The following is a 115,343-nucleotide window of genomic DNA, read 5'->3' as shown; positions in this document are numbered from 1 at the left end:
GCAAGAAGAATGTCTGCGAGAATAATGACAGATACCAGTGTGCTACAAAAAAAATTAAAATTGCCATGTAATTGGGATTTATAGATTAGGTAAATGTTTGACTAATACAGGTTAAACCGCTCAGAAAGCCAGCAGGCGAGCCATTTGCTCACAACACGGTACAAGGAAAAAAGCAATTTTCCGATGAACGATTCGTACACTATCATTAGCCAAACCATTACGAATTTGGAACAAATTTAATAGACTATCTAATCTGTAGAGTTGACAAAAATCAGTACTTAAACTGACTTTTACCACGTAAAATCATCCCTACAGACGCAATAATCACCATGGTCGATGAGCTCATAGGCATCAGTATTGCAGCTACTACAGGATGCAAAGTACCAGAGGCTGCAAAGGTCAGACCGACAAAGTTGTAAATGAGCGATACCACAAAACTGAACTGTATCAAACGCAAGGCATATTTGCTGTACTTGAAAATAGCAGTAAACTTATGCAAAGAGTTAGCCTCTAAGATACCGTCGCTTGATGGCGTAAAGTTGAGCGTATCGTCGGTGATGGCTATCCCAACATTAGATTGTTTCAAAGCTCCTGCGTCGTTGAGTCCATCGCCCACCATGACTACTTTTTTGCCTTGAGCTTGTAGTTTTTTGATAAAATCAAGTTTTTCTTGTGGGGTACAATTGAACTTCAGGTTGTTTTCATCCGAGAACCAGCTTTTCAATTGATTACGCTCCGCTTCGTTGTCACCCGATAACAAATAGGTATGGTAGGTTTTACTGAGTTCTCGAATTTGGCTCTCTATATCGGCACGATAATGATTTGGTAACGAGTAATAGCCAATATACTCATGGTCGATTTTGAGATGGGCAACACTTGCATTAAAGCCTTTTTCAGGTTTTTTCCCGTCTGGATTCACAAATTCAAACGAACCTAATTTGATTTGGTGGTTCTCATACAATCCCTTCAAACCTTGTCCAGTGATCTCCTGAAAATTTTCTATTTCTAAAAAAGTAGGCTCAGGATATAAGTATTTGATTTTTTGTGAAATCGGGTGTGTCGAATTTCTTACCAAAGACGATACCAACATCTCCTCAAACTGATTCAAAGGTCGCTGACTATGAAAAGTTGGCAAACTTCCTTCCGAGGTTGTTAGGGTACCTGTTTTATCAAAAACAATGGTATCACATTGTGCCATAGCCTCGATAATGTCAGCATTTTTGAGATAAAAATTCTGTTTTCCCAAAATTCTCAAACCATTTCCCAAAGCAAAAGGATAACTCAACGACAACACACACGGACAAACTACAATCAGAATAGCAGTAAAAGCATTGATTACTTTTGAAGGCTCGTGGAAATACCAATAGATAGAGACACAGGCTGCAATTGTCAATACTGAAATTGTATAGTATTTCCCTACTAAATCAGAGAAAGTTTTGACTTTAGAATCTTGGCTTTTTTGAAAAGTATCATTATTCCACAATTGGGTCAAATAACTTTGAGATACCTCTTTCAATACTTCCATTTCGAGTGTCTCCCCTACCTGACGACCGCCTGCATACAAGAAATCACCTACTTTTTTAGCTTCCAAGGCAGATTCACCTGTTACGAAACTGTAATCTATTTGTGCATTGCCTTTGTACAGAAATGAGTCAGCAGGGATAAGTTCGCCATTTCTTACGAGAATTTTATCTCCTTTTTTCAAAGCATTCAAAGAGATGGGCTCTTCTTTTCCTTGAGTCAATCGAGTCACAGCTAAAGGAAAATAGGATTTGTAATCCCTTTCAAACGACAAAAAGCTGTACGTTTTCTGCTGAAACCATTTACCAATCAATAAGAAGAAGATCAAGCCTGATAAGGAGTCAAAATAACCAGCTCCATCTAAAAAGATAACCTCATAAGTACCTCTAAAAAATGCGACCAAAATCCCAAGAAGAATCGGAAAGTCGATATTGATAATCCCTTTTCTAAGACTTTTATACACTGATACAAAATAATCTGAACCAGAATATGCCACCACAGGAATTGACAATGCCATACTCAAAAGCCCAAAGAGTTTTTTGTACATCACGTCATCTAAACCTAGGTATTCAGGAAAACTAAACAACATGATATTACCTGCACAAAAACCTGCGACACCAATTTGCGTCAATAGTTTTTTGTAAGAAGGTTTGTTTTTTTCCTTCACCACGTCATTCAAACTAATCAGCGGTTCGTAGCCAACTGAAGTCAACATTTCGGCTAATTGGCGTAACGTGAGCTCTTCAGGATTGAAAGTAATCGCCACTTGTTTTTTCAAAAAATCAACTTTTGATTGCTTTACACCCGCATGAAGTTTGTACATATTCTCTAAAAGATACAAACAAGATGAACAGTGAATGGAAGGAATATAAAAGCTAATTTTGGCAATTTTGTCACTTCTAAAGTCTAATAATTGATTGGTAATCTCGGTATTATCCAAAAACTCAAAATGAGCCATTTGCGGACTATTACCTGACATTTTTTCAATGTCATAGTAATTACAAAGATTATTTTGGTCAAGTATTTCATAAACAGTTTTGCAACCTTCGCAGCAAAAATGCTTTTCCTCGATATGTATGTGGGTGTCTGGGCAGTCGTTACCACAATGATAACACACCAGAGCCTCGTCAGTAAGCGTTTCCATGGCCTCTACAATTTTTTCCAAAATTTGCCTTTGACCTCTGAAGTAAATATGAGTAAGGTGATGTCAAAAACTGATAAAACTCATATTTTCCGATACTGACCTTTTGCAACTTCGCAGAGTGATATTTATCAATCTAATCAGTGTTATATATGAAACCGCAAGCTCCACATTGTCAAAGTTGCCAATTCAAAGATAGTTCACTCTTCAAACAGTGTCATCTTCACGAGTTGGAAGAACTGAATGAAAGCAAATGCTTTAACTCCTATAAAAAAGGTCAGGTTATCTTTCATGAAGGAAACAGACCGCTGGGTATTTTCTGCGTATATGGCGGTAAGGTAAAGGTAAGTAGAATGGGCTCAGACGGAAAAGAGCAGATTATTAGACTTGCCAAAAAGGGAGACACCTTGGGTTATCGCTCGCTGATAGACAATACTAAATATACAGCTTCGGCTATTGCTTTGGACGAAACAGAGGTTTGTTTTATTCCTGCTTCTGAGTTCAATAAGTTGGTAGATGAAAACGTAAAAGTTTCGACTGATTTAATGAAAATGCTCGCTCGTGCCTTGGGTGATACACAAGATAAGTTGATTCATTTGGCAATGAAACCTGTGCGTGAGAGATTGGCAGAGGCATTATTATTACTAAAAAGCACTTATCAAGAAGAAGGCAAAACTCCCTTTTCAATCTCTATATCGAGAGAAGATCTTTCATCGATTGTTGGCACTGCCAAGGAAACTGTCATTCGCTTTTTATCAGAATTTAAAGAAGACGGCATTATTACAACACATGGTAGTGAAATCACCATTTTGAACCCAGAGAAATTAGTAAAAATTAGTAGTATGTACGACTAATTTTTATGTCAGCTTGCCCAGTGACTATTATCATTTCAAGGGCTTGCAATCTCGCCTAACTTAGCATACTCATAGCAAGCAAAGAAACAATGAGAGAAACGGAACGTAAAATTTTAGCGAGTGGTATAGAATTAAGTTTCAAAGAAGGTGAGTATTTGTATAGAAAAGGACAAGATGCCGAATTTGTATTTTATCTGAAAGATGGTGCTTTTGAACTTCGAGATGAACATAACAAACCCATTGTTATCGATGGATTTAGGTGCTTCTTGGGATTGGAAGAAATGCTCTCAGATAAAAAACATCGATATGGCGTTAAGGTTCTTTCCAATGCACATGTACTTGTTTTTGAAAAATCCTTACTCAATACCCTTATCTATGAATACGAATTGGCCCAAAGATATTTTATGCTCAAAATGTGTGATTATCTGGCCTTTCATGAGAAAGTGTATGAATAAAACTTTCGATATAAAATTAGCAGAAAACTAGGTTAGCTTTGGCAATTGACCATCTTTAGGATATTGTCATGACGAATTTTAATCTTTTTAGCGTGACTGCTTTCATTCAAAAACATGACAATTGTCATGTTTTTAATATCAGAAAAACGGCAACTTTACCGTATATCAATGATATATTAGTAGCAAAGTTCTAAGGCAAAATAAGATTGCATTAGGACGCTTTAGGCTGTAAGCCTTAGGCAGCAGGCATAAATGTTTATATTACACTCTTAAACTTTTATTCTTCTGCGTAATGCTTAAAGTCTACGGCGGGTGAAATTAATAATATCCCTACGAGTTACTTTGATTAGTATCCTACTGATTGTGAGTATCTTCAAACAACAGATATATTATTAATTAATAACTTCTTCTTACTAAAATCAAGTTTATGTTTTTCCATTAAATCTATAAAAAGTCATGAAAAAGATACTCGTGCCTACAGATTTCTCTGAACTATCGTTAGCAGCATTAGATGTAGCAGCCATGTTTGCTCGTGCAACCTCGGCCGAAATTGTTCTATATCACAAAGATTTTATTATTCTTCCAAACATAGATTTTATTGAAGCGCCCATTACGACCTACGATGTAGAAACCAATGAAGCGATTCATAATCAAACGCAAAAGCAATTGGAAGACATCATCCAGTCACCTAAATACGACGGAATCAGCATTGTAGTGTACAATACAGATGACTATGAGGAACTGGGCGAGGCGATTTCTGAAAGAACCGATATTGACCTAATCGTGATGGGTTCTGAAGGCGCCACTGGCTGGAAAGAGTTTTTGGACGGTTCCAATTCTGAAAGTGTGGTAAGACATGCGCACTGCCCTGTGTTGGTTATCAAAGAGCCAATTTCGACATTCTACCCACGCAAGGTAATGTTTGCTGTCGATTTTGAAACGCCTTTTGATGATAAACTCATTAAGACTTTAAGCCATGAAATTGAACAAACTTATGTGGTTTATGTGAACTCTTCAGATGGTTTTGAAGATACCAGAACCATCAACGAGAAGATGGCAGCTTTTGAGAAGGAGCATAATCTTACCGATCATGAGTTTGTGATTTATAATGACTACAGTGCAAGTAATGGCGTAATTCATGCAGCCGAAGATTTACAAGCTGATCTCATCGTCATGTCGACAAAAGCTCGTTCTGGACTGAGTCATTTCTTATTTGGTAGCGTAACCGAAACGGTAATCAACCACTCAAGCATTCCTGTGCTTGCCACTTTAGCAAAACATTAATTAAACCGTTAGACGTTCTTTTTGTCGAATCAATGAAATTCCTGGAATGGCAATTCGGCAAACACGAATGGTACTTGATATCAGGATTTTACCAACAATTTAATAGCTCAGGCTACTGAAATATTCTTTTGAAAAATCACAAACTGATATTCAATTTTTGAATTTATGTAGTCATGAGCCATGAAAAAGGCGTAGAAACTGTGTTTCTACGCCTAATTTTTTGCTTGAAGTCCTCTCCTAATTTCTTAAATTAGCCAACTTCTTCTCGTCGATAATCGTAATTTCACTACCGCTAATTTCGATTAACTTATCAGCTTTAAATTCACTCAGTGTTCGAATCAGTGACTCTGTGGCTGTACCCACAATGGACGCCAAATCGTCTCTCGAAATTTTCATGGTAAATTTCGTGCTTTCTTCTGCCTTATACTTTTTCTGTAACAACAGAAGACCGTCTGCCACACGCTTGCGAAGAGAATTGTATGCCATGCCTAATAAGTATGTCTCTTTATCGGCAATATTATTAGCTAACAATTTGATGAATTTATTGGCAACTTGCTGATTTTTAGACAAAAGCTCCATAAAATCACCTCTTGGAATACCGATAATTTGTGAGTCCTCCAATGCCTCTGCTGTTTCTTGATAATCTGTATTTTCGATGATAGCAATATGACCAAAGAAATCGCCTTCATTGTAAAGCCCCGTCACAAACTCTTTTCCATCACGGTTGGTTTTGTAGGTCTTAATTTTTCCAGATTTTAAGAAATAAAACTTAATCGGCTCGTCTCCTTCAGAATAGACAATTTGTTTTTTCTTCAAAGTGGATACCTTTCTATCGGACGATAAATCTGTTAAATCTCGGTATTTGTTCGCTTCCGAATAGAGTTCTTCCAAATGCTCGTGAGCCACTTTTCCTGCTCCATGCAAAAGTTGTTCAACTTTTTTCAAACGACTTTCGATCGCATTCAATAATTCGATTTCATGAAAAGGCTTTGTCAGATAGTCATCTGCGCCCATTTCCATTCCTTTTCTAAAGTCAGTTCTTTCTGTTTTAGCAGTCAAGAAAATAAATGGAATCCCTTGTAGATCAGGATTTTGATTAAAAATATGTAATACTCCATAACCGTCAAGCACAGGCATCATAATATCACAAATGACAATATCAGGACGACTTTGAATGGCTTTTTCAACTCCATCTTTACCATTAACTGCGGTAATTACTTCGTAGTTGGCCAATTCGAGAATCTCGGCGGTGGTTTCTCTGATGTCATCGCTGTCTTCGATAAGTAATATCTTCTTCATAAAGTTTAATTGTTGTGTTAAGACAAGTTTTAACAAATGATTTTTATTGAATATTGAGGTAAATCTGTGTTAGTACTGAATGATGAGCTAAGAATGTGGAGTTTTAGTCATCCTCCGCTTCGTGTGACTATTTCATGAAAAGAGCTCAAGGAAAGGCTAAATCAAGCCAAATCCAACTGCACAGTTACCGTTGTACCTTCATTGAGTTTACTCGAAATACTCACTTTTCCTCCAAGCAACTCTGTATATTTGGCAACGATATGTAGACCCAATCCAGTACCTTGAATATTGGTAACATTTACACCTCTAAAGAAGCGGTCAAACAAATGTTTTTGATCTTCCTCCGATATGCCAATACCTTCGTCTTGTACACTTAAGACAAAATGAGAAGGCATTTTTTGTGTTCGAATTGTAATACACGAGCTCTCTCCTGAAAACTTAACCGCATTGGAACACAAGTTGATGATGATTTTTCGCAACAAGGATTTATCCGTAAGAAGCTCTGTTTCACCTGAGTGCTCAAAACGTAGATTTTGGTTTTTCTTCAGCAAATTGCTCACATCTGCCAAGGTATCATTTACCAACTCAGGAATTTCAACATAGGCTAAATGTGCCTCAATTTTTCCTTCTTCAAGTTTTCCTACTGACAAAAATTCTTCTAAAATATCTGTCAAATTACTTACAGCCGATTTTATTCGGTGAATATGCTTTTCGCGCTTATCTTGGTCTTCAGTCTTGGGATATTTAGAAATTAAAGAAGCTGAAGATAAGATTGCGGTCAGTGGTGTTCTAAATTCGTGCGAAGCCATAGCCACAAAACGAGACTTTAGTTCACCCAATTCTTTTTCCTTACTCAGCGCCAATTCGAGCTCTTGCTTCGACTCTTCCAAGTCCTTGAGTGTTTCTACCAACGCATTTGTCCGATTCATGACCTCCTGCTCGAGACTCTCATTGAGTTTTTTTATCTCTTGGTTTTTCAGAATCATCTCCATTTCGATTTTCTTCTTGTACGTAATATCGTTGATAAAGGAGATAAAATACTGATTACCATTTTGCTCAAAAAAGCTCAAACTGATTTCTACCGAAAATAAAGTGCCATCTTTTTTACGAGCTTTCAAATCCAAGCCAATACCCATTGGACGAATTTGAGGTTTGTGTAAATACTTTTCGGTATGTTGACGATGGGTACCTGCCAATGCCGTCGGAAGTAACGTTTCAATAGGCATACCAATAAGCTCATTGGAATCATACCCAAAAAGCGCATTAGCAAATCGATTGGTTAAGACGATTTTACTACTTTTATCCATCATCACAATGCCCATTGCAGCGTGCATGAACAAAGCCTCAAAACGAGCCTCTCCTTCCGAAAATTGAATCTGCGTATGTTTTTCCGCTTGAATATCGGACAGATTAACCAACCAATGACCCTTAGCGGTATCTGGTTCTTGAAGTAACTTTACCTGAATACGTCCCCAAAATTTAGTACCACTCGGACTCGTAAAACTGTCGTCAATACAAAATTCAGCTGAAGTTTTTAGATGTTCTGAAACCTGAAGTTCCCACTGAATGAGACTTTCATTGTTGCGAAGTCCTTCCAAGAAAAAGTCATTGGCTTGCTCCAGATTTTCTAATTCAAACATTTTTAGCCCAGTCTTGTTGAGATAGATAAACTTATGCGTATCTGGATTGTAGATTCCAACAAATAGCGGGCTATTCTCCAAAGCAACGTGACAAAGTTGTTGGTCTAAGGAAGTACAGTTCATAGGTATTATGGCTTTGTTTCGTCATAAATGATACTTTACTCTACGTAAATTCTTCATTTTGCGGGGAGAATCGTTTATGAGAAGGTATCTGTCAAAAATAGTCGATTTGAATAAATTTTAGTTCTTCGATTATTCAAATCATTCTGGGTAAATTTACATGATAATGCCGATATTTTCCTGAAAAAATGAAAAAAATCACCTTCTTTACTTCTTGTGTTGCAACCTTATTGACAGGAATGCTTTGTTATGTTTTTTGGAACGAACATCAAGAAGAACGCTTTATCCAAAAAAATATCAAGAATGCCTTACCTGATCTGTCCAAAACTACTCCAGCGAAATCAGATTCTTGTCTGTGGTTATGGTACTCTAACACTACGCTTTATAAGGTATGTGTGGATAAAAAAGGCAACGTTACTATTAGTTATGGTTCAAGGAAATGGCAACGAAAAATTAACAGTATTTCTACAAAAATGTACTTTGTGGATGGCGATTTCAATTTAAATAATTCGCCAGAAATATATCTGTTTGGACTAACCTCCAAAGGATACGTCGTTCAAGCTTATGAATTACAGCAAGAACATTTACATTCGTTTGCCTTGCCTCCGCTCATGGGAACAAACCTTTTTAATTATCGTGGTAATGATTCCTTATATTTCGAGAAAAACTTTTTGGTACGTCAATTCCTAACGAATTCTGGTCAAAAGGTCTGCTATTACGAACTTATGCCTAACTTGCAGTACGAACTTCGATTAACAAAAACTCTTTAATACTTCATCATGAATTATGAAATTATGAAAGCAAGCTTGGAGGATAGCAAACGCCTTTCAGCGCTGTGTAAAAGTATTTATGTTGAACATTATCTTCATTTGTGGCTAGAGGGAGGAAAGGATTGGTATCTTGAGAAATCATACGCCGAACAGGTAATTTATAACGAGATAATGCATCCAAATTCAGATTATTTCATTCTTTCGATAAATTCCTTGCCTGTAGGATATTTGAAATTAAATTATGACTATTCAGAAAAAAGTAGTGCCCTCGAAGTCGAAAGAATCTACTTTCATCAGTCCTACAAAGGGCTTGGGTTAGGACGTAAATTGATGGAATTTGCTTTTGAATTAGCCCAAAAACAAGGAAAAGAAAGTGTTGTCTTAAAGGCGATGGATAGCAGTAAAGATGCCATTGGATTTTATCATAAAATCGGATTTCAACAAATTGGCACGCTCATTTTACATGATTTTGAATTGATGAAACCTGAATACAGAGGAATGGTCATTTTAGAATATTGTTTTTAATAGAAAACCCTTGCCAAGTATGGCAAGGGTTTGTGTTTTATTTACTCCTATTTTCCTCTAGTCTGTAAGTTACAATTTTTTGAATCAAATCAAAAGGAATCTCCTGATTTAAAGGAAATTGTATCGAACCTTTTGCCCATTTGTAAGGACCTAACTCAGATTCAAAATGTTTGATTCCTGAACCAGTCGGATAAAATCCGATATGATTTTTGTAGGCCGCAAAATAGACTAATACGCCTTTGAACTTGTACGCGGGCATATTGTAACTAATACATTCCTGTGCTTCTGGCGCAATTGCTCGTATCAAATCTCGAATTTGACCCACAATTAGTTGAACCTCCTCAGGAAAGTTTGATTCGTACTCGTCTACGCTTAAGAACTTATGCTTTTCCATCCTCCAATTTATGGTAATAAAAATACGAAACCATCAAAATAGCTAAAACAATCAAAGGGAAAAATGCTTCACCACCTATGCCATCCACGGCGGCATGACTGATGCTGGCAAAAAGAAAGTCAAATACAAAACCTGCATAAGCCCATTCTTTTAATCGCTTAGGGACCTGTGGAATCATCAATGCCAATGTTCCTAATACTTTGAATACCACCAAGGCGTTTCCAAAATACTCAGGATACCCCAAATGCTTAATCCCCTCCTTTGCCAATTCGGTTTGAGAAGTAAGCGCTGGCATCACTCCTTCGAATAAGAAAATGAGCGTGGTAGTAACCCAGAAAATAATTTTGTCTTTTTTCATGTTAAATAAAGAGAAATTAAGTGTTTATGCGGTATTGCGAGTTAGACTTTATGTTTTTTCAAATGAAATCCTGCTGTTTGAGCCGCAGGCGAGTTTAGGATTTCTTGACTTTCTTTTGCGGCCGCCGCGCGGTTACTTTTCTTGTGTCAAGACAAGAAAAGTAAGGAGTGTCGATAGGAAATGTTGTTTTTTTAAACAAATGCCAAATAAAATTTTTAAACATACTATTAGTAGTGTACGAAGAATTTCAATCAATTTCGGAAAGATGCGGAAACACCTACTTCTTGAATAAAGAAGTAAACTATCCCTTTTTTGCCTATCTCCTCACTCAATTACTGTTTCATTTCCATAAACTTCTCCATATCCATCCAGCCAATTTCCCAAATATGTCCGTCGAGGTCATTGTAGGCACGACCATACATGAAGCCATAATCCTGAGCAGGACGAGCTTCTGTTCCTCCTGCGGCTAGTGCTCTTTCCAAAATAGCATCAACCTCCTCTCTACTTTCTGAATCCAGTGCAATAAGCACTTGGGAGGTTTCGTGAGCATTAGGAATCTGTTTTGGCGTAAAAGTCTGAAATCTTGATTCTTCTAACAACATTACAAAAATATTCTCAGAAATTATCATACAAGTAGCCTGATCGTCAGTAAACTGAGGGTTAAAAGTGTATCCAACATGAGTAAAAAATTCAATAGATTTTTGAAGATTTTTTACAGGAAGATTTACAAAGATTTTAGAAGCCATAAGTTTTTTAGTTTTGAATATGTTTTATCAGAAAATCTATTTATTGTTTCTTTTCTACAAAAATACTGTCTACAAAAATTAGTCACAGATAGTAAATACGACAAAATAAAGGTTGTTTACGACAACATTAATTTTTACATTTGTAAGTAAACAAAAACCTTACTTCAAACCTAAAATCTGTGAAAAAAGTAGCTATCATTGTCCCCGAAACTGCTGTAATAGAAGCAGTTGCCGACCCTCGGTATCTATTACTAGCTGTCAACCAATTTCTGTCTCAAGCAGGTCAGCAACCTTTATTTGAGGTTCAATTAGTTGGTCAAAGCAAAGAAGTAAAAGTCGCCAATGGTGTATTTTCTATACACACTGATGCTGTTATTTCAGAAGCACAAAGACCAGACTTGATTATTATTCCTGCCCTGAGTGGAAATTTATCCGATGCCATTAGTCTCAATCAATCGTTTCTACCTTGGATTCGTAAAAATTATCAAGAAGGTACCGAGGTGGCAAGTTTGTGTTTAGGAGCATTTTTATTGGCTTCGACAGGACTTCTCAATGGCAAATCTTGTTCAACGCATTGGTTATTTGCCCATGATTTCAGAACAATGTTCCCTGAGGTAACCTTGATGGACAATCGAATTATTACAGAACAGAATGGATTGTATTCGAGTGGAGGCGCCAATTCATACTGGAATCTCTTGTTGCACTTAGTCGAAAAATACAGTAGTCGAGAATTAGCTGTTTTGGCTTCCAAGTTTTTCGTACTAGACATCAACCGTAAAAGTCAATCATCGTTCAGTATTTTTCACGGACAAAAAATGCATGATGATTCCGCTATAAAGTTGGTACAGGAATTTATCGAAGAGCATTTTGAAAAGCGCATTACGATTGAAGAATTAGCGGCACAGCATAACCTTGGTCGCCGTACATTTGAGAGACGATTTAAAAAAGCAACTAATAATTCAGTAATTGAATATGTCCAGCGAGTAAGAATAGAAGCCGCAAAGAAAGCCTTAGAAAGTGGTCGAAAAACGATTACTGAAGTAATGTTTGACGTTGGCTACAGCGACACGAAGGCATTCAGAGATGTTTTTAAGAAGATTACAGGGTTGTCTCCAACAGACTATAAACAACGTTATGAAAAAATAGGCATTGAATAAATGTCTCAGTATGAAGATACGACGCTGGTATCTTCATACTGAAACTTTACTACATCTACTTCTATTCCTCCAAAAACTTCAGTATTTCATTTGAAAATTCGGCGGTACGATAAGTTCCGTTGTGGTCTCCTTTCACAATTGCCAATTTTGCATTTTTAAAATATCCTTGCAAGATTTTCGGGTCACCATTATCCAAATCGGCATCACCGTTGATAATCATCGTTTTCCCTTTAAAATTTGCCAGTGCTTTGGGCGAAGTTGCAGGTTGATAACGTTGTAAATACCCCAATACCAACGTGTCGGCCCCAATAGATTTGGCATATTTTACGGCTCCTTGTGCCTCTGGATACATATATGCTTTACCTAAAAAAGCCTCCTCAAACATTTTTCTTCTATCCCATTCTGGATTAGTAAAATGCTGTCCTATTCCTCCCAGCACTGCTTTTTTGACTTGTTTATCCAAGCTCAATAATTTAGCGGCGATAATTGCTCCTCTTGAATAGCCTACCACTGTATATTCTTTAATCTGTAAAGATTTTATCAATGCGATCATATCTTTAGTTTCGGCATTGTTTTGATAAAATTTCTCCTCATGAGGCTTGTCAGATTTCCCATTGCCTCGCATATCTGGCACGATAACACGATAACCTTTGGCAATCAAATCTTTATACAACTGTGTTCGACGCCAATTGGCACCTGAATTGATAAAACCATGCAATAAAAGTACGGGCTTGCCTCGACCTGTATCTTCATAGGCTATTCGCTGATGATCAAAAGATTCAAAATAATGAATAGTTTGCGCTTTTAAAGAAAAGCAAAAAATTAATGTTGTGAGTAAGAGAACGATTGATTTCATGGGTAAGAGAAATAGTTTTATAGAAAATTAATTTTATCAGCTTTATGCAGTAGGCAAGCTTATTAAAGCAAAATTGAAACCATAAGGCGTTATATTTTTCAAACATTCAGTTCGAAAAGAAATAATTCATCGTTGTGTAATATGATTTTATCTACCTTAACGAGTCCAATTTTTTCCAGTAATTTTTGTGAAGCATAGTTCTCCAAATTGGTTATAGCTTTGATTCTTTTAAGAGAAAAATCTTCAATAGCAGCCTTCAACATCCTTGAAGCGGCTTCAAACCCATAGCCTTTTCCTTCATACTCTGGGAAAAAGGCAAAGCCTATGTCGATACCTTCCAAGCCTTCACGGTCGTACAAGCCACAACTGCCAATTTTGACTCCATCCTCTTTACGAATCACGGTGTAATTGCCATATCCCAGTCGCTCGTATTGATACAACACACGACTGTTGATATAATGAATAGCATCCTCTACATCATGAATATTTCTATCTCCTATAAATTGAAGCCATTTGGGAGTATTCAACAAAGCCAAAATAAATTCAGCATCTTCAAGGTCTGTCGGTTTTAAGATTAACCGTTCGGTTTCAAATGTTTTGTACATTGGGTGTTTGGGGAGGTAAGTAATAGCTATAAGCGGTACGCCATAGGCTGTACGCTAAGCAAATTTATGTAAAAAATAATGCAACGTAGAGAATATAATCTAAGAGCATGTTTAAATTTTCTAAGTAATTAAAAATGAAAAAGTTTGTATTAAATTTTATGAAATCCTACTGTTTGAGCCGCAGGCGAGGTGGGTCGCCACTCCGATTAGGATTTCTTGACTTTCTTTTGCGGCCGCCGCTGCTGTTACTTTTCTTGTGTTAGACGGGCACGCCTAGTGAAGAAAAGTAAGGAGTGTCGATAGGAATTCTATTTCTTTTACAAATACCAAATAAAACTTCAAACATACTCTAATTCAATTATCTCTTTTGGATTTCATTACGAATTGAATCTCTCTAAAATTAATCATAATTTCCAGAAAAGATTAATTTAGCATCTATCCCGAAAAACAAATACTATTTAACATGAAAAAAAATCAACTTCGTTCTCAAAACTGGTTTGGCAAATCAGGCAAAGATGGATTTATCTATCGAGCTTGGATGAAAAATCAAGGGATTCCATCTGATTTCTTTGAAGGAAAACCTGTCATTGGTATCTGTAATACTTGGTCAGAACTGACTCCCTGTAATGCTCATTTTCGTGATCTTGCCGAAGCCGTCAAAAAAGGCGTTCTCGAAGCAGGTGGCTTCCCTGTCGAATTTCCAGTGATGTCTCTGGGCGAAACGCTCATCAAACCTACCGCCATGCTCTATCGCAATTTGGCAAGTATGGATGTCGAGGAATCTATCAGAGCCAACCCTATCGACGGCGTAGTATTGCTTTGTGGTTGTGATAAAACTACCCCTTCGCTGGTTATGGGAGCTTGTAGCGTAGATTTACCTACCCTTGTTATCTCTGGTGGACCCATGATGAAAGGCAAATGGAAAGGCAAAGATATAGGCACTTCAGATGTTTGGCGATTTGCGGAGGCGTACAAATTAGGGGAATTATCCCAAGAAGAATTTGTGGAAGCCGAAGCCTGTATGGCACGTACACAAGGACATTGTGCCGTGATGGGAACTGCCTCCACAATGGCAACCATGGTAGAGGCTTTAGGTTTATCCTTGCCCAACAATGCGGCTATTCCAGCAGCAGATGCCAGAAGAAAAGTAATTTCTCAACTTTCGGGCAGACGTATCGTCGGAATGGTGCAGGAAAATTTGACCTTAAGTAGAATACTGACCAGAGAAGCATTTGAAAATGCCATCAAGGTAAATGCAGCGATTGGCGGTTCTACCAATTTTGTGATTCACCTTTTAGCAATTGCAGGTCGTATTGGCGTCGATTTATCGATTGATGATTTTGATAGACTTTCTCAAGATATTCCTCTATTGGCAAACCTCCAACCTTCTGGGGAACATTTTATGGAAGATTTGTATTATGCTGGAGGCCTGCCTGCTGTCATGAAACAAATGCTAGAGCATTTACATAAAGATACGATTACGGTAAATGGTAAAACTGTAGCTGAAAATGTTACACAATCTGAAATTTACAATTCTGATATCATTAGTTCACTAGAGAATCCTTTTAAACCCAATTCTGGAATTGCAGTGGTAAAAGGAAATTTAGCACCAAATGGTGCAGTCATAAAACCGTCTGCTGCGACTCCTGCTTTGATGAAGCATCGAGGAAAAGCGGTAGTTTTTGAAAACATTGAGGACTATCATGCTAAGATTGATGACCCCGATCTTGATATTGATGAAAACTCGGTGATGGTTCTCAAAAATGTTGGACCTAAAGGTTATCCTGGCATGGCAGAAGTTGGCAATATGAGTTTGCCTAAAAAGTTATTGGAAAAAGGTATTAAAGATATGGTACGTATTTCGGACGGCAGAATGAGTGGTACAGGTTTTGGTACGGTCGTTCTTCATGTTTCGCCTGAGGCTGCGGCTGGTGGCAATATTGCACTTGTACAAAATGGCGACTGGATAGAGTTGGATGTCGACAATCGAAGCCTTACGCTTGAAGTATCAGAAGAAGAGCTCGAAAACAGGCGCAATAATTGGGTAGCACCTAACCTTAACATCAACCGAGGATATGTCAGTTTATATATCAACCATGTCGAGCAGGCGCATTTGGGCGCTGATATGAGCTTTTTGAAAGGAAAATCTGGCAGTGAGGTTGCTCGTGATTCGCACTAGTCTGATATTGAGTGAATGGTGGTTGAGTGATTTGGTGATTATTTTAAAATCAATTTCTGTCGTAGAGATGCAATGCCTTGTATCTAAAGAAGTGTCATTTTGAAATATAGTGTCAAAAAAGCGGTCGAAAATTGATTTTCTGACCGCTTTTTTGATATTATTCTGCTCGGCTGACTCGGTTTAAGACGCAATGCATTGCGTCTCTACAGCTTAGAATAATCACTCATTAACTCACTCAATCTCAATTCACTCAATTAGGGATGGCTCATGTTTTGTTTAAAAGCCATTAATGCCAATGTCCTCTACCTTTACCGCGACCACGTCCTCGTCCAGGTTTTTCTACAACAATGACTTCCCTTGGCTGTTGAACTACTACCGTTCTTCGTGGACGTCTATCAACAACCACCGTTCGCGTGGGTGTTACACAACTGGCTAACAATGCCACCGAAAAAATTACAAATAGACTCAATATTGGTTTCATAAGGATTACAATTCAGAAATTAAAAAATCAATTATCTAATCTAAAAACGGTCAAAGTAAGCTCAGATTTTGTCAAATAATGGTAATTGAGTAAGTGGTTACGATAAGATACCCGTTATCTATTTGAGATTTCTAATTTCTGAAATATGGAATACACCTTAATTTTTAGTAAAACATGATTCAAGTGAGTTATTTGTTCTTCCGACATTCCTAAAACTTATTCTGGTAATATCTTTCCATAAAATGATTTTTTCGACAACTTTGTCGCTTTAATTTTTGTTACAAAATCACTCATTTTCTGTAAAACCAAGGGAATGGCATTTGTCCTTCCTTTAAGCCCTTTTTAAAAACTATTTAAAAATGAACAGACGTCATTTTATCAAAAACAGCTCACTGGCAGGTCTTGGATTGGCCTTTTATTCAAACACCTCTTATGGTGCAACCGACTTCCCAGTTGTACGTGTTAGCGCCGACAAAAGAAATTTTTCGAGTCCAGCAGTAGAAGAAACGATTACTAGACTCAAATCAAAAATCAAAGACCCAGAATTAGCTTGGTTATTCGAAAACTGTTTTCCCAATACTTTGGATACAACTGTTCATTACAAAGTTGAAAACGGTAAGCCTGATACCTTTGTGATTACAGGAGATATTGATGCCATGTGGTTGCGTGACAGTACTGCCCAAGTATGGCCATATTTACCTCTTGCCAAAAAAAATGAAGATATTCGCAAATTGTTGGAAGGAGTCGTTCGTCGTCAAGCAAAATGTTTATTAATCGACCCTTATGCCAACGCTTTCTACACCGAAAAAGGAAACAGTGAGTGGACCAAAGATTTAACAGATATGAAGCCCGAACTTCACGAGCGTAAGTGGGAATTAGATTCTGTTTGTTACACCATCCGTTTGGCATATCATTATTGGAAAACCACAGGCGACACCTCTGTTTTTGATGCTGATTGGTCAAAAGCGATGAAAGGCGTTTTGAGAATTTGTAAAGAACAACAACGTAAAAATAGCAGAGGAAGCTACAAATTCGGACGTAATACCTTCTGGTCTACAGATACAGTACCGGGCAATGGCTATGGCAATCCAACAAAGCCTATTGGTATGATTCATAGCATTTTCCGTCCGTCTGATGATGCTACTATTTTTCCATTTTATACTCCTGCCAACCTTTTTGCAGTAGTGTCTTTTAAACAATTAGGAGAAATCGCTGAAACAGTTTTGAAAGATTCAGTATTTGCTCAAGAATGTAAAGCGCTATCTGCTGAAGTCAAAAAAGCAATTCAAGAATATGCCATTTATAACCATCCAACTTTTGGCAAAATATATGCCTTGGAAGTAGACGGATTTGGCAACCATTTGTTACAAGACGATGCCAATGTGCCAAATTTACTTGGCTTGCCATATTTGGGTGCGGTGGACGTAAACGACCCTATTTATCAAAATACAAGAAAATTTGTATTGAGTTCTTTCAACCCTTATTTCTTCAAAGGAAAAGCAGCTGAAGGAATTGGTAGTCCTCATACCTTAGTTGACAACATTTGGCATATAGGTTTGGTGATGCGTGCCATGACATCTACCAACGATCAAGAAATTGCTGCTCAATTGAAAATGATTAAAAATACGCACGCAGGTACTGGATTTATGCACGAGTCTTTTGATAAAGACGACTCGTCCAAATTTACAAGAAAATGGTTTGCCTGGGCAAATACCCTTTTTGGCGAATTGATTTTAAAAATTGAAAAGGAAAGACCTCATTTATTGTAGGTATATTGAGTGATTGGTGATTGAACGAGTTAGTGATTTTTCTTTATAGATTTAATGGATGGAGACTTTCTACTTTAGATCTAAAAAAGTCACTCAAAAATAAAGAATCAAAAACGGCGTTCGAAAATAGTATTTCGAACGCCGTTTTTAATATTAAAATTTATGATGAAACCCTTTTAGACACAACGCACTACGTTTCTACCGCCTGCATACAAATTTTAAAACAATCACTCAATTCGGAATACTTCAGGTTTTATACCTGTTCAACCCAGACCTTCATGTTTAGTAATTCAGAACTACCAAATTGCGTAATCAATGCTACGTCAGTGGCATCTCTTCCATAGGCAATAACAATTCTTCCTCCTGTAGTACAATCTTGGACAGCATCAAAAGCGTACCATTTTCCACCCAAATACACCTCAAACCATGCGTGCAAATCGATATACTTTAATTCCTTCACATAGCCAACCACCATTCTCGAAGGAATATTGATGCTTCGACAAAGAGAAATCGCTAAATGCGTAAAATCACGACATACGCCTTTTTTCAAATCCAAAATATCTAAGGCGGTTGTGCTCGACTCAGTTACGCCATATTCATAGGCAATATTCTGATGAATCCATTCACTAATGGCCGTTACTTGCTCATAACCTGACCAAATTTTCTTAGTAATATCAACAGCCAATCTACCGATTACAGGGCTATCTGATTGACAATACCTGCTCGGAAATAAAAATTGTAAAGTATCACTGGGAAGATTTTCAATCAATACATAAGCTGCTTGGTTATTGACATCTACATTATCTGCAACCTCTGCCACCACCTCCGAACGAATGGTTACATTGCCAACGGGAAGTAACATACGTTGACATACATTTCCAAACGAGTCTATGTACTCTACGATGGGTGTATAGGGACTCAGAATTAGCCTATCTTCCTGTATAAATTGTCCTTCAGTACTGCGAGGGCGCAACATGGTAACGACAGGTGTGGGCTCTTTAATTTGGTAAATAAACTCTGCTCCCGCTGATAATTTCATGAATAAGTTGTGTATTAGACGTGTTGATGAATGACCTATCAAAATTTGTGGTGAAATTGTGATAAGTTTATAGGGTTCCTCTACCTAAAAAAAGTAATATTGAGGGATTAGCTCGTAAACAAATATAGCTAAAAATAAGGGTTATCTGAACTTGTTTTAGCTTTATTTCGTCGAAATATTAAACCTTAGTTATCATTTCACACCATAATTAAAGTAATTTTCAAAATCAAATGGGAAGAATTGGCATTTGATAAACGCCAACTCACAAGATTCGATATTTCATACTATGACAAACTGGAATTTGCAGGGTAAAAAAGCCCTTATTACTGGAGGCACAAAAGGCATAGGAAAAGCCACAGCCACCGAGTTTTTGAAGCTTGGCGCACAGGTTCTTATCATTGCAAGAAATGGCGATGAAATCCAAGAATGTATCAAAGAATGGAGCACTTTGGGTTTTGAGGCGCAAGGTATCGCAGCAGACATAACCCAATCCGAAGACCGTGAATTGTATATTTTCCCTATTTTAAAAGAATGGGGTTCGCTGGATATTCTGGTGAATAATGTGGGTACCAATATCCGAAAAGAATTCACGGAATATGAGCCTGAAGAAATTCAAAAGGTATTTGACACAAATCTTTTTAGCGCCATCGCTATGACGCGACTATGTTTTGAGTTTTTGGAAAAAGGTCACGATGCTAGTGTTATTAATGTAAGTTCTGTAGCAGCGTCAGTGGATGTTGCTTCTGGCACTCCTTATGGTATGACAAAAGCAGCCGAACTACAATTTACCAGAAATTTGGCGGTAGAATGGGCAAAATATGGTATTCGTGTCAATGCTGTTTCGCCATGGTACACCAAAACACCATTGACCGTTCCTGTGCTCTCTCAACCTGAAAGACTCAAAAAAATCTTAGATAGAACACCTCTCAATCGTGTAGCTGAACCTGAAGAAGTAGCCTCGGCGATTGCCTTTTTTGCGATGCCCGTTTCGTCCTATATCACAGGACAGAATTTGGCAGTAGATGGCGGATTTTTAGCCAAAGGACTCTGAGCGAGTTTTGAGTGATGAGTTTGGAGTGATGAATTATATCTTGTCCTTTGTAAAAGCGCCGTAGGTGCGACAGAAAACTAACTCTATTAAAGACTGTCGCTCCTACGGTGCTGATAAAAAATTGGTTACTGAAAAAAACTCTATTTTGTGTAATTGATAAAGTTAATTAAGCTTAAGTATTAATGCAGAATTATGAGTTGTGAATTGTGAATATAAAACTTTAATTATCAATATCTTACATTTAAAATTTATTAAATATTATTCTGCACGATTACTTAAGTTATTAAGTTAGTGGGCAAAATTAAAATAATTTTACCCGCAGTAAGCTCTAGGCTTTATGCGATAGGCTAAAAGTTAAATAGTATTTCTCATGAAGTAATAGAAACTTTTTGCCTAATGCCTACAGCTTACTGTCTAAAGCGTATTAATGCAACGTTATTTTGCAATGGATTCTATATTTCGGGGTGGATGATTAAGCTGTTTCCATATATTAAACAGATGGAGGAAAGTACTCAAAGAAATGCTAATGGCGAGACAATCACCAAAGAAATATTAAAAAGAAATCCCTTTCTCAAAGATGACTTGTATTTGAAGTCTACCTTAAGTACAGATAATTTCCCTTCTGGAATTTTGAAGGTGCCTATTAATTGGGAAAATCATTACAAAAAAACAAATACGAAACTTGAGTTATGTGCTGGTTTTTTGGGTATATCTCAGTATCCAGATAAATCTTTGGAACCCCTGATTTCGTGGGTAGTAGCAAGTACAAAAGACGAAAAAACAACTTTCGAAAATAACGCAGTCGACTATTCGATGGTACATCGTGAAAATGATTGGTCGCCCAATTTTGCGAGCTATGTAATTGACTCTGCCATCTATGATTATAAAACCAATGCCACAACCTCAAAGAGCTTAGCCTATATCAAATCATATCTACTCACCTCTATGGCAAATGACTCTAAATGGAGTTCCGTCAAATTAGAGCATGATACCTTAAAAATAGAAATTCTAGTCAACGGAAAAGTTGGAGAAGTTTCGTTTTCAAAAACTAAGAATCCTACATTGAATCAATTTTTATATCAATCCTTACGAAAACTACCCGCACCTTGGCTACCTGCCCGAGCTACGATAGATGCCGTTATTGAATTAATGGAAGATGAGAATCTTTCTCGAAAAAAGATTCGAGTAAACAGCCTCGTTGAAATTCCTTTTCAATAAGGTGACCATTCATGTTTTCAAGGCTTAGAGAACATCATCTCAGTTCATCTAAATGTATATTCTTGGTAATAAACGATTGTCGAAAGTATAGTTATTAGTGCGCAAATTGGGTTAAAGACTAAGCCTCAAATAGGCTAGCTTATAAGTAATGGTTGGGGATTACTCATTAAGGAGGAATCAATAAATTACCATTAGAATAGCATCTTTTCGGGAAAAACTCTTTTATTTTTGTACTATGAAAATATTCTGGTACTTATTTCTGTTCTTTTCCACTAACTCCATTGCTCAATTTTCTCAAAATACTAAAGCTTTAAAATACAGCACTAAAGATGGTTTGTCTTTTGGGATTGTCAACTCTATTGTGCAGGACAACAATGGCTTTATGTGGATTGCCACCGACGATGGTCTCAATCGTTTCGATGGTATTTCTTTTCGTGTTTTTCGCCATGACTCCGAAGAGAAATTTAGTTTACCAGGCAATTACATCAATACCGTTTTCAAGGATTCTCATGGTCAACTTTGGATTACTTCCCGAAAAGGGCTCCTAAAATTTGATGCTTCACAAGAACATTTCTATCCTCAATCGCTCTACAATGGCAAAAATATGGATGAGGATATTAGCTCGATTTCTGAAGCAAAAAATGGCAATCTCTGGATTTCGTCTTCATTACATGGAGTATTTAATTTTAACCCTCAGACAGGAAAAACGCTTAACTATCGCATGACCAACACGACGGGGATGCGTAGCAATACCATTTTAGTCACCTTAGAAGACTCCCAAGGACTCGTTTGGCTTGGCTCGCATACCAATGGGATAAGTGTTTTTCAACAGAACAATAATAAACTACGTCCCTACTCTGTCAAAAACATAGAACTACTCAATAATTATCGCATTAACAGCATTTTTGAGGACTCCAACCACCAAATTTGGTTAGCGACTTTTGATGGTATTTACTTTTTTGACAGAAAATCAAATAATATTTCAAAAGTCGGTTTTGCTAATTTTTCGAGTAACAAAGTCTTTCTATCCTTATTGGAAGACAAACAAAAGAATCTCTATATTGGCGTTCAAGATGGCGGATTATATCAAATCAAAATACAACCCAATTACCCCCAAATCGCTGCATTACCCATTCAGGTGGTTAAAGAACCTAATGGAGTACTAACCCAACGTTCAGTACAATGTTTGTATGCCGACAAAGACCAAAATATCTGGCTTGGAACTTATGGCGAAGGTATTATGATGCTCAATCATAGTCCGCAACGTTTTTTACAGTTTCAGAAAAAAATTACTACTCAAAACACCGAAAGTTGGCTTCGTTACTACGGTATGACTGCCGACCATGAGGGAAATCTTTGGCTTGGAACCGACGGTGATGGTATTTACAAAACTACCCACGAAGGAAAAACCCTCAAGCATTATGTTGCCAGTAAAGCCAAAGGAAGCCTGACCAATAATGCTATTTTATCGGCATTCAATGACAGTAAAAATAACCTTTGGTTTGGTTCTTATGCAGGTGGATTATACCGTTATGATCCTAATACCGACAGTTTTATCAATTACAAACATATTGCTACCGACCCCAACAGCATCGGCGCCAACGACGTCAGAGTAATCTTTGAAGATGCTCAAAAAAACATTTGGATTGGTACAAATGGCGGCGGATTCAGTCGATTTAATCCTCAAAATCAAACCTTTACCAACTACAGCAGTAAACTTCGCAATTTTGATTCGAACGATGTACGCGCTATTGCCCAAGACCATCGAGGTAATTTGCTCATTGGTACTTACGGCATGGGGATTATCCAATTTAATCCACAGACCCAGAAATCTACCCAATTACTTAAGGATGTTCTTCCATCAGGCGTTGTATTAAGTCTAGCTTATCACCCCAATAATGGATTATGGATAGGTACTCAAGAAATAGGACTGATTCGTTATCAATTTGACTCCAATACTTATACCAGATTTACAGAAAAAAATGGTCTGAGTAGCAATACTATCCTGTCGATCAAAGCGCTACCTAATCAGCAAATTTGGGTTAGCACCAATGCAGGTATCTCAAAAATTGATGCTAAAACCAACAAGATTTATAATTATGATAGAAAAGATGGGCTCCAAAATGGACAATTCAATGGTGGGTCAGTTTTGTATGAGCCCCGCAAAGGATTTTTATGTTTTGGAGGAACCGAAGGTTGGAATCTTTTTTATCCCAAAAATATCGATGTTCTTACCTATCAGCCTAATGTGTTAATTACGGGTATTCAGCTATACGGAAAAGACATTGACCAAAGTGGCGTGCCTCAGCGAGAATTTATACCTTTTGACAATCAAAATCCTGATGCGAAAGTAGAATTACAACCCAACCAATCAGTTTTTTCGATTCAATATGGCGCTATCAACTATTCGTATCCAGACGAAAGCTACTTTGCTTATCAACTGGAAGGGCTAGATAATGATTGGAACTATGCTGGAAAACAAAAATCTGCTACGTATCGCTATCTCGAACCTGGGCACTATGTATTTAAGGTAAAAGTAGCGAACAAAGACCGTGTTTGGTCTGACAAAATTGCCTCTATCAATGTCGTTATTTTACCCCCTTGGTACAAAACATGGTGGGCATATTTGATTTATTTGGGCATTATAGCTTCTGCTATTTATTACTATCAACGCTATCGACAAAATCAGGCAGAATTGAAATATCAGATTCGGGTGGCAAAAATTGAAGCCGAAAAAGAGAAAGAGTTAAATGAGAAAAAGCTTTCGTTTTTTACACAAATATCACACGAGTTCCGAACACCCCTGACCTTAATCATTAACCCAATTAAGGAGCTACTGAAAGATGAAAGTCAAGATACGAATAGCTTGCAATTGGTGTATCGGAATGCAAGAAGACTATTGAGTTTGGTAGACCAGTTATTGCTATTTCGAAAAGCAGAAGCCGAACGTGACCACCTCAAAGTATCCTTATTAAATGTCAAAGAATTGGCAGAGGAGGTGTTTTTATGTTTCACATATCAAGCAAAAGAAAAAAATCTCCATTATGATTTTGTTTGTACAGACGAACAATTGGAGATATATGGCGATAAAGAGAAGTTAGAAATTGCACTTTTTAACCTTATTTCCAATGCCATTAAATTTACGCCAATGGACGGTGCTGTTTCTGTCAGCATAGAAGATACGCCTCGATATGTCAATTTTTATATCAAAGATAGCGGCAAAGGTATTGATGCAAGTGTTGGCGAAAAGCTTTTCGAGATGTTTTATCAAACCAAAAATACGCGTGCCGCAGGTTTTGGTATTGGTTTATTTTTGACAAAAACCTTTATCAAATATCATAAAGGAGACATTTCGTATTCAAGTAAGGAAGGTACAGGAACGACCTTCAAAATCAGTTTACCCAAAGGATATGACCATTTGGATATTGATAGCATCGTGCTCGAATCTAAACCCGAATCTGCTTTATTGGATGAGTTAAAGGAGGAAAAAATAGAATCTAAACCACTTATAAAACTCAATAATCAGGTCATCGTAGAGGAGCTTGTAGGAGAGCAAAACACGATGGTCGTGATTGATGACAATGAACAAATCAGGGCATATCTCAAGCAAATTTTTCAACCACAATTCAAAATCTATGATGCCGAAAATGGGCAACAAGGACTAGACTTAGTCAATGAAGTTTTGCCAGATATTGTGATTTGCGATATTATGATGCAAGGGCTTAATGGCATTGAAGTGTGCACTGAAATCAAGCAAAACAAACAACTCAATCATATTCCTGTAATATTGCTGACCGCCAGTACATCCTCTGAAGTAAAGCTCAAAGGCATTGAAGTGGGTGCCGATGATTATATCAGTAAACCTTTTGAAAAAGATATTTTAATTGCCCGAATCAATAGTATTTTGAAGAGCCGTATGGACTTGCAACAGTACTTTTTTAACGAAGTAACTTTACAAGCACATAACCTAAAAATCTCTCCAGAATACAAACAGTTTTTGGATCAATGTATCACCATCGTCGAACGAAACCTGATGGATTCAGATTTTAATGTAAGTGTACTAGCTACCGAAATTGGGATGAGTTCGTCGAGTCTTTACAACCGTATCAAATCCATTTGTGCACAGTCGCCCAACAACTTTATTCGTTTTATCAGACTCCGTAAAGCAGCCGAAATATTAATTTCGACAGACTATACTGTTTCCGAAACAGCATATCAAGTGGGCATCAATGACAGCAAGTATTTTAGGGAGCAATTCAACAAACAATTTGGGATGAATCCTTCCGCTTATATCAAAAAATATCGTAAGCCTTTTCATAATCAGCATACCTTCAACAAGGATGTTTTTCCTAAGAAAAGCTAAATTTAGCCTCCATTTTTTCATAAAAAAGCCCTAAAATTTACCATTTTAGGGCTTTTTGTTTGATTACCCCCTACCATATAAGGATTTCCCCCCTCTCAAAATAACTCCATAATCCTAGTTTTGCTTCAAATATTTCAATGTCAAAAAGCACAAATTTTCCAATCAAACAATTTTCATTTAAAAGATGAGACAACCTTTATTCTCCCATTTCGGAAAGGACTTAGGAAAAACAGGCATCAAAAACCTGTTTGGATCTAGTACCAAATTCTTATTATGCCTTATGATGATGCTTTCTACCTTTGCGACTTTGGCGCAAGAAAGAAAGATAACAGGAACAATCCTTGATGAACAAGGAGCAGCACTTCCGGGTGCGAACATACAAGTAAAAGGCACTAGCAAAGGTGTATCAGCAGATGCGAATGGTAAATATTCTATCTCTGTTCCAGCCAATGCTTCTACCTTAGTATTTACTTTCATTGGTTATGCTACACAAGAAGTAGAAATCAAAAATCAATCAGTTATTGACCTAAAATTGGTATCAGATACCAAGTCCCTACAAGAGGTAGTAGTAGTAGGTTACGGTACCCAGAAAAAAGTAACCTTGACAGGTTCGGTATCGGATGTAAAAGGTAGTGAAATCGTGAAAAGCCCTCAGCCAAACTTATCAAACTCATTGGCAGGTCGTTTCTCTGGTTTTATTGCGAACAACCGTGGTGGTGAACCTGGTTATGACGGTTCGAGCTATACCATTCGTGGTTTGGCATCGACAGGAAACAACGACGTGCTTATCGTTGTGGATGGTATTCCAGGACAAATTGGCGGTTTGGAACGCCTAGACCCAAATGACATTGAAAGTATTTCGGTATTGAAAGATGCTTCGGCAGCTGTTTATGGTAGCCGTGCAGCCAATGGTGTAATCTTGGTAACAACTAAAAGAGGTACAACAGGCAAACCGACTATCTCTTACAGCTTCAACCAAGGATTTAGTACGCCAACTCGTTTGCCAAAATTAGCAGATGCTCCTACGTATGCAACAATTTTGAATGAGATTGACTACTACAACAACCCTGCAGGTGGTATGAATCAGCACTATTCAGCAGCTGAAATCACGAAGTTTGCGAATGGTTCTGATCCATTGAATTACCCAAATACTAACTGGCAGAAAGAGGCTTTACAAAGTGTTGCATTACAAAACCAACACAGTTTGACAGTAAACGGTGGTAATGAAAATACACGTTATTTCATGTCAATTGGTATGATTAATCAGGATGGTTTGTTGAAAAACGGTGCTACCAAATACAACCAATACAACTTCCGTTCGAATATTGACGCCAACGTTACAAAGGATTTCAAAGTAAGTTTGTCTCTCTCGGGTCGTCAAGAAGACCGTCAGTATCCAATCAGTAGTGCAGGTAACACGTTCCGTTCGATTTATAGAGCTTATCCAACTGTAGTTGCAACTTATCCAAATGGATTGCCTTCTACAGGTGTTGAAAATAATAACCCTGTAGTATTAGGTACATCGTTAGGTGGTCTTAACAAAAACCCTACTACGGTATTCAACGGAATTTTGAGAGGTAGCTACAATTTACCTGTAAAAGGCTTAAGCGTAGACGGATTTTTGTCAATCGACAAATCGTATAACTTTTCGAAATCATTTAGCATCCCATACATTTTGTATTCGTACAACCGCAATACCAATGCGTATGACCAAGTGGTAACAGGTGGTTCGGCTGGTGCAGCAACTTTGTCTGAAGCACAAACTAACTCGTCTTTACAAATCCAAAACATTAAGTTGAACTACAACTTAGCAACGGGTCGCCACAATGTAAACGCTTTTGTTGCATTTGAACAAAGTCAAAACCGTTCGGAGACTTTTGGTGCATCAAGATTGAATTACCCTACGCCATCAACGCCTGAACTTTCTCAAGGTGGTGCTGCTGCTACAGACAAAAACAACTACGGTAGTAGCTATAACTTTACAAGAAGAAGTTATATCTCAAGAGTTGCTTACAACTATAGCGAGAAATATTTGGCAGAATTGCAAATGCGTGTAGATGGTTCATCAACGTTCCCAGATGGTAAGCAATATGGTTTCTTCCCGTCGTTCTCGGCAGGTTGGAGAATCTCGGAAGAACCTTGGTTCAAAAACAAAGTTACAAGTGTTGATGACTTAAAATTACGTGCCTCTTACGGTACTTTGGGTAATGACAACGTAGGTCAGTTCCAGTATTACAACAACTACTCGTTCAATAACTCTTATGTAATCGGTGCTGATGTTATTCACTCTGGTATTGACTTGACAAAATTGGCTAACCCAAATATCACTTGGGAAGTTGCTAAGAAATTAGACATCGGTTTGAATGCGACTATCTTCAAGAAATTATCTGCTGAAGTTACTTATTTCCAACAAAATCGTTCAGACATTCTTGCAGCTCGTAATGCTTCTATCCCTGGAGTTTCAGGTATTGTAAACCCTTATGGTTCGGGTGCTTTAGTGCCAGATCAAAACATCGGTAAAGTGAGCAACGCTGGTATTGAAACTAGTGTGACGTACAACCACTCTGGAGCGTTCAGATATATGATTTCTGGAAACTTTACGTATGCAAAAAGTAAAATCGAATTTATCGATGAAGCTTCTGGCTTACCAGATTACCAACGTCAAACAGGTCGTCCTTTAAATACTTATTTGTTATACAGATCTCTTGGTATTTTCAGAAGTCAAGCAGATTTGGACAAATATCCACACTTGACAGGCGCTCGTTTGGGTGATTTGATTTTGGAAGATTATAACAAAGACGGCAAAATCACAGCAGATGACCAAGTTCGTTCTGACTATGGAAACATTCCACAAATGACTTTTGGTTTGGTATTCAACGCAGGTTACAAAAACTTTGACTTCTCTTTAGTATTTGCAGGACAAGCACAAGTTAGCCAATATGTATTACCAGAATCTGGTTCAATCGGTAACTTCTACAGTAGCTGGGCAGACAATCGTTGGAGTCCAACTAATCCAAATGGAACGTATCCACGTGTAGACACTCGTTCTTCTTCTTCAGTAAACGGTGGCTTATACCCAAGTACTTTCTGGTTGAACAACGCTTCATTTGTTCGTTTGAAAAACCTTGAATTTGGCTATACACTTCCAAACAAATTATTGAGCAAATTAAATATCAAACAATTAAGAGTTTATACTAACGCTTTCAACTTGTTGACATTTACAGGTGTGAAAGATTATGACCCAGAAGGTAACAGTTCAAGTGGACAATTCTACCCACAACAACGCATTATGAACCTTGGTGTCAATGTTAAGTTTTAATCTTTAATGTTTATTACAATGAAATCTAGAAAATCTATTGCTATATCTTCTTGTCTGTTTGCTGTGTTATTATCAACTGCTTCGTGTAATACGGATTTGCTTGATGTAGTACCAACAGACCGCGTTTCGGATAGTTCCATCCTTACCGATTCAACCCTTTTCGAATCTTACGTAATCAACCGTTACATGGGTGTACGCTTGACAGACAAAGAAGCGGAAGGTACACCTCCAGGCTTTGGCCGTGGTTTTGAATACGCGATGTGGTCGTCTGTAACCGATGAGTCTATTTACAACAATGACGATAATACTTGGTTGATTCAAAGAGGTCAATTAGCTCCAGAAAACACAGGTATTGCTGGTACTATTTGGGGAAGAAGCTACCGTAGTATTCGTGAAATCAATTACGCTTTAGCGAATGTTCAGAAGGTAAACATGAGCGCAGGTATGAAAACTCGCTTGTCAGCTGAATTGCGTTTCTTGAGAGCATTCCGTTATCAGGACTTACTTCGTAACTACGGTGAGGTTGTATTGATGGGTGACAAAGTATATGAATTAGGAGAAGATTTCAGTAATTCTGCAATCTATACTCGTTCTTCTATCAAAGATGTTACAGCTTATATCTTGGCTGAATTAGATGCAGCAAGCAAAGATCTTCCTACAGCGAATAACAATTCAAATTGGAAATTAGGTCGTGCTACCAAAGGAGCAGCCTTAGCGCTTAAAGCTCGTATAGCATTGTATGCAGCAAGTCCATTGTACAATGCAGGTACTTGGCAAGCAGCAGCTAGCGCAGCCAAAGATGTCATGAATATGGGTATGTATTCACTATACACTGGTGGTTATGATAAATTATTCTTAACAGCTGAAAACAACCCAGAAATCATCTTCGAACGTTTGTACACTCGTGGAGCTCGCCACGTGTGTTTAGAAATCTCAAACGCACCAAATGGTTTTGGTGGTTGGGGAGGTAACGTACCTTTGCAAAACTTTGTAGATGCGTACCAAATGAACAATGGTAAGTCTATCGATGATGCTTCTTCTGGTTACAACCCACAAGATCCATACAAAAACCGTGACCCTCGTTTTTACATGACGGTTTTGACTAACGATGCAGCTTACAGAGGCAATACTGTTCAAAGCTTTGTACCTGGCGGAAAAGATAGTAAAGACGGTCCATCTAACTGGAATACTTCAAAAACTGGTTATTATTTGAAAAAATACATGAACGATGCTTTGCCAATCGATAACCCTTGGGATATCGCTGGTACGCAACCATGGATTTACTTCAGATACGCTGAGATTTTGTTGAGTTACGCTGAAGCACAAAATGAGGCTGCTGGTCCAGACCAAAGCGTTTACGATGCCGTTAATGCTATCCGTAAAAGAACAGGCGTAAGTATGCCTGCACTTCCTACGGGCTTGTCACAAGCACAAATGCGTGATGCTATCCGTAAAGAACGTCAGGTTGAATTAGCTTTCGAAGAGCACCGTTATTATGATGTTCGTCGTTGGAAAATTGCCAATGTAACAGAAAATGTTCCTGCTTATGGTATGGATGTAACCAAAAACGGTTCTACCTATACTTACACACGTAAAGAAGCGTTGTCAGGCAGGCATTTTGAAGATAAGCACTATTTCCTACCTATCCCTCGTGCTGAAATCCTTGCTTCTGGTGGCAAATTGACACAGAATGCTGGATATTAATTTGAATTGAAAATGTGAGGATTTGAAGATTTGAAAATGATTTAATATCATCGATAATTTTCAAATCCTCTATTTTTATGTCTTGTAGAGTGCTTTAAGCCGTAGGCGATATGGCAACCTATTTTAAGCAAGGACAATAGTGTACAAAGGATTATAAAACCTTCATTTCGGATGTTGGATTTCGGAAGTGTATGCTTCTCGATTTTGTAAAAAATAAAGGTATTTTTCTATGTATCCGAAATCAGAAATCCCAAATCTGCAATTGGTTGAAATCCTTCGAACAGTACTAACTCATAATTCACAATTCATCACTCAAAATTCTTACTAACTTCTAGTCCTATGAAAAATTTACTTTCCCTTATTCTTACCTCTGCCCTACTTTACTCTTGCTCTAAAGATTCTGTCGATACGCCAGTAATTCCGACAGACCCAGTGGTAAAAAATACAACGCCTGTCGGAGTAGATAGCATTGCAGGCGTCAATTGGGCTGATGCTCGTGATAACTTTGTCGATGGTTGGGTGATTCCCTCTGGACTTGAAGCAGGTGACGAATATGCAACTGTTTTTGCCAAATCTGAAGGCATTTTAACGGGTTTCCAAAACCATATTAAAGGTCTAAATACAATCCGTTTGCCTATTAACCCTCCTTCTGTAAATGACATTTGGTGGTCACGCTACAAAGGGGCTATTGACAAGGCTATCAGTAAAAAAATACGTGTAGTACTTTGCTGTTGGGAATCAGCTTCTGCAAAAAATGGTGTGATTGATAATAGTGCCGACTTTTGGCAAATGTGGACCAAGGTAGTACAGGACTATGGCAACAATCCTTATGTATATTTTGAAGTAATCAATGAGCCTTATGGCTATTCGCTGCAAACCTTGAGCGATGTATATGCCGAGTTTCTCCAAAGATTTCCTACACTTTCTCGCAAACGCATTATTTTGTCAGGAACAGGCTATTCGGAGGACGTAACTGGAATCGGAGCCGATAGCAGATTTTCTGAATGTTTGTTGGCATTACATAATTATGCTTTCTGGACGAATCGTACCCTGACAGAATGGGAGTCTGACTGGAGACGTAGAATGGGTTCTTATGCGAAAAGAACCATCGTATCAGAATTTGGAGTAGCCATGAGCACAGGCAAGGACTATATTGGTGGTACGCAATCCGATAACGAAATTGCCTACATGATTGCGTCTTCTAATGTTTTCAGAAACGATAAAGTCGCGAGTATCTATTGGCCTGGCTTGCGTGATGGTGATAGCTACAGTCTATTTTCAAGAGAAGGAACAGGCACCTCTATTACCCTAAAAATCATTAATCAATCAGGTATCAGTCGCCTCCGCTATGGTTGGGGGATTGAATAGTTACAATTGAGTGAGTTGGTGATTGAGTGAATGAGTGTTTTTTTTCTTTAAAATATTCAATATAATCATCTGTAAAAAATCGCAACAATCGCTAATTCACCCCATTTCTAAAATACAATATCTGCTTAGTTACAAATATTTCAGCATTATGTCATCTAAAAATACTTTTCAAAATTCGTTCAAAAAATGGTTAGTTACTGGGGCTTTGGGTTTGGGGTTTTCCTCTTTTGCTCAAGTACAGCAACAGCCAATTCTAGTAAAATTAAATCCTCAAAAAACCTTTCAGACCATTGAACATTTCGGTGGTTCGGACGCTTGGGCGGCTCAGTTTGTCGGAAATTGGCCTGATGCCAAAAGAAAAGCGATTGCCAAACTTCTATTTAGTCAAAACTTTGACAAAAACGGTCAGCCAGAGGGAATTGGAATGTCTATTTGGCGTTTCAACGTTGGCGCTGGTAGTACAGAGCAAGGTAAAGAAAGTGGTATCAAAGACGAATGGCGCAGAGCTGAATCTTTTCTCAACAACGATGGTTCGTATAACTGGGAAAAACAGGCTGCTCAAATTTGGTTTTTAGAAGAAGCCAAAAAATATCATGTCGATAAATTTTTAGCATTCACCAACTCCCCTCCTGTTCAGTTTACCACCAATAAAAAAGCCTTTGCTACGGCTGGGAAACCCAATTTAGCTCCTGAGCAATACGACAATTTTGCACAATTCTTAACTGAGGTTATTAAAGGAGTTAAACAAAAAACAGGCATTACTTTCGATTATGTGAGCGCTACCAACGAACCTCAATGGGACTGGAGCGATGGTGGTCAGGAAGGAACACCTTTTGAAAATGAGCATATCGCAGGTATAAACAAAGCCCTCAGCAAAAAGCTTTTGGCAGCCAAATTACCTACGGAAATTTCTATTGCCGAAGCTGGTCAGCTCAATTATCTATATAGTCCATTCAACAAGTCAGCACGTGGCTCTCAGGTGGAAGAATTTTTCCAGAAATCAGGAAAATATTACTTAGGAGATTTGTCTAATATAAACAAATCTATCGGCGGACATAGTTATTTTACCACATCGCCTTACAAAGATGCCAGTCAGATGAGAAAACAGCTTGCCTCAACGGTATCTAAAGTCGAAGGTCTTCATTATTGGATGACTGAGTACTGTATTTTGGGTGATAATGCTGGCGAAATCGAAGGCAATGGCAAAGATGTAGGTATGAACTCGGCGTTATATGTTGCCAAAGTGATCCACAATGACCTTGTCAACGGTAATGCTTCTGCTTGGCACTGGTGGACTTCTATTTCTGCTTATAATTACAAAGATGGTTTGGTGTATATCGACAAAAACAAAACCGATGGTCAATACGAAGACAGTAAAATATTATGGGCGTTTGGTAATTTTAGTCGCTTTGTAAGACCTGGCGCACAGCGTATTGAAGCAGATTTGGCACAAGAAGCTTCTGATAAACTATTGGTTTCGGCGTATAAAGATTTGAAGCGAAAGCAGTCTATTGTAGTGCTCGTCAACCACTCAAACGAAGCTCTTGCTATCAATCTGGATGGAATCAAAACAAAAAAGATAGTAGCGTATCAAACGACTGAAAATGCGAATTTACAGCCTGTAAAAGTCAATAAATTGTCTAATATTAGTATCCCAGCTCGTTCGGTAGTAACATTACTTACTTCGATCTAAGCACTTCAAATTGGGTATTGGTGGCGAAATACGTTTTGCTATCAATACCTTTTTTTTAAAAGAGAATTTCAATCTTTTGTTTTTAATTTATAAGTCTTAAAAATGAAAAGATTTGTATTTATTTTCATGAAATCCTGCTGTTTGAGCCGAAGGCGAGTTTAGGATTTCTTGACTTTCTTTTGCGGCCGCCGCGCGGTCACTTTTCTTGTGTTAGACGGGCACGCCTAGTGAAGAAAAGTAAGGTGTGGCTATGAGAAATTTTGTTTTTTCAACAAATGCCAAATAAAATTTTCAAATATACTCTTATGAAAAAACTTTTACCACTTCTTTTTCTTCCTTTTCTTTTTTCCTGTAAAAATTCTTCCAACAGTCCTCTTTTTCGATTAGTCAGCGCCGAAGAATCTGGGATTAATTTCAACAATCTTGTTGAGGAAAATGAAGAGCTAAACTTGCTCAAATACCAATATATGTACAACGGAGGAGGCGTTGCCGTCGGCGATGTCAATGGCGATGGACTGGCTGATGTATATTTTTCGGGAAATATGGTTGAAAATAAATTGTATCTCAACAAAGGTAAACAAGGAAATAGTCCTTTTTCCTTTGAAGATATTACTGAAAAAGCAGGCGTAAAAGGTAGAAAAAAGTGGAAAACTGGTGTGTCAATGATTGACATCAACGCTGATGGGAAACTCGACATTTATGTTTGTTATTCGGGACCAGGAACCGATGAGGAACGTAAAAATGAGCTCTATATCAATAATGGACTAAGCAATGGTATACCTACCTTTACCGAATCTGCTGAAAAATATGGACTAGATGCCTCTGGAACTTACACCACTCAGGTCGCTTTCTTTGATATGGACAAAGATGGCGACCTTGACTGTTTTATGGCCAACCATGCAGATATGTTTTACAACGCCTTTTTCAATACTGAAAGATTAAGGAATACTCGTCACCCTAAATATGGCAACAGATTGTACCGAAATGATGAGGGGTATTTTCATGAAATAAGCGTCGAGGCTGGTGTTCATGGAAGCGGTCTAAACTTTGGGTTAAGCGTCTCAGTTGGTGACCTCAACCAAGACAATTGGCCAGATTTGTACGTTGCAAACGACTACAATGAGCAAGACTTTCTGTATATCAATCAACAAAATGGCACCTTCAAGGAAGTTCTCAAACAGAGTATGGGACATATCTCCAAAAACTCGATGGGTACGGGCATTGTGGATTTCAACAACGATGAACTAGCCGATATTGTCAGTTTGGATATGCTTCCAGAGTCCAATTATCGTCAAAAGCTATTAAAAGGTCCTGACGAATATGATACCTATCAATTGCTGGTAGATAGTGGTTTTTACCACCAAAATACCCGCAATATGCTTCAAATCAATCAGGGATTATCCAACAAAGGTGTTCCTATTTTTAGTGAAGTGGGACAGATGGCAGGAATTTCTAACACCGACTGGTCTTGGAGTCCGCTAGCGTGTGATTTTGACAATGATGGTAGAAAAGATTTGCTTGTTACTAACGGCTTTTTACGAGATTTTACCAATATGGATTTTTTGAAATATACTTATCAAGAAGAAATCAATAAAGCGCAAAACTCAGGTCAGCAACTCAATACTTGGCAATTGATTCAACAAATGCCAAGTACCAAAACGAGCAATTATGTGTTCAGAAATATCAGCCAAAATCAATTCGCTCAGTTTGAAGATGCCACAAAATCATGGGGCTTAGAAGAACCAACCGTTAGTACAGGAGCAGCGTATGCCGATTTAGACAATGATGGAGATTTGGATTTGATTATCAATAACACGAATCAGGTGGCTCAAATTTATGAAAATCAACATTCTCCTGAACAATCGCATTTTCTCAAAATTCAGTTACGAGGCAATGCGCCTAATACCACAGGCATTGGCGCAAAGGTAGTTGTTAAAACCAAAGACCAAACCCAAATGCAGGAGCTCTATCCAGCTCAAGGATTCCAAAGTAGTGTGGAACCTATCTTACATTTTGGACTAGGGCAAAATACACAAATTGAATCAGTTGAAATCTATTGGAGTTCTGGGAAAAAGAGTATTTTATCAAATCAGCAAGCTAATCAAACTTTGCAGGTAGCCGAGGCCACGGCACAAGAAGGTGTGTATCAATACCCTCAAACCGCTGCGCTTTTTGAAGATGTCACCCACCAATCTCAGCTTTCTTTTGAACACAAAGCCATTCCGTATGTCGATTTCAAACATCAGACTCTTCTCCCTTATCAACTGTCAAAAGTGGGTCCATTTACCACCACTGCCGATGTTAATGGTGATGGTTTAGTAGATGTTTTTGTAGGAGGCAATAGTCAACAAGGAGGTGTTTTGTTGATACAACAAGTCAATGGTACATTCAAACCTGCGTCTTCTCAGCCTTGGCAACAACAATCCGTTTATCAGGATATGGGCATGACATTTTTTGATGCTGACGGAGACTATGACCTCGATTTGTTTATTGCCCGAGGCAGTGCGGCATTTGGTGCAGTTCCAGAAGCTTCACAAGATGTCTTATTTATCAATGATGGAAAAGGGAAATTTAGTCTAAGTGCCAATGCTCTTCCCAATCTGCAAAGCAATGGAAGTTGCGTTTCGGCAGGAGATTTTGACAAAGATGGAGATATGGACCTATTCGTGGGAGGACGTTCTATTCCGAATCGGTACCCAGAAGCTGACCAAAGCTATTTACTCAAAAATGAGAGCAAAGGGAATATCGTCAAATTTACACCTGTTCAGACAGAGTCTTTGGCATCATTAGGTATTGTAACCACTTCCGTTTGGTATGACATCAATCAAGATGGCTGGATTGACCTTATCGTGGCTGGCGAGTTGATGCCTATTACTATTCTAGAAAATCAAAAAGGTAAACTCGTTGATAAAACTGAAGCGTATCACCTAGAAAAAAGTCACGGAATGTGGAGCAAAATTCAGTTGGAAGATATGGATAATGATGGTGATATGGATTTGATTGCTGGAAATGCTGGGCTAAACTCTCAGCTAAAAGCCAATGAACAAGAGCCTCTAACGATCACTTACGCAGATTTTGACCAAAACGAAACCATTGACCCTATGATTTGCTATTTCATTCAAGGCAAAAGCTACCCAATGGCGTCGCTCGACGAAACGGCTACACAAATGCCATGGATAAGGAAGAAATTCTTAAAATATCATGATTATGCTCAAGCAGGTCTTTCAGATTTGTTTACCTCTGAACAACTTGCTAAAGCTAAAACAAAGTCTGTTTACACCCTAGCGACAACCTATTTTGAAAATACAGGAAAAGGTATCTTCAAAGCTCAAGCATTGCCGTCTGATGCTCAAACTTCTTGGGTTTCGGGTATTAGTTCTGGTGATTTTAATAAAGATGGGAAAAAGGATATTTTGTTGACAGGTAACTTCCACCCTTGGCGAGTGCAGCTTGGCAAAATGGACGCCTCACATGGCGTATTACTGCTAGGAAATGGGAAAGGTAATTTTCAAGCTAGTAAGCCACAACAAACGGGTTTGCTTTTTACAGGTGATATTCGAGATATGAAAGCAATTTTAATTCGGAATAAATCTAGTTTTATTTTTACTCGAAATCAAGATAAGGCAGGAATTGTTCAGTTGAAATAAGTACAAAAAATAGAGGCTAGGAACATTATTCCTAGCCTCTTTATGTGTTACTCCAAATTACTAAAACAAACTAAGGATATAGCTATAGGTAAATTTCTTATCCGTTAAACGGTATTCTTTATGCGGTAAAGCACCCCAACTATCATCTCCTCCAACACCTCTTTGCTTTAAGTCAATCTGCAAAGTATTTTCGTCACGAATCTTGATATCTGTCGGATGTTGTTGTTTTTTACTCAAACCTGGATCTAAATCTTCCGTTTTGAATGGCAACAAACTAAAACTAATCGGTTGAACTCCTTCAATCATTAATCCTTTGCCTTGCTCATTGGCAATTTTAATCCAACGTGTATCTGTACGGTAGCCGTGTTCTTGTGGACGAATATAATTCGATTCAACAGCTTTAACCACTGTATCAGCATACACGCCTAAGAAAGAAGCTAAATTTCTGTCCTGATAGTTTTCCCAAGGTCCACGACCATAGTAATTCAACAATTTATAATCTTGCTTCAAGTTCATGCGCATACCAAAACGAGGCATTTCAGGAAGGTTTCTGTCACCCAAATCTAAGCTTGCTGTAACTTTCACCGCTCCATCATTTAAAATTTGGTAAACAACGCTATAATTAGCGATAATACCAGTCAACTGGTAATCCACTTGAATACTTAAGCCCTCTGCATTTTGCTCACCTACGGTTACTTTTGAGACCGATTTATTAGCGTGAGCATTTCTCCAAATTCCTAAACGATAAGGCATTTCGTTACCAAAATCATTATCTGTTGGAGCACGCCAGAAAAATGGCTCAGGTAAACCATTGATTGAAGTCGAACCATCTAATGCGCTGTATTTCTCCCAGTTACCCCATTGTGTATTGAAAGTACCTGTTACATTCTCTGCTTTAAAAGTTAAGCGATTATTTGTTTTTGAAATTTCTAAAGTCCCTGTTCTCGGACGATTTACTTGGAAATAATAGCTATTGTCAAAACGTAATTGTTCACGCGCAATCTCGTGTCCCGCTGGCACTAATTCTGTAGCAGATTTTGTGTAGGCATATAATTCCAAAGCATATTCACCTCTATCCTTTTTAGCTGGCAAGTCAATTTTGATATCTTGGCTTTGTTTAGGCGCTAAGCTTACGTCAAAACTTCCTTCTGCTACAGATTTGCCGTCTTTAGTCAATACCCATTTGAAGGCGTAATTATTAAGATTAGTAAAATCAAAAAGGTTTTCAACTTTGATTTCGCCAGTTTCAAGATTCTTTGCTGAGAAAATAATGCTTTGATACGATTTTTTCACTTCAAACAAACCAGGGTGTGGCGTGCGGTCTGAAGCAATCACACCGTTGGCACAGAAGTTTTCATCGTTTTGCAAATAATAGCCACCCAAGTCACCACCATAGGCATAGAACGGACGACCATCTGCTGTTTTAGTCAACATTCCTTGGTCAACCCAATCCCAAATAAACCCACCTTGCATGTGTTTTGAACTACGAATAATATCCCAATAGCGTTGGAAATTACCACTACTATTTCCCATAGCATGCGCATACTCACACATGATGTATGGACGAGTTTTGGTGTTATCATTCGCATATTTCAACATGTCCTCGATACGAGGATACATCGGACAAACAATATCTGTATTGGCGTTTTCACCAGCTTGCTCTGACTGTACAAAACGAGTATTATCTTTTGATTTTAACCATTTGTACGTTTCATAAAACACAGGACCATTGCCACATTCGTTTCCAAGTGACCAAATAATCACAGAAGCATGATTTTTGTCTCGTTCGAACATTCGTTCAGTTCGGTCTTTATGTGCATTTGCCCACAATGGAAGATATGCAGGGTGTTTTGTCTTATCCCAGCTACCTTGCCACTCAGCACCCATACCATGCGTTTCGAGGTTTACCTCGTCTACAACATACAAACCATATTGGTCACAAAGCTCATACCAATAAGGGTCATTTGGATAGTGACTTGCACGAACAGCATTGATATTAAATTGCTTCATCAATTGAATATCTCTCAACATTAATTCACGGTTAGGTACGTGTCCTTCTACAGGGTCGTGCTCATGACGATTTACTCCATGTACATAAGTCGGTACGCCATTGATTAATAGCTGTGCATTTTTAATTTCTACTTTTCTGAAACCAACTTTATAGCTTGTTGTTCCCAATGATTTTCCTTGGGCATCGTTTACAGAAATAACACAAGTATAAAGGTTAGGATATTCAGCACTCCATTTCAATGGATTTTTAATCGTCGTTTTAAACGAAACATTTTGTAAAGTATCCGTCGATTTTGTTACTTTCTGAAGTTGTGACCATACTGTCTTACCAGTTTTATCCAACAACTCTACATTGACAGAACCTGCTTCGATATTACTTCCTTTAAACTTTCTTAAAGATACCTCTGCACTCAACAAGCCGTCAGTATATTTAGCATCCAAATCGCCCTTGATAAAGAAATCCCAAAGTGAGGTTTTAGGTAAAGCCGTTAAGAAAACATCGCGTTCGATACCTGAAATTCTAAAGAAATCTTGGTCTTCCAAGTAGCTTCCATCGTGCCAGCGATACACTTGAACAGCAAGGGTGTTTTTTCCTTTTTGTAAAAACTGACTAATATTAAATTCCGCAGGAGATTTTGAGACTTTGGTCATGCCCACAAACTTGCCGTTGACATATATACGAGCATAACCCGTAATAGACCCAAAATGCAATAGGATTTCTCTTTCTGACCAGTTTTCAGGAACAGTAAATGATTTACGATATGTTCCTACAGGATTATCGCCACCGATGAAAGGGGGATTTTTAGGAAAAGGATAAACAATATTGGTATAAATAGCCGTACCAAATCCTTTACGTTCCCAGTTGGAAGGCACAGGAAGATTGCTCCACTGGCTATCGTCCAGATTTGGTTCGAAGTAATTGGTTGGTGCATCCGCAATTCGGTCGGCATACACAAACTTCCATATACCATTTAACGATTGATAAAAGGGGCTTGATTGTGGCTTTTTGGTCAAAGCAGTAGATTTATCAGCATAAAGGATAAAATCGGCATGTGCTTTTTCTTTACCAATATCAATCAATGCGGGGTTCTCCCAAGGGTTTTGTGCGAAAACACCTCCTTGAAGAAAAGTAAGTAAAAGGATTAACTTTTTTCTCATATTGTTTAGACTTGAAAACAGAGAGTATTTTGGGGAAATAGTAATATAAAATGAGTAATAATCTATACTGCAAAAGTACAATCCTCTCATGTAGGCAAAAGGGGGTAATTTGGTAATATATGAGGGGTAAAAAAGTATTTACAAGCCTCATTCCAATAAGACAATAGCTCGGAGTATCTCTAGTTTTAGTTTAGGAAAATACATTTTATCTAATTCCCAATCGAAATTCGTACCTTTGCGCCCTATTAAGATGCAGGTATCTTCCACTACGATACCATCTTTGACAAATCAATTAATTTATAACTTAAAAACATTATCATGTCAGAATTTTCACCATGTCCAAAATGTAAATGTGAATACACATATCCTAGCGATAATCTGTTAGTTTGTCCAGAGTGCTTTTACGAATGGAATCCAGAAGAAGTAGAGACCGATGAGGTAAGTACAACTACCAAAGTTTTAGATTCAAATGGCAACGAGTTACAAGATGGCGATACTGTGGTTGTCATTAAAGACCTTCCAGTGAAAGGTGCTCCAAAACCAATTAAAGCAGGAACAAAAGTAAAAAATATTCGTCTAACCGACGGTGATCATAATATTGATTGTAAAATCGATGGCTTTGGTGCAATGGGACTTAAGTCAGAATTTGTGAGAAAAGCTTAATAAGGCACAAAGTAGCAGAGGTACAAAGTGGTAAAGTGATTTAAAAACTCCACTCAGTATGTTGCTAGTTCAAGACTTTGTGTTGGACTTTTTTTTTAAACAGTTTTAAAACTGAAGATAACCTAGTAATAGACTTTGTCTATTACTAGGTTATTTTTGTTCTACATCATAATTTATCATCTACTCAAAACTACGAAGTTAATTTGTTTAGGAATCTGCGAATATTAAAGCCTAGAGCTAAAATCAGGTAAAATTAACTTTATCGATTATACAACATAGATATGCCTGTTTAGTAGGATTTTTTTAGAAAACAGAGAAACTTCAAATAACGAATATACAATTAGCCAAAAACAGCTTCTAGCTTATTTTATCTATTTAGATTTAACACAAAGAGTATATTTGGTGATGAATCGACTTAATTCTCTGTATAAAGAGAATTACTTTTACCTACTAAACATCCCCCAAATGAAAAGACAACTCTATTTTACTGCTTCTCTCCTACTTCTTACCTTTGGTATTTTTGCTCAAAAGAAAATCAATACAAAAGCTAATCAAAAAGATTGGATTCGCCTTTTTAATGGAAAAAACCTAGATGGTTGGAATATTAAAATCGCAGGAGAAAACCTGAATGCTAATTACAAAAACACTTTTAGAGTCGAGGATGGGATGATGAGGGTGATGTATGATCAGTATGAATCTTTCAATGATAAATTTGGTCATATTTATTACAAAAAACCTTACTCTTATTATGTAATTCGTTTTGAATATCGTTTTCAAGGCGACCAACTCAAAGGCGGTGCGTCGTGGAATGTACGCAATAGTGGCATCATGTTGCACTCTCAGTCAGCCAAAAGTTTGACCCAAAATCAAAGTTTCCCAGTTTCTTTAGAGCTACAACTATTAGGAGGATTGGGCGGAAATACCACTCGTCATACGGGAAATCTTTGCACCCCAGGTACAGAAGTATATATGCAGAATAAAATCGTGACTGACCATTGTACGGATTCAGACTCGAAAACCTATCATGGTGACCAATGGGTCAAGGTGGAAGCGATCGTATTAGGTGATTCGATTATCCACCATGTTATTGAAGGAGATACTGTATTGACTTACGAAAAACCCCATATAGGTGGTGGATTTGTGAGTGCTGATTATAATTGGGAAAAAGCAGGAATTGACTCAAAATCGGCAGAAGCTTGGATTAAGAAAGATGGTATGCTATTAAAAGAAGGTTATATCGCCATGCAGGCCGAAAGTCATGCCATTGATTTTAAAAACATCGAACTTCTCGATTTAAAAGGCTGTATGGACAAAAAAGCCAAAAACTATAAATCTTATTTTATCAAAGCGGATAACGCTAGGTGTAAGTATTAGGAGGAGTGGTTATTTGTGAAGTAGTGGCAAAGGCAACAGGCACAAAGTGGTTATTTCAGAAAAAGTGACAAAGGCAACAGGCACAGAGGCACAAAGTGATTGTTTCAGAAAAAGTGACAAAGGCAACAGGCACAGAGGCACAAAGTGATTATTTCAGAAAAAGTGGCAAAGGCAACAGGCACAAAAGCGCAAAGTGGTTATTTCAGAAGAAGTGGCAGAAGAAACAGGCACAGAAACACAGAGTGATTATTTCAGAAAAAGTGGCAAAGGCAACAGGCACAAAGTGGTTATTTCAGAAAAAGTGGCTAAGGGAACGGGCACAAAGGCACAGAGTGGAAATGTTAAAAGAAGTGGTAGAGGAAACGTGACTTGTTTACGTTTGTCTGTTCTCTCCAATACACTTTGTGCCTCTGTGCCTTTGTGCCTGTTCCCTCTACAACACCCCCTGTACCCTTACCTACTGATTTCCCAACGGGAATAAAGCAGAACGAGTATGCGATTGAGTCATGAGTTTGCCTAATTCTTGTGCCTTCTCTGGAAATTGTTGTGCTAGATTTTTTGCCTCCTCTGGGTCATTTTCTAAGTCGTATAGTTCTACTGGAGCATTCGGATTTTCAATTACATTAAGTCGAATAGCTTTCCATTTTCCTTGTCTTACTGCTTGTTTTCCCCCTTGTTCATGAAACTCCCAATATAAAAAATCATGCTGAGGAGCCTTTCCTTTGCCTGTCAATACATTGGCAAACGAACGACCATCAATGCCTTTTCTAGTTTTGGCACCCGCTAACTCAGCAAAAGTGGGTAGCAAATCCCAGAATGCACCAATATGGTTACTCACCGAATTAGGTTTTATTACTCCTTTCCAAGAAGCCACAAAAGGCTCACGAATACCTCCCTCGTACAAATCTCTTTTTACACCTTTGTATGGACCGCTACTCTTAAAAAACTTAGGATCAGCGCCACCTTCTATGTGTGGGCCGTTATCACTAGAAAAAATAATCAAAGTATTTTTGTCCAATCCCTGTGCTTTAAGTTGAGCAACTACCTGCCCTACATACCAATCCAAACGTGCTACCATCGCTGCAAAAGCTGCCCGTGGGTATTGCTGTGAGGCATATCCCCCACCAGTAGCATTAGGGCCATAATCTTGCCCCTTGTAAGGTTTTTCTTGAAACTTATTTTTGTAGTATTGTAGCAAACTGTCATCAGGAGCAATTAGCTCGGCATGAGGTAAAATATAGGGTAAAAACAAGAAGAAAGGTTGTTTTGAGGATTGCTCCTTGATAAAACCAATGGCTTTTTCTTGAATCAAATCTGGCGCATAAATCTTATTTTGAACCAAATTCTCATTCGCTTCCAAAACAACTTTTTGACCGTTATTCCACAAATGGTTGGGATAATAACGATGTGCCAAGGTTTGGCAGTTGTATCCGTAGAAGTAGTCAAATCCTTGTTTGTTCGGATCACCAACTGAGCCAACAGGTCCTAAACCCCACTTGCCGTAAGCTGCGGTGGTATAGCCAGCGGTTTTAAGGACTTCTGCCATCGTCACAACAGAATCAGCGATGGGTTCTTGTCCTTCAGGTAAAACACCTTTATTGCCACGGATATAGGTATGTCCTGTATGTAAACCCGAAAGCAATGCAGAACGTGATGGCGCACATACAGAAGTACCTGCATAAAACTGATTAAATTTCATACCAGAAGCCGCCAGTTTATCCAGATTTGGGGTTTTAATTAGCTGTTGCCCGTTAAATCCTACATCGCCATAACCTAAATCGTCGGCGATAATGAGGACAATATTAGGTTTTGAGAGCACTTTAGTTTTGGTTTGCGCATGGCTTTGTTCAATTTTCACAAAGCCTAAAAAGCTCGCTAGAAGCAGTATTTTTTTCATATTTTGAGATAATGTTTTACAATGATAAATAAGACGAAATCAGTTTTCTTATCTCGTCTCAATAATTCTCACAGGGCCTTTTAAACCAGCATCCATTACTTTCCAATTTGAAGCATCAAAAGGTTTATAATGCGCATTGACAAAATTAATTTCGTGATAATTACGCCAACTTATCTGATGCTGATCCATGTAGCGAATCCGATTTGCCATCAAATTGGCGACTTCTATTTCGATAACGTTAGTCCCATTTTTCAGATACTTACTGATATCTATTTGAAATGGAACCGACCACAAAATACCTACTTCTTGCTTGTTCACAAATACTTTAGCACTTTCAGCCACTTGCCCTAAGTCAAGTATATACCTAGAGGTACTTTTCTTCCATTCAAATTGAGTCGAATATAAGGCTGTTCCAGAAAAAAACTGTGCAGTAGTGTCGGTGGTATTCGTCCAAAAATCTAAGTTTTTAAGCGTACGATTCTGTGGAAGTATTGGTCCTCCCGTTTGAAATGTAAGCGACCATTGCTTTGTGGACAAATCTGTGGCGTTTATTTCTTCTTCGTATTTCCATTTTTTTGCGCTGTCACTTAATTTATTCTGAACCAAGACAAATACACTTTCTCCTGATTTTAACTGAATTCGTATATTTACACCTTTTATATTTTTTTGAAATGGGACATCGCCATATTTCCCAGTAAGGGCATCCAACAGCAAAACAGACTTTCCAACTTCATTGATTTTCACGACAGTATCTATATTTTTTTCGGTATGATTTACTAAAAAGTAATAAGTATCTTCCTTTGCTTTTCGCTTGATATATTGTAAGCCTGTCGCCACCAGCTCCTCTGTAACAACTGCATCTTTTGCCAGTAATTCTTCCATCGAATCAAGATTCGATATCTGTGCCCAACTTGAGATACCTTGGTTTATTTTCTTTAATACTGCTCGTCTTTCTTCAATTTGATTGAGCCCATTGACATCTGCGGGTAATGATTCAAAGATAATTTTTGCCCCAGCAGTTGCCAGTTTTTGCAATGCTTCGAGGGTTTCTAAAGGCATATATTTGGTCTTAGGAACAATAATGACTTTGTATGGAGAGGCATCTGAAATAGTTTTGAGCAAACCATTTTCAACTTTAGTTTGAAGGACTTGTTTATCAGAAATAAAATCAAAACTGTAGCCCTTTGTTTTCAGACGTTTAGCTATTTGATAAAACGGCGTTGGATATAACCAAGTATCTACCTCATGAACTCTTATCTGTTGAAGCACATCGCCTGTTTGATGCCAAATATCTTGGATTGGCCAATAAATCAACACATCGTTTGCTGGTTTACCAGTTTGTAAAATCGATTGGCAACGAGTAATGTAAGAATTTAGCCCTGAAAGATGTGGCCAAAAAGTATTATTAGGAGAAAAGTTCACTCCTGCATAAAACATCCATCCGGGCCAATTAGCCTCAGCTGGTGAATAGGTTGTCCCATGAAAAAACACATGATTGACGCCTGCCAAAAAGAGTTGTTCAACCTCAGGTTTACATTGAGACAAAGAGGTTCGAAAATGTTCTGTGAGCCATGTAAACGCTTCGGCAGAAATAAGTTTTTTTCCCATCACATGTCCAGCGGAAGGTGCAAAACGCATCATCAGTGGCTCTGGGTGCACTTTTCGAATATCTGCGGTATCTCTTCGTAAGCCTTTTATGGGAAAATAGGTTGAGCCGAAAGTCTCACATTCGGGTATGTCTGCTTGTGCGTATAAGTCCAAAATATTGGCGGGAGAACCATGCGCTTGATTTCTGACTTTTTTACCTTTTGCGTGCGCCCAATCCGTCCACGGTTTCATGAAGCCTTGTGTGAGCTGATGGTTCAAAGTAGCTTTAAAATCTGCTTTGACTCTCGAAACTTTTTCTGAAAGCTCATTACTCGCTAATTCTTGAAGGTAAAAACGCAGGTCATAGCCATTCAAATACTGAAATTTCTGCAAAAAATCGGGCGTAAAATTTGCCTCGTAGACTTCATAGCTATCATTAAAAAATGAACGAACTTCAGGTACTTTCTTCCATGAATCATCAAAACGTTTGATATACTGTTGGAAGGCTTTTTCAGAAAAGTGATCCATGACCCACCCTTCTCCTCCTGGTGCAGCTCGTTTGACTTTCTGCCCTGTTTTCCCCATAAAAAGCGCATAAAGTGACCATGTTCCTTTCTCAGGCGACCACGCTAAAGTGCCATCTTTTTGCACAAAATCTGTTAAAATTAGTGTTTCTCCTGTATCTGCGTATGCGGTCAGTGCCTGTAAATATGCTCCTTTTTTGTACTGTTGTGGTTGTTGAATCTCCACCATTAAACGCTCATTTTGTCCAGCTTGAATTTGATATTTTTGGATAAAATAATTACTTGAAGCCAAATCTTGAGATATTTGTGGACCACCAAAAGGCCAACCTGTTCCCAAGTTGAGGTCAACACCCATTCCGTTTTGTCTCGCTAAAGAAATACTCGTGTTCAGTGCTTTATTCCATTCAGGAGAAAGGTAATTGAGGTATCGAGACTCGTATCCTTTTACCCCGTAAATTGGTGTAATTTCCACACCACCTAAGCCCGCCTTTGCATACGCACGTAAGCATATAGAAAGGTTACTGGAGTCGACAGCACTGCCCATCCACCACCATCTTGTCCAAGGTTTTGTTTGACTCGAAATTATCGGCCAAGGTGATTGTTGGGCATTTGAAATTTGGATAGATGTTAGACAAATAATCGCAATCCAAAGATATTTTTTCAGCATTATGTATTTGATTTCAATAATTTCCAAAAGACAAATTAAGGATTATAATACTTCCGTTTACGACAAAAGGCATATAACTTTTAAGAAAGTCATACACCTTTTATCTATAAATTGAAAGAGTAATTATCAATAATAACTTGGGTTTTGTTGATACAAACCTGCTTTTGTACCAAGTTCGACCGCTGGTACAGGATATATCAAATAGTCTGCAATAATTGGGTTGATGGTCGTAATGGCATCATTCTTCATCCATGCGTTCATTTTGGAAATCGCTAATCCTGAACGAACTAAATCATTCCAACGAAGACCTTCTCCCAAAAATTCTTTACGACGTTCTTCCAATAAAGTTTCCAACGTAACATTCGCTATGGCAGGTAATCCCACACGTGCTCTTACCTGATTGACCAGAGCATCCGCTTCTTTGCTTGGGCCATTGCCAATTTTAATTAAAGCCTCCGCTTTCAATAACAAAATATCAGCATAGCGCTGTACAATAAAGTTGATTGGCCAATCTTTACCGCTTGTTCCTTTTTTCGAAATATCAATATATTTCTTGATAAAAGGTGAAGAATAAGTCGTTTGGATATTGAAAGTATAACGCCCATCAGAAGCGTTTGTCAAATAACTGCTGCGCAACTCCTTAGCTACACTAAAGTTGCTTGAACCGTAACCATTGCCATAAGAGTTAGATATACCTTGCCCAGTCCAGAATGCTACAGGGACTAAATGACTTGGAAAACCCGCACCATTGGAGCTACTCATAAACTGTACATCAAAGATTACCTCCTTATTATTCTCGTTATCGTATGCAAAAATTGAATTATAGGAAGACAGTAATTGAAATTGTTGGCTGGCTATAATTTCATTAAACAACGCCAAGGCTTTATCATTTTCGTTCGCATTCAGACCAGCCCCTTCAATATTGTAGGTTGCTCCTGAACGTGTTAAATAGACCAAACCCAAAAGTCCTTTTGCCGCATAAGAAGTCGCACGACCGATATTGGTACCTGTGTATGATGCTGGCAAATTTTGCGCTGCATATTCCAAATCAGAAATAATCAATTTATAAACCTCCGCAACACTACTTCTCGGTACTGTTTCCACCTCTGAAGCTGTCAAAGCTTTGTCAATCAACGGAACTTTTCCGAAAGTTCTTACTAATTGAAAATAGTAAAAAGCACGAAGGAAACGAGTTTCAGCCGCAAATCGAGTTTTTAAGCTCGCATCAGTAATGACACTTCCTTTCGTTTCGAGCGCTTGTAAGACCGAGTTTGCATTGAAAATGCCGTTAAAGTTGTCGTTCCAAGCCGTTTGTACAAATCCTGTAGTAGTAATATTGGGCGAAAAATCGTTGACACCTTGCCAGTCACGGTTGCCATCATGAAGCGCATTGACGTTGTCACTGCGCATTTCCCCAAGCCACAAAACCTGACTTGGATACGAAGTTAATTTACTGTAAACACCATTTACAGCTTGTGTAAAATCATTGGTATTAGTATAAAAACTTGCCGCAGTGGTACTAGACACAGGCTGCTGGTCTAGTTGGTCTTCGCAACTACTCAACAAAAGTGTTGTGACAGCAAGAATTGAATATATGGACTTTTTCATAAAATACATTTAAGGAAAGTTTGAATAAAATCTTCTAATTTCTCAAAAACTAGAACGAAAGGTTAATCCCAACCGATGCCGTTTTAGTCAAAGGCATCGAACCGTAATCCCCTGGAATTGGATAGCTACCATTGCCACTAACATTGGTATTTTGAGCCTCTGGATTGACACCTCCTTTGTATTGATCCCAGCCAAACCAGTTGAGCAACGAAGCATACACACGTGCAGAACTAAACACTTTTGATTTAATGACACTAGACAAATTATAGCCAAATGTAATATTCTGGATACGAATAAAATCAGTAGAATATACCCAGTCAGAAGTTACTTGTGGCAAGGTGTAGGTACTGGCAAGCTTTCCTCTTGGAGCATCATAATTCTGTTTTTCGACAGACCATCTATCTCTCCACACACCCAAGATATTCGCTGTTGTACTTCCACTAAAATCAGCCGCTCTACCAAAATAAGAAAGAATAGAACCACCAACCTGACCGTAAGTTTGAATACTTAAATCAAAATTTCCGTACTTGAATGTATTGGTAAAGCCCCAAGTGAATTTTGGACTTGGTTGTCCGTAAACAACACGGTCTTTCGCATCAATTACGCCATCGTTATTAGCATCCAAATATTTGGCATCACCAACCGTTTGATTCTTCAATTTTGCCACTTTAGGGTCATCCATATCCGCTTGTGTCAAAATGCCAACTGTTTTTGTCACATAATAACTAAACATAGGAAGCCCTGGCTGAAGGATATACGGAGGGTTACTTCCACTGTAAGCAGAAGAAATATAAATTGGCGAACCGTCTGCGTTTAATGAAATGACCTCGTTACGATTAAAGGCGATATTAGCAGAAGAACTCCATTGAAAAGTTGGAGTCACTATATTTCTGGTATTGAGCGCAATTTCGATACCTTCATTTTTAACAGAACCAATATTTTGTAAACTTGTCGTAAAACCACTAGCTGCCAAAACGGGCAAGTTTAACAACAAATCAGTACTTTTCTTCGTGTAGGCATCAAATGTTACACCAATTCTTTGTTTGAAAAATGAGGCATCAAAACCAATATCGTAGGTATTAGAGGTTTCCCATTTCAAATTTGGATTGGCTAATGCAGCCGATACCTGTCCGCTCGCTACAGTTGGTGTATTTCCTCCAAAATTGTAGGATGTTCCTGCCAAAGTTGGAATAGCACTATAATTACCAATGTTGTTATTCCCAGCTTTTCCCCAGCTCAAACGAAGTTTCAAATCACTGATTACTGAAATATTTTTCAAAAACTCTTCTTGAGAAATTCTCCATCCCAAAGACGCAGATGGAAATGTTCCCCACTGGTTATTCGCTCCGAATTTTGAGGAAGCATCACGACGAATACTGGCAGTTGCCAAATACTTTCCTTGAAAATCATATTGTAAACGACCATAGTACGAAAACAAAGTATTGTTACTTTCAGCAGCCGAACCTGTCACTGTCACACCAGCCGAGTTTGGAATGGCATTGCTAATAGTATTTACCACATTGTTAGCAAATCCACCAGCGGTATTAATGGTAAATGTTTCATAATGCACCGAATTAAAAGACAAACCCGCTACCGCTGATACATTATGGATTTTATTAAACGTCTTGACATAACTCAATGTATTCTCATTGACAAAGTTTTGCTTCCGATAACCACTATACGAACCGCTGGCATTTTTCCCTGGATTGGTGATACGTTCGGCGGCACCACCTACAGCAACATAATCAGAAACATACTTTTTACTTTGCTGGTTTACATCATCGTAGTTGATAGAAACCTTGGCAAATAGGTTTGGAATGATCGTATATTCTGCATAAATCGAACTAAGGATACGTGTACTTTTGGTAAGACCGATGGAATTATTCAGAATTGCAACTGGGCTTACCAATCGTGGACTACTCCAGTTGTAAGTAGAAAACTCACCAGCCCCTGTATTCAACCCAGCCGACGATTCGACTACGGGCGAAATAATCGCCGCATTCATGATAGGACTATCTTTTCCATCACCTTGTGGCGTATTATTTTCAGAATAAGTGGGTGCTAGATTAATGCCAAATTTCAGTTTATTATTTGCCTTTGCTTCAATATTGGCACGTAAACCATAACTTTTATAACCAGAGTTTAATAGTATTGACTCCTGATTTAAGTAATTGCCAGAAAAGAAATAGCTCACATTTTCAGTACCACCAGTTGCAGATAATTGGTAGTTTTGAAAAGCTGCTTTTCTATAAATCTCATCTTGCCAATCCACATAAGTCAAACCAGGATGTCCCGCTTGCGACCATCGCTCATCAGGCATATAGGAGGTATTGTATTCACCTGCTTTTAATCCTAAAATAGCACGACGTTGGTCGTTAGTTTGAGTGGCAGTACGACCCGTTCCAGAACGAACCCAGTTGGTATTTGCCACCTCTGTTGCCACCGACACCCATTCTTCAGGACTCAATATATCTAGTTTTTTAGCGGCTGTACTTACACCACCGTTAGCGCTCAAGCTAATTTTTAGTTTTCCAGATTTACCTCTCTTTGTTGTAATCAAGACCACCCCATTTGCCGCTCTCGAACCATAAATTGCACCAGCCGCCGCATCTTTCAAAACTTGTACACTTTCAATATCATTAGCACTCAGATTGGCTAATGGACTATTTGAGATAGAGCCATCTGAACTTTGCCCAGAAATATCGAGCGGAAAACCATCCACGACATACAAAGGCTCGGAGCCAGCATTGATGGAGCCGTTACCACGAACAACGATACTTAGTGGAGCACCCGGTAACCCACTTTGTTGACGTACTTGTACTCCTGCCATTTGTCCAATTAACGCCTGCTCGACTCTTGTAATTGGTTTTTCTTCTAGTCTTTTAGTATCAAAAGATGCCACTGAGCCTGTTATATCAGTAGCTTTTTGGGTACCATATCCGATTACAACAACCTCATCTAATGATTTTGCTTCAGAGACCAAGCGAATCGAAAGAGAAGTTTGGTTTCCTACTTTTAGTTCTTGTGCTTGAAAACCCACAAATGAAAAGACCAAGGTAGCCTCCGCCGAAGAAATGGGTAAAGAGAATTTACCCTCTTGATTAGTAGAGGTTCCTTTATTGGTATTCTTTACATACACATTCACACCAGGGAGCAACTCTCCTTTTTCGTCCCTCACAACACCGCTTACATTTCGTGTCTGATTAACACTTTTTTGTCCAAAAATTGGCATTGAGATTATATTTCCCAACAACAATAAGGCTACAATGAACTGGATTCTGAATAGGTTCAGAGAATCCTTACTTTGATATAACTTACACATCGTCTAGATCAGTTTTTACAATTTGCCCAACACATTACAACCTCAATGCATTCATATTGAGCCATTTACAGTACAAAAAGAGGTAATATCGCTAGCAGAAATTACTCTTTTTAGTATGCTATCTGTGTGGATTTATTCAATTAGAGTATGCGTCAATATGACACTTTTTAATAAACTCTATAATTTCTATAGGACAAACATAATTTATCTCAATAAGGTAGACCTAGAGATTTTGTAAAAAAGTACAAGAAAAGGAATTTCTTTGCGCTTATCGAATATAAAATAAGATTATTTATATACTATTTCAGCACAAAACCACCCATACTCTAGTAGAGTAGTGGTGTTTAAAAATGTGAAGGGAACGACTAATATCGCTCCCTTGGAAGAATCGGAGATTACGAAGGATAGGTTTTTTGATCAGAGTGTTGAAGGGGTACAATTGTACGCTACACTTTTCTCATCTCCGGCTGTTTATTAACCTTAAACTCAAAAACATCTGGACGAGAATAGTGCCCGATTACATCAAAATCTAATTTGCTTTTTGCCAAAACCGAAAAGTCAAGTTCTGCTACTAAGAGTCCTTCCTGATGCCAAAGTGGACCAGCGAGCACCTCTCCCATTGGCGAAATGATTACGCTACCACCTGCACACATGACTTCTGGTTCGTCAATTAAATCTGCTTGGTATTCGACTGGATAATCTGATTTTTTGACATATTGATTGGCCGCTAATACAAAACATCGTCCTTCGAGTGCGATATGTTGCATGGTCGATTGCCACGATTCTCTGGAATCAGCGGTTGGGGCTAGGTATATTTCTACGCCTTGTTGGTACATCGCCATCCTTGCCAATGGCATATAGTTTTCCCAACAAATTAGCCCACCAACTTTCCCAATATCGGTTTGAAGGGTGGTCAATGTACTTCCGTCACTTTCTGCCCAAATATATCTTTCCAAACCTGTTGGTTTTAACTTTCTATGCTTGCCAACGAGGTTCCCCTTCTGGTCAAAATACCATAAAGCACAATGCAAAGAGCCTCCAACATTTTCTCGCTCTGTAACGCCCAAACCCACGAAAAGATTAGCCTCTGCGATTGCCTTATTTATTTTTTGAGTAAATTCTGAGTTTTCTTCTATACTATTTTCCCAGTAATGTAACCACTGGTCACGACTTTTATCGGTACGGCGACCAACCATCGCATCATAACTCAAACCACGAGGATAGCATGGGATAAACGATTCTGGAAATAACAATAACTCACACCCTTGTTCAGCGCCCTTATTTATCCATTCAATGACAAGTTCAACAGATTTTTCTATATCAAATAGTGATGGTGTTGCTTGTATTACCCCAACTTTCACTTTTTTGTGAATTATTTTTTTCATGCTATAAATTCCTATTTTTCTTCTAACTCAATAGTGTCCAAAAACTCATAAAATTCTTTTTTAGAATTGAATTTCAGTTTTTGATTGATATTCTTCCGATGAGTTTCTACTGTGTAATAACTTAAGCATAACTCTTGTGCCACTTGTTCGGAGGTATATCCTTTTTTCAGGGCTTTTAGAATTTCCACTTCTCGTTTGGTCAGTAATTTTTTCAAAGAAAAGAAATCTTTCTCAAAACTCGTTTTCTGTTCTTGCTTTACCTGAAACACATTTTCGCCCTTTATTATTTTTTCCAGTGACAAAAGAATTTCAGCCGAGGGACTTGTTTTCGATAAATATCCTTCAATTTCATAAGCCTTGAATGCCTCTATCTCACGACGATCGGCATACATACTAATGACCACAATTTTGGAACGATGCACTAAAGTTCTCAGCTGCTTTACTAAGGACAATCCATCCAAAAAAGGCATATTATAGTCGACCAAAATAAGTTGGGGCAGCAGCGTGTTACACTCATTATATGCCTTGCGACTATCATAAATTTGGGCTAATATTTCATAATCACCAGATTCCTTGAGTATTAAACTTAATCCATCGTTAAATAAAGAATGGTCATCTACAATTACAACTTTCGTTTTCATAACTTACATCGTTTCAATAATAGTGGTTGTACCTGTCGAATTAGACTCAATATTGAATTTGAGATTAGAAATTGTGGCGCGCTTTTTCATATTCAGCAACCCTATTCCTTTCCCTTCCAAGCTGGTATCGAAACCTACACCATCATCTTCTACCACAAATCTAAATCCTTCTTCTTGTTCAAAAATTTGTAAGAATGCTTCTTGTGCCTTGGAATGCTTTATGACATTTAGTAAACATTCTTTCAAAATCATATAAATATTTTGTTGTGTTAAAGAGTCTAATTGATTGATTTTCCCCTCTGAGAAATCATGATAATGGACCCTCACATTTGAAAACTCATTATATTGCTCAACGGTTCGTTCAATTTTGGTAGTTAAAGACAGGTTATCATCTTTTACCAAGGTATGGCTCATTAACCTAATCTCGTTGATGGCTTCCTCCAAAATTTTCTTACTTGTTGAAACATCTATTTTCTCCTTATTCAAATAACCTAAAGCCGCAGCGAGTGTATTCCCTACTTGGTCATGCAACTGACGTCCAATATTTTCAACTTCATTTTTTCGAATGGTCTCTAAGTCGTCTTTGAGTATAACCATTTTCGACTCATGAATCTTTCGAAAAATCAAACTTTTTCTAAGCTGTTCAAAAGAAATGAAAGAAATCAAAATGATTACGACGAAAGGCGTAAAATAATCGCTATTCAAGCTTAGGCTTTCTTGGTTGACTAGGAAATAGCTAGAAATGCTTTTTATCATCGTAGGTAATATACCCAATAAACAAGCAATTAGATAATCAATTCTTTTTCCTCTAATAAATAATAGTGTTGCATGGTATATTGCCCAGAGCGTATTTAATAAGGTAAGAGGAAAAAGGCTATTGGTGATAATAAATAAAATAAGATTACAAGGTGGCAGAAAGTGCATAAGCATGACAGCCACATTAAGTACCACTAAAATCTTCGCCCCTAGCGTATATCTTTTAAGATTTATGGGTATTGTTTGTACTACCTCATATGCAAAGGGGTGGAAAAACACATTGAGCCCCAATATCCAAAAGGAGCCAATATTCGAGGCGTTCAATTGTAAAAAGGAAGGAAAAGGGAACAAGTCATATAGGTACCCAATGGTAAACATATTGGCGTTTGCCACGCCAATCATTACGCCTGCATAAATCATCAGTTTTTCGGAATAAAAAAAACCCAACAACAAAAGTACAACGCTGAAAATAAAGCAATAGATAACCTGAAAAATCGATTTAAGATTCTGGCTAATAGCATGCTCAAAAAATCGTGGTTTCCGATACAAATCTAGGCTAGTGATATGTAAACCGTAATTTCGAGTGGAGTGCAAAACCACTTTTGCAGTGTCATGCGCAGCTATTTCGATAGGAAATGAAAAAAAAACATAAGGGTTTTTTCTCAGATACAAGGGTTTATTTCGCTGGAGTTTTTCTGATAAAATGAGCTTATTATTTTTAATTAAATAGCATTCTAATTCGTCTACACGGATATGTGATGCCTCTAACACCAGTTCTATTCTTTGTGAAGAACGATTGACTATTTCCAGATACATCAAAGCATTCTTTTGCAGATAAGCCTTCCCCAATTCAATTAATTCGTACTTGTTATTTTTGACAAAATGATAAGCATTAAAATTGAACAATCGGTTTGTGTCAACAGTAGCGTATTTTTGGGCAACATAAGCTTGTTGGTTAATTATTTGATGACTAAACTTATCATCTACTTGGATAGGAAACGAAGCTTCATGTCTAGCTCCCAGTCCAACACAAAAGGAGACCAACCATAAAATACAAGTTTGAAATAGAATTAATATCGGTCGGTTTGATTTCATACTATTTAACTATAGGGTTCTATACTCAAGCCCTTAAAAATACCTGTATTCAGGTATTTTAATTCTTCACTCAAGAGCTGAAATTTGTGTTACACAACTTTATATTAGTGGTATATCAATATTCAATCTTTTGATTTATCATTAGCCTTTCTCGAAATCTCACGCAGCATTCATTAACACACCCTCCAAGATTTTGGAGTATTGAATACCTCCTGTACTACGCATAGTTTTCTCAGGATTTTCTTAAAACGCAAAATAGATTTACCTCAACTGTTTGATTGATCGAATAGTTGCAGGTAGTCTTTTGCATTTTTTAGGGTAAAACTTCTTGGTCAAGATTTAGTAGCAAAAATTATTCCGAGAGCTTCTTGAGAAGTAAATCTTGTCTTAAATTCTGTAAAATCGACCGTTTAGTAGATTATATAGATTGATTTTTGATGTGCTAAAATAATTTCATAATATACCAACTTAGTGCCTTCAGTAAAATACTGACTGGTAAGTAATATAGTATGAAAATTAATAGAACATGCCTAATCAACCTACCCATTTTGAACTATTTAAGCAACTTTGGCACTCAGGAAATCTGGAAGAAAAACCTGAAAAAGTCCAGCATTTTATGACCTTTCATCCACTGTTTCATGAAACACTACGTATGCAAGGCACTGCGCTAGCCGTACTAGACATCAATACGATGAAATATCCGCTCATTCTAGGCGATGTACAGAAAGTTTGCGGTTGGTCCACTGAACACTTCTATGAAGTAGGAGTTCAAGGATATGTAGAACTATATCCCGAAGAAGATCAAGCAGGCTTAATACATATTTCCAGAGAAATTGGCAATTATTCAGCTCAAATTTCACCCGAAAATATGAATCAGCTTCGGGTAATTTATGATTACAGAATGAAAGGAAATGATGGAAAAATCAGGAGAATTTGCCAAGAGAGTATGGCGCTGAGTGTTGATGAAACAGGTAAGATAACTTACTTTGTGGCTTTTGTTTCTGAAATCACAAACGTCAAACGTGATGGGAAACAGCATTTATTTCTTTCTGGAGGTAAACAATCCAAACTTTTTGAAATAGATAGTAAAACCAACGAATGTACCCCATTAGAGTCGCTCAGTCAGCGAGAATTAGAAATCGCACAATTGATGGGGCAAGGATATTTAAGTAAGGAAATTAGTGACAAGCTTTTCATTGCCAACAATACCGTAAATACTCATAGACAAAATATGCTTCGTAAAACCAATTTTTATGATGCCAATGAGCTCATTAATTTTCTGAGAGTGTATAGAATTATCTAAAAGCATTAACATCAGTCATTCTGAATTTAGTGATTTTTAATAAAGTTCATCACTAAATTCAAGATGACTCAAGCATCTGAGATGGTCAACTAAGATCCTCCTAATTATCCGTTCTAAACGGCGAGGCTGGTAACCCTTCTGCGTTTACTAAATTTGGATTGATAGGATTATCAGACCAAGCGTATCTCACAAATTTGGGATTTGAAACACCTTCATCCCAAACAATTATTTTATTTCCTTCTATTTTAGACTTTGCCCATACAAATTTCTTGTCCGTTCCTGCAATCGCTAAATCTCCAATTGGTTCGCCGTCCTTCGTTTTTAATCCACTACCAATGTTATCAAAAGTTAAGATAATCTGTTGATCTTTTATTTCTGAAGAAAGTAAACTCGGTCCAGAATGAATAACATTTTCATGATACGCTAATTTCAAAGCTGATAACGCTAGTCGTTCTCCCACATCCTTTTTATTATCTGGATGAATATCGTTCCATTCGCCAAGGTCGATGGCAACGGTCATTGCGGTATTCGGTACAGATAGGGCTTTGGCTTGTGACTCTCTTAATACTGCCCAGCTACTTTCGGAAGGCAAATAATCATAATCCATGAAGCCAGGCAATTGTACATACAAAAATGGCAATGAAGTATTATTCCATTTTTGACGCCAATCTTTGATTAAGGCTGGTAATAACTGTGCATATTCTTCTGGCTTTCCTGCATTACTTTCGCCTTGATACCAACAAATTCCCTTTATCGGGTAAGGGATAGCGTGGGCAACCATCGCATTATATAGCGCAGTTGGTTGGTTTTGCAAATTAATTGATGAAATAGCATTTGGATTGAATTGCCTTTTAAATACTGCCCCAACTTTATACTGCCAAGTTCCTTTCAAATCGACCGTATCTTTCCCCGAAAAAATACAATAAGGTTTATCAGGTACAAAACCGCCTTTTCCTCCGTTATTTGTCACCCGAACAACAAAGGTATTAACCCCTTCTTTCAAAATATCCGATGCTACTGCATATCTCCGCTGTGGATACATATAACCTGTCGAGCCCACTCTTTTTCCATTAATATATAACTCATCTGCATCGACAATTCTCCCTAAAAATACCTTAGCCTTTTTCCCAATCATAGAAGCTGGGATATTTACCTCTTTTCTATACCAAACAATACCATCCAAGTTTCGAATACCTTGGTCTTCCCAATACCCTGGGACATTGATATTTTTCCAGTTCTTGGGTACGTAAGTCGTTTCGTACCACTTACCAGTCATACCTTCATCGATTGGTTGTGGCAACGAGCGACTATATTCCAGACTTTTGCGATTGGTTTCGTTGATACGAGCAGTATCTTTATTCTTGTTTACCAATTCTTTAATGTTGGGAATTTCGGGCAAACCCTCTTCACTAATCCACGCTTCAATTGGCGTCCCTCCAACACTTGCATTGATGATGCCAATAGGAATTTGATATTTCTGATGAAGCTTTTTTGCGAAAAAGTAGGCTACTGCCGAAAACGGTCTTACCTCCTCGCCTACGGCCTTTTTCCATTGACCCGAAGGAATATCTTCTTGCGCCAAAAGAGTATTGGTTAAGGTTGGTACCCAAAATTGTCTGATTTGTGGGAAATTTGCCTCCGCAATTTCCTTGGCATAGGTTACATCATGAATATTGAGCTGATGCACCATATTACTTTGACCACTACAAAACCAAACATCACCAATTAAAACGTCATTGATGGTAATTTTAGTTTTAGCATCACTCACCTCCATCTGATAAGGTCCGCCCGCCTCAAAAGCTGGTAACGTCAATTGCCAATTACCTGTCTTAGATGCAACTGTTTTGTATATTTTATTCTGAAACTTTACTTGAATCTTTGCTCCTTCACTGTCCCAACCCCAAAGTTTAAGTGGCGTTTGTCTTTGCAAAATCATACCGTCACTTACCAATTTGGGTAAGCGTAATTGAGCATTTATTTTTAAGTAAAAACTCACAAAAAATAGCAGAAAAAAGACTTTTTTCATAGTAAATAAAGCGATAGAGACGCCGAATAGACGTCTCTAGTAAGTTAAATATGATACGGTTCTATTAGTTGAATCAACCCATTTTCATCATAATGAATCTCTGTCATTTTGATACTTCTTAAATGCGTTACTCCTTTCGACAGGGTAGAATCATGATAAAACAGATACCATTTTCCTTCGTATTCGCAAATAGAATGGTGTGTTGTCCAACCAATTACAGGATTCATGATGCGTCCTGCATAGGTGAATGGACCATAAGGGTTGTCACCAATTCCATAACATAGAAAATGCGTATCGCCAGTAGAATAAGAGAAATAGTATTTTCCTTGATATTTGTGTACCCAACTTGCTTCAAAAAATCTTCGGTCGTTGTCGCCAGCTAAAAGTTTTTCACCGTTTTCGTCCAAGATAAAAATCTCCTGAACTTCTTCAGCAAACTCCAACATATCGTCTGTCAATTTGGCAACTCTTGGTCCTAAAGCAATTTCGTCGGCTGTAGGTTCAAGGTTTTCTGGGCTATAAGTGTTATTGCGGTAAGACTGCAACTGCCCTCCCCAAATACCGCCGAAATACATATAGGCTGAGCCATCTTCATCAACAAAAACAGCTGGGTCAATCGAATAGCTATTTTTGATAGGTTCGGGTTGTGCGACAAATGGTCCAACAGGAGAATCACTTACAGCTACCCCAATCTGGAAAATATCCTCTTGATTTTTGGCTGGGAAATACAGATAATACTCCCCGTCTTTCTCTGCTGCGTCGGGTGCCCACATTTGCTTTTTTGCCCAAGGCACATCGTTTACGTGCAACGCAATGCCATTGTCTACGGCATCTGCATCAGGGTTTTCCAAAGAAATTATATGATAATCCTCCATCGCAAAATGACTTCCTAAGTCATCAAATGGAATGCCTGCTTCAATATCGTGTGATGGATAAATATAAATTTTCCCGTTGAACACATGCGCCGAAGGGTCGGCAGTATAAATATGCTTTACTAAAGGTTGTGAGATTGCTTTTGAATCTATCGTATCAAAATCGATATGATCTATTGGTTTTTCTGGCATGACAATAGTTTTTTAATAAAATGGTATTCATTAGCTCTAGGCTACAAGCCGTAGGCATTAGGCAAAAAAGTTTCTCTTACTAAATGAGAAATACTTTTCAACTTATAGCATAAAGCCTAGAGCTTAAAGCGGGTAAAATTTATTTTAATTTTGCCTACTAACACTTACTTTCTTCTTTCCTTCAAATCTGCTTCGATGGTTAATTCCATGGTTTTATCAATCATATATCCCAATAGCAAAGTTGCTCCCACGATAAATAATCCCCCTGGAATCACACTTACGAGTAATTTTATTCCATTAATAGCACTCGCTGTCTGCTGCTGAGCATCGGCATTATAGCCAAAGATACTTAGCATCCAAGTTGATATAGCACCACCCACACTCAAACCAACTTTTAGCCCAAAAATCATGGCAGAGAAAATAATGGCTGTTGCACGACGGTTATTTTTCCACTCGCTGTAATCAGCTACATCGGCAATCATAGCCCATAATAATGGAATAGTTACGCCATACAATAAACCATGTAAAGTTTGAATCATAAATACTGCTGATACTGATTCGTTGGATAACACATAAATGGATAACAAGCAAAGTGCTGAAAGACATAAGAACATGGCAAAAATATTACGTTTGCCAAATCTGTCTGCCAGCGGTTTTGAGAAGAAAATACCCACAATCATCGCAATCGTACTAGAAGCATTGATGATACTTGAGGTTGCATAGGGTGCGCTATTGGATTGGCTAAATTCTGAGAATGCCTCTGCTCCAAAAATTTCACTCAACTGTTTAATCCAAGAAGGAAAACCTACCGTTTCTAAAAATGCCACCTGACTACTTTCGGTAAGGTAATATCTAAAAAAGTAGATATTCATTCCACCTTTCAAGGCTAAAGTAATGAATACCAATACCGTAAGCACCAACATGATAATCCAAGGTCGGTTGTTAAGTAAATCTTTTAAATCCTCGGCTATTGGCGTTTTTTGCGTTACAGCAGGCACAATTCTTTCTCTAGTAGTAAAGAATGTCACTAAAAAACAAAGTACGCCTGTGATAGCAAAAATCAACATTACTTTTTCAAAACCTACAGCTTTATCACCATGTCCTACAGCAATTGCCGCAGGAAGCAAAATCACTTGTATAATGAATTGCGCCAACATTACTGCCACAAAACGATAAGAAGATAGACTATTACGCTCTTTCATATCGCCTGTCATTACACCACTCAAAGCTGAATAGGGCAAATTGTTAGCTGAATAGATAACCACCAAAAAAATATAGGTAATGAGCGCATATAAAAACTTACCCGAATCGCCTAAATCTGGGGTTGAGAAAGCCAACAATGCCATTACACCAAAAGGAATAGCTGTCCATAATACCCAAGGACGAAATTTCCCCCAACGGGTAACGGTTCGGTCGGCAATAGCGCCCATTGCCAAATTGAATATCGCACCAACGATACCGCCTGTTAGCATGACCAAACTGGCTTTGGATGCTGGTATTTTGTAAATATCCGTGTAAAAAAAGGCTAAAAAAGCCATTAAGGTCTGGAAAATCAAATTGGCAGCTAAATCTCCAAGACTGTATCCTATTTTTTCAAGAACAGATAGTTTTTCTGATGGTTGTTGGTTCATAGTTAAATAAGTTTGTTTTTCGGGGAACTGGTTGTTGCACAGAGGCACAGAGGCACAGAGGCACAGAGGCACAGAGGCACAGAGGCACAGAGGCACAGAGTGAAATTTATTTCTTTTTGAGATGGTTCATTTTAATTGTCTAATTTTCAATTATTTACTTACGATTCGTAATTGATTGAAATTATTTTACACCTAGTTCGAGACTCTGTCTCGGACTCGATTTTGCTTCAGTTTTTAAACTGTTTTAATAACTAAGTCCAAGACTAAGTCTTGAACTAGGAAAGTGTTTACTATTAGTTTCCTAAATAGGTCTTTGGTGTGATTCCAAAATTTAGGGTAATTTTTTGTAAAACTACGCCTGAGCTAATCATCCAATATTTGATGGTATGTTTTCCTACTTTTGCAATAGTGTGCTTGGTCGTTTTGATATTAATATTGTCGGCCGCCCATTGATTCCAAATGCCTTTATCACTTGTTTTATCTTCTTTGTTGAGACTCACAATTTGGGGAGTTTCATCATCTATCGAAATCGCATATTGAAGCCCTTCTTCTGTTGCATGAAAGTTTAACGTTGGAGAGAAATAGGCTTTTACAATAGCTTCTCCTGCTTGTTTAGTTTCTATCTCATATTCTACATGAGGCGAATTAGCACTCAAACTTTGGGTAGTTGCTGTTACAGGAAAAGTCGTAATAGCGGAACCTGTACGACCATGGTCAGGCAAAATTTTCCAAGTAACTTCTTTTGTATTCATCAATTTTGAAAAACGATCTGCCTCTAAAGCAATTCCTGTATTTGTATTTACGCTATTCTCTAAGGGCTTTTCTGGCAAAGCTTCATTCGAATTCAGATACTTAACGTCTGGCATTTTTTGTTTTTCGGGCTGTTGCCAATAGGTATATCCAATATGTGTTTGACTCATCAAATGATTCCATTTACCCTGATTCAATTGATGATATTCATTGGTAATCAATGAATCTTTGGCAAATAGTTCTTTTACCTTATCGGCATATTGATTTGCTTTAATGGATTTTTCGGCAAATGCTTTTTTGTTTAATGCTACCTGAAAATACATTTCGTATAAATTGGCACAAGCTTTAATCGGGTGCAAAACCAATTGAAAATAAGCATCTTGATAGGGTTGGGCGAGTTTATTTTTCACAATCTCCGCGCGTGACAGCAAATGTTGATATTCCTGATTTACACTTGCCCATTCACCAGTTTCCAATGAATAGGTTTTATCGTCCAACAATTCTGGTTTACGACGGGCATTATACTTGGTATATAATCTCAAAAGTTCCGCAATTTCTTGAGCATTTTCTTGACCAAACTGTTGACTAGCCCAGTTTTTGGCGTATTTAGTCAAGTCATTTTCCTGTATTTTTTCGGGATTCCAAGCATAGTCCAAAAAGAATGAAATAGGATACTCCATTGGTTTTAGGTCACCTACGTTCACTATCCATATATTTTTCGCTTGATGTTCCCAAGCTAAATGCATTTGCTCCCAAATACGAGGGAGGGCATTGGTGTTCAACCACTTATAATTTCGTGGTCCACCTACATAGTCAAAATGGTAATATATCCCGTAACCTCCTTTTCTAGGTGCATCGGTAATCTTAGGAAGTTTACGTAAATTTCCCCAGTTATCGTCACAAAATAGCAATGTCACATCATCTGGGACTCTCATACCTTTATCATAATACTCCTGAACCTCTTTATAAATAGCCCAAAGTTGTGGCGTTTCTTGCGCAGGTTTTCCAGTTGCCTCTGCAATGATGTTACGCTGGTCTGCCACGATTTTTTCTAACAAAGCCGTAGCCGTTTCTCTCGACATAGGTTCGTCTCCATCACCTCGCATGCCTATGCTCACAATTTTCTCATTCCAAGCACGCTTCATTCCGTCCTTCCAAAATGTTCTAAGTTTCTCAGCATTAGCTTCATAATTCCAAGGTCCTGAACCAAATCTACGCCACTCGTCATGCGCGCGCATCAGAGGCTCATGATGTGAGGTTCCGATAACTATTCCATACTTATCTGCCGTTTTGATATTCAGAGAGTCATCGGCATAAAAAGCATTTCCCCACATAGCCGTCCAGATATAATTGGCTTTCAAACGTAGTAAGAGTTCAAATACTTTTTCATAAAAATGATGATTAAATCCTCCGAACTTTTCTTTCGCCCATCCCGAAAGTGCAGGTGCTTCGTCATTCAAGAAAATACCTCTGTATTTTACCTTTGGTGCATCTGTCTGAATAAATTGTGTTTTGAAATACAGTTCCTTTTTCTTCACCACAGGTACATCCGCCCACCAATTCCAAGGCGAAACTCCCAGTTGCTTTGACAGTTCAAAAACAGCATAAGCCACTCCACGGCGGTCATTTCCAGCCAATATCAGCGCATTTGGTGTTCCCGTTTGTGGGTTTTGTATCGTCTGAATCAAACTTCCTTCCCATTGTTGTGAAATCAAATTGGGCTTCATTGATTTCTTCGCCATAAGCGCTTTTAGAAAGGCAGAATTGTCAAAAGTACCAATGATAATCACGTTGGTTTTGATGCCTTTAAAATCCGAAATGATTTCGAGTTTTTTACCTGTAACCGCTTCTATATCTTTTTGTAGTAAAGAAGCAGTGGTTTTTACCAACTCCGTTTCTGAATTATCGATATATATAACCGATTGCGTTAGTGGAAAACCAGATTTAGACACAAACATATTTTGTGCAACACTCAACTGAGTGAACAAAAACAGACTTATTCCCAAAAGCCATTTCACCATATTTGACATAATGATAGATTTAAAATTCAACACTTTGAATCATGATTTCGCTCGACTTCAATCCTTTACATTTGGCACGAATGGTAATCGTTCCTTTTTTACCTTCTTTTGCTTTAACAATCGCTAGTGCCAAGCCACTGTACGTTTTTCGAGTTGGTAAAATAAAAGAATTTAAATCAGCAGGATCGCCGTTATCTGTTGCCACAAGTTCGCCATTGCCTAATACCTCAAACTCTACTTCCTGTGTAGCGGTGGGCACCATATTACCTTTAGCATCTTTAACGCTCAGCTCTACAAAGACTAAATCTTCTCCGTTATTTTTGATACTTTTTCTATCGGCTTTCAGTACCAATTGCGTTGCTTCACCAGTTGTTTGCACGATGTCTCTTGCCCATTCCTTACCGTTTTTGTAGGCAATTACTTCCAATTTTCCTGCTTCATAAATCACATCATCCCAACGAAAACGATATTCAAATTCAACTCTTTTTTTTCGTCCTAAAGACTTGCCATTCAGAAAAAGTTCAGCTTCGTCAGCGGAGGTAAACACATGAACGGGCGTAATTTGACCAATTCTTTCTTGCCAATTCCAATGTGGTAAAATGTGGGCAAATTTTAGTTCAGGTCTCCAGCGTGCTTGATACAAATAATAGCGGTCTTTCTTAAATCCTGCGAGGTCAATAATACCAGAATAAGAACTCCGTGCCGAATAATAAGGTGTTGGTTCGCCGATATAATCCCAGCCTGTCCAAACAAATTCGCCAGCAACAAAAGGATGTTTATCTTGCGAAGAAAAAACCTTATCTGGCGAAGCACCAAATGCTGCGGTATATAGCTCATATCCACTGACTTGCTGTAGTGCACCATTACCTCCTACTCCTTCTGAAACAGGAGCGCTATTTTCTTTCGCTACAGGAAAAACATACGTACCACGAGTACTCAATGCAGAGGCTGTCTCACTACTAAGTATCAGTTTATCAGGAAATTGTTTTTGAAATGCAGGATATAAAGGCGATGTTCTGATGCCTTTCAGATGTGCATACGCAGGTGCATCACGGATACCTTCTCCTTGATAATTGAGGCTTACAATATCAAAAACCTTTGGAAAAGGCATCTGAGGTTTGGCATAGTTCATCGATGCAGTAATGGGTCGAGTATCATCTTCATCTTTGGCAATGTCATACAACTTTTGAGCAATTTTAGCTCCTGCCTCCTCTGTATATTGCTCACCAACTTCATTACCTACACTCCATGCAATAACCGATGGGTGATTTTTATCTCTACGAATAAACGACCTTGTATCGGGTTCGTGCCATTCTGGAAAAATCAAGTGGAAATCTAGAGGTGTTTTCTTTCTTTCCCAACTATCAAAAACTTCATCAATCACCAAAAATCCCATGCGATCAGTCAAGTCTAAAAGCTCTTCGGCAGGAGGATTATGAGACATACGAATGGCGTTACAACCCAAATCGCGTAACATTTCGAGCTGTCGTTCAGCCGCACGAACGTTAAAAGCTGCACCCAAAGCCCCCAAATCGTGATGCTGATTTACACCTTGAATTTTTATGGATTTCCCATTGACCAATATTCCTTTATTGGCATCGAATATTACTGAGCGAATCCCAAATTTGGTATCATAAATTTCTATTAGTTTACCTTGTTGAAAAAGCTTGGTTTTTACTAAATATAACTGCTGGTTTTGTGCAGGTAAGGGGTTCCATAAAACAGGATTTGCCAAAACAGTTTCCTGTTGAATTTTGGCTTGTTGATTAGCTTCAATTACGATGTTTTGCTTGGATAAAGCAGCTACTTTTTTGAGAAGTTTCTGTGTATTTTTATCCAAGAGGTAAAGCTCAGTAACGAGGTCAACGGATTGATTTTTCGCACTTTCATTTTTGAGTGAAAGAGAAATATCGATATTAGCTTTTTGGGTAGATACCGATGGTGTCTTGACAAACGTACCCCAATGAGCTATGTGTACAGGATTTACTTTGGCAATCCACACATTACGATAAATCCCTCCACCAGGATACCACCGAGCAGAGTTTGTAGGGTTATCGATACGAATGGCTAACTGGTTTTCTTGTCCAAATTGAATAAAAGGCGTCAAATCTAATCGGTAAGAATTATATCCATAAGGCCAACCTCCTACCAATTTTCCGTTGAGCCAAACCATGCTATAGGACATGGCGCCATCTATATCCAAATAAATCTTTTTCTGAGCGTCTTTTGTTTCAAATGTTAGTTTTTTGCGATACCAGCCTATTCCTTGCACGGGTAAGCGCCCCATACCGCCACCTACGGGCACATTTTCACCTTTATAAAAAGGCATTTTAATCGCCCAATCGTGTGGCAAGTTGACATTTTGCCAATGACTATCATCATAACTTTTATCAACCAATGGCGTGGTGACTACAGGCTCGCTCGTTGGCTTGGGATAATACTTTGAAGGATCTTTGATGAAATCATTAGCGGTAGGTAAAATCCAAGCTTTTAGCGTTTGATTACTCGATTTTACGCTCACAGATTCAGTCGGTTTACTATCGGCTACAATATTATCGTTGCGATCGGTCACCTCTGGACGAACATCATAACGAATGTCGTCGTGAGACGTTTCGTGCCTCTCAAAACGCCAGCCTTTATTGATTTTATATCGCTCAGAAGTTTGAGCAAAGGATGAAATAGAAGATAGCAAACTCAATAGCACAGAGCCATAGACAGCTCTCGGCCAACATATTTTCAAAGTCATAAATCCAAGTTTAGAAAACGATTCTTGATAGATTTTGTAAAAGGCATTGATAAAACGCTAATTTTTCAAAATTGTACAAAACCAACGAATGCAAAATTAAATAAAAACCATAAAAATACAACCGATTGCATAATTTTTTAAATTTTACTGTTTCCTTGATTTATCAGCAAAAAAGCCTGATTATTGAGAAATAATAAGAGATTATTTTTATTTATTCTATTAAAAGTCAAATAATAAATTTTTAAAAATTGAATTATTCCAATATTCATGTAGCTCAACTCCCAATAAGAATCAAAAAAATTAATAATTTTATGCAATCGGATACATTTTTATTTACTGACATGAAAAACAATATCTAACAAAAACATAAAATACTAAAAATCAGCTAATTAAATACAAATAAATGCTTTAAAACATAAAATAACTTCTCTTACATTTGGGTAGAATGGCTTATCCTGAGTCTTCCATAAAGAAAAGATATTTTTTAGTATTTTTACGCAAACGTTTGCGATATGAAGAACACAAAGAAAGAAACAACCATATACGATATTGCCCAAAAATTGAACATTTCATCGGCGACGGTTAGTCGTGGATTGCAAGATCATCCTGCGATTAAAAAGGAGACTCGAAAGAAAATTTTGGAGACAGCCATCGAATTGGGATACCGCAGAAATATTATTGCTAGTAATCTTCGCAGACAAAAAACCAATACGATTGGCGTGATTGTACACGAGTTAAATAGCAATTTTATCACTTCGGTATTGGCAGGAATTGAAAAAATCACCACTGAAGCAGGCTATGATTTGATTATTGCGCACTCGTATGAGAGTTATGAAAAGGAGGTTGCCAATGCTACAAACCTTTTTCATAAACGAGTGGATGGATTAATTGCCTCTTTGGCACTCAACACGACCAATCTCAACCATTATAAACAATATCACGACAAACATATTCCTATTATCTTTTTTGACCGTGTCGAAGAGCGTTCGGATAGCGCTAAAGTGATCATTGATAATTATAAATGTGGTTATCAAGCAACCAAACACCTGATAGAACAAGGTTGTAAAAACATTGTGTTAGTCACAGCCAGTTTAACACGTAACGTTTACCAACAACGTTATAAAGGCTACAGAGATGCGCTTGACGAAGCGGGTTTACCGTTTTCAGAAAGTAATGTTTTGATTAAAGATTTGAGTGAACAATGCGGAGTCGAAGCAGCAGAGTATATCTTACAAATGAATCCTCGTCCTGATGGAGCATTTATTACTAATGATTTTTCGGCAGCAGTGTGTATGAAAACGCTTAAGGAAAATGGCGTTAATATTCCAGAAGATATTGCGATTGTTGGCTTTAATAATGATGCCGTCGGCAAAATCATTGAACCACAACTTACAACGATAGATTACCCCGGCATAGATATGGGGGAAATTGCCGCAAAAAGCTTGATTGAACAATTGGCTGGAGATACCAAAATTAACCAAATCAGTACCTTAGTCGTTCGTTCAGAATTAATTGTGAGAGGTTCGTCCTTGAAAACCCATAGTTAATATAGGCAAATTTATTTTCAATTCTTCACCTAAATTTTTCTTATAATTATGTAGCTTAATATTTCTTTTTTGCTAATTTCAAACATCTATTAAAATACTATTTGCTTTTCCATAAATCATCTATGTTTTAGTGTTCTGCTCTTGTTCAGCCTTTACTATTACATACCACAATTTAAAACAACATGAAAAAATCTACTATTTATCTTTTTTCTACCTTAGTTATTGCTGAATCTTTATTATCAAGCTGTGCTTCTATTATTGGCTCTTCCAAATACACCGCTCATATCCGTGTAGTCGACAATCCCAATGCACAAATTTTTGTGAGTGATGTATATGCTGGACGAGGTCAAGGCATTGTAAAAATGAGTCGTAAAAACGCCAATAATGTCGTTATTTCGCTCAAAGCCGATGGTTGTGACACGAAACATATCCCATTCAAAGGGCGGAAATTTAGAGGTTGGGCTTTTGCTTCTTCGCTAGTATTTTTTACGGGTATAGCAGGAATTCCAATTCCTTACGGTGTTGCAATCGACCTTGCTTCTGGAGCCCTATACAAGCCTGATGAGCATGAACCTGGCGTTAGTAAGATGGATTATAAAACATATATTTATACGGTTAATTATGGCGCTTGTCAGAATTTCCATCAAGATGAAGTTATTTCTAACCCGCAAACACTCATTGATGTTATATATCTCAAAGACGGAAGTACTGTCAAAGGAATAATTATTGAGCAAATCCCAAATAATTATATTAAAATTCAAATTAGTGATGGCAGTATTGCAGTATATCGGTTTGAAGAAATCTTAAAAATCGTCAAAGAAAATACGAAGTAAGTAGGAGTTGCGAGTGATAAGTATAGCTAACTCGCAACTCAGGATTAACTCTTTGTACAAACATAAATTTTAGCATAAAAAAAAGCTACACTATATCATAGCAGTAGCTTTTTGCTTCATCTAACTTAACTAAATTACCTTTAAAATTTACTTGTCTAATTCAACGATAGGATAGCCTAACTTTTCTAAACTAGGTTTTAGGCTTTTTTTATCACCCACCACCACAATAATCATGTTGTTGTAGGGTAAGTATTTTTTTGCAAGGGTATTAATCTCCGAAGCAGACAAGGTGGTTAATAATTGCTTTCTTTTTTCTGCAAAATCCCCCATTTCTTCAAATTCCAATGCCAACCCTAAAAAGGAAGCTTTTTGTGCCTGTGTCTCATATTTAAGAGCATCACTTTGACCAATAGATTTTTTGGTAAAAGCCAATTCTTCTTCCGTGATACCTTTGTCGGCATATTGCTTAATTTCTTTGATAAACTCAACAATTGAGCTATCAGTTGCTGTTGCTTTTACACTAGCTTGTGCCGTAAAATTGCTGGCAATTCTAGAATTACCAAAGCCTGAGCGCGCGCCATAAGTGTATCCTTTTTCTTCACGTAGATTCAAATTGATACGGCTGTTAAATGCTCCGCCCAAAACATAATTCATTACCTCAGCAGCATAATAGGTGCCTACAGGTGTGTACGCAAAGTCCGTAAGATAACCTATGCGTATTTCGGATTGTGGAGCGTTCTCTTTATCGACCAAATACAAAGTAGGCTTCAAAGTGTTGGGCTTAGGAGCAATCTTTGGCAAGTTGAGATTTTTTGCTTTCCAATTTTCCAAAAACTGTAATTTGGGCAAAAGGTCTTTTTCTGTCATATCGCCAACCACCACCAAACTCGTTACGTTTGGAGCAAAATATTGCTGATAAAGTGCTTTAATATCCTCTAACGTGACATTTTTCACCGTTTCAACTGTTCCACTTAAAGGATATGACTGGATACTTTCGGAGCCGAACAAAATTTTACTATAAGCTTTATCAGCAATAGCTGCGGGTTGAGTACTTTGATTAGCAATGCCTTCTAGTTGTTGTTTTTTCAAACGCTCAAAATCTTCTGGAGCAAATTTGGGTTCAAACAATTTTTCTTGCAAAATGGCTAAGGTTTCATCGAGATTCTTGGTCAATGAACTCACTTGGACATAAATTGCCTCAGCACCTGCATTGAACGACACCGAACTTCCTAATTTTCTCAACATGCCATCCAATTGCTCAGTAGTATGTTTTTGAGTAGCCTCATTCATCATCGCCACTGTCAACGGTACAACTCCAACTTTAGACAAATCCGTTGCGGAAATGGTATGACCTCCTTTGATAGAAAACGATAGTGTTACCGAAGGAATCTCATTGGAATAACTACCAATAACTTTGATTCCATTAGCAAATTTTTCTTTCCAAAATGCAGGAATCTTTAAAGTTGGATTTGCGCCAGCTTCAGGTTTTTTGCTTCTATCGAACGTATCTTTTGCTTTTACATATTTCAAGCCTTTGTATCCATAATCGGGTGCTTGATACTTTTCATGAGAAGCTGTGTAATTATCTGGTGCCGCTATCAGCTCTTTTTTGCCTTTGGGATAAACACTTAAAATAACACCATATTTACCTTTCAAATATTGCTGATATACTCTCAAAACATCCTCTTTTGTCACCGCCAAAACAGCCTTATGTTCTTTGGTTAGCAAATTGGCATCGCCTCCCAACGTCTGGCAATGGGCTAATTGTGAAGCTTTGCCTGACACACTCGAAAGTGATTTTACCACATTTGACTCATATCTTGCTTTAAATTGTTTTAAATCGTCATCTGTTACCCCTCTTTTTTCAAACTCTTCAAGGGTTTGTCTGACCATTTGTTCAAGTTGGCTCAAAGGTGTGTTTGGCAAGCCAAGCACGGTCATGGTAAACTCTCCTGATAATTCAGAAGTAGAGTTATACACGCCAGCTTGTATGCCCTTTTGTGCTTTTACAAAATTTTTGTAGAATAATGATGTTGCTCCGCCGCCTAAAATCTCCGCTAAAACATCCAATGCGGGCTCGTCTTTGTGAAAAGATGGTACTGTCGGAAATACCATTTGCAACATCGGAAAACGAATATTGTCTTCATAACTCACATATCTATCTTTGTTGATAGAAAATGGCGCCAAAACGGTTGGCGATACCGCAGGACCTTTAGGAATAGAGCCAAAGTATTTTTCTACTAATTTGATTACCTCTTTCGGATTCACATCTCCTCCAATCGTCAGAGTAGCATTGTTGGGTCCGTACCAACGAAGGAAAAAGTTCTTTAAATCACTCACTTCTACCCTGTTGAGATCTTCAACGTAACCAATAGTCAGCCAAGAATAAGGATGTCCATACGGATACAGTGTACGTGCAACATACTCCGCACCAGCCGCATAAGGTCGATTATCATAGTTTTGTCCTTTTTCGTTTTTGACTGTCGCACGCTGTACTTCAAACTTTTGTTGTGTAACCGCATCCAACAAAAAGCCCATTCTGTCGGCTTCTAACCACAAAGCTCTTTCGAGTTGGTTGCTTGGAATGGTTTCAAAATAATTGGTTCGGTCACGATTGGTGGTACCGTTCATCGTTCCGCCAGCTTCGGTGACTAATTTAAAATGTTCTTCATCTTTGACATGGTCAGAACCTTGAAACATCATGTGTTCAAAAAAGTGAGCAAAACCAGATTTTCCAATTTCCTCTCTCGCAGAACCTACATGATAGGTGACATCTACATGGACTATTGGATCTGAATGGTCTTCATGGATAATTAAAGTTAACCCATTTGGGAGTTTGTATTTCTCGTACGGAATCACCAACTCATTGCCTTTCTTTGTAACCTTTTCTACGAGTTTGGTTTGGGCAATAGTTATCTGACTACTTGCAAAAGCAAATAGCGCTAAAACGATGTGTTTTTTCATTGGACTAATATTATTTTTTAAAAGCTTTTAAACCACTTTCCAGAAAAGATAAAAAGTTGTTTTCGTCATAATTAGCACCTTGTGGCTTTACCAATGTCTGCCCTTCGTTGTCTAGTAAGACATAATAAGGTTGAGAATTAGTATTGAACTGCTTCGCCTGCATTTCGCTCCATTTTTTACCAATAGTCGTAATTTGTTTTTGGCTGTAAGTAGAAAAATACTGCTCTGACTTCGCCAATTCGGTTTTATCATCAACATATAACTGAATAATCACATAGTCATTTTGTAGACGATTCAATACCGAAGGTTTTGACCAGACTGTTGCCTCCATTTTGCGACAATTGACACAGGCATGACCCGTAAAATCTATCATAACAGGCTTATGATTGGCTTTTGCATACGCCATTCCTTCCTCATAATCGAAGAAAGTGTCAAGATTGAGTGGCGCATGAAAAATTTCACCATATTTTCGAACTGGATGTTGGCTCATTTGTGGATTACCTGCACCAATTTTTTGTGTATATAAATCAAAGTCTTGGGTATGCTGTGGTGGCAAAAATGCGGCAATCGAGTCAAGTGGCGCACCCCACAAACCTGGCACCATATAAACCGTGAATGCTAGAGAAATAATAGCCAAAAATAGGCGTGGCACTGATAAATACGCCACAGGAGAATCATGGGAAAATTGGATTTTGCCCAAAAGATAGAGCGTCAATAAAGCAAAAATGGCAATCCAGAGTGTCAGAAATATTTCACGGTCAAACCATTGCCAATGATATGCCAAGTCTACATTTGACAAAAATTTCAAGGCTAAGGCTATCTCCAAAAAGCCCAAGACAATTTTGACAGAATTTAACCATCCCCCTGATTTAGGCAAAGCGTTCATCCATGCTGGAAACATCGCAAACAAGGTAAACGGCAATGCCAAAGCCAAGGCAAACCCAAACATTCCGATGGCTGGACCTAGTAATTGTCCCATTGTGGCTGCTTGTACTAATAGTGTTCCGATAATAGGTCCTGTACATGAAAATGAAACTAAAGCTAGTGTCGTTGCCATAAAGAAAATACCCAGATAGCCTCCCTTATCAGCACCTTTATCCGAAGCGTTGAGCCATGATGCAGGTAACATGATTTCGAATGCTCCAAAAAAGGAAGCTGCAAAAACAATCAACATCACAAAAAATACAAGGTTAAAGATTCCATTGGTAGATAAATCATTTAAGGCATCTGCACCAAAAAATACGGTAATCAATAATCCCAAGGCAACATATATCACAATAATTGACAGCCCATACACCAATGATTTGGTAATGCCATTAGACTTTGAGCTAGCTTGTTTGGTAAAAAAACTTACCGTCATAGGCAGCATCGGAAAAATACAAGGCATCAACAAAGCGGCAAAACCACCTAATAAACCTGCTAAAAAGGTTAACCACAAGGCTTGTTGCTCTTGTTTGGGAGGCGTTGTTGCTGAACTGCTTTGTACCTTACTGGCTGTATCTACACTGGCAACTGGAAGAGTCTCAACCTTAGCTTCTTGAATAACGGTATCTTTTTGAGGAGTTGGTACAAGACTCGTGTCTTTCTTCGTACTTTTTTCTTCCTCTACTTTCACAGGAATCGAAAACTCCAACTCATCTGGAGGAAGACATTGGGTGTCGTCACACACCATAAATTCCACCGAACCTTTGACGGTCGTCGTTGTACTTTTGACCTTAATTTTTTGAGAAAACTTCGCTGATTTTTCGAACCACAATAAGTCCATGCCAAAAGTTTGGTCAAAAGCTTTTACTACTTTACTATCCTCAGAAACGCCTCCTATCAGTTCAAAATCTGGCGAAGGAGTTAACTTAAACTTTGTGGGTACAGGACCGCCCTCTGCAATGTGCTGCGAGTAAATATGCCAATGCTTATCGATGGTGGCGATGAAGGTCAACTGAACCTCCTTGTTAGACAAATAAGTAGCTTTAAATGACCACTTTACCGGCTTTTTGATTTGTGCCTCAGCAACTATCGCTAGACAGAGCAGGAACAAGGTGAAGATTTTTTTCATTGTGTATAAAGGTTTATCAATGAACGATTTAGTGATTTTTTTTCAGAAAAGCTAGTTAACCCATTCGTGGAGAAGGAAATGCCAGCCTACTGATAGGGCGATAGTTGACAAACTCTATTTCGGGTGACAAGTATCCATCTTTCACGGGTTCTTCACGCATCAAATCTGTGCTCAAATACTTTTTGTTATCATCACAAAGAATCGTTACTACTCTTGCCTCCTCTCCTAGCTCTTCTTGCACCTTAATAGCACCAATTAAGTTAGCACCCGACGATATACCTACCGCCAAACCAAGTTGGCGAGCTAGCTTTTGCGCCAAAATAATCGAGTCGCCATCACTAGCCTGAACGGGTGCGTCTAGTTCATCGAATCGAATAATGTCAGGAATAAACTCATCCGAAATTCCTTGAATACGGTGTGAGCCAATTTTGCGTCCAACCGAAAGAGTTGGTGAGTCGGCAGGTTCGAGAGGATGTACTTTGATATGCTTATTTCGAGATTTTAGATACCTACCCACTCCCATGACGGTACCTCCAGTACCTACACCCGCCACAAAGGCATCGGGCGATACATCTATGCTTTGCAGTTGTAACCAAATCTCTTTCCCTGTGGTCATTTGGTGCGCATCTGCATTGTAAGTATTGGCAAATTGCCTTGGCAAAAACACCGAATCGTTCAAGGCTGCCATTTTTTCAGAAAGTCGAATACTACCCAAAAATCCTCCTTCTTCCTTCGAAATCAAGGTAATTTCTGCTCCAAAACTGGCAATAATATCCATACGCTCTTTACTCAGCCAATCTGGCATAATGATTTGTACGGGATGTCCCAGACTTCGACCAATAGCACAAAATGAAATACCTGTACTACCGCTTGTGGCTTCTACAATAATGTCGTCAGGGTTGATTTTGCCTTCCTCATAAGATTTTTGCAGGATATACAAAGCCATTCGATCCTTGATACTTCCTGTGAGATTGTATTGTTCACATTTTACATACAAAGAGCGTTTTTGTCCTTTGTAGGTATAAAAAATCTCCAGCATGGGGGTATTGCCCACCAAATGCCAAAGGTGATTAAATTTTTCTTGTAAATCCTTACTAATAGCAGGATTGATTGTTGATGGAAGCATAATTCAAAAAGGTAATGAGAAGAATAGTTGCAATGGGGTACAGATAATTTATCGAAAATGATAGTCTATTTTAATTAATCTTAAACCGTAGCAACAGGACAATGAATAAACTTCTCAAATGTGTTATTCATCTGATTTTAGAGGATTAATTGTCAGGTTCGTCCAATCAAGCACCTGTTGCATACGGTTTGAGAAAAAGGATAAAGCATTGCACATAAACCCTAAATTTATGATTTACAACACTTTACCTTTTTTTCATTTACTCTTTCACTAACTCTGCTAGTTTTTTCTCTAAATCTTCACCACGAAGGTTTTTAGCGATAATTTTACCGTTTTTGTCTAACAAAAAATTCATTGGTACTGCTGCCACTGCATACATTTTAGCTGCCTCGTTTTGCCAGCCTTTTAGGTCAGAAACATGAATCCAAGTGAGTTTATCGGCATCAATTGCTTTCATCCAATTGGCTTTTTTATCGTCCAAAGAAACCCCTACGATTTCAAAGTTTTTATCACGGTATTGGTTATACGCCTTCACAACATTCGGGTTCTCTTTACGACATGGTCCGCACCAGCTCGCCCAGAAATCTACTAGCACATATTTACCTTTAAGGGACGCTAAATTGAAGGCTTTACCTGTTGAATCAGCCATAGTAAACACAGGTGCCATACGACCCACATCTACTTTGGCTGCTTTATCCAAAAACGTTTTTACTTCTTGTCCGTAAAAAGATTCCTTGGTATTTTTTGCCAAGTAGCCATAATATTCTTTCGCTTTGTTTTCAGAACCTGGTCTGGTAAAATAGCTAACAATAATAAATGGGCTAATCAAAGAAGTAGGACGAGTGGTAATAAATTGCTTACAGATACTATCGGCATACGCTTCTCCTGCACGAAATAAAGCACTTGCTTTTTCTCTAATAGCCAAGCTATCAGGAGTTTTGTTTTTTCTAGTTTCAGAATACATTTTATCTCCCTTGCTCATAAGTGCGTAAGCACCATCCATTTGCTTGCGGTGAATCATCCAATCTTCATGCGCTTTTGAGCCTTTAACAGTGGCCTTGCTAATTGAATCCTTTGAGGCTGTTACCACAATATTGCCACTTTGAACAAACACCCTTAAACTCTCTTTCTTTGGTACAAGATATAGGTTGTAAATAGAAGGGTGTTTTAAGGTTCCTTGAAAAACAAATGCACCGTCGGCACTCACCAATGAATCTACATCAAAGTCTTTTCCATTGTAAGTAGACAAATACACTTTCTCATTTTTAAGACCTGAGATTTTGCCTGAAATATGGTATTTTTCGGTAGTTACAGCTTTTTTTTGCGCAAAAAGCCCTGTGACAGCGAGCATGCTAATGCTCATTGTCAATACTATTTTTTTCATAAAAGAATTGGTTAAACTTTGAAAATGATGAATTATGAGTTGTGAGTTAGTAGTGTACGAAGGATTTCAAACAATTTCAGATTTGGGATTTCTGATTTCGGAAATATAGAAGCTTACACTTCCGAAATCCAAAATCCAATATCCCAAATAAACAGTTTCAGCACTCCTACCTAATAGTATTGCCCCAACTTCATAATTTTGTCTATTTAATAAAATGATCTAATGCTTTTTTGAGCTCTTCGCCTCTTAAATTTTTGGCGATAATTTTGCCCGTTTTATCTAGCAAAAAGTTAGTAGGAATCGCCGAGATTAAATAGCGTTTAGCCACTTCTCCTTCCATCCCATTTCCATCGCAAACCTGTGTCCATTCGAGCGAATCCGTCTCTATGGCCTTTGTCCAACTCTTTGTGTTATCATCAATCGAAACGCCAACAAACTCAAAATCCTTTTCTTTGAACGCTTGATACATTTGTACCAAATTGGGGTTTTCTTGGCGACAAGGTCCGCACCAACTAGCCCAAAAGTCAATGAGCACAAACTTTCCTTGCAACGACGATAATTGGAATGGATTTCCGTATACATCCCGTATCGTAATTTCAGGGGCTATTTTGCCAACACTCACTTTTTCATTTTCGAACAAATAAGATTGAATCGTTTTTCCATAAAATGATTTCTTCACAACATCTGTCAAAACCTCAAAACTCTCACGGGCTTTTGCTTCCTGATTTGCCTGCATGAACCTAGACTTGATAACCATCGAACTTACGATCGAATTGGGATGAGATTTTACAAATTCGGTAGTCACGCTGTCATAAAAAGATTCTACTTTGGTAAAAATGCCATATATCTTTCTTTGCTTTTCGGTGGATGTCAGCGTATTATCTGACTCCACTGCGCTGACTCCTTTGGCAAATTTTCGTCCCAGTTTTATCTGTTCTTGATAAATATCCATGTCATCATTGGCACTTGAACCTTGTATTTGAGCATGTTCCAAATCGCCTGCTTTTGCGGTTACCAGCATATTCCCAGCCTGTACCACTATTTTTCGTTCGTCCGTCATTGGACTGAGATATAGTGTGAAAGTTTGAGGATATGCCAATTTTCCCTGAAAGCGAAAACTTCCATCTTGTGAGAAAACCGAGTCAATGATTTCCTTTTCGTGGAAATAGCTTTTAAAAAAGACTTTTCGTTTTTTAAGCCCTTCTATTTTACCACTAATCTGATACTTTTGGATTTGTTCATGTTGTTTCTGTCCCAAAACACTAGAACTTATCAAAAGCAACCACAGCAAAGCGTTTCCAAAATTTTTCATAAAATCTATTCTTGTTTCAAAAAGGAAATTACAAAACATCTCTGAAACAAGAATAGGTATCATGGAATATTAGTGCGGAATTGTAAGTTAGACCTATTTGAAAGGTTACAAACAATTGCGGATTTAGGATTGTTGATTGCGGAAATACTGAAAGTACCTTCATTTTTTGGGGTAAAAAAAGTAGGTTATACTTCCGCAATCCAACATCCGATATCCGAAATGGATATACTACTAACTCACCATTCTACATCAGCACCTAGTACCCTGGGTTTTGAGTTAGGTTTTTATTGGCTGCACGTTGGTTTTCTGGAATTGGGTACAATACTGCGGTCGATTTCCAAGTACTTTTTCTAATTCCTCCTAAAACAGCATCAGCACGACCTGTACGTTTCAAATCAAGCCAACGATGTCCCCATTCGCCAAATAATTCAAGCTTTCTCTCTTTTTCAATTGCCAATAACAATTGGTCTTTGGTAATTGAACTAGTCAAAGCGGCTAATCCTGCTCTTTTACGAATAATATCTGCGTCGGCTTTTGCTTCAGCAATTTTACCTTGTTGCGCTTTAGCCTCCGCATCAATTAAATACAATTCTGCAAAACGCAAACCTACGTTGTATTCATTTCCAGTACCTGCTCTTACTTTGTACTTATTGATAAAGTAATATTTTACGCCACCAACAGTCGTAACACCCGTCCAGTTAGTTTTTCTTAAATCGACATCCTCAAAAGACTTATACAGAGTATCTACTAAAGTAAAAGCTGGAATCACACCAGAAGCAGCCAAGAAATTGCCTCCGAAAGTTGATACTCCTGAAGCATTAGCCTGTTGCCAAATAATTTCGTTACTCGTATTCACAAATACATCTGCCAAAGCTGGCAATGTATAGGCTTGCGAACTAATCACTGAGGTAGCGCTAGTTTCTGCATTTGCCCAGTCTTTTGTGTACAAATACGCTCTTGCCAGCAAAGTCGAAGCGGCATATTTATTGGCTCTAGCCTTAAACGTTCCAGCGTAAGTAGCAGGAAGTTGCGCTTGCGCTTCTTTCAAATCGGTAATGATTTGTTTCCAAACATCAGCCGCAGGTGTTCTAGGCAAAGTCGCATTCGTAGCATAATCTGCGTCAGGAGTTAGAGGCATTGGCACATCTCCAAACAAATTGACTAGGTAGAAATAAGTCAAAGCACGAACAAACTTTGCTTCTCCCAATAATTGGTCTTTCAAGGATGGCGTCAACGTTTGAGATTGATTCAAACCGTAAATAGCATTATTGGTATTTTTGATTTGTTGATACGCAATATACCAAATCGAGTTTTCTACCAGAGAATTGGTATTGGTTAAAGCATTATTTTCAAATTCATCATAAGACGCATTCACGGTATTGTATTGAATATCGTCTGCCGACAAGCCTGGGTAAAAAGTGCTTGCCTGCACAAAGCTTGTCATGTTACCGATTGAATACAAACCTAGTACTGCACTGGTAGCAGTGGCATCGGCTTTGAAAACATCTTGCGATACCACTTGTGTAGGTGGCGCGCCCAAATCGACAAACGACTCGCATGAGCTAAACAAAGTCGAGATAGCGATGGCTGATGCCCAAAATCCACTTTTAAATTTATGTATATTAATCATAGTAAATTCAATTAAAATGAGCAGTTAAGTCCTAACATGATGGTTCTGAGTGGAGGCAATACTTGCCCAATTGTTCCTGTTCCCAAACCAGTCGGTCCACCCGAAACTTGTGTTTCTGTATCCAAAATGTATTTGTTTTTTGACCAAGTAAACAAGTTTTGTCCTTGAACAAACACACGACAGTTGGTCATACCAATAGCTTTGGCAATTGGACTAGGGAACTGGTATGAAACACTTGCAGAGCGCATTTTCAAATAAGAAGCATCTCCCCAAAAAGCATCCGACGAACTAAAGAAATTGTAAGAGTTGGCAATAGCAGTTCCAGCAGTAGCCGATGCACCTGGAATAGTAGTAATGTCTCCTTCTTGTTTCCAAATATTCAAATACGAAGCATTTTGGTTAGTCAACGCCCCTGGTCTTGTATTGATGATATTGGTTTGTCCGAAACGATGGTTGAATTGGAAGAAAATATCAAATTGGAATCCTTTGTATGATACCGAGTTGCCTAAACCTCCATAATATGGGGTTCCGATTTTGGCTACATATCTGTCGTTAAAATCAACAACACCGTCTTTATTGATGTCTTCGTACTGAGCTGCTCCCGTTTTAGGGTCAACACCTAAATAGTGTAATACTCTGGTAAAGTTGATAGGCTGACCAATAATATACGAGCTACTCGAAAAAGTATTTTCCAAACCATCAAATTTCAACAATTTGTTTTGTGGTAAAGTAATGTTGAAAGTAGTTGTCCATTTCCAATCACCACGAGAGATATTAGTTGTATTTACTTCAAATTCCCAACCGCTATTTTCAATCAACGCTGGTAAGTTAGCTTGAATAGCATTATAACCACTTTGCGTTGGTAGTCTCAAATAAGCAATTTGATTTCCTGAACGGTTGTTGTAATATTCTGCGGTAAACAAAACTTTGTCTTTCAAGAAACCTAATTCTAAAGCTGCTTCAAACTTTTTAGTTGTTTCCCATTGAATATCTGCATTTGGTAAGGTTGTTGGCACCAACGAAGGATTGCTCAAATAGGTTGTCGAAGTACTATACAATGGCAAATACAAATAGTTAGAAATTTGGTCGTTACCGTTTGTACCATAACTAGCACGTAGTTTACCAAAGCTCAAAGCTGGGATACTTTTAGCAAAATCTTCTTGTGAGAATACCCAAGCAGCACCCAAAGCGCCAAAATTACCAAAGCGATTATTTGGCCCAAAACGAGAAGAACCATCACGACGGAAGGTAGCATTGACAAAATATTTGCCTTGCCAATCATAATTTACACGTCCAAAAATTGCATTGTACTTGTACTCAACAATATTGTTGTAGTTTACCGTTACTAATCCAGCACCCGAAAGGGTATTCAACAACGCCTCTGTACTATAGTTAGTGGCAGTTAACGAAAACCCGTTTGAGGTATTATGTTGCCAGCTTGCACCCACTACTGCCAAAAGTTTGCCTTTACCAATTTCTTTCACATACTCCGCTGTAGGTTCAATAATATAGTTTTGAGCCTTATTGTCCGCAAAGTTTAAAGTACTGGTTGGGTTCGACGATGGATTCAACACCGAGGCTGGCGTCAAGTTTTTCTGCTCTAAATCAGTAATAGTATATCCAAAATTTGCCTTTAAGTTTAAGCCTTTTGTAACATTATAACGAACGGTTGCATTACTAATCAAATTAGACGTGTTAGCATTGTTCTGACGCATCAAAGTTGAGAGTGGATTGGTGAAGTTGTTCGACCAAAACATTTTTCCATTCGCATCGTACAAAGGTAAATTCGGAGGAAGGTTATACACCGAAGTCAAATCACTTTGAGGCAAATTTGTTTTATCTTTCGAATAACTTAATGCTAAGGTAAAATTCAATTTCTTATTTCTGGTACTATGGTCGAGATTCAATCTACTCGAAAATCTTGCACTTGAGTAATCACCAGGGAAAATCGTAGTTTCATTGCGGTATCCCAAATTGAACATAAATTTGGTAAAAGCATCACCACCAGACAATGACGTTTGTACATCATTAACTTTACCAGTACCTCCCAAGAAATACTTTTGCCAGTCGGTAGTTTTGGTTCTGTCCCACACTGTCAAGTCTGGGGCATTACTGGTATTGGGCGTAACACCGTCGTTTTTGAATGCCTGTGTTCTAAGGTCATAATATTGATCAGGGCTCAACATCGGAATAAAGCGGTTCAATTCTGTAAAACCAGTTGAAGCGTTTACATCAAATTTTGTTTTGCCAGATTGACCTCTTTTAGTCGTAATCAACACCACACCATTCGCTCCACGAGAACCATAAATAGCCGTTGCATCAGCATCTTTCAAAATATCAATACGCTCAATATCGTTCGGATTAATCATGCTAAATGGACTGATACCGCCATTAGCACCTGAAATACCGAAAGCATTGAGGTTATCAGTTGCGGGGCTACCACCATTAAAATTGGTAAACGGAACACCATCGATCACGTACAAAGGGATTGTTCCTGATGACAATGACCCCTGACCACGAATTTGAATTTGGACAGCACTCCCTGGTAAACCATTATTTTGAGCAATCTGAGCTCCAGCAATACGACCTGGCAAAGCAGCTAATACGTTTGATACTGGCTGTTTACCAATTTCTGCCGAAGTAATCGACGTCACCGAACCAGTATTGATTCTTTTAGAAGAAGTACCATAACCAATTACCACTACCTCGTCTAGTGAACGAAGTGCTTGTTTCAACGAAACTTTGATGTTGGTCGCGTTTCCAACGGTAACACTATACGATTCATAGCCTACATAGGTAAATAGTAGCACATAGCCTTTTTTCGCCATGACTCTAAATCTACCTTTTTCGTCAGTAATTGTTCCAAAAGGAGTACCTTTGGCTGTCACCGAAACCCCAATAAGCGGCTCACCAGATTCCGCAGCGACCACGGTTCCTGTAACTTCCTCTCCTTGGCTACTTTCGGCTTGTGCGTTGGGCAAACCGTTTGCCTTTAAAAGATTCAAATTGTTGTCTACAACCTTCGACAAAATAATCATGCGATTGTCTTGTACCGAAAATTTGATACCTAAAGGCTTTAAAAGTACCTCCAAAGCACTCCCTAAGGTTTCTTTTGAAGAGTTAATAGATACAATTTGATTGATATTGATTTGGCTACTGCTATATACAAACTTCACTTTCGCTTCTTTCTCTAGTTGCGTTAAAGCAGCCTTTAATTTCACGTTCTCTACCTTGACGGCAATATTCTGATTTAGAACACCTTGTGCAAGATTTACATGGGCGTGAATAATTCCTGTGAACACCATAATTATGATGGCCTGACACATCGTAAACCGCATAATTCGAAGGATTAATTCTTTGATTCGATAATTTTCTGTCATACCTTTGATTGGGTTTTATTCTTTTTTGAAATGGAGGGATAAGACAATATTTTCTCGCCACCGCTGCCGCGCGGTGTGACGAAACAAATAAATTCGAGGGCAAGAGTGCTGGAACCACTCTTGTCTTTTTTTATGCTTGGATTTTTTTCATTTGACGTTTTGGCTTTAAGGGTTGACGAATTAGTTAAGGAAATTTAATTTTTAGAGTGATAAAAATTTTAGTGCTGAATTATGAGTTGTGAATCGTGAATATAACTTTCTAACTACTAGCATTTTATATTCAAATTTAAAACAACTAATTCATTCAGAAAGAACCTCTTTCAGATCAAAAACGCTGATTCTTTCTATCTATCTAACTTCTCATGTCGACTACTGGAACTAGTCTAAATGATTGATTATTCTTTATTAAAATATTCTGTAGTTGAATGTTATTTGTTAATGGTATATCTGTTATTGGAGCGTGTTTTAAAAAAACATTAAGCATTTGTCGAAAAAACAAAATTTCCCTTCGCCACTCCTTACTTTTCTTCACTAGGCGTGCCCGTCTAACACAAGAAAAGTAACCGCAGCGGCGGCCGCAAAAGAAAGTCAAGAAATCATAATCGGAGTGGCGAACCACCTCGCCTACGGCTCAAACAATAGGATTTCATTAAACCAAATACAACGTTTTTAATGACTTATAAAATTTAAACATATTCTAAGAAGCCCCTCATATTCAAAAAACTTTTATAACTTTTTCAATCTTACAGATTGTTTTATTAACAAACCAAAAATCCTTGTCTCCAACTCAAAAATCAACAATTTACCTACACCCTTCTGCTTTCAAAAAAACTTTATTCCCTTCAATCACATAACTTCCATTCATAATTTGACAAAGAATCGTCATGGTTTTATCCAAAGATTGGTCTGTAAAATCTGCGGTGATTAAACAGTTACCTATCGTATTATTAGTAAGTTCGAAATCTACATCAAACTTGGTTGAGATTTTTTCTAATACATCCGACATACGAGCATCTTCAAAACTCATATTATACTCTGTATTAAGCAAATAAGACGCAGTGTTTTCTGCTGTTGCTGCTTTAATCTCCTTTTCTTGTGGCATACAAATGGCCTTTTCTGACGGAAGTACCAAAATACGCTTACTACCATTTGCCAACGAAACTGCCACTTTACCCGTAAATACTACCACTTCGATATGGTTGCCAACTGGTCGGATATTAAAACTTGTACCCAACACCTTGGTATTCATGCCGTTGGAGTGAACGACAAAAGGATGACTTGCATCTTTAGCTACCTCAAATAGCGCCTCTCCAATCAAATTTACTTCACGGGTAGCATTCACAAAATGCTCAGGGTATGTCAATGAACTGTTCCCCTTTAACCAAATAATACTGCCATCTTCCAAAATCACCTTTTTAGTTTTTCCAACCGAAAAGGCTTGAAAAGTTTCATTCTTTAAATCAAACGTATCATAACCCATTGGGCTCAAAGCAAACACTCCACCCATTACCAATAGTACAGACGCAGCAATTCTGGCAATCTTATTGAATCCAAATGGTATTATTCTAGCAGGGGTTTCCTCGCTCAAACGTGCTTGAATTTGTTGATACATTTTACTCTTCAAAGCACCTTCTTTAACGATTTCCTTTTCTAGCGATTCATCCGTGTTTTCAGTCAATGAATCTAACCATTGTTCAATCAAGATTTTCTCAGCAGGCGAACACTTCCCTTGCTGATATTTTTCAAACAGAATTAATAATTTACGGTCTTGCATATATTTATGATAGTCTATAAAAGGACTCAAAGAATATTTGGACATTTTCGAAAAATACCAAATATGATTTTACTCCTTTCTAATAGTGAAGTAAATTGAAGATGCAATTACACCTACTCCAAAAGAAAAAAATTTAATAAAAACTTATTTTTGAGTAAAAATGCTTAGATATTGAGGGGTTGTTGATTGGGTGAATCAGTGATTATTTCTCAATTTTGAAGAAAGTCCATCCACTCCTATCCCATTATTCCAAATACGATTATCAAAATCAAAAAATCTCCTAAATCTTCTCGAAGATGTTTGAGGGCTTTTGTCAAATGGTTTTCGACAGTTTTGTGCGAAATATTCAATTGCTGGGCAATTTCTTGAATGCTCAAATGTTGCACACGACTCATACGAAACACTTCTTGGCATTTTTCGGGTAAGTCGCTCATGCTTTTTTCCAGCATCATACGAAGCTCATTGAAGGCAATACTCTCGTTGTTGGAATCGTCAAAAAGTTGTTCTCGGAAATGGGTAAATTGCGCTAGATAGTTATTTCTAACTTCTGTAGACTTCATGAAATTCAGCATCTGAAACTTAACTGCCTGATAGAGATAGCCAGAAACAGAGCTTTCGATTTTGGTCGTTTTGCGATTGGCCCACAAACTCACGAATACTTCCTGGATGATTTCTTCACAGGTTTCTTTGTCACGCAAACGATTGTAGGCATAGGCATATAGTTTTGACCAATAACGCTCATAAATTTCGTCAAAGGCCATTGACTTTCCCTCCTGAAGAAGTGAAAAAAGTTCTATATCGCTATGTGTTGGCGTGTTTTTGATGGGCTTAAATAGAATTATTAATGATTAGTTCTCATAAATTCGATTTACAAAACTATAGGACTATTTAAAATTGCAAAGCTTTTATGTGAGTTTTTTTCTGGACTCTCTCTTAAAAATAACCCTCTCTGACTTCTTAATTTACTTTTATCTATAAAAAATCATACTTGAATGTACTTACTTTTTTTGGATCTATTTCAAGAAAAATCATCAAAGTAGTTTCCTGAAAATGAAGGCAATCTACCAATTACAAAAATCCCCTAGTTGAGCTAATAAACTCAGCACTAGGGGATAAAACAGAATACTTTAAGCGTAAATAAAGAATTATTCCACTGTTAAAATTGCTCTTTGATAGCGAATAATAGCTGGCGTTCCATTATCGCGACCTTCTACAATAATATGAATCGTTTGTCCCTTCTGGGCATCCGATGGAATGGCTACTTTAACTTTATTATTTCCTTCAGGGCTAATCTTTACAGACTGAGGATATGTACCCGCCTCGGGATACTGCCAAAAGGTAAATGCCACCTGATTTTTGTCGGGGTCTGTAGCACTTGCTTCCAATAATACACTTTGTCCAGCTTTTACTTTCTTGAAGTTTCCATTTTTGAGACTCAATTTTGGTGCATGGTTGGCTTCAGCATAAGGTTTGATACACCAATCTGCACGAGCAGCAAAATCTAATTGCAGCGCTTCTACCCAACGAGTTTGTGGGAATGCTGTATCTTCTTTTTTAGTATAAGGATTATAATCTTTTACATGATTGCCATCTTCCCAACGATGTGGGTTTGAGGTAGATTGAACCATTCTTCCACCCCAACCACCATACTCAGGGTTATTTTTGTTCATTAAACCTACATCAATCAATTGAAAATACGCAGGCGAATCTCCTTCTGAAATAAAGTCATATTGGGTCATCTTCTGTTTATTCATTTCCTCCAATGTACCATGTTTATGATCGTCGTCGCCTTCTTGCTTTTGTCCATCGCCCCATGAATAGTATTTTTCTAATAATGGCCCATGATTTTTGATAATATTTTTACCCATAAATGCTCCTCTCAAATACGGCTGCAATGCCTCAGGAACTACACGTGGCCAAGGATAGGCAAAACACCAAAATTGATTTGAGTTATAGAAAATTTTAATATCAGGCCATTTAACCGAAACATACTTGCGATAGGTAGCATCTTGGTCTAGTACAGCATAAAGTACCGTTTTTTTACAAACTTTCTCATAAATTGATTTCCATTGAGGAGCTTTTCCATATTCATCCTCGATAGACTTTAAGGCTCTTGCAATGGTGTTGGTGCCACCCCAAATCTGTAGAAACAAAGGACTCATGTCATTATCTAGCAATTTGGCTTTGATAAAGTTTGACCCCTCTGTATCTTTTTCCATTTCACCTTCAAAATCAATGTTTCCCACACGAATAAGCTTTGTCAGGTATGCTGGACTTGGATATGCTTTATCATGCTTCAACAGATTAGGATATACTTTTGAATACTCTTTCAATAAATCTTGAATCCATTGCGTTCCTGGCCAACGAAGCGACGTTTTAGTACCATACAACTTGGCGGTCATTTCCATTTCTGAAGTAAAAACCGTTCCTTTTCCATCACCTTTATAATGCCACTGCGAACTACTATAAATGAGTCCTTCGAGATGGAATTCGTTGCTATACAATAGCATTCGAATAAACGAATCAACGTCGTCTATCTCTCCATCTGTGGTGACGATAGTACGAGGTTTATTTTGAGCTACACCCGTTTGCAACATTCCAAACAGCAGTGTCATCGTTAATAAAATGTGTTTCATGGATAGTGAGTATTAATTATGAATTGTGAGTCGCAAATTTTAAATATAAGATTCTCGTAATCAGCACACTAAATACTAATCAGCTCAGTCTTTATTTTACCTTGAAACTCAATTGTTAATTAATGGGAGCTTTTGTAAAGTGAGGTGTTAAGAAAGGTGTGATTGTTTCTATTTGGATACAAATAATATACTAAAGCAAAATAATATTTTATAAATTGTGAATGTAATATATTGATAATTAAAAAATTACATTCACAATTCATAATTCTGCATCAATACTTCTGTCGTACCCTGACAGAAAAATATCATTATTCCGTAGAATTCATTTCTTATCCATTTAAGGCTTTTTGCCAACCTTCATAATAGGTCTGAACATGGGTGTTGTCAGCAGGTTCGATGCTGGTAATATTGGCTTTGCAAAGTTCTGACAAAGCATCAATGCTCTGATAAACATCGCTTTTAAGACCTGCCAAATACGCAGCACCTAATGCCGATATATCATGATTAGCTTGTTTTTTGATGGAAAAACCCAGTAAATCAGCCAAGAAAGTAGTGACAAATTTGTTGTGACTAATACCTCCATTGATTGAAATCGAACTAAAGTCTTTGCCCATATCCTTACTCATAGCATCGAGTACATCTTTGATTTGGTAAGGAATACTTTCCAAGGCAGCACGAACAATATGGTTGATACTTGTACCAAAAGTGATACCTTGAATAGAAGCTTTTCGGCTCATTTGCCAATGTGGTGCACCTAAGCCACTAAAGGCAGGAATCAGATATACGCCAGCATTATCTTTTACTTTTTGAGCTAACTCTTCGGTTTCAGTAGGATGATTGAAAAATTTCATTTCGTTTTTCAACCACTCAATTGTTGAGCCACATGAAACAATTGCTCCTTCAAACGCATAATCTACTCTTCCCTCTACACTCCAGCAAACGGTGGTTAGCATGCCATTTGAGGAAATTAATGGTTCATTGCCAATATTGGACATAATCGAACAGCCAGTGCCTAGCGTTGCTTTGGCAGTTCCTTTTTCGAAACAGCCTTCTCCAAATGTTGCCGCATGAGAATCGCCAATGAGGGCAGTAATAGGCAATTGATTTTGTGCCAAGACTCCTACAGCAGATTTTTCGTCTGAATAAGTCCAGTTGCCATAATCGTACGAAGAAGGGTGCACTTCGGGCAAATGAAGTTTCTCGAGCCCCCAAAGTGCTAATATTTCTTTATCCCAAGTCAAAGAATGAATATTGAGCAAAAGGGTTCTGTGTGCATTGGTATGGTCAGTTTTATACGATTTACCTTCGGTAAGTTTGTATAAAAGCCAGCAATCCACGGTACCAAAATATACCTCTCCTTGATCGAGTTGAACCTTTAAATCCGAGTTATTTTCCAATAACCAAAGTAATTTAGTTCCTGAAAAATATGGGTCAATAATCAAACCTGTATGTTGTTTTATCAACTCATTTTGCCCTTGATTGATGAGATTTTCACAAACCTGCGTAGACCTTTTGCAAGCCCAAACCACGGCTGGCGAAAGTGCTTTTCCTGTTTTGTCCCAAAGCACAAACGTTTCTCGCTGATTACTAATGCCGCACGAAGCAATATCCTTGGGATTGTATCCTTTTTGCTGAAAATCCTCCAAGCACAGACTCACAGAAGTTAATACATTTTGGAAAATCTCTTCTGGGTCTTGTTCCACAAAACCATTATCGAAATAATTGGTATGTAAATCGGCATGACCTTTACTGATAACTTTTCCTTGGTTATCAAAAATTATGGATTTAGTACTGCTTGTACCTTGGTCAATGGCTAAAATATATTTCATTATTTTTTACTCTTACGGTCAATAATTACGGCTAATAAAATCACCAAACCTTTTACTACTTGTTGCCAAAACGGTGATACATTCAATAGCACCAAGCCATTGTTGAGTACCCCAATAATCGCTGCGCCAATCACAGTGCCAGTCACAGTACCAATACCTCCTGATAGCGAAGTTCCCCCAATTACTACTGCTGCAATAGAGTCGAGTTCGTAACTTGCACCCGCATTTGGCTGTGCCGAATTGAGTCGAGAAGTAACCATGATTCCTCCCACTGCCGCCATCATTCCTGAAATGCCATACACGATAAGCTTGGTAACTTGTATATTGATTCCAGACAGAAAAGCTGCTTTTTCATTACCTCCAATCGCATAGATATGACGTCCGAAAGCTGTTTTTTGACTAATAAACACCACCAATAATACCAATAAAATCGAAATCCAGACAGGTACAGGAATACCAATCAACCAACCAGAACCAATATATTCAAATTTTGGACCTAGGTTAGAAATGGGAATTCCTTGGGTATAAAGCATAGTTGCACCACGGGCTATTGTGAGCATCGCAAGCGTTGCCACAAAGGGTGGCAAAGAGAATTTGGTAATCACAAAGCCATTGAAAAGTCCAATCAATAAGCCTACAATAATAGCGGCCAAAATACTGCCAAAAATGGTAAAACCCACATGAATATTCAGTGCTCCAATGGTAATTCCGTCTTTGAGCAAACCTGCACAAATCACCGAAGTAAATGCCAATACAGAACCAACCGACAAGTCGATTCCTGCCATCAAGACAACCAAGGTCATACCTGTGGAAATACAGACATTTACCGAAATCTGACGAAGTACATTCCAGATATTATTGGCAGAAAGAAATTTATCTGAAAGAATACTTATGACAATACAGAGCAACAGAAGTGCAATCAGTGATTGTGATTTTTTTAATAGTTCTTTGTTCATTGTATGTTTATAACTATTTGAAAAAGAATCGAATAAAGTAATTTATAAAATTGCAGCCTTCAACAATTTATCTTCGTTGGCTTCCTCTGCACTCAACTCAGCAGTAATACGTCCGCCAGACATAACCAAAAATCGATCGGCTAAAGCTAGTAGTTCAGGAATCTCAGAAGAGACTACAATAAAGCTTTTCCCTTCTTGCGAAAGTTTTTTGATTAATTCATAAATCTCGTTTTTGGCATTAATATCAATTCCTCTGGTGGGTTCGTCGAGCATCAAAATACTAGGGTTAGTCGCCAGCCATTTGGCAAGAACCACCTTTTGTTGATTTCCTCCACTCAAATTCAAACAAAGCTGTTGTGAAGAAGGGGTTTTAATTGCCAACGAATCGATATAGCTTTGCGCATTTTGTTGCTCTTGTCGAGCATCAAGCAATTTGTCGCTAGCCAATGTAGTAAGTGAAATATTGGAGGCGATATTCATTCCCAAGACTAAGCCTTCTGTTTTGCGGTCTTCCGTTACAAAAGCTATCCCATTGGCAATGGCATCCTTAGGCGATTGAATCTTTACTGGCTTTTGGTGTACGACCATCGAACCTTTCAGGGCTGTACTGTTTAACCCAAAAATACTTTCGAGCAATTCGGTACGTCCTGCGCCCATCAACCCAAAAATCCCTAAGATTTCGCCGTGGTGAAGAGTTAATGAAATATCGTCTAATAAGTTACGATTCTTGAGTTTGGGGTGAGGAAGGGTAAAATTTTGAATGTTTAAGATTACCTCTTTTGAGATTTGAGTTTTAGCTTTTTTCTCAATCGTCACCTCACGACCCACCATTTGTCGAATCAATGCCTGCTCTGTAGTGTCTGACATATCACCTTCTGCTACGCTACAGCCATCACGCATAACGGTGTATTTTTCGGCAATACGAAAAAGCTCTTCCATTTTGTGCGAAATATACACAATCGTTTTACCCTCTTTTTTGAGTTCAGCAATAATACGGTGGAGATTATCAATCTCGGCATTGGTCAGCGCCGAAGTGGGTTCATCCATCAAAATCACTTGTGCATCAATCAATAAAGCCTTGGCAATTTCGATGAGTTGTTGTTCACCAACTTTTAAATTTTGAACCAAGGTATCAGGCGAAAGTTTCAGTTCTAATCTTTGAAGTAATTGATTCGTAACTTTTTTCATACCCGAATAATCGAGCATTCCCCACTGATTTTCAATTTCTTGACCTAAAAAAATATTCTCAGCGATGGTCAATGTAGGAATTAAGTTTAGTTCTTGATGAATAATCGAAATTCCAGCTTTTTGAGCATCTTTGATATGATTAAATTTTACAACTTGTCCATTCAAATGTATTTCGCCTTCGTAATCGGGATATACGCCTGTGAGAATTTTTAAGAGCGTTGACTTCCCTGCCCCATTTTCTCCTAAAATGGCGTTGACTTTGGCAGGATAAAAATTCAAGTTTACGCCCTTCAATGCTTTCACACCAGGGAATGATTTTGAAATATTGACTGCTTGTAGCACGTGCGAATGATTTTGTGGAAACGCTTATATTTTAGAAATCTTAATGGGCAATACACTCAAATTCAACAAGTCATGTTGTTTTTCACCCAGCTTTACTGCGCCAACTATGTCAATGGTATCGCCTGCTTTAATGGTTTTTAGTTCTTCAGGAATAGCTTTTTCACGAATAATCGTATTTAAGCTTTCTGAAATTTTGTTGAACTCAGCCGTAGTTTTGAAATCTGTTAATTTTACCAAACCCGAAGCATCACGAATGGCATTACCAAAAATGAATTTTGTATCTATTTCCAATGGTCTGTTGCCTGCTGCCAATACTTTCAATCTATCGCCCTGAACCTCCAAAATTTTGGCTTGGCATTTGACAAGATAATACGCCGTACTTCCTATGCCTAACCTATTGCCGTATTTGGCAATGTTGGCATGGTCATTTTCGGCAAAGGACGACAACAACTGCGATAGCTCTACCGCTTGCGATTTGGCGAGTATTTGTTGATATAAGTCTTGTGAATATTTAGCAAAATCAAAATTCGAATCCTTTTTTTGCTTCAAATCATCTAAACTTTCTATGTAGATGGAGTTGTAGATAGCCACAACTGCCAAGACAGAAGAAATGATAATTTTTTTCATAGTTATAAGTTTCTTGAGAGAACAGTCACCTCACACGATAATGTGGTTTAATGACTTGATTGATTATGAATGCCGAATTAGTACTGTAAGAAGGTTTTTATTTTGTTCAAAAGTGTTCTTATTTATTATTTTTTGGATGTAGTTGCAACCCTTGCGGTTGCCATTTTGAATGCGGTAACTGCAAGAGTTACCACTACACCAATTGTATTTTAATGATAAAGCTCAACCTTTGTACAATACTAATGCTGAATTTTGAATATAAAATACTAACTATCAATACTTTACTTACATTAAGTATCAGGAAAGATTAAACTAATAATATATCTGTATTACACTTTTGAATTATCTTTTTGACTTTGAGCATAATCCAATAACTGATATACTATTAACTAATAACTTACTCCGTTACTACTTATAATTTTTCGCATTGGCACTATTCACAAGTTCTACTTCTACAGGTACTCTTTGTGGAAAGTCACGCTTACCTTTCAAATACTCGTCGGCATATTGTGCAGCAGTTTTTGCCATAATTTTTGGATACTGCATACCTGTTGCGACGATTTTACCTTCCTTAATTTTTTCGATGACTTCCGAAGCACCATCAAAACCAAATACTTTTACATTGGCTTTTCCAGCAGCTTGCAATGCCTGATAAGCGCCTAGCGCCATAGCATCGTTGCCACAAAAAACTGCATCGATATTAGGATGTGCTTGCATGATGGTTTCCAAAACCTCCATGGCTTTATTGCGGTCAAAATCACCACTTTGTTGAGCTACCATTTTGAGATTAGAAAATTTGTCAACAACCGAATGAAAACCCTTTGAGCGTGCCCAAGTATTGTTGTCTCCCACCAAACCAAGTATCTCGACATACGTACCTTTTTCGTTCAAGGCTTTTACAAACTCAATGCCTACCTCGACACAACCCGAATAATTATCTGACAAAATTTGACTGGTAGCAGCATCATCGTTATTGATTTCACGGTCCATACAAAACACTGGAATACCAGCGGCTTTGGCACGAAGCACGTTGGAAACCGACCCATCAGCATCAGTTGGGTTAAAAAGAATAGCGTCGAACTCAGAAGAAATAAGGTTTTCAAAATTGTCGGACTCTACGGCAGGACTATTCTGAGAATCAAATATCTTGGCTTCATAACCTAGTTTTCTAGCATTTTCGGCAGCCGATTCAGCTAAGATTACAAACCAAGGATTATTGAGCGTAGAAATCACTACCGCTACTTTCTTCTTTTCATTCGACTGGCTTTTTGAACAAGCACTTACCAGAAAAACTCCTAAAATCAGCGATGCCGTTATGAGGATGTATTTTTTCATATTAGCCTAAAATGTTTAAAGCTGATTGTGTCAATCCCTTTTCTGAAATACCATAATGTTCAAAAATCTCACCTTGTGAACCCGAAACGGTATGCTCATCTGGTAAGCCTACGATTTTGAATTTGTTATGGCAACCGTTTTGTAAAAGCACCGAACCTACAGCCTCACCAAGTCCACCATACACAGAATGTTCCTCAACGGTAATAATTGGCGTATTTTGTGAAGCTAATTGCAAAATCAGTCTTTGATCCAAGGGTTTAATGGTATGCATACTTACCACTGTAGCAGAAATTTGATGCTCTTCAGCCAACTTTTGAGCGGCTTTTAGACATGGCCAAACGGCCTCGCCAGTAGCGATAAAGGTCAAATCTGATCCCTCTTTTACTACACGCCCTTTGCCCACTTCGAAGCTGGTCGCATGCTCAACCTCTTCGATTTTTTCGGGCATATTCTTTTTCCCAAAACGAAGATAAACAGGCGAATCCATAGCAGCCGCTTGGCGAATAGCCTCCGCCGTTTCGAAGTTATCCGCTGGTGCGATAATGGTAATATTATTGATGGCTCTCAAAACTGCGTAGTCGTGCAAACTATGGTGTGTACTACCTAAGGCACCATAACTTACACCTGCTGAAATACCAATAAGTTTGACTGGATTATCTGAATAGCAAACGTCATTCTTGATTTGCTCCAAGGCTCTAGCCGTCAAAAAACAAGCGGGTGAAACCGCAAAAACTTTCTTACGCATACTCGCCAAACCTGTGGCTACGCCAACTAAATTTTGCTCAGCAATACCCACTTCTACAATTTGCTCTGGAAGTTTTTGTCCAAATGCCACTAATTTACCTGAGCCTCTTGAGTCACTGGTTACTGCAAAAACGGTTTTATCAGCTTGGGCGAGCGATTCCAAGGTTGAAGCGAAGACCTCCAAATTGGCAAGCCCTACTCCTTTCGGAATATTAGTTATTTCTTGACCCATAAATTTACTGTTTATGTGTTTGATATATTGTATGCTAACTAGAGTATTTTTAAAAATTTTATTTGGCATTTGTTATAAAAACAAAATTTCCATTCGCCACACCTTACTTTTCTTGTCTTGACACAAGAAAAGTAACAAAAGAAAGTCAAGAAATCCTAAACTCGCCTGCGGCTCAAACAACAGGATTTCAGAAAAATAAATACAAAGGTTTTTATTTTGTTCAACAGAGTTCTTATTCATAGTTTTTTGGGTGTAGGTGCAACCCTTGCGGTTGCCATTTCAGATGTTGGATTTCGAAAGTATAGCCACTTTGGGGCTCATATTTTAAAACCGCTCTTTATTCCGAAATCAGAAATCCCATATCTGCAATAGTTGAAACTTACTCAGCACTGATCTTTGCTTATTAACTCATTCTACTATACGTCATCTAGCCATCAATCTCAGCCAAGGCTAACTCATATTGCTCGGCTGTTGGTACGCCATGATGCCATTTCAAGACATTTTCCATATAACTCACGCCCTTTCCTTTGGTCGTATGAGCAATGATAAATGAAGGCTTTCCTTCCTCAAAGGGAAGTGCATCAAAGGTATTCACCAAGGCTTCTACGTCATTGCCATCAACGTGTCGAACCGCCCAGCCAAAAGCTTCTAGTTTTTTATCGAGTGGCTCTAAGCCCATTACATCAGCATTCGGAGCGGTAATTTGGAGTTTATTGTAATCCAAAATAGCGCAAAGGTTATCGAGCTTATAATGCGCTGCAAACATAAATGCTTCCCAGTTGGAGCCTTCTGCCATTTCGCCATCGCCCAATACGGTGTAAACTTTCACGTCTGATTGATCTTTTTTAGCAGCCAAAGCACTCCCGCAGCAAATAGACAAACCATGTCCTAGACCACCCGTGTTCTGCTCCATTCCCTTAATTTTTTTGGTTGGGTGACCAATGTAAGGCGATTGATACTGACAAAGCGTCAATAAATCATCTTCAGGGAAAAAACCTTTGTCGGCCAAGACCACGTATAAAGCTTCTACACAATGCCCTTTGCTTTGGATATAAATGTCTTTTTCGGATGAATTAAAATTTTCAGGAGAAACATTCAATACCTTATTATAAAGCACATTCAAAATGTCAATAATCGAGAGGCTACCTCCTGTATGTCCTGCCTTCGCATTGTAGATATACTTGAGAATCTTTTTGCGATATGCTTTGGATTTCTCTTCTAATTCTTTGATGTTCATAGTGTTTGAGCTTCTTGAAATAAATCTCGTTTAAGTATCAGCTAATTATTTTGCTGCTCTAATGGTAATAATAATTCTTTGATAACTAGTCAACTCTGGTTTCCCGTTATCTGTTGCTTCCAATATTAGGTGGATAGTTTGTCCAGCCTGTACCTCTTTTGGAATCTGTATTTCAGTTTGAGTACTATTAGGATTCGAAATCGCTATTTTACCCGTGTAAGTTCCTACATTCATTTGCCACCACTTTGTCTGAACAGCATTTCCGTCGGGGTCAGACACAAATCCATTCAATCGAATTTTATCCCCACCCGAAGCCATTATTTGTAATGGACCTTCTACTCTTACAATCGGCTGATGGTTGGCATCGGCAAATTTTGGCGTTACCGACCATTGCATTCTTGCAGAAAAATCTTTTTGTGCCTGTGGAAAAAAGTTAGGAAATGTGTTTTCTTTGGCTTGCTTGTTGGCATTACTCAACACGTTTGCCATTGCGTTTGCACTAGTATCCGAGAGCATAAAGAAATTATTGGAAGTCTCCGTTTTAGCAATCGAACGACCACCCCATCCTCCATAAATGCCATCTTCATAAGCACGTAGCCCATTGCCCAACATATTCATAAAGGTATGGTCATCGCCTTCGCCCAACCATGAGCCTTTTTCTTGTACAGGCATCCAAACGGCATATCCTTTTTTCTTAAGCTCTTCATTCGTTAAACCTGAAAAACCAAAATAGTCAAGAATATCGCCTTTCACCATTTGTTTTCCATCACCCCAAACACGATATAACGCTCCCAATGGTCCACGACTGCTTACATTTTCGTTCATCCATTTAGCAGTCAAAAATGAAGCATCTTCTGCTTTTGCGTTCAATTGAGCGCCGTACCCGTAATTAGGAACATCCTTAAATTGGCGATATTCGATAGTAGGCCAGTGCGGCTTGATATAGGTGGCGTAAGTATCATCTTGGTCACCAGAAGGCAATAAAACCACTTTTTTAGTAATCTTTTTCTGAATAGCCTCCCATTGGGTGGTGTACTGATATTGTTCTTCAATTGATTTTAAGGCTCTTGCGATGGTGCTTTGCCCTCCCCAAGCAGTTATAAATAATTGCCCAGGTTTATCATCTAAAATAAGTGTTTTAATCAAATTTGAGCCTTCTGAGTCTTTGGAGATATCGCCATCAAACTCGATATTGCCATATCTAATTTTAGACTTCAGTATGGCTGGCGCAGGATATTCTGGGCTATGAACTTTAAGATTAGGGTATGCTTTTTCGTAGGCACCCACAATATCATGGATAAACTTTTCATCTTTTGCCCAACGCCATGATTCGCATGGGCAAAGATTTAAACCAAAACGAACATATTCTCTGCCCGGCACAGACCATTTAGTACCTTTTCCATCGCCTTTCCAGTGGAATCCGCTGCTGGCATAAATCAATCCTTCAATGTCGAGATTGTCGCTGTACAACAAAAAACGAATCAATGAATTGTTGTCGTCAAGCTCTGGATCGGCTGTTATAATGATTCTAGGTTTTTCTTTTTTTGTTGAAATTTGAGCTACAACTTTCACCGAAAGAAAGCCAAGATTCATGAGGATAGCCAAGCCAAAAAGCTTCGCTAGTTTTAAACAGCCGATTTTTGAGCACATCTTGATAAATTGTATAATTGGTTTTTGGATAAATATTCAAGTCATGGGGGGAATAAATTCACCCGCTAAGTGGAATTTATTCAATATCACAATACTTTCGCACTCTTCAAGCATTTTTCAGATAGGTGAATCTTGGTTTTTAGCGAATCCCTTCTCATTACTCATAAACAAATAACGAATCTCTTACCTAAGCCAATTCCAACGTTTTGCCCAATCTAGTAGTACATCATTTCGCCATTTGAGTACAGTTTTACCTCCCTGCCAAATATCATCATACAGTTCGGGGTTTGACCTATCTGTGTACCAATTTGTCCCTAACTGATAGTCAGTATTATGAGGTTTTCCTGGCCAAATATTATCTACTACAAACGTGCCGTTTTGCTCGTTAAATCCACTAATACTCGATGTTACCGTGTAGGTTAAAGTTTCAGTACGTTTTGGACAGTACCTTACCACATAGTTTCCATTTCCAAGATAAAAACCATCCCATTTTTGTTCTCCAATTTCAGACTTTACTGTCATTGTCAGGCATGCAGAGTCGGGCGAAATATTTACAACAGGTCCTTTAAACATAAATTCAACAATAGAAAATACGGTTACTGTATCCCTAATCGATGTATTACCGTTAAATAGTACTCTTGGACTATGCTTAAATTTCACATAACTACCCCCCCAGTTTTCTCTCATGGGATTGCTGGGATTACCATCCATCATGTATAACAATGAAGGAGTGTCGCCCATTTTAAGAACACCCTTGTAGCGGTTATCTTTATAATCTTTACCCAAAAAGCCTGCTTCTTTTATGTAGTTTTTATAGTAATTTTTATTACTCAAAGTATCTGGAACACTATCTGAGAAAAAGCCGTAGTAAGACGCATTTGATTCAATAAACCAAAGATTCGGAAAGTTTTTAGCAATGTAAGCATAGCTATTGGCACTCCATTTCTTATTAGGTCCACCAATAAAAAATACTTTTATTTTGTGTTGAATCTCTGGTTTATCATGTAATGCTTGTGCTAAGTCTTCCAATCCTCCCCAAACCAAAACCCATAAAGGTCTATCACTTTTTTTCTGGGCGCATTTAATAATCCAGTTCGAACCTTCTGTTGCGGTAGCATATCCCTTGAACGGGGCAGCGCCATGTCGTCCTTGTTTTACTACCGAACGTAAATAATCAGGTGATGACAATTCGGGTTTATGTTTTCTGAGTTTTGGAAGGTCTTTTTCGTATAGGTCTATTGTGCGAAGTATCTCTTCCTTCGTTCCGTCGCCATAAGACGGTGACGAAACTAAGCCTTCTATTTCAAACAATTCGTTGTACATGAGTAAGTGAATCATTGACTGATTATCATCTGGATCAGTTCCTCCAATATCCGTACTCACAAGGATACGTGGTTTTACGGGCACAGGTTTTTGTGCAATAACCGTTTGTGCGAGGAAGAAAAAAGAAAAAATCAAACTCAGCTTACTCATAACTTGATATTGAAAAGGTTTTCAGAATACATTGCTTTTAAGCTCATCGCCTAAAGCACTTATTGCTAATGCTTATAGATTTCCCAACCCATGTAATTTCCTAAAGCCTCTTCCAGAATTGAAGCTGTTTTAGAAGCATTCATTACCACGTGGTGTTCAAATCCATTACGGCAAACATATTTCATGAGTCCTTGTAAATCAGGAATTTGAGCTACTGCACGGTTACCAAATGTTTCTAATGGGTCATTGGTCAACTCACCTTCGCCAATATAAGCTTTGATAATACCTTTAGGATCGTCGGTGCTAATTCTTCCATAGGTCAATGGCATAGCAGGAGTACGTCCGTCCAAAGCACCATACGTATTTTCGACGCCTACCGAAGTTCCTAAAATTGGTGCATTGCTAATTTGAATATCTGGCAAGAAGGATTTTGCCCAGTTACCACAGTGGAACAACACACATTTGTCTTCGTCATTGGCATAATTATTATTCCAGTCAACCAATGCACTTGGCGAGCCTGATGCCAATTGCATCGCATACATTGAAAGTGTTCCTGTTACATCTACTTCGCATGCTGAAGGCAACATATTTTCAGACATGATACTCATGCTTGTACATACGTTGCAACCGTAGTTTTGTTGTAAAGAAGTCCAACATTGAATAGCAGTCGCATCTAGCACATTTTCTTCCATGATTTCTTTCAAAACCACATCTAATTTGGCAATCTGAATCATGGCTTCGTTTGGCGTTCTACCTTTAGACGCATAAGCGTTGATAGATTCCAAATGCTGTTTTACTTTGTCGTCATTGCCTGTTAATTTATTGGCACGTCCCAAAATTTCAGACAAGTCAAAAGTCGTTACCGTAATACCGTTTCTTTGAAGGATTTTTTCGGAATAACGAACTGTATTAAATGCCCCTGGACGAGCGCCAATAGCACCAATACGTACACTTTTTAAGCCTTTTACCACTCGACATACCGACACAAAATCAAGTAAATCTCTTTGGAAATTTGGATCAGCAGGAGCAGAAACATGTTGGCTCGTCAAGGTATATTTAATGCCGTATTGATAAAGGTTATTACAAACCGAAATCTTACCACACCATGAGTCACGGCGATTGACCACGTTCATTTTGCTCAAATCATCAGGGTATGCCTGAATCAATACTGGCACGTTGAGATTGGCTAATTTGAGGGTATCTGCTACGCCTTTTTCGTCACCAAAGTTGGGCAATAATACCAAAATCCCTGCAATCTCTTCACGATGGGCTTTGAACAAATCTGCACATTTTTGAGCTTCTCTGAAAGTCTCCACGCCCCCTAATTTTGTATCTGTAGTATCCAACAAAATAGGCTTAATTTTAAGGCTATTGAATACCTCAATAATTTCAGTTCTTGCTTTTTCGACTAAACTGTCTGGGAAGAAATCTCTGTTTCCAATAATAACGCCAAGTGTCATTTCAATTGTTTTTTAGGGATAAATCGCTATCCTATTTCAAGTTAAATTTGAATAAAGTCAGATATCAGTATTAGTGCTGAATTATGAGTTATGAATTATTATCTATTTCAGATATCGGATGTTGGATTTCGGAAGTATAAGCCTCTTTTTAAAAGTAATAATGGTATTTTACATCATTTCATAAATTAGAAATCCTGAATCTGAATCCAAAAGTAAAACTTTAAATATCAGCACTTTAGAAAAAATTAGACAAAAGAATATCAGGCATTAAAAAATGATTTTAATGCAAATACCTGATATTATTTAATCTAATTTTTTTGTAAAAGAAGCCTGTTAAATCTCCTTCTTTTCCCTTAGGCAATTATTACCTCTATTTCGTTATCTCTGAAAACCTCTTTGTGTTTGTCTTCAATGGCGTCGTCAGTAATGATATAATCTATCAAACTCAATGCGCCTAAGCTTGCCAAAGCACTTTTGCCAATTTTGGTGCTGTCTGCCACCAAATAAGTAATCTCAGCGGCATCTATCATGGCTTTTTTCACGACTAAATCACTAATACTTGGGTAAGTCAAGCCTGATTTTAGGGAAATTCCAGCCGTGGCTAGGAATAATTTTTGCACATTTAAGCCTTTAAAAAAATCAGCAGCTTTTTGTCCTGTTAGCGACAAGGTGGGTGGTTTAAACTCCCCTCCTGTCATAATCACCTCGATACTCGGCTCAGCACCGAGCATCATGGCTATATTCAAAGCATTAGTGATAATGGTTAGGTTTCGTATTCCTGAGTGTTTAATTTTCTTGGCAATCTCGGTTGTTGTACTTCCCGAATCTAGGATAATGGTATCGCCTGATTCGATATATTCAAGGCACTTTTCTGCGATTTTTTCTTTCTTATCTAAGTTATCTTGATGAATCAGTGAAAAACTTTTTACTTGATCTTCAACATTTTTGAGGTAAGCACCACCGTGTTCCTTTATAATCAAATCTTCAGCTTCCAGCTTTTCTAAATCCTGACGAATGGTAACCTCTGTTACTTTAAACAAGCGAGCCAAGTCGGCCACTTTAGCGGAACCATCTTCCTTTAATAATTCTAAAATCTTTTCTCTACGTTGATTTGGGAGCATAATGTCTAGATAATTTTAAGCTTCCGTTTGCTCTTTTATTCATCTTGAAACAAAAATAGAAAACAAAAACAAATAAAAGAAACAAAACGAAAATATTTTTTGTACTAATTTGCGAGTAAATATAGAAAAATCCACAAACCAGTTATTTTAAAGCATATTCGAAACAAAACAAAAGTTAATAATAAATAAAACAAAGATTTTCCGAATTGAATTTACATAAAAAGTAAAGAATACGAAATGTTTTTTAATACCAGTTCAAGACATTATCTTGAATTAGTTTTTTAACAGTTTTGAAACTGAATCAAAAAAGCGGTCGAAAATTGTTTTTCGACCGCTTTTTTTGAAAACTTACTAGATATTACTCAGCTTAAGACGCAATCATTGCGTCTTAAGCTGAAATGTAGATTAAAAACCTTTATCCCAAGGTCACAGTTTCTACGATTTCGAGACCGTAACCGAATAATGCTGCACGTTTTTTAGGATTATTTGTCAATAATTTGATTTTGGAGATACCTAAATCTCTTAAAATTTGCGCCCCAATACCGTAGTCTCTCTCATCGTTTGGTGTAATTTCAGTACTTTGATTAACACCCATTTCTTGAAGTTTGTATTTTTTCAAATCGCTCATTAAGTTGGCACTTTTACCATCTTGGAACATATACAAAATCACACCTTTCCCCTCATTTTCAACGGCTTGCATAGCATTTTTCAATTGTTGACCACTATCACAAAGTGTTGAACCGAAAATATCACCAACTACATTTGACTTGTGAACACGCACGAGTACAGGCTCATCCTTTTTCCAAGTTCCTTTCACTAAGGCCAAATGTGTATCACCTGTATCTTTTTGACGAAAAGCAATCAAATCAAAATGCCCCCAGTCTGTTGGCATATCTACGCCAATTTCTCTTTTGATGAGCGATTCGGTTTGCAGACGATATTCTACCAAGTCTTTGATTGTAACCAGTTTAAGATTAAACTTATCAGCTATTTTTCTCAAATCTGGCAAACGAGCCATCGTACCGTCTTCGTTTAAAACTTCAATGAGCACGCCAGAAGGTTTGAATCCTGCTAGTTTGGCAAAATCCATCGCTGCTTCGGTATGTCCTGTACGACGTAAAACACCCTCTGTTTTAGCTTTCAAAGGGAAAATATGTCCTGGGCGACCCAATTCTTCTGGCTTTGTATTTTCGTCGACCAATGCCTGAATGGTTTTGGCGCGGTCTGGTGCCGAAATACCTGTTGTACAACCATGCCCCAGCAAATCTACTGATACTGTAAAAGGCGTTTCGTGAGAGGAGGTATTATTTCCCACCATCATATTCAAGCCCAATTCGGCACATCTATCTTCTGTCAAAGTCACACACATCAAACCACGACCTTCCTTAATCATAAAGTTGGCTAATTCTGGCGTAATGGCCTCCGATGCACAAATCATATCTCCTTCATTCTCACGGTCTTCGTCATCAGCTACAATAATAATTTCGCCTCTACGAATAGCTTCAATTGCTTCTGGAATGCTATCTAATTTTATTTCCGACATGGTATTCATTTTAATAATCAAAGAAGCCAAGAGCCTCTTCAATCGATTTGTTTTCATTTTTCACTTCAAAATTATGCTTTTTAATGATTCGGAAAGAAAAAAATAAAAAAACGAAAGGAATTTAGGGTGAAATCTATATCAGATTTGGGATTTCTGATTTCGGAATTATATGCAGGGACACTCAGATGAAAATATAAATTATTCCGAATTTTAGCGATTTAGTGATTTAGCGAGTGAGTGATTATGTAAAAATATGTGTTCCATCAGTAGAGACGCAATGATTGCGTCTTAAGCTGAATAAAATCTAGTATAATAGCATCAAAAATTTGGAGAATAACCCTAATCTTAAAATTCGGGATGAATCATGTTTGATAGATATAACTCTGCTTGAGACCCAATCATTGCGTCTCTACAGATACCTTTCTTTTAACACCTTGATTCTTTTCTACTTATTCAGCATAAGACAATCTTCTTTTTAACACAAAAGAGAAAAATACGCCTACTAATGCCATTGCCATGCCTACCAAAACGGGTGTATTGTAACCAAAACCATAAGTTATAGGCAAACCACCTAAGAAAGCACCCAATGAGTTACCGATATTGAAACTCGCCTGCGTGGCCGCAGAGCCCAGCATTTCGGCGCCTTTTGAGGTACTAATCATCAAAATTTGAATTGGTGCTGCCAACGAAATAGATAATGCGCCTGCAATAAATGTCAATATCAAAGAGATGATTTTATTTTCTGAGAAGAAATGGATGCCCAATAATGTCACCGCCATCGCAACCAACAACCACAAACAAGCTTGAACGGCTGGCAATTTATCCGCTAACTTTCCACCAATGATATTTCCTACAACCATACCAAAGCCTGCCAAAACCATAATCCACGAAACGCTATTTGCTGAGAAATGAGATACCTCAGTCATCAATGGCGCTATATAACTAATCCAAGTGAACAAACCTCCCGTTCCGATAGAAGTAATCACGATAACCAACCAAGCATCTACACGCTTAAAAAGTTCTAGCTGTGACATCGTACTTTCTCCTTCATTTTGATCCGATGGTAAGGCTGGTAACCAAAGATTGATGAATAACAAGGTGGTTAATCCTATGATGGTTACTAAAGCAAAGGTATATCTCCACAAATACTCGTGGCCAATCCATGTACCAATAGGCACCAACAACAAATTGGCTATTGTCAAACCTGCAAACATCGTAGATATAGCTTGTGCTTGTTTGCCTTCATCCGCCAAGCGACTTGCTACTACTGCTCCAATACCAAAAAATGCACCATGAGGTAGACCTGCTAAAAATCTAAAGAACAACAAAGTAGTCGCATCAGGAGCCAAAGCGGATAATGAGTTGAAAATGGTAAAAATTACCATTAAGAACAATAGCATCTTTTTGGGTGGATACTTACTTCCCAACAACACCAATAAAGGTGCACCAACAACTACGCCTGCCGCATAAGAAGAAATAATGTGAGCGGCGTCAGTGATACTAACTCCTAGATTTTTGGCAATATCAGGTAAAATCCCCATTACCACAAATTCGGTAGTACCGATGCCGAGTCCCCCTAGGAAGAGTGGAAAAAAATGTTTTTTCATGATTTCAAAAATGATTGACAACAAGTGTGAAGAGCTGTCTGTCAACAATTAATTAAGTTTTCTTGGATAGATCGTAATACTTTTCTAACCTCAAAGTTCGGTAGATAATTCAACAAAACTGGACATATCTATCGGATTTCAGAAATTCATTAGAGACGTCAAAAACAATATTGATTTAGTACAATCTTTTTGATGCTTTTGAGCTATTATACTTCAATAAATCCTAAAAAACGCTGGGCTTTCTGTCAAATGTTAAAATGATTTTAAGTTAAATAGTGTTAAATACAAACCTGATTTTCAGGACATAACAAAAATGTATTTTCCTTTGTGTCATGGATTGCTTTTGCATGCTAGCTACGACAAGAATCCTCTAATTTCTATTTTTCAACATCAAAACATTTTCACCTACAAGAAAGTACTGTGAGGTACTGGCACGCAAGCTAAGTACCTATTGCTCTTCTTAAAATCCAACATACTATGACATCATTTCGACAACTCAACAATGGAATCGGTTGGGCAGTGTTTGTTATTGCCTTTATCGTATATGCAGCGACGGTAGAACCTACAGCTTCATTTTGGGACTGTGGCGAGTTTATCGCTTGTGCCTACAAATTACAAGTACCGCACCCACCAGGGGCACCTTTGTTTCTTTTGCTTGGCAGATTTTTCTCCCTATTTGCAGGGGCTGATGTCACCAAAGTGGCTTATTGGATTAATATGCTATCGGTACTGACGAGTGCCCTGACCGTGTTGTTTATGCACTGGACAATTGTTTTAATTGGTCGCAAAGCCTATCAAAAACCTTTTTCAGACTTAACACAAAGTGAGGCATTCACACTCCTGAGTGCAGGCTTTATTGGTGCCTTGGCGTATGCTTTTTCTGATTCATTTTGGTTTTCGGCAGTCGAGGCGGAGGTTTACGCTATGTCTTCATTTTTTACTGCGATTGTGGTTTGGGCAGCCTTCAAATGGGAGCTTATTGAAGATGAAGCCGCTGCGAATAGATGGTTGATTTTCATTGCCTATTTAGTGGGTTTGTCAATTGGGGTTCACTTACTTAATTTGGTGACTGTCCCAGCTTTGGCATTAATTTATTATTTCAAGAAAAATCATAAGCCAAGTTATAAAGGAGGTTTTCTGGCGTTATTGGTTGGTTTGGTGATTTTAGGCATTATCAATTCCTTAATTATTCCTGGCATACCATCAATGGCTTTCCAGTTTGAATTATTATTTACCAATGGATTAGGCATGCCTTATGGTGTTGGCGTAAGTCTATTTTTGATTCTCTTCTTAGGAGCTCTTATTGGCGCTATTCGCTATTCGATTATTAAAAACAAAGTACATTTAAACGTGAGTTTGCTGGCTTTGTGCTTCGTACTTATTGGTTATTTGTCATATACTTTGGCGTTGGTTCGTTCCAATTACAATACCCCTCTCAACGAAAATAACCCAAGTAACATTCTTAATTTTGTAAAATACCTCAAACGTGAGCAATACGGCGAGCGTTCGTTGTTATATGGTCCTATTTACACGGCAGAGGTTGAAAATGTAGAGCGTGGCAAGCCTCAATACAAAATGTCAAATGGCAAATACGAGATTTATGATTACCGACAAAAATTGATTTTTCCCAAAGAGCAAGAAATGCTTTTCCCAAGGGTATATTTTAGTCCAATGGAACAGTATCCGAAGCAATACGCTGAGATGCTTGGTTTAGCACCTGGACAAAAACCTACTTTTGGTGACAATCTTCGCTATTTGTTTTCGCATCAGATGGGGCACATGTATATGCGCTATCTGTTATGGAACTTTATTGGTCGTAATAGCGATGTCCAAGATGCTGGTATGTCATTTATCAGCAAAAGTCCCTATTCAGCTCTTTCCGCTCGTAGTAAATCTCACAACAATTACTTTGGCCTACCTTTAATTTTGGGTTTGATTGGTTTTTTCTTTTTGATGAAAAAAAATGAGAAAGACTTTTTGACCACCGTTTTAATGTTTTTGTTAACAGGAATAGGATTAGTTATTTTCTTGAATGCCCCTCCTACCGAGCCTCGCGAACGAGATTACATTTATGTCGGTTCGTTCTACTTTTTCTGTATTTGGATTGGATTAGGCGTTATACAATTAACGGAATGGGCAAACAAGTTTCTTCGTAAACCTATACTATCGGGTAGACTAGCCAGTTTAGCATCGTTGGTCATTCCTGTGATTTTGATTCAACAAAACTACGATGACCATGATCGTAGCAATCGTTATCAGCAGGTGGATTTTGCCAAAAACTTGTTAAACTCTTGTGAAAAAAATGCCATTTTATTCACCGCTGGCGACAATGATACCTTTCCGCTTTGGTATGTACAAGAGGTAGAGGGTTTCCGTACAGATGTGCGAGTTTGTAATCTCTCGCTATTAGGAACGGATTGGTATATTGAGCAAATGAAACGAAAAACCTACGAGTCGGAGGCGTTGCCTGTTTCTATTTCTGAAGATTTGTTACGAGAAGGGATCAACGATCAAATTCTTTTTTATGAAAATCCAAATGTAAAAAGTGGTATCAATTTGATTGAATATCTCAAATTAGTAAAAGATGATAATCAAGCTATCAAAGTACCGTTGCAAGACGGCACTTCGATTAATATTTTGCCAAGTGAAAACCTTACGATTCCAGTAAATATAGATGAAATCAAAAAAGCTGGTTTTGTACCTAAAGACGTAGAACCTTTGCTAACAAACCAAATGAATTGGTCAATTGGTACATCAGGCATTCTGAAACCGCAATTGGTACAGCTTGACATCATTGCCCAAAACGCTGCCAATGGCTGGAAACGTCCGATTTATTTTGCGTCTTCACTCAGCAAAGTGAGTTACCTCAATATGAAAGAGTTTATGCAATTGGAAGGTTATGCCTATCGATTGATGCCTGTAAAAATCGAAGGTGCTACCGAAGGAATTGTGAATACAGCCGTATTGGAGCGTAATTTGATGAAAAAAATGGTTTGGAAAAATCTTGACAACCCTCAAGTATATCATCATTCCGAGTTTTATCAGTTACCAACTACCATGGGGAGATTATCCTTTCAACGTTTGGCGAGCCAGTTTGCTCATGAGGGTAAATACCAAAAAGCAAAAGATACCTTAGATTATTGCAAACGTATCATGCCCGACCAATCTATTCCGTACGACCATGTATCAGCGGGTTTTGTAAGCTTGTATTTGACCATTGGTGACCATGCCTCCGCTATGGAAATCGCCAATACGATGATGAATCGCAATAATCAATTATTAGATTTTTATGGAAAAAATCGCCGTGCAAGCAACGAGCAAGATATACAATTTGCTCTCTTCCAAATGCAAATTATTGTTGAAAGCCTCAAAAATGCCAAAGCCCCCGAGGCCGAAAAATACGAGCGAATGTTTCAGCAACAACTCCAGAAACTGAGTAGCTAGGAAAGAGATTTGAGTGATGAGGTGTGAGTCAGCACTTTGCGAAGGAATTAAAACTATTGCAGATTGGGGATTTCTGCTTTCGGAAATCTCCAATATCTGCATAATTCACAATTCTACATTCACCATTAAATACTTTAACTTTGAATCTATCCATGTTTCAATTTAGAAACACCTGTAGCAAAAACAATTAGTCCCAATACGGCACAACCAGCCATCACAGCCGTCATAGGAACACTAGTGCCATTGCTAAGCATACTCACCGCAGCGGCAGCCAACGACCCAAAACACATTTGTAAAGCACCTAGCAATGCCGATGCCCCACCGATAGATTTGGTAAATGGATATAAAGACAAAGCCGAAGAATTGGGATAACTAATGCCCTGACAACATAAAAATAGAAACACTAAAGCCAAAGCACTGTATAAATTGAGCCAGCCCCAAATACTTACTAGACATAAGATCACTCCAACCAGCGTTTGGACACGTAAAGAAACACGTACTACCTGACTGCTACTGTATTTTTTCAGTAAAAGATTATTCACTTGACTACTTGCAATCAAGCCTCCTGCTAAAAAGCCAAATATCCATCCATATTCCTTTTCTGAAACCCCAAAAAGTTTCATAAACACAAAGGGCGAACCCGATAGATAAGCATATACCCCAGCCGAAATCAGCGCACCTGCAAAAGCGTACGTGTAAAACTGAGGTACTTTTAGGATGTCAATGAATGACAAAATGATGGCTTTAGGTTTTAATGAAATTGACTCATCAGGTTTTTTACTTTCAGGTAAAGCAAAATAACAGGCTAAAAACAAGATTACACCCAAGCCAAACTGCATATAAAACACACTATGCCAACCCATTAAGGTAATCATATAACTTCCTACACTAGGTGCAATAATGGGTGACACACCCAAAATCAACATCAGTAGGGAGAATATTTTTGCCGTTTCTTCTACAGGGAATACATCTCGTACAATCGCACGAGGGGCGACCATACCTACACAAGCGCCCAATGCCTGTAAAAATCGGGCTGCAATCAGCACCTCTACTGAATTGGCGGTAGCACAGGCAAGTGAGGCTACCAAATAAATAGATAAGCCAATCATCAAAGGCTTTTTACGCCCAAATCTGTCCAGCAGAGGACCGTAAATTAACTGTCCTACCGATATACCGATAAAGAAACTAGACAAAGAATAAGCGACCTCGTCGACGGTAACACCTAAATCCTTGGCAATGGTTGGGAAACCAGAAAGATAAGTATCTATTGAAAAGGGACCAATGGCTGATAATAAACCAAGAATAAGAATTAGTATACTGCGATTTTTCATTCGGGAGATTGCTATTGTATCAAAATGATTACAAAGGTAGTGAAGTCGAACACGTTTTATTCAACTTTTCAAAAACTTCACGAAAGTACTTCACAATCGAACACCGAATCTAATCCAATTCAAATGAAATATTACAAAAATCAAACAATATACTTGTCAGAAATCAGTTTGAATACTTCCATATTTCAGTTCCATACAAAACATCTATTTTCTTTCGGTTTTTCACATAATCTTGAAAGTTATTGGAATTAGAAAAATCATACAAAGTCCCATCGCATTTGTATTGATGAATATTGGTAGATGAGCAAATAGAACATTGTATTTCTATGACATTTTCACCCTTGTATTCAAACAAGACAACACCATTAAGCTTATCGGCATTATCTCCAAAAGTGTATACTTTCATTTTGTCAGAAAGCCATTTTAGATTATTTACTGGGTCTTTTATGCCACAAACTTCCACGTTTGAGCTTCCATTGAGCGGGTCCTCAATATCTTTTTTGCAAGCAGAAAACAATGATAGTGACGAGCAAGTCACGATGAGTAGAAGAGATTTGATTTTCATAGTAAAGTTTCAGTATATGGTGGACTAATTTTAGTATAAATATTAACGAGGAAAGAGGTTAACAAAGATAAGGAATTTTGGTAAAAGTCTCAATAGGCGTTTCAATGGAGATATTCAACAACATTCACATTAGTGTAGAACGATGTCATTATTTAGGAAATAAGACAAATAAATATTCAATCAAACTTTCAATTAATACAATGATAATCAGAAAATTGCACTAAAGCAACAAACCTAAATTCAGCGTTATTAGTTTATATTTGATTACTTAGCTACTACTCTTCCAACTCCATATCATGTTTTTTAAGATATTGATTGGGGGTTAGACCTGTTTGCTTTTTAAAGGCTGTAAAAAAAGTACTTTTACTTTTAAAACCGCATTCATTGGCAATGGCTTCTATGGTATAATTCTGATACTCTTTAGAGACAACTTTTTCAGTAAATGCCTTGATTCTGTAGCTATTGATAAAATCGTTATAGTTCATTTTGGCTACAGTATTAATGGCATTCGAAATAGCATAAGGTTGAATCCCGACTTCCATTGCTAATTCTGAAATCGTAAATTTATGATTGTGATAAGATTTACTTTTTTCTAAAGCAATTTTAATCAATTCAAAATCTTGAAGATTGATAATATCAGGTTCTTTATCCACTTTTGTAGTACTTATCTTCGCTAATTCTTCGAGCTCTTCAAGAGGATATTTTTCTGCTGAAGACGTTACTGTCGCTCTCAAAGAGCTATCTTTTATAACGAAATACGAAGCAAACAGGACAAAAGTCATCAAGGAATGAATTAATGAAACCTTATCCATAAAAGGATTTTGATCGACTTCTCTCAGTAACTCATTGGTAAGCAAATACATATACCCATTTGAAATATACAGCAATAAAAAACCCACTACAAAAAAGACATCCCATTGAGGCAACAATTTTTCATTGGTAAAAGCGTTTTGTGTTTTTACCACAAATTTCCAAACTAAACCTAGGTAGATAAATCCTAGAATACTTTGCGCATAGGGAATCCATACAAAAGGTATCCAACCAAAGGTTTTAGTAAACAAATCCTTCGCCTCAATATGTCGAATGAGTTCAATTTTTTGCTCAAACGGCATCGTATAAAACGGAATCAAATCGATAACAACGACAAAAAATGGAAGTATCTGCATTAAAACATTTTTAACCGTAAATGTGTAGGTTCTTTGCGTGACAATAAACAAATACAAAAGATATGGACCCGCAATGTAGAAGGGACGAGCCACCAACAAAAGACCGCTGATGGGATAATCTTGAATAAGTCGAGTAGTGATACAAACTTTCATGATGAGAAACCAAGCCCACAATAGTGTTACAGCTCCCCAGATAGTTTTTGATATAGAGTAAGGTCGAGTGAAAGCCTTTGTTAGACTCCCTAAAGTGATTGCGATAGCAACCAAATTTAAAATTATTGTCATAACATCAATGTTAAGGCCGATTATTCCAAATCTAAATAAAGGTAAGAGGAATAAAACAACTTTCCGAACCGTTAAATAAGCTTAACTACTATTTCAGGCTCAAAAATGTACTTGGCGGACTTGGATTTGGTTTATAAAATAAGGATCTACTGACTGTTAAAGCAAATTTAGCTTGAATTATGGTTATACCTGAAAAGATATAAAAGTTTTTCACATTATCCAATATTTTAAAAGTTCATTTAGAATCCATTGGGTGAAAGTAGAAGTTTTATCCCCTATTTTCAATAACACAATAGAAAACTATTTGTTTGAAAAGCCAGTTTTGAAGAATAAGCTAGAAATATAGATTTATTTTGCATGAAAGCTACGAATACTTCTTCTATTCATAGAATGGCTATTTAGTTTTCCCTTCTCAAAAGAACCTAACCCAACTTCAATTTTATAGTATTTTTTTTAGAAATAGCCTGCCACGAAAATTTATATTGTCTTAACATTTCCTTCATAAAATCGCTCTTACATGCAACATGTAACCTTTTTGGGTGTCATTGCATCAAATCTATTCATCAAGCATTTATCTATTTTATGAAAAAACTCTTACCTCTACTTCTAGCAATTTTAGGCTCTGTGGCAACTTTTGCTCAAACTGGTTCTATTCAAGGTAAAATAGTTGGCTCAGACCAAAAGCCACTCGCAATGGCGACTTTAACCGTGTTTTTGGCTAAAGATACCTCTATCGTTTCCTATCGTATTAGTAATGAATCAGGAGAATTTAAGTTTACCAACCTACCAGTCAATGTTCCGTTGCGACTTTTGGCAACCTATGTAGGAAATGAGGCCTACCGACAAAGTTTTACATTGACCTCTCAGAACCCATCACAACGATTCGACTTAATCAAGATGCAAATGACCAGCAAAAGTCTTGATGAGGTAATTGTAACAGCCGAGCGCCCTCCTATCACAGTCAAAAACGATACAATTGAGTTTAATGCTAATTCCTTTAAAACTTTACCCAATGCCTTGGTAGAAGATTTATTGAAAAAACTGCCAGGGGTTCGTATCGATGCTGATGGAAATATCACCATGAATGGCAAAGCTGTCAACAAAATTTTGGTGGATGGAAAATCCTTCTTTGGTGATGACCCCAAAATGGCGACTCGTAACCTTCCTGCCAACGCCATTGATAAAATCCAAGCAGTCGACGATAAAGAACAAGCCTTGTTGAACGGTGATAACAATACCAGTAATGTCGGAAAGGTAATTAATATCACCCTGAAAAAAGGTTATAAGAAAAGTGCCTTTGGAAAAGTCTATGCAGGCGGTGGTACACAGGATGTATATGAACTAGGGGGCATTATGAACATTTTCAGAGACACTCTACAAGTCAGCGTTTTGGGATACAGCAATAACCTTAATCGACCAGGTTTTAGTTATAGTGAATTAATGAATAATGGCGGATTGCGCAGAAGTAATGCCAACAGAAGCTCCAACTCTACTCGCATCAATAACGGCATGAATGGCAGTATGGTCGACATCAATGGCGTAAATTTTGGCGGAAATACCAATTTTGGTATTGCTACCAGTAATGGTGGAGGTTTTAACCTTAATCATGCTCCTAACGTCAAGAAGTCATTTTATTTACAATATTATTTTGGCGAAGTCCGAAATAGACTCAACACAGACCGCTTGGCAGAGTTATATAACGGAGATACTATTATCACCAATCACAGAGTAACCAATGTACTTACCAAGAATTACGGACATAGTGTAGGAGGTGGCTTTAAGATAAAAACCGATTCGGTGACAACCCTCAATTTCAATGCAGGATACACTGCAGGTTTGGTCAGAGAAGCCCCTAATGTGCTGATTTCTAGTGAAAATAATTATTTAGGTGCGCTAAGCAAGGGGAATATCAATCAGTCAAATGATATTAATAACTACAATTACAATCATACTTTTTACCTACTCAGAACAGGAAAGACTAACAGTAAACGGTTGATGTCGATTGTCCAAAGTCTTAACATTGGCAATAATTCCAGCGATTACATGACAAGTTCTGTTCTAAACTACCTATATCCCAGTAGATATGATAGTCTCCAAAATCAGTTGCGACAAGTTCGTTTACCACAAGCATTTGGTAGTTTATCAGTAAGTTTTTATGAACCAATTCATAAACTATTCACGCTTCGATTTACGAATAGATATAGTTTTACTCAAATCAAAAATACCACTCAGATGCTGTACGCCAACCCACTTGGTGATTCGTTTAGTGTCTTAAATCCTGTACTTAGTGGTTCTTTTGAGCGCCAACAACATGAGGTGTTTTTGGCACAAAAGTTAGCATTTCAGTACAAAAAACTGACTATTGTAGCAGGAATTGACGAAACGTTTTTGACGTCTCATTTGAATACTTCGGCAGAAACTAACTCTATTCAAAGGAATATTCAGAAGTTGAATCCCAACTTGAATATCAGTTTCAACAACCTTACTTTGACCTATAACAAAAACTATAGTTTGCCCTCTTATTCGTACTTATTACCCGTTTTTGACAATTCAAACCCCTATTACATAGCGAAAGGGAATCCGAATTTACAGCCAACAGCAACATCTGATTGGTCATTAAGCTACAATTATAATAACCAAACCAAAAACTTGAACATTTGGTGGTATTGTCGGCTTCCCATTTTTAGTACAGTTTAAAAATATACATAATCTGATTGTTTTGATTATGTATTTAACCCTTCTTGGGCTGAGTGTAGCGTAGCGGAACGAAGCCCAAGAAGGGTGT

73 protein-coding genes and 1 pseudogene (1 of these 74 running past the window's edge) are annotated in these 115,343 nt (G+C 37.9%); 24 read left to right on the top strand and 50 right to left on the bottom strand.

All coding sequences use genetic code 11. The annotated features are described in order from the left end of the window. A protein-coding gene (locus QM481_RS22395; protein WP_166551844.1) for an acyl-CoA desaturase crosses the window boundary here: on the bottom strand, positions 1–67 show its beginning. It extends 680 nt beyond the left edge of the window; the window shows 67 of its 747 coding nt (coding positions 1–67); it begins with the start codon at positions 65–67; the stop codon falls past the left edge of the window. 204 nt (positions 68–271) lie between these two features. Further along, a complete protein-coding gene (locus tag QM481_RS22390) occupies positions 272–2,665 on the bottom strand; it encodes a heavy metal translocating P-type ATPase (RefSeq protein ID WP_283383418.1) in 2,394 nt (797 codons plus the stop codon). A gap of 149 nt (positions 2,666–2,814) precedes the next feature. Between QM481_RS22390 and QM481_RS22385 the strand changes: the two genes are divergently transcribed. From QM481_RS22385 to QM481_RS22375, 3 genes are all read left to right on the top strand, one after another. Continuing rightward, positions 2,815–3,516 (top strand): Crp/Fnr family transcriptional regulator, encoded by a 702-nt coding sequence (locus tag QM481_RS22385; protein ID WP_283383417.1) that lies wholly within the window; start codon positions 2,815–2,817, stop codon positions 3,514–3,516. Positions 3,517–3,605: 89 nt separating this feature from the next. After that, positions 3,606–3,971: a cyclic nucleotide-binding domain-containing protein gene (locus tag QM481_RS22380; protein WP_166551847.1), complete on the top strand. Its 366-nt coding sequence runs from the start codon at positions 3,606–3,608 to the stop codon at positions 3,969–3,971. 456 nt (positions 3,972–4,427) lie between these two features. Then, positions 4,428–5,255 carry a universal stress protein gene (locus tag QM481_RS22375; RefSeq protein ID WP_166551848.1) on the top strand — a complete coding sequence of 276 codons (828 nt, stop codon included), beginning with the start codon at positions 4,428–4,430 and terminating at the stop codon, positions 5,253–5,255. A gap of 237 nt (positions 5,256–5,492) precedes the next feature. Here the strand turns inward: QM481_RS22375 and QM481_RS22370 are convergent, their stop codons facing one another. Next, positions 5,493–6,554, bottom strand: a complete 1,062-nt coding sequence (locus QM481_RS22370; protein WP_166551849.1) for a response regulator — start codon at positions 6,552–6,554, stop codon at positions 5,493–5,495. 161 nt (positions 6,555–6,715) lie between these two features. Beyond that, complete coding sequence (locus tag QM481_RS22365) at positions 6,716–8,317, bottom strand: sensor histidine kinase (RefSeq protein ID WP_283383416.1); 1,602 nt, start codon at positions 8,315–8,317, stop codon at positions 6,716–6,718. Positions 8,318–8,502: 185 nt separating this feature from the next. On the opposite strand from QM481_RS22365, the gene QM481_RS22360 reads away from it, so the two are divergent. Beyond that, positions 8,503–9,084, top strand: coding sequence for a hypothetical protein (locus tag QM481_RS22360; RefSeq protein ID WP_283383415.1), 582 nt, complete (start codon positions 8,503–8,505; stop codon positions 9,082–9,084). 24 nt (positions 9,085–9,108) lie between these two features. Next, a complete protein-coding gene (locus QM481_RS22355; RefSeq protein ID WP_283383414.1) occupies positions 9,109–9,609 on the top strand; it encodes a GNAT family N-acetyltransferase in 501 nt (166 codons plus the stop codon). A 37-nt stretch (positions 9,610–9,646) separates the two neighbouring features. On the opposite strand, the gene QM481_RS22350 is transcribed toward QM481_RS22355, so the two are convergent. The 3 genes from QM481_RS22350 to QM481_RS22340 all read right to left on the bottom strand — a co-directional run bounded on the left by QM481_RS22350 (position 9,647) and on the right by QM481_RS22340 (position 11,107). Continuing rightward, a complete protein-coding gene (locus QM481_RS22350; RefSeq protein ID WP_283383413.1) occupies positions 9,647–10,003 on the bottom strand; it encodes an iron chaperone in 357 nt (118 codons plus the stop codon). Beyond that, entirely contained in the window at positions 9,990–10,361 is a 372-nt protein-coding gene (locus QM481_RS22345; RefSeq protein WP_283383412.1) for a DoxX family protein, read from the bottom strand. Before QM481_RS22345 ends, QM481_RS22350 begins: the two co-directional genes overlap by 14 nt. A 332-nt stretch (positions 10,362–10,693) precedes the next feature. Then, complete coding sequence (locus tag QM481_RS22340) at positions 10,694–11,107, bottom strand: VOC family protein (RefSeq protein ID WP_283383411.1); 414 nt, start codon at positions 11,105–11,107, stop codon at positions 10,694–10,696. A 179-nt stretch (positions 11,108–11,286) separates the two neighbouring features. Between QM481_RS22340 and QM481_RS22335 the strand changes: the two genes are divergently transcribed. Continuing rightward, the gene (locus tag QM481_RS22335) at positions 11,287–12,264 is read left to right on the top strand and encodes a GlxA family transcriptional regulator (RefSeq protein WP_283383410.1); all 978 of its coding nucleotides are present in this window, start codon (positions 11,287–11,289) and stop codon (positions 12,262–12,264) included. Positions 12,265–12,325: 61 nt separating this feature from the next. On the opposite strand, the gene QM481_RS22330 is transcribed toward QM481_RS22335, so the two are convergent. Both QM481_RS22330 and QM481_RS22325 read right to left on the bottom strand, forming a co-directional pair. Continuing rightward, positions 12,326–13,120: an alpha/beta fold hydrolase gene (locus QM481_RS22330; protein ID WP_283383409.1), complete on the bottom strand. Its 795-nt coding sequence runs from the start codon at positions 13,118–13,120 to the stop codon at positions 12,326–12,328. Positions 13,121–13,218: 98 nt separating this feature from the next. Then, positions 13,219–13,725: a GNAT family N-acetyltransferase gene (locus tag QM481_RS22325; protein WP_283383408.1), complete on the bottom strand. Its 507-nt coding sequence runs from the start codon at positions 13,723–13,725 to the stop codon at positions 13,219–13,221. A 463-nt stretch (positions 13,726–14,188) separates the two neighbouring features. Here QM481_RS22325 and QM481_RS22320 point away from each other — a divergent pair, with 463 nt between their 5' ends. Further along, the gene (locus tag QM481_RS22320; protein ID WP_283383407.1) at positions 14,189–15,904 is read left to right on the top strand and encodes an IlvD/Edd family dehydratase; all 1,716 of its coding nucleotides are present in this window, start codon (positions 14,189–14,191) and stop codon (positions 15,902–15,904) included. Between the two features lie 286 nt (positions 15,905–16,190). Here QM481_RS22320 and QM481_RS22315 read toward each other — a convergent pair whose 3' ends face one another. After that, entirely contained in the window at positions 16,191–16,385 is a 195-nt protein-coding gene (locus tag QM481_RS22315; protein WP_283383406.1) for a hypothetical protein, read from the bottom strand. Between the two features lie 359 nt (positions 16,386–16,744). Between QM481_RS22315 and QM481_RS22310 the strand changes: the two genes are divergently transcribed. After that, the gene (locus QM481_RS22310; RefSeq protein WP_283383405.1) at positions 16,745–18,154 is read left to right on the top strand and encodes a glycoside hydrolase family 125 protein; all 1,410 of its coding nucleotides are present in this window, start codon (positions 16,745–16,747) and stop codon (positions 18,152–18,154) included. A gap of 253 nt (positions 18,155–18,407) precedes the next feature. Here QM481_RS22310 and QM481_RS22305 read toward each other — a convergent pair whose 3' ends face one another. Then, on the bottom strand, positions 18,408–19,193 hold the full coding sequence (locus tag QM481_RS22305) for a transglutaminase domain-containing protein (protein ID WP_283383404.1): 786 nt from the start codon (positions 19,191–19,193) through the stop codon (positions 18,408–18,410). A 286-nt stretch (positions 19,194–19,479) separates the two neighbouring features. On the opposite strand from QM481_RS22305, the gene QM481_RS22300 reads away from it, so the two are divergent. From QM481_RS22300 to QM481_RS22265, 8 genes are all read left to right on the top strand, one after another. Continuing rightward, complete coding sequence (locus QM481_RS22300) at positions 19,480–20,244, top strand: SDR family oxidoreductase (RefSeq protein WP_283383403.1); 765 nt, start codon at positions 19,480–19,482, stop codon at positions 20,242–20,244. Positions 20,245–20,640: 396 nt separating this feature from the next. Further along, the gene (locus tag QM481_RS22295; RefSeq protein WP_283383402.1) at positions 20,641–21,462 is read left to right on the top strand and encodes a DUF4419 domain-containing protein; all 822 of its coding nucleotides are present in this window, start codon (positions 20,641–20,643) and stop codon (positions 21,460–21,462) included. A gap of 235 nt (positions 21,463–21,697) precedes the next feature. Further along, positions 21,698–25,825 carry a hybrid sensor histidine kinase/response regulator transcription factor gene (locus tag QM481_RS22290; protein WP_283383401.1) on the top strand — a complete coding sequence of 1,376 codons (4,128 nt, stop codon included), beginning with the start codon at positions 21,698–21,700 and terminating at the stop codon, positions 25,823–25,825. Positions 25,826–26,009: 184 nt separating this feature from the next. Next, complete coding sequence (locus tag QM481_RS22285) at positions 26,010–29,144, top strand: SusC/RagA family TonB-linked outer membrane protein (protein WP_283383400.1); 3,135 nt, start codon at positions 26,010–26,012, stop codon at positions 29,142–29,144. 18 nt (positions 29,145–29,162) lie between these two features. Continuing rightward, complete coding sequence (locus QM481_RS22280) at positions 29,163–30,848, top strand: RagB/SusD family nutrient uptake outer membrane protein (protein WP_283383399.1); 1,686 nt, start codon at positions 29,163–29,165, stop codon at positions 30,846–30,848. A 339-nt stretch (positions 30,849–31,187) separates the two neighbouring features. Beyond that, positions 31,188–32,216 carry a cellulase family glycosylhydrolase gene (locus QM481_RS22275; RefSeq protein WP_283383398.1) on the top strand — a complete coding sequence of 343 codons (1,029 nt, stop codon included), beginning with the start codon at positions 31,188–31,190 and terminating at the stop codon, positions 32,214–32,216. Between the two features lie 148 nt (positions 32,217–32,364). After that, positions 32,365–33,909, top strand: coding sequence for a glycoside hydrolase (locus QM481_RS22270; RefSeq protein WP_283383397.1), 1,545 nt, complete (start codon positions 32,365–32,367; stop codon positions 33,907–33,909). A 305-nt stretch (positions 33,910–34,214) separates the two neighbouring features. Next, the gene (locus QM481_RS22265) at positions 34,215–37,556 is read left to right on the top strand and encodes a VCBS repeat-containing protein (protein ID WP_283383396.1); all 3,342 of its coding nucleotides are present in this window, start codon (positions 34,215–34,217) and stop codon (positions 37,554–37,556) included. Between the two features lie 60 nt (positions 37,557–37,616). Here the strand turns inward: QM481_RS22265 and lacZ are convergent, their stop codons facing one another. Then, positions 37,617–40,724, bottom strand: a complete 3,108-nt coding sequence (gene lacZ, locus QM481_RS22260; protein ID WP_283383395.1) for a beta-galactosidase, LacZ type — start codon at positions 40,722–40,724, stop codon at positions 37,617–37,619. Positions 40,725–41,042: 318 nt separating this feature from the next. On the opposite strand from lacZ, the gene QM481_RS22255 reads away from it, so the two are divergent. The 3 genes from QM481_RS22255 (at position 41,043) to QM481_RS22245 (ending at position 43,129) form a co-directional block, all read left to right on the top strand. Further along, positions 41,043–41,387 carry a zinc ribbon domain-containing protein YjdM gene (locus QM481_RS22255; RefSeq protein ID WP_166551871.1) on the top strand — a complete coding sequence of 115 codons (345 nt, stop codon included), beginning with the start codon at positions 41,043–41,045 and terminating at the stop codon, positions 41,385–41,387. Positions 41,388–41,852: 465 nt separating this feature from the next. Further along, positions 41,853–42,761: a 3-keto-disaccharide hydrolase gene (locus QM481_RS22250; protein WP_283383394.1), complete on the top strand. Its 909-nt coding sequence runs from the start codon at positions 41,853–41,855 to the stop codon at positions 42,759–42,761. Between the two features lie 95 nt (positions 42,762–42,856). Further along, the gene (locus QM481_RS22245) at positions 42,857–43,129 is read left to right on the top strand and encodes a hypothetical protein (protein WP_283383393.1); all 273 of its coding nucleotides are present in this window, start codon (positions 42,857–42,859) and stop codon (positions 43,127–43,129) included. Positions 43,130–43,218: 89 nt separating this feature from the next. Here the strand turns inward: QM481_RS22245 and QM481_RS22240 are convergent, their stop codons facing one another. From QM481_RS22240 to QM481_RS22210, 7 genes are all read right to left on the bottom strand, one after another. After that, the gene (locus QM481_RS22240; protein WP_283383392.1) at positions 43,219–44,658 is read right to left on the bottom strand and encodes an arylsulfatase; all 1,440 of its coding nucleotides are present in this window, start codon (positions 44,656–44,658) and stop codon (positions 43,219–43,221) included. A 48-nt stretch (positions 44,659–44,706) separates the two neighbouring features. Further along, the gene (locus tag QM481_RS22235) at positions 44,707–47,436 is read right to left on the bottom strand and encodes a glycosyl hydrolase (RefSeq protein ID WP_283383391.1); all 2,730 of its coding nucleotides are present in this window, start codon (positions 47,434–47,436) and stop codon (positions 44,707–44,709) included. A 126-nt stretch (positions 47,437–47,562) separates the two neighbouring features. Then, positions 47,563–49,044, bottom strand: a complete 1,482-nt coding sequence (locus QM481_RS22230) for a RagB/SusD family nutrient uptake outer membrane protein (protein WP_283383390.1) — start codon at positions 49,042–49,044, stop codon at positions 47,563–47,565. Between the two features lie 49 nt (positions 49,045–49,093). Next, complete coding sequence (locus QM481_RS22225; RefSeq protein ID WP_283383389.1) at positions 49,094–52,366, bottom strand: SusC/RagA family TonB-linked outer membrane protein; 3,273 nt, start codon at positions 52,364–52,366, stop codon at positions 49,094–49,096. A 446-nt stretch (positions 52,367–52,812) separates the two neighbouring features. Further along, positions 52,813–53,751 (bottom strand): carbon-nitrogen hydrolase family protein, encoded by a 939-nt coding sequence (locus QM481_RS22220; RefSeq protein ID WP_283383388.1) that lies wholly within the window; start codon positions 53,749–53,751, stop codon positions 52,813–52,815. Positions 53,752–53,762: 11 nt separating this feature from the next. Beyond that, on the bottom strand, positions 53,763–54,392 hold the full coding sequence (locus QM481_RS22215; protein ID WP_283383387.1) for a response regulator: 630 nt from the start codon (positions 54,390–54,392) through the stop codon (positions 53,763–53,765). Between the two features lie 3 nt (positions 54,393–54,395). Beyond that, the gene (locus QM481_RS22210) at positions 54,396–56,243 is read right to left on the bottom strand and encodes an ATP-binding protein (RefSeq protein WP_283383386.1); all 1,848 of its coding nucleotides are present in this window, start codon (positions 56,241–56,243) and stop codon (positions 54,396–54,398) included. A 526-nt stretch (positions 56,244–56,769) separates the two neighbouring features. On the opposite strand from QM481_RS22210, the gene QM481_RS22205 reads away from it, so the two are divergent. Continuing rightward, a complete protein-coding gene (locus QM481_RS22205) occupies positions 56,770–57,546 on the top strand; it encodes a response regulator transcription factor (RefSeq protein WP_283383385.1) in 777 nt (258 codons plus the stop codon). A 100-nt stretch (positions 57,547–57,646) separates the two neighbouring features. Here QM481_RS22205 and QM481_RS22200 read toward each other — a convergent pair whose 3' ends face one another. From QM481_RS22200 to galB, 5 genes are all read right to left on the bottom strand, one after another. Continuing rightward, positions 57,647–59,572, bottom strand: a complete 1,926-nt coding sequence (locus tag QM481_RS22200; RefSeq protein ID WP_283383384.1) for a sialate O-acetylesterase — start codon at positions 59,570–59,572, stop codon at positions 57,647–57,649. A 44-nt stretch (positions 59,573–59,616) separates the two neighbouring features. Next, positions 59,617–60,636 carry a glycoside hydrolase family 43 protein gene (locus QM481_RS22195; RefSeq protein WP_283383383.1) on the bottom strand — a complete coding sequence of 340 codons (1,020 nt, stop codon included), beginning with the start codon at positions 60,634–60,636 and terminating at the stop codon, positions 59,617–59,619. 164 nt (positions 60,637–60,800) lie between these two features. Beyond that, positions 60,801–62,267 carry an MFS transporter gene (locus QM481_RS22190; RefSeq protein WP_283383382.1) on the bottom strand — a complete coding sequence of 489 codons (1,467 nt, stop codon included), beginning with the start codon at positions 62,265–62,267 and terminating at the stop codon, positions 60,801–60,803. 293 nt (positions 62,268–62,560) lie between these two features. Continuing rightward, on the bottom strand, positions 62,561–65,047 hold the full coding sequence (locus tag QM481_RS22185) for a glycosyl hydrolase 115 family protein (protein ID WP_283383381.1): 2,487 nt from the start codon (positions 65,045–65,047) through the stop codon (positions 62,561–62,563). Positions 65,048–65,057: 10 nt separating this feature from the next. After that, positions 65,058–67,784 carry a beta-galactosidase GalB gene (gene galB, locus QM481_RS22180; protein WP_283383380.1) on the bottom strand — a complete coding sequence of 909 codons (2,727 nt, stop codon included), beginning with the start codon at positions 67,782–67,784 and terminating at the stop codon, positions 65,058–65,060. Positions 67,785–68,296: 512 nt separating this feature from the next. Here galB and QM481_RS22175 point away from each other — a divergent pair. Both QM481_RS22175 and QM481_RS22170 read left to right on the top strand, forming a co-directional pair. After that, complete coding sequence (locus QM481_RS22175; RefSeq protein WP_283383379.1) at positions 68,297–69,331, top strand: LacI family DNA-binding transcriptional regulator; 1,035 nt, start codon at positions 68,297–68,299, stop codon at positions 69,329–69,331. A gap of 182 nt (positions 69,332–69,513) precedes the next feature. Then, positions 69,514–70,164, top strand: a complete 651-nt coding sequence (locus tag QM481_RS22170; RefSeq protein WP_283383378.1) for a hypothetical protein — start codon at positions 69,514–69,516, stop codon at positions 70,162–70,164. 147 nt (positions 70,165–70,311) lie between these two features. On the opposite strand, the gene QM481_RS22165 is transcribed toward QM481_RS22170, so the two are convergent. The 23 genes and pseudogenes from QM481_RS22165 to QM481_RS22055 all read right to left on the bottom strand — a co-directional run bounded on the left by QM481_RS22165 (position 70,312) and on the right by QM481_RS22055 (position 105,767). Further along, positions 70,312–73,128 carry a M16 family metallopeptidase gene (locus QM481_RS22165; protein ID WP_374760923.1) on the bottom strand — a complete coding sequence of 939 codons (2,817 nt, stop codon included), beginning with the start codon at positions 73,126–73,128 and terminating at the stop codon, positions 70,312–70,314. Between the two features lie 10 nt (positions 73,129–73,138). After that, positions 73,139–75,181, bottom strand: a complete 2,043-nt coding sequence (locus QM481_RS22160; protein WP_283383377.1) for a protein-disulfide reductase DsbD family protein — start codon at positions 75,179–75,181, stop codon at positions 73,139–73,141. 55 nt (positions 75,182–75,236) lie between these two features. Then, positions 75,237–76,307 (bottom strand): PLP-dependent cysteine synthase family protein, encoded by a 1,071-nt coding sequence (locus tag QM481_RS22155; protein WP_283383376.1) that lies wholly within the window; start codon positions 76,305–76,307, stop codon positions 75,237–75,239. Positions 76,308–76,566: 259 nt separating this feature from the next. Next, a complete protein-coding gene (locus tag QM481_RS22150; protein WP_283383375.1) occupies positions 76,567–77,691 on the bottom strand; it encodes a TlpA disulfide reductase family protein in 1,125 nt (374 codons plus the stop codon). A 202-nt stretch (positions 77,692–77,893) separates the two neighbouring features. Then, positions 77,894–79,003, bottom strand: a complete 1,110-nt coding sequence (locus QM481_RS22145) for a redoxin domain-containing protein (protein ID WP_283383374.1) — start codon at positions 79,001–79,003, stop codon at positions 77,894–77,896. A 256-nt stretch (positions 79,004–79,259) separates the two neighbouring features. Next, entirely contained in the window at positions 79,260–80,633 is a 1,374-nt protein-coding gene (locus tag QM481_RS22140; RefSeq protein ID WP_283383373.1) for a RagB/SusD family nutrient uptake outer membrane protein, read from the bottom strand. Between the two features lie 11 nt (positions 80,634–80,644). Then, positions 80,645–84,013 (bottom strand): TonB-dependent receptor, encoded by a 3,369-nt coding sequence (locus tag QM481_RS22135; protein ID WP_283383372.1) that lies wholly within the window; start codon positions 84,011–84,013, stop codon positions 80,645–80,647. Positions 84,014–84,815: 802 nt separating this feature from the next. Further along, positions 84,816–85,832, bottom strand: a complete 1,017-nt coding sequence (locus QM481_RS22130) for a FecR family protein (RefSeq protein WP_283383371.1) — start codon at positions 85,830–85,832, stop codon at positions 84,816–84,818. Positions 85,833–86,023: 191 nt separating this feature from the next. Then, positions 86,024–86,584: an RNA polymerase sigma-70 factor gene (locus tag QM481_RS22125; RefSeq protein ID WP_283368814.1), complete on the bottom strand. Its 561-nt coding sequence runs from the start codon at positions 86,582–86,584 to the stop codon at positions 86,024–86,026. Positions 86,585–86,932: 348 nt separating this feature from the next. After that, complete coding sequence (locus QM481_RS22120) at positions 86,933–88,423, bottom strand: DUF1593 domain-containing protein (protein ID WP_283383370.1); 1,491 nt, start codon at positions 88,421–88,423, stop codon at positions 86,933–86,935. A gap of 329 nt (positions 88,424–88,752) precedes the next feature. After that, positions 88,753–90,252, bottom strand: coding sequence for an FGGY family carbohydrate kinase (locus QM481_RS22115; protein ID WP_283383369.1), 1,500 nt, complete (start codon positions 90,250–90,252; stop codon positions 88,753–88,755). Beyond that, positions 90,252–91,208, bottom strand: a complete 957-nt coding sequence (locus QM481_RS22110; protein ID WP_283383368.1) for an ABC transporter permease — start codon at positions 91,206–91,208, stop codon at positions 90,252–90,254. The genes QM481_RS22115 and QM481_RS22110 overlap by 1 nt, the downstream gene beginning before the upstream one ends. A gap of 42 nt (positions 91,209–91,250) precedes the next feature. Beyond that, the gene (locus QM481_RS22105) at positions 91,251–92,738 is read right to left on the bottom strand and encodes a sugar ABC transporter ATP-binding protein (protein WP_283383367.1); all 1,488 of its coding nucleotides are present in this window, start codon (positions 92,736–92,738) and stop codon (positions 91,251–91,253) included. A 24-nt stretch (positions 92,739–92,762) separates the two neighbouring features. Beyond that, positions 92,763–93,365 (bottom strand): DUF2291 family protein, encoded by a 603-nt coding sequence (locus tag QM481_RS22100; RefSeq protein ID WP_283383366.1) that lies wholly within the window; start codon positions 93,363–93,365, stop codon positions 92,763–92,765. Positions 93,366–93,773: 408 nt separating this feature from the next. Beyond that, the gene (locus tag QM481_RS22095) at positions 93,774–94,700 is read right to left on the bottom strand and encodes a D-ribose ABC transporter substrate-binding protein (protein ID WP_283383365.1); all 927 of its coding nucleotides are present in this window, start codon (positions 94,698–94,700) and stop codon (positions 93,774–93,776) included. Position 94,701: 1 nt separating this feature from the next. Then, the gene (locus QM481_RS22090; RefSeq protein WP_283329093.1) at positions 94,702–95,676 is read right to left on the bottom strand and encodes a transketolase family protein; all 975 of its coding nucleotides are present in this window, start codon (positions 95,674–95,676) and stop codon (positions 94,702–94,704) included. A 427-nt stretch (positions 95,677–96,103) separates the two neighbouring features. Further along, complete coding sequence (locus QM481_RS22085; RefSeq protein ID WP_283383364.1) at positions 96,104–96,913, bottom strand: transketolase; 810 nt, start codon at positions 96,911–96,913, stop codon at positions 96,104–96,106. A gap of 45 nt (positions 96,914–96,958) precedes the next feature. Then, positions 96,959–98,563 (bottom strand): DUF1593 domain-containing protein, encoded by a 1,605-nt coding sequence (locus QM481_RS22080; RefSeq protein ID WP_283383363.1) that lies wholly within the window; start codon positions 98,561–98,563, stop codon positions 96,959–96,961. A gap of 183 nt (positions 98,564–98,746) precedes the next feature. Then, entirely contained in the window at positions 98,747–100,036 is a 1,290-nt protein-coding gene (locus QM481_RS22075) for a nucleoside hydrolase-like domain-containing protein (RefSeq protein ID WP_283383362.1), read from the bottom strand. A gap of 65 nt (positions 100,037–100,101) precedes the next feature. Continuing rightward, positions 100,102–101,496 carry an L-fucose/L-arabinose isomerase family protein gene (locus QM481_RS22070; RefSeq protein WP_283383361.1) on the bottom strand — a complete coding sequence of 465 codons (1,395 nt, stop codon included), beginning with the start codon at positions 101,494–101,496 and terminating at the stop codon, positions 100,102–100,104. A gap of 353 nt (positions 101,497–101,849) precedes the next feature. Then, positions 101,850–102,617 (bottom strand): DeoR/GlpR family DNA-binding transcription regulator, encoded by a 768-nt coding sequence (locus tag QM481_RS22065; protein WP_166553744.1) that lies wholly within the window; start codon positions 102,615–102,617, stop codon positions 101,850–101,852. A 421-nt stretch (positions 102,618–103,038) separates the two neighbouring features. Next, positions 103,039–104,160, bottom strand: a pseudogene (ribB, locus tag QM481_RS22060) (3,4-dihydroxy-2-butanone-4-phosphate synthase); the annotation flags it as partial. A gap of 449 nt (positions 104,161–104,609) precedes the next feature. Then, positions 104,610–105,767, bottom strand: coding sequence for an MFS transporter (locus QM481_RS22055; protein WP_166553745.1), 1,158 nt, complete (start codon positions 105,765–105,767; stop codon positions 104,610–104,612). Positions 105,768–106,244: 477 nt separating this feature from the next. On the opposite strand from QM481_RS22055, the gene QM481_RS22050 reads away from it, so the two are divergent. Continuing rightward, the gene (locus tag QM481_RS22050) at positions 106,245–109,211 is read left to right on the top strand and encodes a glycosyltransferase family 117 protein (protein ID WP_283383359.1); all 2,967 of its coding nucleotides are present in this window, start codon (positions 106,245–106,247) and stop codon (positions 109,209–109,211) included. Between the two features lie 146 nt (positions 109,212–109,357). On the opposite strand, the gene QM481_RS22045 is transcribed toward QM481_RS22050, so the two are convergent. The 3 genes from QM481_RS22045 to QM481_RS22035 form a co-directional block, all read right to left on the bottom strand. Beyond that, a complete protein-coding gene (locus QM481_RS22045) occupies positions 109,358–110,542 on the bottom strand; it encodes a multidrug effflux MFS transporter (protein WP_283383358.1) in 1,185 nt (394 codons plus the stop codon). A 163-nt stretch (positions 110,543–110,705) separates the two neighbouring features. Next, the gene (locus QM481_RS22040) at positions 110,706–111,107 is read right to left on the bottom strand and encodes a hypothetical protein (protein WP_283383357.1); all 402 of its coding nucleotides are present in this window, start codon (positions 111,105–111,107) and stop codon (positions 110,706–110,708) included. 275 nt (positions 111,108–111,382) lie between these two features. Further along, the gene (locus tag QM481_RS22035) at positions 111,383–112,558 is read right to left on the bottom strand and encodes a helix-turn-helix domain-containing protein (protein WP_283383356.1); all 1,176 of its coding nucleotides are present in this window, start codon (positions 112,556–112,558) and stop codon (positions 111,383–111,385) included. A 582-nt stretch (positions 112,559–113,140) separates the two neighbouring features. On the opposite strand from QM481_RS22035, the gene QM481_RS22030 reads away from it, so the two are divergent. Next, the gene (locus QM481_RS22030; RefSeq protein WP_283383355.1) at positions 113,141–115,255 is read left to right on the top strand and encodes an outer membrane beta-barrel protein; all 2,115 of its coding nucleotides are present in this window, start codon (positions 113,141–113,143) and stop codon (positions 115,253–115,255) included. Positions 115,256–115,343 lie beyond the last annotated feature (88 nt).

This window comes from Flectobacillus rivi (genome assembly GCF_030056655.1).
Classification (GTDB): domain Bacteria; phylum Bacteroidota; class Bacteroidia; order Cytophagales; family Spirosomataceae; genus Flectobacillus; species Flectobacillus rivi.
Note: the sequence above shows the minus strand (reverse complement) of the source record. Positions and strands in the feature narration are given on the sequence as shown.

Bases quoted from the DNA above. Each gene is read 5' to 3' on its own strand.
- QM481_RS22390 (WP_283383418.1), bottom strand. From the start codon at position 2,665: ATGGAAACGCTTACTGACGAGGCTCTGGTGTGTTATCATTGTGGTAAC.
- QM481_RS22385 (WP_283383417.1), top strand. From the start codon at position 2,815: ATGAAACCGCAAGCTCCACATTGTCAAAGTTGCCAATTCAAAGATAGT.
- QM481_RS22380 (WP_166551847.1), top strand. From the start codon at position 3,606: ATGAGAGAAACGGAACGTAAAATTTTAGCGAGTGGTATAGAATTAAGT.
- QM481_RS22375 (WP_166551848.1), top strand. From the start codon at position 4,428: ATGAAAAAGATACTCGTGCCTACAGATTTCTCTGAACTATCGTTAGCA.
- QM481_RS22370 (WP_166551849.1), bottom strand. From the start codon at position 6,554: ATGAAGAAGATATTACTTATCGAAGACAGCGATGACATCAGAGAAACC.
- QM481_RS22365 (WP_283383416.1), bottom strand. From the start codon at position 8,317: ATGAACTGTACTTCCTTAGACCAACAACTTTGTCACGTTGCTTTGGAG.
- QM481_RS22360 (WP_283383415.1), top strand. From the start codon at position 8,503: ATGAAAAAAATCACCTTCTTTACTTCTTGTGTTGCAACCTTATTGACA.
- QM481_RS22355 (WP_283383414.1), top strand. From the start codon at position 9,109: ATGAAAGCAAGCTTGGAGGATAGCAAACGCCTTTCAGCGCTGTGTAAA.
- QM481_RS22350 (WP_283383413.1), bottom strand. From the start codon at position 10,003: ATGGAAAAGCATAAGTTCTTAAGCGTAGACGAGTACGAATCAAACTTT.
- QM481_RS22345 (WP_283383412.1), bottom strand. From the start codon at position 10,361: ATGAAAAAAGACAAAATTATTTTCTGGGTTACTACCACGCTCATTTTC.
- QM481_RS22340 (WP_283383411.1), bottom strand. From the start codon at position 11,107: ATGGCTTCTAAAATCTTTGTAAATCTTCCTGTAAAAAATCTTCAAAAA.
- QM481_RS22330 (WP_283383409.1), bottom strand. From the start codon at position 13,120: ATGAAATCAATCGTTCTCTTACTCACAACATTAATTTTTTGCTTTTCT.
- QM481_RS22325 (WP_283383408.1), bottom strand. From the start codon at position 13,725: ATGTACAAAACATTTGAAACCGAACGGTTAATCTTAAAACCGACAGAC.
- QM481_RS22320 (WP_283383407.1), top strand. From the start codon at position 14,189: ATGAAAAAAAATCAACTTCGTTCTCAAAACTGGTTTGGCAAATCAGGC.
- QM481_RS22315 (WP_283383406.1), bottom strand. From the start codon at position 16,385: ATGAAACCAATATTGAGTCTATTTGTAATTTTTTCGGTGGCATTGTTA.
- QM481_RS22310 (WP_283383405.1), top strand. From the start codon at position 16,745: ATGAACAGACGTCATTTTATCAAAAACAGCTCACTGGCAGGTCTTGGA.
- QM481_RS22305 (WP_283383404.1), bottom strand. From the start codon at position 19,193: ATGAAATTATCAGCGGGAGCAGAGTTTATTTACCAAATTAAAGAGCCC.
- QM481_RS22300 (WP_283383403.1), top strand. From the start codon at position 19,480: ATGACAAACTGGAATTTGCAGGGTAAAAAAGCCCTTATTACTGGAGGC.
- QM481_RS22295 (WP_283383402.1), top strand. From the start codon at position 20,641: ATGCCTACAGCTTACTGTCTAAAGCGTATTAATGCAACGTTATTTTGC.
- QM481_RS22290 (WP_283383401.1), top strand. From the start codon at position 21,698: ATGAAAATATTCTGGTACTTATTTCTGTTCTTTTCCACTAACTCCATT.
- QM481_RS22285 (WP_283383400.1), top strand. From the start codon at position 26,010: ATGAGACAACCTTTATTCTCCCATTTCGGAAAGGACTTAGGAAAAACA.
- QM481_RS22280 (WP_283383399.1), top strand. From the start codon at position 29,163: ATGAAATCTAGAAAATCTATTGCTATATCTTCTTGTCTGTTTGCTGTG.
- QM481_RS22275 (WP_283383398.1), top strand. From the start codon at position 31,188: ATGAAAAATTTACTTTCCCTTATTCTTACCTCTGCCCTACTTTACTCT.
- QM481_RS22270 (WP_283383397.1), top strand. From the start codon at position 32,365: ATGTCATCTAAAAATACTTTTCAAAATTCGTTCAAAAAATGGTTAGTT.
- QM481_RS22265 (WP_283383396.1), top strand. From the start codon at position 34,215: ATGAAAAAACTTTTACCACTTCTTTTTCTTCCTTTTCTTTTTTCCTGT.
- lacZ (WP_283383395.1), bottom strand. From the start codon at position 40,724: ATGAGAAAAAAGTTAATCCTTTTACTTACTTTTCTTCAAGGAGGTGTT.
- QM481_RS22255 (WP_166551871.1), top strand. From the start codon at position 41,043: ATGTCAGAATTTTCACCATGTCCAAAATGTAAATGTGAATACACATAT.
- QM481_RS22250 (WP_283383394.1), top strand. From the start codon at position 41,853: ATGAAAAGACAACTCTATTTTACTGCTTCTCTCCTACTTCTTACCTTT.
- QM481_RS22240 (WP_283383392.1), bottom strand. From the start codon at position 44,658: ATGAAAAAAATACTGCTTCTAGCGAGCTTTTTAGGCTTTGTGAAAATT.
- QM481_RS22235 (WP_283383391.1), bottom strand. From the start codon at position 47,436: ATGCTGAAAAAATATCTTTGGATTGCGATTATTTGTCTAACATCTATC.
- QM481_RS22230 (WP_283383390.1), bottom strand. From the start codon at position 49,044: ATGAAAAAGTCCATATATTCAATTCTTGCTGTCACAACACTTTTGTTG.
- QM481_RS22225 (WP_283383389.1), bottom strand. From the start codon at position 52,366: ATGTGTAAGTTATATCAAAGTAAGGATTCTCTGAACCTATTCAGAATC.
- QM481_RS22220 (WP_283383388.1), bottom strand. From the start codon at position 53,751: ATGAAAAAAATAATTCACAAAAAAGTGAAAGTTGGGGTAATACAAGCA.
- QM481_RS22215 (WP_283383387.1), bottom strand. From the start codon at position 54,392: ATGAAAACGAAAGTTGTAATTGTAGATGACCATTCTTTATTTAACGAT.
- QM481_RS22210 (WP_283383386.1), bottom strand. From the start codon at position 56,243: ATGAAATCAAACCGACCGATATTAATTCTATTTCAAACTTGTATTTTA.
- QM481_RS22205 (WP_283383385.1), top strand. From the start codon at position 56,770: ATGCCTAATCAACCTACCCATTTTGAACTATTTAAGCAACTTTGGCAC.
- QM481_RS22200 (WP_283383384.1), bottom strand. From the start codon at position 59,572: ATGAAAAAAGTCTTTTTTCTGCTATTTTTTGTGAGTTTTTACTTAAAA.
- QM481_RS22195 (WP_283383383.1), bottom strand. From the start codon at position 60,636: ATGCCAGAAAAACCAATAGATCATATCGATTTTGATACGATAGATTCA.
- QM481_RS22190 (WP_283383382.1), bottom strand. From the start codon at position 62,267: ATGAACCAACAACCATCAGAAAAACTATCTGTTCTTGAAAAAATAGGA.
- QM481_RS22185 (WP_283383381.1), bottom strand. From the start codon at position 65,047: ATGTCAAATATGGTGAAATGGCTTTTGGGAATAAGTCTGTTTTTGTTC.
- galB (WP_283383380.1), bottom strand. From the start codon at position 67,784: ATGACTTTGAAAATATGTTGGCCGAGAGCTGTCTATGGCTCTGTGCTA.
- QM481_RS22175 (WP_283383379.1), top strand. From the start codon at position 68,297: ATGAAGAACACAAAGAAAGAAACAACCATATACGATATTGCCCAAAAA.
- QM481_RS22170 (WP_283383378.1), top strand. From the start codon at position 69,514: ATGAAAAAATCTACTATTTATCTTTTTTCTACCTTAGTTATTGCTGAA.
- QM481_RS22165 (WP_374760923.1), bottom strand. From the start codon at position 73,128: ATGAAAAAACACATCGTTTTAGCGCTATTTGCTTTTGCAAGTAGTCAG.
- QM481_RS22160 (WP_283383377.1), bottom strand. From the start codon at position 75,181: ATGAAAAAAATCTTCACCTTGTTCCTGCTCTGTCTAGCGATAGTTGCT.
- QM481_RS22155 (WP_283383376.1), bottom strand. From the start codon at position 76,307: ATGCTTCCATCAACAATCAATCCTGCTATTAGTAAGGATTTACAAGAA.
- QM481_RS22150 (WP_283383375.1), bottom strand. From the start codon at position 77,691: ATGAAAAAAATAGTATTGACAATGAGCATTAGCATGCTCGCTGTCACA.
- QM481_RS22145 (WP_283383374.1), bottom strand. From the start codon at position 79,003: ATGAAAAATTTTGGAAACGCTTTGCTGTGGTTGCTTTTGATAAGTTCT.
- QM481_RS22140 (WP_283383373.1), bottom strand. From the start codon at position 80,633: ATGATTAATATACATAAATTTAAAAGTGGATTTTGGGCATCAGCCATC.
- QM481_RS22135 (WP_283383372.1), bottom strand. From the start codon at position 84,013: ATGACAGAAAATTATCGAATCAAAGAATTAATCCTTCGAATTATGCGG.
- QM481_RS22130 (WP_283383371.1), bottom strand. From the start codon at position 85,832: ATGTCCAAATATTCTTTGAGTCCTTTTATAGACTATCATAAATATATG.
- QM481_RS22120 (WP_283383370.1), bottom strand. From the start codon at position 88,423: ATGAAACACATTTTATTAACGATGACACTGCTGTTTGGAATGTTGCAA.
- QM481_RS22115 (WP_283383369.1), bottom strand. From the start codon at position 90,252: ATGAAATATATTTTAGCCATTGACCAAGGTACAAGCAGTACTAAATCC.
- QM481_RS22110 (WP_283383368.1), bottom strand. From the start codon at position 91,208: ATGAACAAAGAACTATTAAAAAAATCACAATCACTGATTGCACTTCTG.
- QM481_RS22100 (WP_283383366.1), bottom strand. From the start codon at position 93,365: ATGAAAAAAATTATCATTTCTTCTGTCTTGGCAGTTGTGGCTATCTAC.
- QM481_RS22095 (WP_283383365.1), bottom strand. From the start codon at position 94,700: ATGAAAAAATACATCCTCATAACGGCATCGCTGATTTTAGGAGTTTTT.
- QM481_RS22090 (WP_283329093.1), bottom strand. From the start codon at position 95,676: ATGGGTCAAGAAATAACTAATATTCCGAAAGGAGTAGGGCTTGCCAAT.
- QM481_RS22085 (WP_283383364.1), bottom strand. From the start codon at position 96,913: ATGAACATCAAAGAATTAGAAGAGAAATCCAAAGCATATCGCAAAAAG.
- QM481_RS22080 (WP_283383363.1), bottom strand. From the start codon at position 98,563: ATGTGCTCAAAAATCGGCTGTTTAAAACTAGCGAAGCTTTTTGGCTTG.
- QM481_RS22075 (WP_283383362.1), bottom strand. From the start codon at position 100,036: ATGAGTAAGCTGAGTTTGATTTTTTCTTTTTTCTTCCTCGCACAAACG.
- QM481_RS22070 (WP_283383361.1), bottom strand. From the start codon at position 101,496: ATGACACTTGGCGTTATTATTGGAAACAGAGATTTCTTCCCAGACAGT.
- QM481_RS22065 (WP_166553744.1), bottom strand. From the start codon at position 102,617: ATGCTCCCAAATCAACGTAGAGAAAAGATTTTAGAATTATTAAAGGAA.
- QM481_RS22055 (WP_166553745.1), bottom strand. From the start codon at position 105,767: ATGAAAAAACATTTTTTTCCACTCTTCCTAGGGGGACTCGGCATCGGT.
- QM481_RS22050 (WP_283383359.1), top strand. From the start codon at position 106,245: ATGACATCATTTCGACAACTCAACAATGGAATCGGTTGGGCAGTGTTT.
- QM481_RS22045 (WP_283383358.1), bottom strand. From the start codon at position 110,542: ATGAAAAATCGCAGTATACTAATTCTTATTCTTGGTTTATTATCAGCC.
- QM481_RS22040 (WP_283383357.1), bottom strand. From the start codon at position 111,107: ATGAAAATCAAATCTCTTCTACTCATCGTGACTTGCTCGTCACTATCA.
- QM481_RS22035 (WP_283383356.1), bottom strand. From the start codon at position 112,558: ATGACAATAATTTTAAATTTGGTTGCTATCGCAATCACTTTAGGGAGT.
- QM481_RS22030 (WP_283383355.1), top strand. From the start codon at position 113,141: ATGAAAAAACTCTTACCTCTACTTCTAGCAATTTTAGGCTCTGTGGCA.